Below are 108,658 nucleotides of genomic sequence, written 5' to 3'. Positions count from 1 at the left end.
GCCGCGCACAGCGCCGCAGCCGCTCCCGCCGCCGGCCGCGGTGCCCGGAGCGCAATCCGGCCAGCGACCGCAAGCAGCTCCCCCGGCGCCGGCCCGRCCCGGCGCGCCGCCTTCGGCCGTGCCGCGCGGCGGCCCTGCTGTGCCCCCCTCTGCTGCGCCGCCTCAGGCTCGTCCTCCAGCGCCTGCTCCGCAGCCAGGTGCGGTTCCCTCGGCTCCCGGAGGGCAGCCGCGTCCGCCCGGAGCTCCACCTTCCGCTGCTCCCGGCACACCCGCTCAGCCCGGCGCCGGCGCGCCGCCCTCCGCGGTTCCGCGCGGTGGGCCGGCTGTTCCGCCGTCTGCGGCTCCGTCCCAGCGCCCGCTGGGCGCAGCGCCGCAGCCCGGCGCCGCTCCCGGCGCTCCGGCGCAGCCGGGCGTTACAGCTCCGTCTCCGCCGGCCGGCGCAGTTCCGGCACAGCCGCTGCGCCCGGCAATACCTCCGGCCACGGCTCCGATCGCTCCGGCTCCGACCCAACCCGGCGCCGCGTCTCCGACGCCGCCCCCGGGCACGCCGCCCGCGGGGCTGGCGCCCGCTCAGCCCGCACGCCCCGCTCCGGGCGTGCCTCCGGCAGCCGCTCCTGGGGTGCCGGCTCCGGCGCAGCCCGGTGTCGCACCGACGCAGCCCGGCACGGCTCCCGCGCAGCCGCCGTCTGGCGGGGTCTTCCCCAGCCAGCCGCCGCAGCGCGAAGGCCGTCGCGGCGGCATCTCGCCGGGTGTGGCCGGTGCGATCGGCCTCGGTGTCGGCGCGATCGGCGGCATCATGGCCGTTCAGGGAGCGCAGCGCTTCGACGACATCCGGGCGCGGCGCGAGGAACGGCGCGAGGGTGACGTTACCGTCATCCGCGAGCCCGGCCGCACCATCATCCGCGACGATGACGGCCGGGCCATCATCCGCCGCGATGAGGACCAGCGCTTCCGCGATCTCGGCTGGCAAGGCCGTTCCGAGCGCCGCGACGGCGAGATGCGGACCGTGTTCGAGCGGCCCGACGGCACGCGCATCGTCACCGTCACCGACGAGGAGGGCCGGCTGATCCGCCGCACCCGCATCGATCGCGACGACCGCGAGGTGGTGATCATCGACAATACCCTGCGCGATCGCCCGGGGCGCTTCGCCGACGATATCGTCGTGCTGCCGCCGCCGCCGCTGCCGATCCCGCGCGAGCGCTATATCGTCGATGCCGACCAGGCCGACGAGGCGTTGATCTACGAGACGATCATGGCGCCGCCGATCGCCGCGATCCCGCGCCGTTACACGCTGGACGAGGTCCGCTATTCGCCGGATCTGCGCGCCCGCATGCGCAGCGTCGATATCGACACGATCAACTTCGAGACCGGCTCCTGGCAGGTCACGCCCGACCAGGCGCAGCGCCTCGCAGTGATCGCGGATTCGATCCGGCGCGTGCTGCAAGGCTCGCCGAACGAGGTCTTCCTCGTCGAGGGCCACACCGACGCGGTTGGTGCCGATGTCGACAATCTCTCGCTCTCGGATCGCAGGGCCCAGTCGGTCGGGGAGATCCTGACGCGCGACTTCCAGATCCCGCCGGAAAACCTGACCACCCAGGGCTATGGCGAGCAGTATCTGAAGGTGCAGACGCAAGGGGCATCCCGCGAAAACCGGCGTGTGACGCTGCGGCGCATCACGCCGCTGCTGACCGGCCAGAACCGCTGACCTCTCGAACGGGGCTGCCCGTTGAGCAGCCCCGTTCGCTGTGGGGGTGTGGGGAACCCCGCACCCCCACAGCGGTTTCTCTTCCGGAGGAGGCGCTGATGGGAGATGCAGCCATGAAGATGTCCGCTCTGGCGATGGCAGGTCTGGTGCTTGCCGGTTCGTTCGCGCCGTTTCCGACATGGGCTCAGAATGCTCCCCCTGCCGAGAAACAGCCTGCTCCAGGCGTGCCGGTGGCGCCGCGTGCGGATGAGGCCGTGCGGCCGCCGGCAGGGGAACGCGGTATGCGGCCTCGCGCCGACAGGCGTGAGCAGCGCTATGACAGGGCGCAGGCTGGTCCGCCGCAGCCGAGTCGCGACCCGCCGATGCGCGCTCGGTGCCGTCGATCATCAGGCCCTGAAGGTCGTTCAGGATTTGGCAAGGCGGGCGCATTAGCGTCGCCGGCATGAGCGACGCAGCCTCCGTTTCCCGCAGCATCGTCACGATGCAGGCCGCCTCGACGCAGCAGGCGCTGTCGGTCGAGATGCTCAAGCAGAACGCGCAGGCTGACCAAAGCCTCGTCACCATGCTCCAGCAGAGCGTCGAGCAGACGCAGGCGACGCTCCCGGCCGGTCAGGGCGGCCTCGTCGACCGCACCGCCTGATCTCCTTTCCCCAGCTTCGATCGTTTGTCGCTGAGGCCGTTGCCAAGCGACTTCTCTGCGCCTAACCTCGCCTCTGTTCCGAGGGGTGCCCGCAAGGGCTGAGATGGCTTCCGAAGCCGAACCCGTCGAACCTGATCCGGGTCATACCGGCGGAGGGACTGGAACGCGTGCACAGGGCCGAGCCTTGTCCGCAGACAGCGACTGTACCGCTTTCAAACCCGGATCTCCTGACCTGTCGCAAGGAGGAGATCCTCATGAATGCCCACGCAAAACCCCAGAAGAACAGCGTCAAGACCGCGCCGCAAAGCGTGACGACCGGCCCGATCATCGGCTCGCGCAAAATCTATGTCGCCGCGCCCGAGCATCCCGAGATGCGCGTGCCCTTCCGCGAGGTCGTGCTGACGACCGATGCCGAGCCGCCGGTGCGCATCTACGACCCGTCCGGCCCCTATACCGAGACCGACGCCAGGATCGACCTGAATGCCGGCCTGACGCAGCCGCGCCGCGCTTGGCTCGATGCCCGCGGCTTCCAGACCGTGCCCGGCCGCGCCGTCACCGCCGCCGATAACGGCCATATCAGCGAAGCGCAGCTCGTGCCGGCCTGCCCGGCCGAGCGCCCGATCCTCGAGGCGAAGCCCGGCCAGATGGCGACGCAATACGAGTTCGCCAAGGCCGGCATCGTCACGCCCGAGATGATCTATGTCGCCCATCGCGAGAATCTCGGCCGCGCCGCCATGATGGAAGGCGCCAGGGAGCGCCATGCCGACGGCGAGAGCTTCGGCGCTGTCGTTCCGGAATTCGTCACGCCCGAATTCGTCCGCGAGGAGATCGCGCGCGGCCGGGCCATCATCCCGGCCAACATCAACCACCCCGAGCTGGAGCCGATGGCGATCGGCCGCAACTTCCTGGTCAAGATCAACGCCAATATCGGCAATTCGGCCGTGACTTCGGGTGCCGCCGAGGAGGTCGAGAAGCTGGTCTGGGCGATCCGCTGGGGTGCCGACACGGTGATGGACCTCTCCACCGGCCGCAACATCCACAACATCCGCTCCTGGATACTCAGAAATTCGCCGGTGCCGATCGGCACGGTGCCGATCTATCAGGCGCTGGAGAAGGTCGGCGGCGATCCGATCAAGCTCGACTGGGAGGTGTTCAAGGACACCCTCATCGAGCAGGCGGAGCAGGGCGTCGACTACTTCACCATCCATGCCGGCGTTCGCCTTCCCTATGTCCCGCTGACGGCCAGCCGTGTGACCGGCATCGTCTCGCGCGGCGGCTCGATCATGGCGCGCTGGTGCCTGGCGCATCACAAGGAAAGCTTCCTCTACGAGCGCTTCGACGAGATCTGCGACATCATGCGCAAATACGACGTCTCGTTCTCGCTCGGTGACGGCCTGCGTCCGGGCTCGATCGCCGACGCCAATGACCGCGCCCAGTTCGCCGAGCTGGAGACGCTGGGCGAGCTGACTCAGGTCGCCTGGAAGAAGGGCTGCCAGGTCATGATCGAGGGCCCCGGCCATGTGCCGATGCACAAGATCAAGGAGAATATGGACAAGCAGCTGCGCGAATGCGGCGAGGCGCCCTTCTACACGCTCGGACCGCTGACCACCGACATCGCGCCGGGTTATGACCACATCACCTCTGGCATCGGCGCGGCGATGATCGGCTGGTATGGCTGCGCTATGCTCTGCTACGTCACGCCCAAGGAGCATCTCGGCTTGCCGAACCGTGACGACGTCAAGACCGGCGTCATCACCTATCGCATCGCCGCCCATGCCGCCGATCTCGCCAAGGGCCACCCGGCGGCGAAGATCAGGGACGACGCGGTCTCCCGCGCCCGCTTCGACTTCCGCTGGGAGGACCAGTTCAACCTGGCGCTCGACCCCGACACGGCGCGCGAGTTCCACGACGAGACGCTGCCGAAGGATGCCCACAAGGTCGCGCATTTCTGCTCGATGTGCGGGCCGAAATTCTGCTCGATGAAGATCACGCAGGACCTGCGCGCTGAGGTTCTCGCGATGAGCGACAATGAGAGGGCAAGTCTCGAGGCCATGGCTGCTGAAGGCATGGCGGCGAAGTCGAAGGAATTCCTCGACAAGGGTGGCAGCATCTATCTACCTGCGGCCGAATGAGCGGCATGAACGACAGCCTCGACGCGGCCAAGGTCGCGTCGATCCTCGCGCGGGTGTCCGAGCGCCGCCCGCGCATCCATTGCCTGACCAATACCGTAGCGCAGAACGTCACCGCCAACATGCTGCTCGCCTTCGGGGCCGTGCCCTCGATGGCTGGTCATCCCGAGGAGGTTGCGGCGGTCGCGGCCGGGGCAAGCGCGATCCTGATCAATCTGGGCACGATCAGCCCTGAGGGCGAGCGCGCGATCCCGAAGCTCGTCGCTGTGGCGCGCGAACGCGGCATTCCGCTGGTGCTCGACCCGGTCTTCGTCGAGCTGTCGCCCCTGCGGCTGCGGCTGGCCGAGGACGTTTTGCGGCTGCCGGGCGTCGTCGTGCGTGGCAACGCCGCCGAGATGGCGGCCTTGGCCTGGCTGCTGGAGCGCTCCCCCGGCGTCACGCGCGCGACGACAGGGGCTGTCGACGCGATCGACGGTCCTTCCGGCAAGCTCTCCGTGGCCTTCGGGCATCCGCTGATGAGCCGGGTAACCGGACTGGGCTGCGCTTCAAGCGCGCTGGTGGCTGCCTGCCTCGCGGTCGAGCCCGATCCCGTGATTGCAGCGGCTGCGGCGCTGACGGCCTACGGCATCGCGGGCGAAATCGCAGCCGAGCGTTGCCATGGCCCCGGCAGCTTTGCCGTCGAACTGATCGATGCGGTCGCTGGCCTCGAGGCCGGAATGCTGCAAGCACGTATGGCGCGAATGTCACACATGAAAGACATGATGTAGCCGGGATTCACCGCCGCCCGCAGGCATCCTAGGGTCGCATGGCTGATTCGCCCGGCTGGCGACGGCCGCGCCGGGGGGCAACAGACAACATGATGCGTAACGAAGCCTGCGGGCAATCGCACAGGCCCTTTCGGCTTGTCGCCCTGATGGCCCTTGGTCTGGCCGCCGGCTGCGTCGGGCTGCCGGAGGATGTCCGGGCGGCCGAGAACGGCACGGGCTTCTATCTGCTCGGCGGCCGTGGCGCGATGGCTGGCTATCTGCCGCCTCCCGGGGTCTATTTCGAGAGCGACACCTACAGCTACGACGCCAAGCTCGACGCCCGGAAGTCATTGCCTTCCGGCGGTCGCTTCGTTGCCGGTGTGCGGAGTCAGGCACGGGCCGATTTCCTGAGCGGAACGTGGGTGACGCCCTGGGAACTCGCCGGGGGCAATCTCGCCTTCGGGGCCACTCTGCCTGTCGGCCGCGTCCGGGTCGCGGCCGGTGTCGAATACGATTCGCCGCAAACGAACCGCCTTGTCGGCTCCAATTTGCGCGACAAGGCCACGATGGTCGGCGATCCCGTATTCTCGACGATTCTCGGCTGGCATGCCGGCAAGTTCCATTGGAATGCAACCGTCATGGTGAACGCGCCTGCGGGCGAGTACCGCAACGGGGAACTGGCCAATCTTGCCTTTCACCGCTGGGCCACGGATCTGTCCGGCGCCCTCACCTGGTTCGATCCGGAAACCGGCATCGATCTCTCAGGCATCGCCGGGGTGACGTTCAACGGCACTAATCCGGCCACGGACTACCGGACGGGCACCGAGTTTCACTTGGAATGGGCCGCCTCGAAAGCGTTGACCAGCGCGCTTTCCGCCGGAGTGATCGGCTATCACTATCAGCAGGTCACCGGTGACAGCGGAGCGGGCGCGCAGCTCGGTGCCTATAAGGGCCGCGTGACCGCGCTCGGCGGCACGCTGGCCTATAATTTCACGATTGGAAAGACGCCGATCTCTACCCGCATCAAGGTTCTGCGCGAGTTCGCCGTCGAGAACCGCGCGCGCGGAACCGTCGGCCTGCTCACGGTCTCGTTGCCGCTGACGACCTCTCCCTGACGCAAAAAGAAGCCCGCGTGATGCGGGCTTGGTTCTCTCGGTCCTTGGGTGGCCCGGAGAAGAAAATGCCCGCTCTCGAAGGGGAGAGCGGGCAGCTTCGGCATTACGGCTTCGCGAACTGAAGAGCCGGAGGCACCGGGTTCGGCTTGAACGGCGCGACCTGAAGTGCCTTGGCGTCGAGGTCGAAGCTGGTCAGGTCGACCATGCGCAGGACCTGATCCTGATAGCTTTTGATATAGTACTTCTTGGCCCTGAGATCCGCGACCGAAGTCCACTGGGTATATTCGAGCTCCCCGCCCTTCGCCGCCGAGTTGATGAAGCCGACCGGGATGTCGAAATTGTTCATGATGTGCTCGACGAGACGAACGGTCTGGGGGCCGTCGGGAGCCTGCTTCGCCGAGGCGACGTAGCCGAGCGCGCGGATGAAGCGCGAGGGCGGCGTCGGGTCGCCGGGAATCCCGAGCAGGCCGGAGCCTTGCCCGAAGGGCTCGAAGGTCTTGCCGCCGATCTTCAGCGGATCGGCCGCGACGGGCGAAATCTTGACGTAGTTGCGGATGTTGTTGAGGTGCCAGTCGAAGGTCGGGGAGTTCGTCAGAACGCCCATCGGGTTGTCATAGACCTTCAGTTTGCCGTCCACCGGCTCGATCACGATCGAGGCGCCCGTCGCATCGTGGATCGGGAAGTGGAATGGCAGCGTGAAATTCACGATCGGCGCCGGAAGGTCGACGATCACGGCCTTGTTGAGCGCTTCCTTGACCTCAGCGACGGTAGCGAAGTTCGACAGGACCCAGCTCAGGAATTCCCAGGGCGCGAGCGCGGTGTTCGGGTCGGCTTGCGCCACGGGCGTGTAGCCCACGAAATCCGGGAAATACAGGGCGCCGCCAGCGAGTCCCTTCTCGTTCATGCCGTCGGAGACGAAAGGCTGGCCGAAGCTCATCACGCCGACGAATGCATAGCGCGTGTTCCACTTGGGAGCCGGCATGTTGGCGGGGCGGGTGCCGACGAAGGCGTAGTTCCGCGGGACGACGACGACGTCGGACGGTGTCTGGAGCGCGTATTCGAGCGTGCGGCCGTAAACCGGCGTGCCGTCGGCCGCAATCATCAGAATATTCGTGCAGGCCTGAGCCGGCGCGGCGCTGGCGAGCAGGCCGGCGAGCAGGGCCGACAGGCCTTTTCTCGCGAAACCCCAATTCATAAGACGCATTCTATCCCCCAAAGCGGTGTGCCCGGGCTTGGTACGCGGTCACTCACGCAGCAATCGTAAAGAAGCGCGCTGCCTTCTGGGGGCCGGAAGGAGAGCCGGAAAAATTGGTGAATGGAGCCCTAACAGGCGACGAACCCGGCGCCGCCGGCAAGGGCCAGGCCGACTTTCTACTGCGTCGGGGCGAGCGACAGCGGTGCCGGCTTCGGCGTTGCCGGACGCGGCTTCGGCTTGGGGGCGGGCTTGGACTCGGTGCCAAGGCCGAGCCGCACGCGCAGCGCGGCGGCGCGGGCTTCCGTGATCCGGGCCGCACAGAAGCCCATCTGACCCTCGCGCTGGAAATCGCGGCAGATGGTTTCGCGCTCGGAGGAGAAACCCGCCTGCTCGCGGGCGATCGAGCGCTGCTCGACGGCGTCAGACTTGGCCGTCAGGGTCCGGTACCCCTCGCGGACGGCGCGCTCGGCGGTGCCGCGCGCCCGCTCGATCTCCCTTGCCTGCGCGGCGATCGTTCGGGCGTCCGGGCCCCACAGGCCACGCGGATCGATCCGGCACTGGGCCGCCTCGACGACGCAAGGTTCGGTGGGCTCCACGACGAGGACGGCGCCGTCGAGGACGTCGAAGACGATCGGGCAGATCGGCGCCTCCAGCCGGTAGCGGGGCACGCCGGCCGGCCGTCCCAGCGCCGTGACCGGGACGGGCGCGTCGCCGAAGGAAACAGAGCAGGGCTCGACCAGATTGACTGGCTGGAAGCCGTCGAGGCCGAGCTTCATCCCGAAGCCGTTGGCGGTTTTCGTGAAGGTCGCTTCGCCGTGATGGCCGTTGCGGTGAAGGATCTTTCCGAGGATTGCCTCCTCGGTCGGGATCTTGATCGCGGGCATGCTCGGTGGTCGCGGTGCTGCCGGCGCGCCGGGCGCAGAGGGAGCACCCTGCTGCGTGCCGGGAGCATTGAATGGCTGTGCGCCCGGCAATTGCAGGGGCTGCGCCTGCGCGAGCGCCGTCATCGCGGCCGAGATAGCCACCAGCATAGGGGCGATGCGCGTCGATCGGCTCATGGTGTCCATGCGCAAACGGAACGGCCTTCCTGCATGAAGGCGGGCGCAATTCCGCGCAAGGGCCGCAAGGACACAGTCGCTGCGGAAAGCGCCGGCGCAGCCCAAAACCCCACGATCCCCGCTTCTTAATCGGCTCGCCTGTCTTGCAAGGGCGGGAACACCCTCACTATATACGCGCCCAAGGGGCGGTTTAACCACCGTCAAACGTGGAATGCCGGAGCGTTCGCCGCTGAAGCGGGGGCGACCCGGTCCATGGGCCGGCAGGCGGCGTGAATGCGTCGCAGGCCGGCGATCTGCTCAATCGAAAGGGATCCCATCCATGGGTAAAGTCATTGGTATCGACCTCGGCACGACCAACAGCTGCGTTGCAGTGATGGAAGGCACCACGCCGAAGGTCATCGAGAATTCCGAGGGCGCGCGCACCACGCCCTCCATCGTCGCCATCACGGATGATGGCGAGCGCCTTGTCGGCCAGCCTGCCAAGCGCCAGGCCGTCACCAATCCGGAGCGTACCTTCTTCGCGATCAAGCGCCTCATCGGCCGTACCTACGACGATCCGATGACGCAGAAGGACCTGAAGCTCGTTCCCTACAAGATCACCAAGGCCTCGAACGGGGACGCTTGGGTGTCCGCCGACGGCAAGGAATATTCGCCGTCGCAGATCTCGGCCTTCACGCTCACCAAGATGAAGGAGACGGCGGAGGCCTATCTCGGCCAGCCCGTCACCCAGGCCGTCATCACGGTTCCCGCTTATTTCAACGACGCCCAGCGCCAGGCCACCAAAGATGCCGGCAAGATTGCCGGCCTTGAGGTGCTCCGAATCATCAACGAGCCGACGGCGGCTGCGCTCGCCTACGGGCTTGAGAAGAAGTCCGCCGGCACCATCGCGGTCTATGACCTCGGCGGCGGCACCTTCGACGTCTCGATCCTCGAGATCGGCGACGGCGTCTTCGAGGTGAAGTCGACCAACGGCGACACCTTCCTCGGCGGCGAGGACTTCGACATGCGCCTCGTCGAATATCTCGCGGACGAGTTCAAGCGCGAGCAGGGCATCGACCTGAAGAAGGACAAGCTCGCTCTCCAGCGCCTGAAGGAAGCGGCCGAGAAGGCCAAGATCGAGCTCTCGACCACCGCCCAGACCGAGATCAACCTGCCCTACATCACGGCGGATGCTTCCGGTCCGAAGCACCTCGCCATCAAGCTGTCGCGCGCCAAGTTCGAGAGCCTGGTCGACGATCTCATCCAGCGCACCATCGAGCCCTGCAAGAAGGCGCTCAAGGATGCCGGCCTCTCGGCGGGCCAGATCGACGAGGTCGTTCTCGTCGGCGGCATGACCCGCATGCCGAAGGTGCAGGAGGTCGTGAAGCAGTTCTTCGGCAAGGAGCCGCATAAGGGCGTCAATCCCGACGAGGTCGTCGCCATCGGCGCCGCGATCCAGGCCGGCGTCCTCCAGGGCGACGTCAAGGACGTGCTGCTGCTCGACGTGACCCCGCTGTCGCTCGGCATCGAGACGCTGGGCGGYGTCTTCACGCGTCTTATCGACCGCAACACCACGATCCCGACCAAGAAGAGCCAGGTCTTCTCCACCGCCGAGGACAACCAGAACGCGGTGACGATCCGGGTCTTCCAGGGCGAGCGCGAAATGGCGGCCGACAACAAGCTGCTCGGCCAGTTCGACCTGATGGGCATTCCGCCGGCCCCGCGCGGCATGCCGCAGATCGAGGTGACCTTCGACATCGACGCCAACGGCATCGTCTCGGTGACGGCGAAGGACAAGGCCACCAACAAGGAGCAGCAGATCAAGATCCAGGCTTCGGGCGGCCTCAGCGAGGCCGACATCCAGAAGATGGTGAAGGATGCCGAGGCCAACGCCGCCGAGGACAAGAAGCGCCGCGAGCTGGTCGAGGCCAAGAACCAGGGCGAGAGCCTCGTTCACTCGACCGAGAAGTCGCTGAAGGACTATGGCGACAAGGTCACCGAGGCCGACAAGTCGGCGATCGAGACCGCGGCCGAGGCGCTGAAGACCGCGCTCACCGGCGAGGACGTCGAAGTCATCCAGGCTCGCACCAACGAGCTGATGCAGGCTTCGATGAAGCTCGGCGAGGCGATGTATGCCGCCAGCCAGGCCGAGGGCGCTGCCGCCGGTGCTGAAGGCGAAGCTGCTGCGGAAGCCAAGAAGGACGACGTCATCGACGCCGACTTCAAGGACGTCTCGGACGACAAGAAGAAGAGCGCGTAATCCGCGTTCGTCGCGGAACGCGATGGGGTGGCCGGGCTCGAACCCGGCCATCTCGTTCCGGGGCGGCGTGAAGGCAGGATGGACAACGCCTGTCGCGCATGGCCGGGCCGCCGCGCCCGGCCATGGCGCGTCAAAGGCAAGGGGCAGACGTTTCGATGTCGAAGCGAGACTACTACGAGATCCTCGGCGTCAGCCGGACCGTGACGGAGGTCGAGCTCAAGAGCTCCTTCCGCAAGCTCGCGATGCAGCATCACCCGGACAAGAATCCCGGCGACAAGGAAGCCGAGATCAAGTTCAAAGAAATCAACGAGGCCTATCAGGTCCTCTCCGACGGGCAGAAGCGCGCGGCCTATGACCGCTTCGGCCACCAAGCCTTCGAGAATGGCGGCGGCCCCGGCGGCAACGCCGATTTCTCCGACTTCATGTCGGACATCTTCGATTCCTTCTTTGGCGATGCCCGCCGCGGCGGCCCGCGCAGCGCCAATGGCCGCGAGCGCGGCGCCGATCTGCGCTACAATCTCGAAATCGGGCTGGAAGAGGCCTTCACCGGCAAGAACGCCTCGATCCGCGTGCCGACCTCGGTCTCCTGCGAGTCCTGTTCCGGCACCGGCGCCAAGCCCGGCTCGAAGTCGCGGCAGTGCCCGACCTGCGGCGGCCATGGCCGCGTCCGCGCCAATCAGGGCTTCTTCTCGGTCGAGCGGACCTGCCCGACCTGCTCCGGTCGCGGCGAGATCATCGACGACCCCTGCAAGAATTGCCAGGGCGCCGGCCGCGTCACCCGCGAGCGCACCCTCTCGGTCAACATTCCTGCCGGCGTCGAGGACGGCACGCGCATCCGCCTTGCCGGCGAGGGCGAGGCCGGCCTGCGCGGCGGGCCTGCGGGCGATCTCTACATTTTCCTCTCGATCAAGCCGCACGCGATCTTCCAGCGCGACGGTGCCGATTTGTTCTGCCGCGTGCCGATCGGGCTGGTCTCGGCCGCGCTCGGCGGAGAGATCGAGGTTCCCACGCTCTCGGGCGAGCAGGCGCGGGTGAAGATCCCGGAAGGCACCCAGACCGGCAAGCAGTTCCGCCTGAAGGCCAAGGGCATGAGCGTGCTGCGCTCGCGCGATGTCGGAGACCTCTATATCCAGGTCGTGGTCGAGACGCCGCAGAAGCTGACGGCCCGCCAGCGCGAGTTGCTGGAGGAGTTCGAGCGCGAGAGCTCGCACAACAATCATCCGGAGACGGCCGGCTTCTTCGGCCGGGTCAAGGATTTCCTCGGCGGGCTCGGCGGCACGGCTTGAGCCTCGGTGTCGAGCAGTAAAAAAGGGCCGCCTTTCGGCGGCCCTTTGTGTTTCGGGGCGGTGCTTCAGGCCTTGTCGACGGCCTTCTTGACCGCGTCCTTGCCCTTGCCAAGTGCCTGCTGGGCCTCGCCCTTCAGTTCCTGAGCCTTGCCCTTGGCCTCCCATTCCGGCTTGTCGAGCGCCTTGCCAGCGGCCTGCTTGACGTTGCCGGCGGCCTCGTTGGCCATGCCTTTGATCTTGTCGGTCGTGCTACCCATTGCGTGGCTCCTCCTGGTTCCGGTGCGACCTCGGTCGCGTCCCTCCAAGAAACTGCACTGCGCCGGATCGGTTCCGGGCGACTACACCGTCCCGCTTCCGCTCGCGGCGAGCGCGCGTAGCACCTCAGCCGTGGCCGTATCCGCCGGGAAGAACGTCTCCAGCGCCAGTTCGGACAGGGTGATGTCCACCGGCGTGCCGAAGACCGTCGTCGTCGAGATCAAAGACAGCACGGTTTCGCCGAGCCGCAACAGCATCGGCACGACGATGCCGGCTTCGGCGTCCGGGTCGTGCCGCTCCTGTCCGGCCTTGCCGGGATGCGGATAGGTGGAGAGTTCTTCCAGCAGGGCGCCAAGCGTGCCGTCCGCCGTAGCCCGAACCTGCTGGCGCAGCCGGGCGAGCAGATGGCCGCGCCATTCGTCGAGATTGACGATGAACGGCGCAAGCCCATCCGGGTGCAGCGACAGGCGCAGAACATTGACGGGTGGCTGCAATAGCGCCGCATCGGCGACGAGGCCGAGCAGCCGGGTCACCGCGCCATTGGCGGCGAGCAGCGTCCAGTGCCGGTCGACGGCGAGCGCCGGGTAGGGTTCGTGCCCCTTGAGGATCAAGTCGATCGCGCCCCTGGCGGCGTTCAGCGACGGATCTTCCAGGGAACGCTCGGGATAGACCGGCGCATAGCCGGCCGCCAGCAGCAGGGCGTTGCGCTCGCGCAGCGGCACCGTGAGATGCTCGGCGAGCAGCAGCACCATCTCGCGGCTCGGGCGCGAGCGTCCGCTTTCGACGAAGCTCAGATGCTTCTGCGAGATCTCGGCTTCGAGCGCGAGGTCGAGCTGGCTGAAGCGGCGCAGCTGGCGCCAGTCGCGCAGCAGCGTGCCGAAGGAGGGGGCGTGATGCTTGTTCATGGCAGGCAAGCTAGCGATCCCTGCGGGCCGTTCCAATTACCTCCCGCTTAATCGACGGGCTCTCCCGAAATCGGCAGCATTCCCCGCATCGAAACGGGCTGCCTGCCCATGAAACGGAAGGAGAATGCCATGTCGCTCATCCAACCCTCACCACTGCTTCGCAACGCCCTCGCGCTCGATGCCGCGGCCTGCGCCGGCATGGGCCTGCTGCTCGCTACGGCCGCCGGCCCGCTCGCCGTGCCCCTCGGCCTGCCGGAGGGGTTGCTGCGCGGAGCGGGCATCGTGCTGCTGCCTTGCGCGGCGCTGCTGGGCTTCCTCGCCAGCCGCACGATTCTGCCGCGCCTCGCCGTCTATGCGGTCATCGGCATCAACCTGCTCTGGATCGTCGACAGCATCGCGATCCTGCTGACGGGCTGGCTGGCGCCGACCGGGCTCGGCATCGCCTTCGTGCTCGCCCAGGCTGCGGCCGTCGCCATCGTCACCGAGCTGGAGGTGATCGGCTTCCGGCGCTCGCCGGCCCACGATAATGCCGCATTGGGCGCAAGTCTTGGCTGACGCTGTCACGCGGCTGTCGCATGGGCTCTCTAGCCGCGGATATCCTTTTCCGTCAGCGGGTCCGTTCCATGCGCCAGCCTTTCGTCCTCGCGGCTCTCGCCTCCCTCCTCCTCGCGGGCACCGCCGGCGCGGAGCCGATGTTCAATCGCATCGCCACCTTCTCCGTGCCGCAGAACCTGCCGGCCGACCGCGATCCCGCCAAGAAGACCGTCTCCGAGATCATCGCAGCCAGCGAGGACGGCATGCTGCTGGCCTATACCGATGGCGAGCAGAAGGCGCTCGGCATCATCGACATCGCCGACCCGGCCAATCCGAAGCCGGCCGGCTTCGTGCCGCTCGACGGTGAATCCACCTCGGTCACCATCCTCGGCGACAAGGCCTTCGTTGCCGTCGTCACCTCTGGCGACAATTTCAAGGAGCCGGCCGGCCACCTCGCCACGGTCGACCTAAAGACCAGGCAGGTCGTGGCGAAATGCGATCTCGGCGGCCAGCCGGACTCGGTGACGCTCACCAAGGACAAGGGCAAGGTCGCGATCGCGATCGAGAACGAGCGCGACGAGAAGCTCAACAAGGGCGCCTTGCCGCAGCTCCCCGCCGGCAACCTCACCCTGATCGGCATCAAGGATGGCGCCATCGACTGCGCCACCCGCCAGGTCGTCGACCTGACCGGCCTCGCAACCGTCGAGCCGACCGATCCGGAGCCGGAATTCGTCGACGTCAATCAGGACGGGCTCGTCGTGGTGACGCTGCAGGAGAACAACCACCTCATCGTCGTCGATTCGAAGACGGGCAAGGTGGTGACCCATTTCTCGGCGGGCAGCGTCGATCTCAAGAACATCGACAAGACCCGCGACGGCAAGATCAGCCCGACCGAGGAGCTGAAGGGCGTTGCGCGCGAGCCGGACGCCGTGCGCTGGATCGACAACGACCGCTTCGTCACCGCCAATGAGGGCGATTGGAAGGGCGGCTCGCGCGGCTTCACGATCTTCCGCAAGGACGGCACCGTCGAGTTCGATTCCGCTTCGGAGGTCGACCACATCGCCATGCGCCTCGGCCATTACCCCGAGAAGCGCTCGGCCGCCAAGGGCAGCGAGCCCGAGGGCATCGAGGTCGCGACCTATGGCAACGACCGGCTGATCTTCGTCGGGCTGGAGCGGGCGTCGCTGGTGCTGGTCTACAAGGACGAAGGACCCGGCAAGGCGCCGCGCTACCTGCAGGCCCTGCCGACCGGCATCGGTCCGGAGGGGCTTCTCGCCATCCCGCAGCGCGACCTTTTCGTTTCGGCTTCGGAAACCGATGCCGGCGAGAAGGGCGGCGCGCGTTCGGCGGTGATGATCTATCGCCGCGCCGAGCAGGCCGCGGCTTACCCGACCATCCAGTCGCAGAACGAGAACGGCCTGCCGATCGGCTGGGGTGCGCTCTCCGGCCTTGCAGCGGACCGCACCGCGCCGGGCAAGCTCTTCTTGATCACCGACAGCGCCTACACGCCCTCGCGCATCCTCGAGATCGACGGGACGCAGAAGCCCGCCCGCATCATCGGCGCGATTACCGTGACCAGGGACGGCAAGCCCGCTTCCTATGATCTCGAAGGCATTGCGACCCGCGAGGGCGGTGGCTTCTGGCTGGCCTCCGAGGGCAATCCCGAGAAGAAGGATGCGCCGCTCGCCGACATCCTGCTGCGCGTCTCGGCCAAGGGCGAGGTCGAGGAAGAGATCGTCCTGCCTGAGGCTTTGGCGAAGCATGCGGTCCGCTTTGGCTTCGAGGGCGTGGCGGTGACCGGTACGGGCCCTGAGGAGACCGTCTGGCTCGCGGTGCAGCGCGAGTGGAAGGACGATCCGAAGGGCAAGACCAAGATCCTCTCCTACAAGCCGGCGACCAAGGAATGGGGCGTGCTGCACTACCCGCTCTCCCAGCCGGCTGCCGGCTTCTGGATGGGCCTCTCCGAGCTGGTTGCCCTTGGCGACGACCGTTTCGCCGTGATCGAGCGGGACAACGGCTTCGGCGCCAAGGCGGCGAAGACGCTCCAGACCTTCTCGGTGAAGGGCCTGAAGCCCGCCGCCATCGGCGCGGCGGACATCCCGACCGTCACGAAGACCTTGCTGCGCGACCTGACGCCCGATCTGATGAAGGCCGGCGGCTACGGTCTCGACAAGGTCGAGGGCATGGCCGTCGACAAGGCCGGGCACCTCTTTGTCATCACCGACAATGACGGCGTCGACGATTCCTCCGGCGAGACCCAGTTCTTCGCCTTCGGCAAGATCGGCAACTGACGAGCCGCCCGCTCATTCCCGGGCGAAGCGAAGCGCAGACCCGAGAAACCTCATGACCGGAGGACGCTGGTTTCCAAGATGGTCGGGTCAGGCCCGACCATGACGCATGATAAAAAAAGCCCCGGATGCGATGCATCCGGGGCAAGGCGCCTGGCCCATGAAGAAGCCAGGTGGGAGGAGACGGTCACCAGCCGGCGAGCACGGCGCCCTTGTAGCGCTCGGCGATGAAGCTCTTGATCTCCGGGCTCTGATAGACTTCGACCAGCGTCTTGACCCAGGGCTTGTCCTTGTCGGCGGCGCGGACTGCGATCAGGTTGACATAGGGGCCTTTGGCATCCTCGCGCAGGATGGCCGAGGCGGGGTCGATCTTGGCGTCGACGGCGTAGTTGGTGTTGATCGCGGCGGCGGCGACGTCGGCCAGCGAACGCGGCGTCTGGGCGGCCTCGAGCTCGATGATCTTGAACTTCTTCGGGTTGCCGGTGATGTCGGCCACGGTCGGCTTGAATCCGACCCCGTCCTTCAACTTGATCACGCCCTTGTCCTGCAGCAGCAGCAGCACGCGCCCGCCATTGGTCGGGTCGTTCGGGATGGCGATGGTGGCGCCGTCGGGGAGCTCGGCCCAGCTCTTGTACTTCGACGAGTAGATGCCGATCGGGAAGTTCACGGTGAGGCCGACCTTGACGATTTTGTAGCCGCGATCCTTCACCTGATTGTCGAGATAGGGTTCGTGCTGGAAGGAGTTGGCGTCCAGCTCACCGGCGTCGAGCGCCTGGTTCGGCACGACATAATCGGAGAACTCGGTGATCTTGAGGTCGAGGCCCTTTTGCGCCGCCAGCGGCTTCACCTTCTCGAGGATCTCGGCATGGGGGCCGGGCGTGACGCCGATCCGAAGCACCTGGTTTTGCTGGGCGAAGGCGGGGCCGGCTGCGAGCGCCAGGGCGAGACCGGCTGCGAGCGCGGCGCGGCGGCTGAAAGAGGTCGTCATGATCGTGGTTTCCTTCGGTATGAAGCGGGTGAAAATGATCAGGCGTGGCGCAGGCGCTTGTTCAGGCGGCGCGCCAGGCGGTCGCCGAAGCTCTGCACGAGCTGGACGAGAACGATGAGTACGGCGACGACGGTCGCCATCACGTCGGGCATGAAGCGCTGGTAGCCGTAGCGGATGCCGAGATCGCCGAGTCCGCCGCCGCCGACCGCGCCGACCATCGCCGAGAAGCCGATAAGGCTGACCACGGCGAGGGTGAGGCCGAGCACGATGGCCGGCAGCGCCTCGGGCACCAGCACCTTGCGGACGATCTGGATGGGTGTTGCCCCCATGGCGCGCGCGGCCTCGACCAGACCCTGATCGACCTCGCGCACGGCGCCTTCGATCAGCCGGGCGATGAAGGGCGTCGAGGCAACGGTCAGCGGCACGATCGCCGCGGCGGTGCCGATCGACGTCCCGGCGAGCAGCCGCGTGAACGGGATGATCGCGACGACGAGGATGATGAAGGGCGTCGAGCGSGTGGCGTTGACSAGCACGCCGAGCAAGGCATTGGCGGCGGGTGCGGCGAACAGCTCGCCGCGCTTGCTGGTGGCGAGGAAGACCCCGAGCGGCAGGCCGAGCAGCGTGCCGATGCCGGCCGAGACGGCGACCATGGCGAGCGTGTCGAGCGTCGACTGCCAGATCAGGCGGATGAGTTCAGGAGACATGGCCGATAACCTCCGCCTTGAGCCCGAGGCTCTTCAGGGCGCCGAGCACCGCGTCGCTTTCCGGCGCGCGCGAGGGCACCGAGACGAGCAGGCTGCCGAAGGGCTGGCCGGCGATGGCGTCGATCCGCCCGGCCAGGATGTTGACGTCGACGCCGACGACCGCGCTGAGCCGGCTGATCACCGGTGCCGTCGCGTTCTCGCCGATGAAGGTGATGCGCAGCACGAGATTGTCGCCCGGGCGCGCCTGCGTGCGGATGCGGCCGGCGAGATGCTCGGGCACCTCGACGCCGGTGACGGCCTCGACGAAGCGCGCCGTGGTCGGGTGCTGCGGGTTGGTGAAGACGGAGAAGGTTTCGCCCTGCTCGACGATGCGTCCGCCCTCGATCACCGCGACGCGGTCGCAGATCTCCTTGATGACGGGGATTTCGTGGGTGATCAGCAGGATCGTGATCCCGAGCTCTCGATTGACTTGGCGCAGCAGCGCCAGGATCGAGCGGGTCGTCTCCGGGTCGAGCGCCGAGGTCGCCTCGTCGCAGAGCAGCACCTTCGGATCGGTGGCGAGCGCGCGGGCGATGCCGACGCGCTGCTTCTGCCCGCCCGAGAGTTCCGCCGGATAGCGCGCGCTCTTGTCGGCAAGACCGACGAGCTCGAGCAGCCGCTCGACCTTGGCGGTGATCTCGGCGCGCGGCGTGCCGGCAATCTCCAACGGCAGCGCGACATTGTCGAAGACGGTGCGCGAAGACAAGAGGTTGAAGTGCTGGAAGATCATACCGATGCGGCGGCGCTGCGCCCGCCAGCCGGCCTCGGTCAGGTTGGTGACATCCTGCCCTTCGATCAAGATGCGGCCGGCGGTGGCGCGCTCCAACCCGTTGACGAGGCGGATCAGGGTCGACTTGCCGGCACCGGAGCGGCCGATCACGCCGAGGATGCTGCCGGCGGGCACGTCGAGATCGATGCCGGCGAGCGCGCTCACGGGCTGCTGGCCGCTGCGTGCCGCATAGGTCTTGCCGACCTGCTCGAAACGGATCGCGGGCTCGGCCATGGCGACTGGCAGGGCGCCGGCGCTCAACGCGCCAGGGCTGACGGGGGCGTTCATCATGTCCTCAGAAATGGGTGTGGCAGGACCAGTGTGCGATACCGAGCTGCTCGATGGTAACGTCATGGATCGAGCGGCGCCGATCGTCCGAGCGCGCGGCGTCGAGCGGGTCGAAGGTTGCCGGCACCGCCCGGTTGAACCAGGCGGCGACGGCGTTCCAGAGCGATGACAGGACTTGCATCACCGCCTCACGAGGCCAGCCGGAGCGGGCTGTGGCGGGGCCGCCGGGCGAGGCGGCGCGCCGCGCTCTCTGCCGCGCCGGGCGTGGCGAAGCGCTGCCCCTCCAGGGCTCGGAAGGCCGAGGAGGCGGCGATGAAGGTGAAGTCGCGCTCATCGGCGCGCCGGCTGACGAGGCCGATCTGGTCCTCGCCAAGCTCGATGACATAGGCTTGCAGCGCCGGGCTAGGCCGGCTGGAAACGGAATGAAACTGGGACATGGCTCTGCCTTTTGCCGCATCTGGCGGCGTGTTCGTCGAAGCGATCGGGTGAAAGCGGCCTATCGGCCTTGCGATCTCAGCGTCGACAACAGCAGGGGGCGGGGTGGAAGCGCGTTTGGCTTCGGCTCATTCTCGCAACGGTCATGTCAGTCTCCTCAATCTGGAGCCCACGACCCAGTCGTGGCGCTTTAGCGTTTGGTGACGCGGCGCAAGCTGCTGCTCAAATCTCCGCGGTATCCGGATCGCTCCGGAGACAATGTGCAATCTGGCGGCGATCGTCCTCTTTGTCAATCGCTTCGTTCTTTTAAAGAAACCGCAGGCCAGAGAAGAATATTCTCCGGCGCTCGTTACCCGTCGGCGATGATGCGGCAATGAGCTGCTTGACGGAGCCCTGGAAGGGGCGCCATCTGCGGCCCATGCCGGCTCGTGCCACCTTTCTCGATCGCCTGCGCCGCTCCGGCCTCGGAGTCTGGCTTGCGGTCGCCTATGGCTGGGGCGCGCTTGTTCTGGCAATCGCGCCGGCTTCGGCGCTGGCGCCCTTTTCGGCAAGAGACGGCGCCGTCCTCTGTTCCGGCGCTCCGGTGCCCGCGGAAGGTGCGCCGGCCCCGGCCGGCGATCTCGCCCATTGCAAGGGCTGTCCGCTCAATCCCGTGCTGGCCGGTCCGCCATGGGGCGATCTGTTCTTCGCCGCGCGTTCCATCGCCAGGCTGGCCTCGCTGCACCCGGTCGCCGAAGGTGTGGCGCATGGTTTCGCTGTCGGCCTTGCGGATTCGCGCGCTCCGCCCGCAGCCTGACGCTTCCCACCGCCTGCCGATATCCCGCCGGCCATCGACGCCGGCGCATTTGCCATTCGGGCTGCTCAGCAGTCCTTTCCGCTCAGGACACAAGCCATGAAGCTTTCCCTTTTGCTCGCGACGGCCGTGCTCGCGCTTTCGGCCACCATGGCCTCCGCCCACGACTTCAAGGCGGGCGCGCTGAAGATCGGCCATCCCTGGTCGCGGGCGACCCCGGCCGGCGCCAAGGTCGGCGGCGGCTATCTCAGCATCGAAAACACCGGAACCACGCCCGATCGGCTGGTCTCGATCTCCGTTCCCTTCGCCGCTCGCGCGGAAATCCATGAGATGGCGACCAAGGACGGCATCATGACCATGCGCCCGCTCGAGCAGGGCGTTGAGGTTCCGCCCGGCGCCAAGGTCGAGTTCAAGCCCGGCGGCTACCACATCATGTTCATGGAGCTGAAGCAGCCGCTGAAGCAGGGCGAGATGATGAAGGGCACGCTGACCTTCGAGAAGGCAGGCTCGGTCGATGTCGAGTTCAAGGTGGATTCGATAGCCGCCAAGGGCGGCGAAGGCGAGCACAAGGGCCACTGAGCGCTGTTTCCCGCGCATCATGCTCGGGCGTGACCCGGGCATCTCTTGCGGGCGATTCCCGGGTCGCCGCCCTGCGGCGCCCGGGAATGACGGTCTGGCCGCTCAGAGCTTCGCGCGCGGATCGTGCTTCGCGATCCGGGACAGCAAATAATCGACCTCGGCCTTGGCAACTGCGCTCAAGGCGGCGCCCGGCTTGCGCTGGGCGTCATGGCTGAGGATGCCGCGCTTCATCATCGTGTATTTGCGCACGGCGAGCCCGACGCCCTGCTGCTGCTCGTAGCGCATCAGCGGCAGATGAGCGTCGAAGATGTCATGGGCCTCGTCGCGCTTGCCGGCCTTCTGCAGCTTGACCACGTCGATCAGGAGTTCCGGGAAGGCATAGCCGGTATTGGCGCCGTCGGCGCCACGTTCCATCTCGAAATCGAGGAAGAGCCCGCCATTGCCGGTCACGATCGAGATTGGGCGCAGCGAGCCCTCTTTCTGGAACTTGCGCAGCGCCGAAATCTTCTCCAGCCCCGGCCAGTCCTCGTGCTTCAGCATCACGCAGGAGGGGTTGTCCATGACGATCTTGCGGATCACCGCCGGCGTCATCACCACCGAGAGCGTCAGCGGATAATCCTGGATGACGAAGGGGATGTCGGTGCCGATCGCCTCGACAGCCTGGGCGTAGTAGCCGGTGATCTGGTCGTCGGTGCGCAGCGCGGGCGGCGGGGCGATCATCACGCCGCCGGCGCTGAGGTCCATCACCTGCCGCGCGAGCGAGCGCATCGCCGCGAAACCGGGCGCGGAGACCCCGACGATGATCGGCTTGCCGCCCATCTTGGCGACGGCGCGCTTGACCAGCTCGACCGACTCCTCGGGCTCGAGCTTGGGCGCCTCGCCCATGATGCCGAGCACGGTGACGCCGTCGGAGCCGATGCCCTGGTAGAATTCGAAGAGCCGGTCGGCCGAGGTCCAGTCGATGCTGCCGTCCGGGTTGAACGGCGTCGGCGCGATCGGGAAGACGCCGCTGGCGTCGGAGGTCAGGCGCATGGTTTCTGCTCTCGGTCTTGTCGGGGAGGAAGGCTGGAACCTCGTCATGGTCGGGCTTGACCCGACCATCTCGGAAACCAGCGGGGCTGGTCATGAGATTCTCGGGGCGAGCCCGAGAATGACGCCTCAGACGATGCGGGTTCGGACCGTGCCGACGCCGGCGATCTCGCCTTCGAGCACGTCGCCCTTGCCGACGGCGGCAACGCCTTCCGGCGTACCGGTGAAGATCAGGTCCCCGGGCTTGAGCTCGACCAGGCCCGAGAGATAGGAGATCGTCTCCTCGACGTTCCAGATCTGCTTGGCGAGGTCGGAGCTCTGGCGCACGACGCCGTTGACGGTGAGTTCGATCTTGCCGGCGCTCGGATGGCCGGCCTGGCTCGCGGGAACGATCTCGCCGATTGGCCCGGAGAGGTCGAAGCCCTTCGACATGTCCCAGGGGCGCCCGGCCTTCTTGGCGGCGGCCTGCAGGTCGCGGCGGGTCATGTCGAGCCCGGCCGCGTAGCCATAGACATGGGCGAGCGCCTCGGCTTCGGGGATGTCCTTGCCGCCTGTGCCGATGGCGACGACCAGTTCCATCTCATGATGGAGATCCTTCGTCTTCGTCGGATAGGGCATGTCGGCGCCGTTGACGAGCAGCGCGTCGGCCGGCTTGGTGAAGAAGAAGGGCTCTTCGCGGTCGGGATCGCCGCCCATCTCGCGGGTGTGCTCGGCGTAGTTGCGGCCGACGCAGAAGACGCGCCGCACCGGGAAGGAGCCGCCCCCAGCGACCGGAACGGCCGTGATGGCCTGCGGATCGATCACATAGTTGCTCATCGGACGGTTCCCTCGGTCGTTAAAGTTCAGAACATTGCTGCGGCAAAAAACCGGCATCCACCTTTGCGCGCAATGCCCTGGCACCTGCTTGCGCTGTTCATGCGGGAGGCGCGCGCCGTCCGCAAGCAGCTTGCACCGTCACCGGGCCTGCGTGAGCGGCATTGCAGGCGCTCTTCGCATGCGCGGAATGGTTTGTGCGGCGCGCCATTGCAACCACCGCGATTTGCCTCCTACACTGCCGTGCCGGGCTGGTCCGGCAAGTCTCAAGGAAGGAGCGGCATGTGAGTACGGGAACCGTGAAATGGTTCAACGAGACCAAGGGCTACGGCTTCATTACGCCCGACGAGGGCGGCGGCGACATCTTCGTGCATGTCAGCGCAGTGACGCGCGCGGGGCTGCGTGGCCTGAACGAAGGCCAGAAGGTCAGCTACGACCTCGAGCCTGATCGCAAGACCGGCAAGAGCGCTGCGGTGAATCTGAAGGTCGCTTAGGGCAGGCAGCGACAGCGGGAAGGCGATGGCGGCGCCGTTCCCGAGCCACGGCGAATCTCTTTCGCTCGCGAGCGGACTGAAGGCGATTCCAGGCATGCCCGTCGCCGTTGGCGACGGATTCGAAAGAGAGCCGCTCAGGCGCGGCCCGGCGCCGGATGGAACAGCCGGCCCTTTTCCACGATCAGCACGATGACGAGCGCGGCGATGCCGCAGAGTGCGAAGCCCAGCGTCAGCGGGATGACCGTGCCGTTGAAGTGCTGGCCGATATAGAAGCCCAGAAGCGCGCCGATCACTGTGGTGACGAAGCCCTGCACCGAGGATGCCGTCCCCGCGACATGGCCGAGTGGCTCCATCGCCATGGCTCCGAAATTCGGGCCGAGCAGGCCGAAGCAGAACATGGCGCCGCCCTGCAGGATCGCGAAGCTCCACAGCGACTCATGGCCCGCCAGGGCGAGGAGCGCATGCAGGCTTGTCAGCGCGATGTAGCCCAGCAGCGCGGTATGCGAGACCCGGCGCATGCCCAGCCGCCCGACGATGCGCGAGTTCAGCAGCGAGGATGCCGCCATGAACATCGCGATCAGCGCGAAGACGGTGGTGAACAGTTCGGGTGTATGGAAGACGTCGACGAAGACCTGCTGCGCCGAATTGATGAAGCCGAACAGCCCGCCGAGCACGAAGGCCATCGCCAGCATGTAGCCGACGCCGATGCGGCTCGTCAGCGTGGTGCGAAAGGCGGCGGCGACGCTCCGGGGGGCGATCGGCTTGCGGTCTTCCGGATGCTGGGTTTCGGGCAGCTTCACCGCGACCCAGACGAGCACGGTGGCGCCGAAGGCGGTCAGCACGCCGAAGATCCAGCGCCAGGGCGCCACCCACAGGATCGCCTGGCCGATCGACGGGGCGAGGATCGGCACGGCCAGGAAAACGATCATGGCGAGCGACATCACCCGCGCCATGTCGCGCCCGGAATAACAATCGCGCACGATCGAGACGACGAGCACGCGCGTCGCCGCGGCGCCGACCCCTTGCACCACGCGCGCCGCCATCATCGCCTCGAACGAGCCGGCGAATGCCGCGGCGATGCTGGCGAAGACGTAGACGATCAGGCCGGCGAGCAGCACCGGCCTGCGGCCGTAGCGGTCGGAAATCGTGCCGTAGAAGATCTGCGAGACGCCGAAGCCGAGCAGATAGGCCGTGATGATCCACTGCCGCTGGTTGGCCTCGGCGATGCCCAGCGCCTCGGCCATTTGCGGCAAAGCCGGCAGCATGGAGTCGATCGCCAGCGCGTTGGTGGCCATCAGCGCGGCGGTGAGGCCTACGAAGGGATAGAAGCCCATGCCGTGGCGCGGCCGGGCGATGGCGGACATGTCGTTCATGGCGATCGCGAAAGCTGGCCCGGCGGCTGCGAGCGGAGGGCAGCGGCAGGCAATGATCAGGCGGCAGCATTAGACCTCCCGACAGGGGGGCGGCAACCCGCCCTGCCAGCCATGCGCCATGCGCCGGGCGCGCTTCCCGCTTCAGCCGGCCTTTTGCATCTCGGCCATCAGCGCGTTGTCGATGTCGTCGGCCCGCTTGGCGGCTGGCCTGCCAGCCAGTCTTGCGCCATAGGCCTCAAAAGCCGGCCGCTTCTCGATCGTGCCGAACTGCAGCCCCCACTGGACCTGCGAGCCGACATAGACGTCGGCGGCGCTGAAGCGCTCGCCGAGCAGGTATGGCCCCTGGCTGACGGCCTGTTCGAGCGTGTCCATCACATCCGCATAGGTGCCGTAGCCGATCGCACGGGCCCGATCGGGCGGCACTTCGAGGCCGAAGGCCTTGTTGCTGACGGCGGCCTCGACCGGGCCGGCCGTAAAGAACAGCCAGCGATAGTAAGGGCCGCGCAGCCGGCTGGTCGGCTCCGGCGCCAGCCCCGCCTGCGGGAAGGCATCGGCGAGGTAGGCGCAGATCGCCGCGCATTCGGTGACCACGGTGTCGCCATGGACGAGCGTCGGCACCTTCCCCATCGGGTTGAGCGCCTTGTATTGCGCGCTCTTCATCGGCGCGCCGAAGCCGAGGATCTCGGTCCGGTAGGGTTGGCCGACCTCTTCCACCATCCAGCGCGCGATCCGGCCGCGCGACATGGGATTCGTGTACAGCACGAGTTCGTCTGTCATGGATATTGCCTCCTTGCGGTGCGGTGTCGCTCTAGCGCTGTCGCGATGCTGTCAGGATACATCGCCTGACGGCGCCGGTTTGAACTGCTATCCTTGCTGCGAAACAGGACGGGAGCATGAACGAATCATCGCCATTGCGCAGCGTCTCCGTGAGTGAAGGGCGGATGGCGATCGAGGGCTCGTTGGCCCGCTACGTCCAGGGCTCGGCCCGGCGCTTTCGGCTGCAGGCCGCGGCGCTTCGCATCGTCGGCGGCTTCGAGAGTCGCGAGGGGCGCCTCGAGGACGCGCGGCGCATCCTTGCCGAGGCCCATGTGGCGGATGGCGTGCTGCGGCGCGCCGGCTTCGACGGCGAGGCCGAGGCGATTGCCCTCACCTTGCGCCCGCTTGCCGCGTCGAGCGAACAGCCGCGCCTCCTGCTGATGCTCGGCTATCGCGAAGAAGGCGGGGCCGAGATGCCCTTTGCCGATGTGTTTCTGGCTCCCTTGGTGTTCGAGGCGCTCAAGGCCGACATGCTCGAAGGGCTTGCGCAGGAGCTCTCGCTCAGCGCCACGACGAGCCTCTGGGTACGGGAGGAGGATCGCGAGCTGCCCGCAGGGAGCCCGGTCGGCTGGTATCTCGCGCCTGGGAGCGATGGAAAGGCCGCTGTCCCGGCCCGTGGCTTCATCGATAGCATCGAATGGATGCCGAAGGCCCGTCCCGAGCCGTTGGCGGAGGCTGTGCCGGTGCACCGGGTTGCAGCCGAGCACGGTCACGAACCCGATGAGGATTGGCAGGAGAGCAGTGCCGAGCAGCTGCGCAAGATTAACTGGAGCTTCAGGCAGCTCCTGCTTCTCCTTGCCTTCCTGATGATCATCATCGCCCTGAAATAGCCGTGCGCCTCACGGCTCGTGGCGGCGGATCCGGCGGATGATCTCGTTCAGCGCCAGCATGGCCAGCGCCAGGATGAAGGGCAGGACGTAGTAGATCACCCGGAACATCAGCAGCGCTCCGAGCACCTGCTCGTAGGGAAGCCGGTTGAGCGCGACCAGCATCGTCGCCTCGAAGACCCCGAGGCCGCCGGGCGCGTGACTGGCGATGCCGATCAGGCAGGCGAAGATGTAGGCGGCCAGGAAGGTCGGGTAGTCGAGATTGTAGCCGCCCGGCAGCAGCACGAAGAGCACGGCTGCGGCGGCGCTGACTTCGCAGGCGCCGAGCGCCATCTGGCCGAGCGTGGTGCCCAGCCCCGGCAGATGAAGGTTCCATCCCCGCACGCGCAAGCTGCGCTCGTCCGTTGCGATCCAGATCAGGTAGCCGATGATACCGAGCCCGACGAGGCCGCCGACGATCTGGACGACGAGTGGTGAGGTCCGCGCGAGCATGGCGACCGAATCGGCCGAATAGACCAGGCTGGCGCAGAGGATGGCGCCGAGCCCGAGCCAGAAGGTGATGCCCGCGATCACTGTCAGGCTCGCGACCTCCGAAGCCCGCACGCCTTTCGGCGAATAGATCCAGTAGCGCACCGTGCCGCCGGTCACGATCGGGAAGCCGAGCGTGAAGGACACCGAATAGCTGGTGAAGGAGGCGAGCGCTGTGGTGCGGTAGGGGATCGAGAGTCCGAGCCGGCGCAGCGCCAGCGCATCGTATCCCGTGAGCAGCAGATAGCTCAGGGCCGTGAAACCGCAGGCAAGTCCGAGCTGGCGCAGGCTGGCATTGGCGAAGGCGCCGGCGAGCTGGCCCGGCTCCATCTGGCTGATGATGTGCCAGAGCACGACGAGCGAAGCGCCGAAGATGACCATGCTCGCCAGCGGGCCGAGCCACCACCAGCGGCTGCGCTTGCGCAGGTGCATTCCTGGCTCATGCGGGCCGAAAGACATGCGCTCTCTGGGTTGCGCGCCACAGCCGGATCGCGGCAGCACGGGGGGATGGGAGGGCGCGGCCGCGCCCCGGCCCGAGAGATAGCGCGTTGGCAGCGATGCACAAGCCGCTGCGGCGAATGAGCCCCATGAGGAGGCTGGTCGCGACAGCCGCCTCGGGCCGAGCCCCCGTGCCCGAGCGTCAGCGATGCGGGCCGGCAAGGTTGGAATGGGGGGAACAGCCGCTGCTCGCCGGCGTTCAACGCTCGACTCCAGCAAGGGAGGCTCATCATGCCGCGTGGCGACAAATCGGCCTATACGGACAAGCAGAAGCGCAAGGCGGAGCATATCGAGGAAGGCTACCAGGAGCGCGGCGTCTCGCACGAGGAAGCCGAGCGCCGGGCCTGGGCTACCGTGAACAAGGAAAGCGGCGGTGGCAACAAGTCGGGCTCCGGCCGGGGCAAGCCCGACACCAATGTCTCCGCCAAGCGTGGCGGTCGGATCGGCGGCGAGGCCGCGGCCGCGCGCCCGAAGTCCGAGCGCTCGGCCTCGGCGAAGAAGGCGGCCGAGACGCGGAAGAAAAAGGCGTCCTGAACCGGGGCGGCTTGCCGCCCCGGAGTTGCCTGCCTCAGCCGCCGATGTTGAAGGAGGCCAGCGCCGCCATGTTGACGATGTCGGAATCCTTCGCGCCGAGCGGCACGATCTGCACGGGCTTGTCGAGGCCGACGATCAGCGGGCCGATCACGGTTGCGCCGCCGAGTTCCTGCAGCAGCTTTGTCGAGATCGAGGCCGAGTGGAAGGCCGGCATCACCAGCACGTTCGCCGGTCCTGACAGGCGGCAGAACGGATACTGGGTCATGATCTCGCGGTTGAGCGCGACATCTGCCGCCATCTCGCCGTCATACTCGAAATCGACGCGCTGGCCGTCGAGGATCGCCACCGCCTCGCGCACCTTTTCGGAGCGCTCGCCGGCTGGATGTCCGAAGGTCGAGAAGGCGAGCATCGCCACCTTCGGCTCGTAGCCGAGCCTGCGGCCGACGCCGGCTGCCTCGATCGCGATCTCGGAAAGCGCCAGAGCTGTCGGCATCTCGGTGATTGCGGTGTCGGCGACGAGGACGGTGCGGTCGCGCGAGATCACGATCGAGACGCCGATCACGCGATGGCCGGGCTTCTCGTCGATGACGCGGCGAACCTCCTCCAGCGCGATCGAATAGTTGCGGGTCACGCCCGTCACCATCGCGTCGGCATCGCCGAGCGCCACCATCGCCGCGGCGAAATGGTTGCGGTCCTGGTTGATCAGGCGCTGGCAGTCGCGGAAGAGATAGCCCTGCCGCTGCAGCCGCTCGTAGAGATACTGCGCATAGGCGCTGTTGCGGTGGGAGAGCCGGGCGTTCTGGATCGAGATGCCCTTGGCTTCGAGATCGACGCCGAGGAAGGTCGCGGTCTCGTAAATGCGCTCCTCGCGGCCGACGAGAATGGCCTGGCCCAGCTCCTGATTGACGAAGGACGCTGCGGCGCGGATGACCTGCTCCTCCTCGCCTTCGGCAAAGACGACGCGCTTCGGATAGCGCTTTACCCGCTCGAAGATGCGGTTGAGCGTGCCGGCGACCGGGTCGCGGCGGGCGGAGAGCTGCGCCTTATAGGCGGTCATGTCGACGATCGGCTTGCCGGCGACGCCGGATTCCATTGCCGCCTTCGCCACCGCCGCCGGCACGACCTGGATCAGGCGCGGATCGAACGGCACGGGGATGATGTAGTCCTTGCCGTAGCGCGGCCGCGCGCCTTGATAGGCTGCGGCAACCTCGTCGGGCACGTCCTCGCGGGCGAGCATCGCCAGCGACTCCGCTGCAGCGATCTTCATCTCCATGTTGATCGTGGTCGCCCGCACGTCGAGCGCGCCGCGGAAGATGAAGGGGAAGCCGAGGACGTTGTTGACCTGATTGGGATAGTCCGAGCGGCCGGTCGCCATGATGGCGTCGTCGCGGATCGCATGGACCTCCTCCGGCGTGATTTCCGGATCGGGATTGGCCATGGCGAAGATGATCGGGTTCGGCGCCATCGCGGCGACCATCTCCGGCGTCACCGCGCCCTTTTGCGACAGGCCGAAGAAGGCGTCGGCCCCCTCCAGCGCCTGCGCCAGCGTCCGCCTGTCGGTGATGGCGGCATGGGCCGACTTCCACTGGTTCATGCCCTCGGTGCGGCCCTGGTAGATCACGCCCTTGGTGTCGCAGAGGATGACGTTGTCGGGCTTGAAGCCCATCGCCTTCAGGAGCTCGATGCAGGCGATGGCGGCGGCGCCGGCGCCGTTGATGACGAGCTTGGTCGATGTGATGTCGCGTCCGGTCAGATCGAGTGCGTTGACCAGGCCGGCGGCGGCGATGATCGCGGTGCCGTGCTGGTCGTCGTGGAAGACCGGGATGTCCATCAATTCGCGCAGGCGCTGCTCGATGATGAAGCACTCGGGCGCCTTGATGTCCTCGAGGTTGATGCCGCCGAAGGACGGGCCGAGATACCGCACCGCGTCGATGAACTTGTCCGGGTCCTCCGTGTCGACCTCGAGGTCGATCGAGTCGACGTCGGCGAAGCGCTTGAACAGGACGGATTTGCCCTCCATCACCGGCTTGGAGGCGAGTGCGCCGAGATTGCCGAGGCCGAGGATGGCGGTGCCGTTCGAGATCACCGCGACGAGGTTCGAACGGGTCGTGTAGTCATAGGCGCGCGACGGGTCCTCAGCGATCGCCAGCACCGGCACGGCCACGCCCGGCGAATAGGCCAGCGAGAGGTCCCGCTGCGTCGCCATCGGCTTCGTCGGGACGATCTCCAGCTTGCCGGGACGGCCCTGCGAGTGGAACAGCAGGGCTTCCTGGTCCGTGAAGGTCGGGCGCGTTCTCTTGGTCGTCGGGCGGTCGTTCATCGAAGAGTCTTTTCTTGAGCGTTTCCTCGGGGGAAGCGACCATACGGCCGCGCCCCACGGGACCACAAGCCGTTATAGGCCCACAGAACTCTTGCCGGGCAACGGTGGAATTGCGGCGGCGTCGGAAGGCTACAGCCGGTTGCGCACGCTGCGGACGAAATCACCGACATAGCGGTCGAGCGCTTCCGCCTGCTCGTCGACCCTGCGGGCGGCATCCGCCACGCCGACGGCGGCATCCCCGGTGACGCGCACCTCGGTGCCGACCGTGCTGACATTTGCGGTGACGGCGTCGGCGCTGAGAGCGACGGCCTGCGCATCGGCGGCAATGGTCGAGACGATGTCGGCCTGCCGGCTGACGACGGAGGCGATCGCGCCGGACGTCTGCTCGATCATGGTCATCGTGCCTTCGATATGGGCCACGGCCTGGACGGCGGCCGCGGCAGCACCGCGGATGCCGGAGAGAGTTTCGGCGATGTCGCGCGTCGCCTTCTGCGTCTGTTCTGCGAGCGTCTTGACCTCGCCCGCCACGACGGCGAAGCCACGCCCTGCGACACCCGCCCGCGCGGCCTCGATCGTGGCGTTCAGCGCCAGCAAATTGGTGCGGGCCGCGATCTCCTCGATGAAATCGAGCACCGCGCGTACCTTGTCGGCCGCCTCCGTCAACCCGGTGACGTCGCTTCGCGTGCTGCGGACATAGCTGGCGGCCGCGCGCACCGTCTCGTCGGCATGGCTGGTCTGGCGGGTGAGTTCCCGGATCGAGGCTTCGATCTCTTCCGCCGCGGTTGCGACGCTGCCGACCCGCTGCGATGCGCTTTCCGCCTCCCGGGTCACGCCTTCGGCACGCAGGGTCGTCGCGCTCGCGCTCTGCACCATCTGGCCGGCGGCGGCGCGCATGTCGCGCATCGAAACCCCGACATCGGCGAGCGCCTTGCCGACGGTGCGTTCCAGATTGCCGGCCAGTTCGTCGAGCGCGGTCTTGCGGAGCGTCTCGATTTCGGCACGGCGCGCCTCCAGCGTCTTCTCGGCGGTGATGTCGAGCAGGATGCCGTCCCAGATGAATGTTCCATCTGCAAGCCGGCGCCGCGTCGACTCGCTGCGAAGCCAGACCGTGCCGCCATCTGGAGCATGATAGCGCCCCTCGAAACGCCAGACATGGTCGTCGCCCGGCGTCTCGCGGCGCCGATCCTCGAAGCGCGCGCGATCCTCGGCGAACATCTTGCCGAGCCAGACTTCCGGATCCTTTTCGGCATCCTTCCGCGCGATGCCCAGCGCCTTGTCGATGGAGAATGACGCGAACTGGTAGGACAGTTTGCCGTCCGGCCTCAAAAGACATTGATAGAGCGTGCCGGGCGCCCGCTGGATCAGGGTCCGCAAGCGATAAGCCGTTTCGCGGCGGTCGTTGTCGTGGATGACGACGATGCCGGTGAGGATGATGCCGATCGTGCCCACCAGTATCATGGCTGGCACTGCCTCGCGCAGGAAGAGCTCTCCCGCATCGCCCGGAATGAAAGGGGCCGAGGCCAGCAGGCAGAGGGCATCGAGAGAACTCAGCAGGATAAGGTCGCGTGGCATCAGCGGGCGTCGGCGCCGCGCCAGCCAGGCCGAGAAGGCGATTCCGATCAGCATGCGCAGCACGATGCCGCCGATTCCGGTCGCCATGCCGACGCCGCCTGCCAGGAAGCGCGCGACGACCAGCGGAGTGGCCGTCAGGAGGGCCGCCCAGGGCCCACCGATAGGCCCGGCCAGGATGGCGAAGGTATTGCGTGAATCGATCAGCAGGCCGGGCTGGATCTCGACGGGGTTCGCCATGCTGACAAGCGCGCCGCCTGCGAACAACAGGCTCACGGCGCAGGGCCGTAGCCAGCCCCGTCCGCTGAACCTGGGGGCGATCACCGTCAGCACGAGCCCGGCGAAGAGCAGGAAGAACAGGCTCTGGACGAGATTGATCAGCAGCAATGTCGAGACCTTCGGCCGATTCGGCCGATGGACCTTGCTTTCAATTGTTGAAAGCCGTCCTAACGGATGGTCTTGGCGCCGCTTTTTGCTAGCGTGCCGGCCGATGCGTCACAGTTCCCCCAGCGAAGCCACCCTTTCCGCCGCGCCGGCCGCTGCCGCCGAACGCGTCACGCCGATGATGGCGCAGTACGTCGAGATCAAGGCTGCCAATCCGGACTGCCTGCTCTTCTATCGCATGGGCGATTTCTACGAGCTCTTCTTCAAGGACGCCGAGATCGCCTCGCGCACCCTCGGCATCGTGCTGACCAAGCGCGGCAAGCATCAGGGCGACGACATCCCGATGTGCGGCGTCCCCGTGGAGCGCGCCGACGACTATCTCCAGCGCCTGATCGCCGCCGGCCATCGTGTCGCCGTCTGCGAGCAGACCGAGGACCCGGCCGAGGCCAAGAAGCGCGGCGCCAAATCGGTTGTGAAGCGCGATGTGGTGCGCCTCGTCACCCCCGGCACCATCACCGAGGAGCGGCTGCTCGAGCCCGGCCGCGCGAGCCTGCTTGTCGCGGTCGCGCGCCGCAAGACGGGCGAGGCGGCCTCGCTCTACGGTCTCGCGGCGATCGACATCTCGACCGGTCGCTTCACGGTGATGGAGACGCCGCAGGAACGGCTCGCCATCGAGTTCTCGCGGCTGGAGCCGCGCGAGATCGTCTGCCCCGACGCGATCCATGATGATCCCGAACTCAAGGAGTTCTGGCGCGAGATCGCGGTGCCGGTGACGCCGCTCGCCCGCGACGGACTCGATGCGGCCTCGGCCGAGCGGCGCCTGAAGGAGTTCTTCGGCGTCGCCACGCTCGACGCCTTCGGCGCCTTCAGCCGCGCCGAGATCGCGGCGGCCGGTGCAGCGCTCGCCTATGTCGAGCGCACCCAGCTCGGAGCGCGCCCACCCCTTTCCGCCCCGGTGCGCGATTCCGGTTCGGCGACAATGCTGATCGACGCCGCCACCCGCGCCAACCTCGAATTGACGCGCACCCTCGGCGGCGAGCGGCAGGGCAGCCTGCTCGCTACGATCGACCGCACGGTGACGCCGGGCGGCGCGCGCCTGCTGGCCGAGCGCCTCGCCGGCCCGTTGACCGATGCGGCGGCGATCGCGGCGCGTCACGACGCGGTTGAATTCCTGGTGGCGGACGGCGCCCTGCGCGAGGATCTGCAGCAGGCGCTGGAGAAGGTGCCGGACGTCGCGCGTGCGCTGGCGCGGCTCTCGCTCGATCGCGGCGGCCCGCGCGACCTCGCTGCGCTCGGCGCCGGGCTCGACACCGCCCGCGCGATCGCCGCCTTGCTCGTCCGGCGCGGCGAGCTACCGGCGGAGCTCTCCGGCGCGATGCAGGCGCTGGGCGAGAGCAATCCCGATCTGGCGGTTCGCCTAAACGCGACACTGGCCGACGAGTTGCCGCTCAACCGCCGCGACGGCCGCTTCGTGCGCGAGGGGCATGATCCGGCGCTCGACGAGCTGCGCCTCCTCCAGATCGATTCGCGCAAGGTCATCGCGCAACTGCAGGCCCGCTACGCGAGCGAAACCGGCTGCCGCACGCTGCGCATCAAGCACAACGCCATGCTCGGCTACTTCGTCGAAGTGCCGCAGGCGATGGGCGAAGAGTTCCTCAGGGAGCCCTGGCGCGCGACCTTTGTGCATCGCCAGACCATGTCCGATGCGATGCGCTTCTCTTCGGTCGAGCTCGGCGAGCTCGAGGCCAAGATCGCCTCCGCGGCCGACCGGGCGCTCAAGCTCGAACTCGCCATCTTCGCCGGGCTCGGCGAAGCCGTGCTGGCTCAGGCCGAGCCGATCAAGGCCGCCGCGCTGGCATTGGCCGAACTCGACGTCGCCGCTGCCCTTGCCGATCTCGCCGCTCGCGAGGGCTGGAGCCGCCCGCTGATCGATGATGGCGTCGCCTTCACCATCGAGCGCGGCCGCCATCCGGTCGTCGAAGCCGCGCTCAAGCGGGACGGAAAGCCCTTCGTCGCCAACGATACCGAATTGTCGCCGCCCGGCACCGAGGCCAAGGGCGGGCGCATCTGCCTGATCACCGGCCCGAACATGGCCGGTAAATCGACTTTCCTGCGCCAGAACGCGCTGGTCGCGGTTCTCGCTCAGATGGGCTCCTTCGTGCCGGCGGCACGCGCCCATGTCGGCATCGTCGACCGGCTATTCTCGCGCGTCGGCGCGGCCGACGATCTCGCCCGCGGCCGCTCGACCTTCATGGTCGAGATGGTCGAGACCGCCGCGATCCTGAATCAAGCCGGCCCGCGCGCGCTCGTCATCCTCGACGAGATCGGGCGGGGCACCGCGACCTTCGACGGCCTCTCCATCGCCTGGGCGGCGATCGAGCATCTGCACGAGATCAACCGCTGCCGCAGCCTGTTCGCCACGCACTACCATGAATTGACCGCGCTCGGAGACCGGCTCGACCGGGTCGCCAACGCGACCGTCCGCGTCACCGAATGGAAGGGCGAGGTCGTCTTCCTGCACGAGGTCGTGCCGGGGGCGGCCGACCGCTCCTACGGCATCCAGGTCGCCAAACTCGCCGGCCTGCCGCCGGCCGTGGTCGAGCGAGCCCGCGCCATCCTCGGCGAATTGGAGAAGACCGAGCGCGAGAAGCCGGTTGCCTCGCTGGTCGATGATCTCCCGCTCTTCGCCGCGCCGCAGCGTCGTCCCGCACCAGTCGTCGCTGAGGACGAGCCCGACGGATTGCGTGATGCCCTGGCCGGGATCGATCCGGACGAGATGACACCGCGCGAGGCGCTGGAAGCGCTCTACCGGCTGAAAGGTTTGGCCTGAGTTTCTGTTCTAGCCCAGCCGCTTGATGCTTGTGATCGCGCCGAAGCTCTTCGTCAGGATGCGGTCGCGCGCTTCCCGCAGCGGCTCGCGATGGACCGTCATCGTGTAGCCGTTGGCATGCAGCAGCGTATCCGGGTCAGTCAGGATGCCGACATGGCCCTTCCAGAAGACCAGGTCGCCGCGTCTAAGCCCGGATAGGCTCTCATCGAAGGGAACGGGGCTGCCGAGTGCGGCTTCCAGCATGTCTGAATCGCGCGGCGAGGCGATGCCGGCAGCAGTGAGCGCAAGCTGTGTCAGCCCCGAGCAGTCGAGGCCCAGGCTCGTCTTGCCACCCCAGAGATAGGGTACGCCGAGGAAACGTTCGGCGACCGCGACGAAGTCGGCTTCGAAGCGGTCGGCCGGGACGAGGTGCTTCAGGAAGACGTGCCCGCCATCGGCGAGGATGGCGAAGTCGCCCTTGGTCTCCAGCACGGCGACGCCTGCATTCAGCGAAAGCGATGCAAGCGGCGGCAGTTTGATCGAGGGGCCGGGATAGACGAAGGTCCTGAGCGCCGCGACACGATGCGTCGGCGCCGGCTGGTCGGGGCGCAGCGCGTCGTCGGGCAGGTAGCCGACATAGCCGTCCGTGGCGAGCTGGACCCAGGCCCATCCCTCTTCGCGCTCGTAGACATCAACCAGCTCGCCCGCGAGCGCCTCGGTATCGAGCGCGGCGTCAGGGCGCGGCTCACGTCGCAGCGGCGCCGAGGGAACAACGACGCGCATTGACTGCGCATCGGCGAAGCGAGCGGTCTCGACCTTCCCCGCGAGCTGGCGGGCGGCGAGATCGGGGCGGAAGGCATGGATGCGGCGGTCGAGAATCGTCATGGGTGCAATCTAGAGCATCGTGCCGAAAAGTGGATCCGGTTTTCGGCGGAAAACGATGCGGCAACAAAGGGCTGCGGTATCGGACCGGATTCCTGAAGCAGGTCTGATGCTGTAGCGGCGGCGAGGCCAGTGCTGGGAGAGCCGTCAGCTTCCGCCGATCTCCTTGGCATGTTCGGTGACGAGGTCGGCCAGTCTTTCGACCGCGAGCGCACCGGCGACAGTGCGTTGGATTACGACGTTGCGGCGGTCAGCCTCGTCGCGCTTGCGCGTCAGCAGCCCGAGCTTGCCGAGCGTATCGAGCGCGCGGGTGATGACCGGCTTGGTCACGCCGAGTTGTTTCGCCAGCCCCCGCACCGTATGCGGCGGCAGCTCGAGATAGACCGTCAGCAGGATCGCCGTCTGGCGCGCCGAGAGGTCGGCTTCGCTGTCCCGTACCAGATCGAGATGGACCTGCCGCCACAGTTTGAGCGCCTGCGAAGGCTTGATCTCGAGGGGCATGAAGGCACGGTTCCCGATCGTTACGGAGCCGTATCATTATCCCACGGTCGTGATGGCGCAATCGCCTTTGGCGATCAGCCTTAACCGGTTGGATAGAGCTGCTGCACCAGCGCATGGATCAGCCGCGCACCCTGGCATTCACCGCCCTCGGGCCGTCCCGGCTTGGGCGAGGGGTTCCAGCCGTAGATGTCGAAATGCGCGTAGGATTCCGTCTTCTCGACGAAGCGGTTGAGGAAGAGCGCTGCCGTCACCGAGCCGGCCATGCCGCCGCTGGAAACGTGATTGACGTCAGCGATCTTGGAATCGAGCAGGCCGTCATAGGGCCGCCAGAGCGGCATGCGCCAGACCGGGTCGTTTACGGCCATACCGATCCGCGCGATTTCCGCGGCGAGCCCTTCATCATGGGTGTAGAAGGGTGGCAGCTCGGGGCCGAGCGCAGTGCGCGCCGCGCCGGTCAGCGTGGCGAAATCGATCAGCAGCTCCGGCATCTCCTCGTCGGCGAGCGTCAGCGCATCGGCCAGGATCAGCCGGCCTTCGGCGTCGGTATTGCCGATCTCGACCGAGAGGCCCTTGCGGCTCGCCAGCACATCGCCGGGCCGGAAGGCATTGCCTGAAACGGCGTTCTCGACCGCGGGAACCAGCAGCCGCAGCCGCACCGGCAGTTTCGCCAGCATGATCATCCGCGCCGCTGCGATCGCGGCTGCCGCCCCGCCCATGTCCTTCTTCATCAGCAGCATCGAGGCGTCGGGCTTGAGGTTGAGCCCACCCGTGTCGAAGGCGACGCCCTTGCCGACCAGCGTGACCTTGGGATGGGCCGGATCACCCCAGACCAGATCAACGAGCCGCGGTGCCCGCGTCGAGGCACGGCCGACCGCATGGATCATCGGGAAGTTCCGGGTGATCAGGTCGTCCCCGACGATACTGGTGATCGTTGCGCCGCATTCGGCGGCGAGCCCGCGGATCGCCGCCTCGATTTCGCCCGGCCCCAGCGCATTGGCCGGCGTGTTGATGAGATCGCGCGCCAGTGCGGCCGATTCAGCGATCAGGCTGATCTCCTGGCCGTGGACGCCGTCCGGCAGAGACAGGCGCGCCCGCGGCGGCTTCGGCTTGCGGTAGCGGTCGAAGCGATAGCCCTGCAGCAGCCAGCCGAGCGTGGCGAGCCCGGGATCGTCGATCTCGCCTTCCAGCGCATAGTCGCCCGCCGGCAGCAGGGCTGCCAGCCGCGCCGGCCCGAAAGGATCGCGCTGCCGCCGCGCGGTTTCGACACCAAGGAGGACGGCCGCGAGTGTCCCTTGCGAATCCGGAAGGAGGCAATGCTGGCCGGCACCGGCCGCGAAGCCCTGGGCGAGCGCGAAATTGCGGTGGGTGGGGGAAAGCCGCGTCTGTAAGGCCGGCCAGCTCTCGGCAGAAACCACGTGAATCGGAACGGCGGTGTCGGAGGTGGGGATCAGAAGACTGTTCACGGGGCGGTCGATCGGTTCTGGGACAGCGGCGGCTGCCGGAATTAAGGATGCATTAGGGTTAACGTTTTATCACCGAACCACCAGAGGAACCCAGTCAGACGACGTTGTCGCGAGGCGATCCGGCCCATGATTCGAACGAAGCTCGCCTCCGACCTGCCGGCCTTCCGTGCTCGCCGACTTGGATTGACGATCGCGGTCTGCCTCGGGGCGCTGGCCCTGGCGGGTTGCCAGAGCCGTGGCGGCCTCGGGGATGTCACGGGGTCCATCTCCCGCAGCCCGGCGGCGCAGCCACGCACCGCGGCCGAATGGCAGGCCGAGCGCGAGAACTGGGCGAAACGCTATGAAGCCAATCCGAAGGATCGCAACGCCGCCTTCGCCTATGCCCGGGCGCTCCGGGCGCTCGATCAGAATGCGCAGGCGCTGGCTGTGCTCCAGAGCGCCGTCCTGACTTTCCAGGACGATCGCGAGCTGCTGGGCGCCTATGGCCGCTCGCTCGCCGATAACGGGCGGTTTCGGGAGGCGGACGACGTGCTCTCGCGTGCCCATTCGCCGGAGCGGCCGGATTGGCGCATTCTCTCGGCGCAGGGCACGGTCGCCGACCAGCTGGGGGATCATGAGAGGGCCCAGCAGATCTATCAGGCGGCTCTGAAGCTCGCCCCGGGCGAGCCGACGGTCATGTCCAATTACGGCCTGTCGCTCGCCTTGTCCCGACATCTGCCGGAAGCGGAGCGCGTTCTCGCCGAGGCGGCGGCCTCGCAGGGCGCCGATGCGCGCGTGCGTCAGAACCTCGTGCTCGTGCTCGGGCTTCAGGGCCGCTTTGCCGAGGCCGAAGCCATGGCCCGGCGCGACCAGAGTCCGGCGGAAGCCGCCGCGACGATCGCCTATCTCAAGCGCAGCGTCAGCCAGCAGAACAGCTGGGACCTGCTCAAGGGCGCGAAGGGCAAGCAGCAACCCGCCGCCAAGCCTCCGCTGGCCCGGGCGCCCGATGGCTCGGCCGATACGGATCGCCGTAGCTGAGGCCGAGCTGAAGAAGCTTCCCCCGGTTCCCCTCGGCCGTATCGGCAAGCGTCGTGCATTGTCCCGGCTGGCCGGAAGCGGGCATTGGCGTCCCGGCAAAGCAGGCATTCAGGCCAACTGCCGAGGCGATACGCGCAGATGCGCCAGGCGACGCCGACGAACAGCGTTCGCAGGGGCGGGGGCGGCTTGTGGACCCGATGCCCATGTGGGAAGCTGGCTGAACGACGCCCCCACCGAACGCCCATGAACATCACGCTGAAGCAGATCAGGGCGTTCCTCGAGATTGCCAGGCTAAACAGCTTCACGCGCGCCAGCGATCGGCTGAATACGACGCAATCGTCGCTTTCCGTGCTGATCCGCGAATTGGAGGCCGAACTCGGGACGCGTCTCCTGGATCGCACCACCCGCAAGGTCGAGATTACTGAGGCCGGCCGCGAATTCGCTCCCTTCGCGGAACGGATGCTGATGGAGCTTGAGAATGGCTTCACTGCGACCCGCGAACTTGCTGCTCGCAAGAAGGGGCGGTTGAGCCTCGCTGCCTCTCCGCTGGCGGCGGCTGCGCTGCTTCCGAAGATCATCGCGAGCTTCCGTAGCCTCTATCCGGGGATCAGCGTCGCCATCGAGGAGATTTCGCCCGAATTGCTGTCGTCCCGGGTGGCCGGCGGCCTGTTCGACTGCGGCATCGGCGTTTTCGACACGATGGATGACGGTTTGACCGCCATCTCCGCCTTCAGCGAGCGCCTGATGCTGATGTGCCCCCGCAATCACCCTCTGGCGGCGGAGCAGGAGGTCGAATGGCGGCAATTGGCCGATCACGACTTCATCTCGGTCAACCCGGACAACGCGGCGCGCCGGCGCATCGATCGCTATCTCGCGCTCGCCGGAGTCGAAATTCGCCCGGCCTTCGAGGTCAGGAACATGACCACGACGCTCGGCCTCGTGGCGGCCCAGATGGGCGTGGCGACCTGGCCGTCCTGGGCGGCGACGCTGGCAAGCGCCTATGATCTGGTGCTTCGCCCGCTGGTGCGGCCCGAGGCCTTTCATACGGTCTCGATCGTGATGTCGAAGGAACGGGCGCCCTCGCCGGCGGTCGAGGCCTTCATCGATGTCGTCAGGGAGCAAGGCAAAGCCCTGATCGACCCGTCCTGAGGCGCCGCCGGCGTGCCGCAGGCCGTCAAGGCGCGTTCGCACCCGGGAACCCGACATGGAACGCCACTCCGGGAACGGGATGGGTTGAGCCGCGGGGGGCGGGATGGCGTCACGTCCGCGCGGGATGAGGCGCCCCGAGCCGGCTCCAGGCCGGCGCACGACAGGCGTGGGTCGGTAACGCAGAGCCGTATGCCCGCGATCGCCAGAGCTCCATCCCATCCGGCGATTGATCGTGGAAGCCGATGCATTGAGCTGAAATCAGTATTTCCCCTGGCGGCCGGCCGCTGAGCATAATGCCCCCAAGAATAAAGATTTTGAGCGGCCGATACCGGGCATAGACCCGTCTCAATTCGCTGTTCTGGAATGATGTCGGCTCTTCTACTGGGTCCTAAAAACAACGCCGAGGGTGAAGAAGATGAAATTTCGGGATCACGTCAGGCCTGCATCCGTAGTCCTGGCATTTGCGGCCGCCATCTCTGCTTGCTGCGGCGTCTATGCACGGGAGTATTTGCCGCTCCCCAAGGAATTTGCCGGAAGAAGCTATTCCCCCGGCGTCGTCACGCATGGCGGCAAGCAGGTCTGGCTGGCGGGCGTGACCACGCTGCAGGACGAGCAGGGCAAGTCCCTGGCCGGTGATGTCGAGGGCCAGACCCGCTTCATCTTCCGCGAGATCGAGCGCCAGCTCGCAAAAGCGGGTGGCAAGCTCGAGGATGTCGTCACGATGACGGTCTACCTCACCGATGCGCGCAACGGCGCCCAGTTCCAAGCGGTTCGCAAGGAAGTGTTCCCGAAGAATCCTCCGGCTAGCGCGCAGATCACCGTGTCGGCCCTGGCTGTTCCCGGCTTCCTGATCGAGGTCCAGTGCGTCGCGGTGGTCGGCGACGAGAAGTAGCCGCCTCACGCCGGTGGGCGAGGGCTCAGCTTGTCGTCGCCCACCGGCCTCCTCTTGGCGGCAGGCGCGTTGCCGGCCTCTGCCGGCCTGCATTCACGCCGCCCGGCAAGCCGTCGTTCCGGCCGCGACGACGGTCCTCTGATCCATCACGCATCGGCCGTTCGATAGGCGGCCGGCAGGAGACCCAAAATGGGGCATGACGCCGTCCACGAACTGATGTGCAAGGCCGAGATCAACCGGCTGATCCACACCTATCCGCGCGGGCTCGACCGGCTCGACCGGGAGCTCCTGCTCTCGATGGCGCATGAAACCGCGACCGTGGATTTCCCGCCGCTCTTCTCCGGAAGCTGGGCCGACTATGTCGCCTTCCTGATGAAGGCGCATACGAGCATGCTCTACAACCGGCACAGCATGAGCAACATCCTCGTCGCGCTGAAGGGCGAGGGGGCGGTCAGCGAGACCTCGGCGACCGCGCATCTGATCGTCAAGCGTGACGACGGCGACATCGAGGAACGCACCGTTCACACTCGCTATCTCGACCGCTGGCGCTGCGATGGCGGGCGCTGGTCGCTGGCGCACCGCCGCACCATCCGCGACTACCGCCAGGTCAGGGTCCTCACCGCCGCGGAACTCGCCGCCACGACCGAGTACGCCAATGCCGGCGCGATCGGACGGCAGGATCCGTCCTACGCCCATTTCGGCGAATAGCCGGGCGCTGCACTGCGATCTCGAGGATTTACGGAGCGCCATCATGGGCAGGAAGCTGATCAGGAACGGGCAGGTCGTCACGATGGATCGGGCCATCGGCGATTTCGCCATCGCCGACGTTCTGCTGGAGGACGATCGCATCGCCGCGGTGGCGCCGGGAATCGAGGCCGATGCCGACGAGGTGATTGATGCCAGCGGCATGATCGTGATGCCCGGCCTCGTCAACGCCCATCTCCACACCTGGCAGACGGGTCTGCGCTCGATCGGAGCGGACTGGACCGGCCCGGACTACCACCGGATCATGCATGGCAACATGGCCACCCGCTTCCGGCCCGAGGACAACTATATCGGCACACTGGCCGGCGCCCTCGAGCAGCTCAATGCCGGCGTCACCACGCTCTTCGACTGGTGCCACAACATCACCTCGTTCGAGCATGCCGAGCGTTCGGTCGACGCGCTGGAAGAAAGCGGGCTCAGGGCCGTCTTCGGCCACGGCACTGCCAAACCGCTCAAGACCGTGTCCGACATCCCATTCACCCATGAGCCCCATCCGCGCGAGCGGCTGGTAAGGCTGCGGCGTGAGCGCTTCTCCTCCGACGACCGCCGCGTCACCCTCGCGGCGGCGATCCTCGGCCCGCAATTCTCGGTCCCCGAGGTGGTCGAGCAGGATTTCAGGCTGGTGCGCGAGCTTGGCCTGTTGTCGAGCTCCCATGCCGCGCGCCGGCCGGCCGATCAGGTCTCGCCGGAAGGGTATCGGATCCCGGCCCGGCTGGGCTTGCTCGACGAGAACCACAACGTCGTCCACGGCAATTACATCGACGACGAGCAGCTCAAGTTGATCGTCGATTCCGGCGCATCCTTCACGGTGACGTCGATGATCGAATTGCATGTCCACCCTGCCGATCCGGTGACCGGACGCATCCGTGCCCTCGGCGCGCTGCCCTCACTCGGGGTCGACAGCATTCCGGCGGCGAATAGCGACATGTTCAACGAGATGCGCTTCGCTATGCTCTACCAGCGGGCGCTCGAGCATCGCGCCAACTATGCGCAGGGGCTGCCGCCTTTGACGCAATTGCCGGTGCTCTCACGCGTTGCGCTCGAATGGGCGACGATCGGCGGCGCCAGGGCGATACGGCTAGAGCATCTGATCGGGAGCCTAACGCCCGGCAAGAAGGCGGATGTGATCCTGCTCAAGGCCACGGATTTCAACCTGTTTCCGGTGCACGACCCGGTCGGGACGGTCGTGCAGCAGGGCTGCGCGCATAATGTCGATACCGTCATCGTCGACGGGCAGGTCCTCAAGCGTGGCGGCGTGCTCGGGTATGATGCGGCTCTTCTGCGCCGCAAGGCCGGGGAGCTGGAAGCCTCCGCCGCCCGGATCATCCGGGAATCCGGCTATGTGCCGATGGCCGCATAACAAGAGCAAAAGCTCGATTTCATCACGGGAGAGATTGAGATGTCGGTGCGTACGCAATCGCAACGGTCGTCGGTTCGCGTCGTCGTCGCAGCCGCGCTGGGAAACGCCCTGGAGTGGTTCGATTTCATCATCTACGGCTATCTGGCCGTGATCCTGTCGCGGCTGTTCTTTCCCGCCGATGATCCGAATGTCGCCCTGATGCTGACGCTCGCGACCTTCGCCGTCGGCTTCGTGATGCGGCCGGTCGGCGCTCTTGTGATGGGCTACTACGCCGATCGGAAAGGCCGCCGCAGCGCCCTGACGATCACCATCTGGATCATGGCGCTGGCCACCGCCATGATCGGCTTCGCGCCGACCTATGCCACCGTCGGTCTGCTCGCCCCGGTGATCGTGCTGACGGCCCGCCTCATGCAGGGCTTCGCCGCCTCCGGCGAATATGGCAGCGCGGTCTCGCTCCTGGCGGAATCGGCGCCGCCGAACCGCAAGGCCACTTTCGTCGCCTGGCAGATGGCGAGCACGCTGCTCGCCGTCGTCTTCGCCGGCCTTGTCGGCTTCCTGCTGTTCAACACGCTGACGCCTCAGCAGATGGGCGATTGGGGCTGGCGGCTGCCCTTCATCTTCGGGCTGCTGATCGCCCCGGTCGGCTATTACATCCGGCGCCATGTCGATGAGACGCTCGACGTTGCGAGTGTTGCCAGGACGTCCTGGTCGGACGACATCCGCCAGATCTGGACGAAGCAGCGCCGCGCCTTCCTGGCGTCCTTCGCCCTGCTCGCCTTCGGCGGCGGCAATTTCTACATCATGTTCATCTACATGCCGACCTTCGCGGTCCGCGAGCTCAATCTCGGCCTGAATGCGCCCTTCATCAGCACGCTGGTGGCGGGTCTCCTCTCGGCCGCGGGCGCGATCTTCTGGGCCGGCCGCGTCGATCGCGGCGCCTCGCCGCGGCTGCTCTACGGTATCGCCACGGTCGCGATCCTGCTGATCGTCTACCCGCTTTATGCCTGGATCATCCAGGCGCCGACGCTCTGGGGACTTGTGGCCCTGCAGGTGGCGCTGGCGATTCCCGGCAGCGTGATCGTCGGGCTGGGAATCGTCATGAACGCCGCGCTGTTCGAACCGCGCATCCGCGCCTCGATCCTGGGCTTCAACTTCAACGTCTCGAACAGCATCTTCGGCGGCGCCGCGCCGCTGATGGTGAGCTACGCCGTCGCCACCACCGGCGACAAGGCGGCAGCGGCCTATTACGTCATCCTCGTCGGGCTGATCGGGCTCATCGGCGTCTGCTGCCTGCCCGGCAAGGCCCACACCCCGCGGCAGCATGAGGGGCTGGGCGAGCCCAACGGCGCTCCTGCCTGACCATGAGCAGGCGCCGGTTTCGACCGGCAACGACAACAATACCAAAAGGGGAATTTCGAAATGACCACCTCTGACGAAACCATGTCCCGCCGTGCCATGCTGCTGGGAACCGTCGCAGCATTCGCGGCGACGGCGACAGCGGGCGCCGGACTCGCGCAGGCGCAGCCGGAAGGCCGCTTCCGGATCGATACCCATCACCACATCTTCCCGCCGAAATACCTCGATGAGGTGCGCGAGCGGATCATCGCCCAGGCTCAGGGATTGCCGACCGAGACCATGATCGGCTGGACGCCTCAGCGCTCGCTCGACGAGATGGAGCGCAGCCGGGTCGACCAGGCGATCGTCTCCGTGGCGGCGCCGGGCATCTTCTTCGGGGATGTCGAGCAGGGCCGGCGGCTCGCCAGGGTCTGCGTCGACTACGGGGCGGAGATGATGCAGAAATATCCGGGCCGCTTCGGCATGTTCGCGCCGATCCCGCTGCCGGATATCGAAGGCAGCCTGAAAGCCATCGCATATGCGCTCGACGTGCTGAAGCTCGACGGCATCGGCATCCTGACGAGCTATGGCACGCGCTGGCCGGGAGACCCTGCCTTCGCGCCGGTCTTCGACGAGTTGAACCGGCGCAAGGCGACGGTATTCGTCCATCCGCTGGCGCCGGATTGCTGCAGCAATCTGCAGGAAGGCGTATCCTCGGCGCTGATCGAGTTCCCCACGGACACGACGCGCTGCATCACCAGCCTCCTGTTCAGCGGGACGCTGACCCGGTGCCCGGACATCAACTTCATCTTCGCCCAAGGCGGGGGAACGCTGCCCTTCCTGGCCGGGCGCCTGAACGCGGCGATGTTCTTCACGCCGGGACTGCCGGAGAAATTGCCGAAGGGCATGCTCTATGAACTGAAGCGGCTCAACTACGACGTCGTGTCGATGGCGAACCCGATTTCGGTCGCAGCGCTTCTCCAGCTGGTGCCTAGCCAGCAGCTCTTCTTCGGCAGCGACTTTCCCTATCTCTCCGGCAAGGTCGTCGCCGATGGCCTCCAGAAGATCAGCTTGCTGTCCCCTGCCGATCTCACGCAGATCGAGCGCGAGAATGCGCTTCGGCTACTCAAAAGGGCATGATGATCGCGATCCGGCACCGGCAGTCCCTCTGGCGGGAATATATCCACGCGGAGCGGTCATCCGCCCCATCAGTCGGTGCCGGAGCCGTTTCATAAGGTCAGGCCCTCGCAAGACGTCGACAGGCCGCGAAGTCGGTGTGGCGTGGCGTGGCAATTCGCGATACTGTGCCGGATACTTGCCATGAGGAGATTTGGGCTTTTTCTCAGGCAAAGCGGAGAAGTTATGGTTCGATAACGCCGTCAATGCAGGCGTCCTTTACATGCGCCACGCGATCGAGACCGCACCGAAAGACGGGCATTGCGTCGTCATCGAGGACGATGCAAGTGCTGATTGCGACGTCGGCGGCAGGTCGCCGGAAGCGGGCGATTGGGCCGACGGGAAGGACGATGGCCCTATCAGGCTCACGCGGACGCATAGGCATCCGGTCGCCCGCGGAGTTCATTTCCAGCCACACGGCGCAGGATCGGTTGACGCTGATCCTGCCGTAAAGCGGATGTGGCGAGGCTTCTTTACGCCCGTCGTCACTGTCATCGCTGCGGCGACGCTGCTGCTGTGCTGTGTAAAGCAAGTCGCTGCCGAGCCGCCTGCGGGCGATGGCGTGGTCGCTCAGGATGCGGGCTTGCCGAGCAGGGACTCGAAGACCGCCGTCCCTGAAGTCCTCCGAACCGTCGACAGGCAGCCCGGCCCGCCCGCGTCGGAGACGCCGACTATGCGGGAGCAACGAGCTGCGGCGGCGCCCGGGCCGGATGAGCCGCAACCAACGGGCCGGAACCCGCCGGAAGGTCTGGCGCGAGAGGCGGCCCTGGCGCAGGAGCTGGATCGAGCTCGGCGTACCATCGAGCGCTTGGAAGCGCAGTTGCAAGCGGGGCCGGCGGCCGAGCAGGTGCTGAAGCAGGAGCGCGAGCGGGCCGCGATCCTGGCGGACCACGCGGCGGCTGCGCGGCAGGAGTTGCTCGCAAGCACCGCGCAGCACCTCCGGGCCCTCGACGAGGAGCGCGCCCACAGCGCCGCATTGGCGAGCGAGCTGGCGATGGCGCGGCGTGAGATCGAGGCGCAGACGGCGCAATCGCACCAAGCCGACCCCGATACGGCGCCGCTCAAGCAAGCGGACACCGCCAACGCCGCGCAATCACTCGAACAGCAACGCCAGCAAATGGCTGCTGCCCTCGCGGATGCGGCGGCTGCGCGGCAGGAACTGACGGCTAACACGGCGCAGCTCCGTCAGGCGCTCGACGAAGAGCGAGCCCGGAATGGCGCCATGGCGAGCGAGTTGGCAACGGCGCAGCAGGTGAACCAAAAGCTGGCCGTGCAGTTCCGGCTGATCGGCGAACAGACGGAACTCCGCAGGCGAGCCTATGAGAAAGACGTGGCGGCGCTTCAACAGGCACTCAGCCAGGAGCGCGACAAGGCGGCAGCCGGGGCCGCCGATCTCGATGCCGCGCGAAGCGCGGCTGCCGCGCGCATTCAGCCGGAAGCGACGACAGGCAGTCCCGTTGCCCGGCAGGTCGCATCTGCCACCGGCACGGCCATCGCGTCGCCCGCTGCCCCGGACGTGCCGGGCGGCAGCGAGGCGGTGAGGATGATTGCGCGCGCTGCCGCGCTGCTCGGCCAAGGCGACATCGGTGCAGCGCGGATCGTGCTTGAGCGTGCCGCGGAGATGGGCAGTCCGCGCGCGGTCTTCATGCTGGCCGAGACATACGACCCCAACGTTCTCTCGACCTGGAAAACGTTTGGAACGCAGGGCGAGGTGGCGAGGGCGCGCGAGCTCTACGCGAAGGCGCATGCGGGCGGCATTCGGGAGGCGAAGGAGAGGTTCGAGACTTTGAGCCGATGATGCGCCTGCCAGGCCGTGCGGCTTCGGTTCATCGTCCGATTAGTGCGCTCGCGAGGGAGTTCGAGGATGACGAGGTTTGCCAGACGAAGCCTGCTCCTGCTGACTGCCTTGATAGCGCTTATGCCGGGGCTTCAGCCGGCTGATTTGTTCGCGCAGACAGCCAAGGTCGAGGCCCAGGCCACTCCCTCGTCGCGTCGCATCCCGGCGCAGGCGACGGAACAGGAGAAGATGAACGCCTGGACCGTCGGTCTTGCCGGCGGTTTGATTGAAGGAGCGCCCCTTCGTCTCGCGGCGGAGATGGCGCGCGTCGTCGATGACGGGCCGAATTTGCTTGTCCTGCCGATCGTTACGCGGGGCGCCACCGAGAACCTGAACTCGTTGCTCTACCTGCGCGGCGTCGATACGGCCATCATCAATTCCGACGCTCTGGACGAATACAAGGCGCAGCTGCCCCAGATCCGGCGTCGGATTACCTATGTCCTCAACCTCTTCCCGTCGGAGCTGCATATCTTCGTTCGGCCAGAGATCCAGAGCCTGGAGGATCTCGCCGGCAAGAAGGTGAACTTCAACACGCAGGGCACCGCTGCCGCCTATTCGGGGCCGCTGATCTTCAGCCGGCTCGGCATCAACGTCGACAAGACGTTCATCCCTCATCAGGTGGCGCTCGAGCAGATGCGCAAAGGTGAGATGGCCGGGGTCGTTTTCATCACCTCGAAGCCGGTCGACGCATTCGTGCGCGGGCGCTTCGAGCCCGGCTTCAAGTTCCTTCCGGTCAAATACGACAGCAAGTTCGAGGATTACTATCTTCCGGCCGTGCTGGAGGCGGGCGAGTATCCGGGGCTGATCAAGCCGGGAGAGCGCGTGCAGACGATTGCGGTGCCGACCGCGCTCGTCGCGTTCAACTGGGCGGCGCAAACGAACCGCTATCAGCGCGTAGCCCGTTTTGTGGATGTGCTGTTCTCCCGCATCGACAGGCTTCAGGGTCCCGGCTTCGACGCGAAATGGAAGTCAATCAACCTGGCCGCGACCGTCCCGGGCCTCGACCGCTTTCCGGCCGCCCAGGAGTGGTTGGACCGCCAAACGCGAGCACCGCGGGCTCTGCGATGAAGGCGGCCATGCTGTCCATCGTCTTCGAGATCGCTTGCGGAGCCGCGCTGGCGCAGGATGTGGTCGATCCGGTGATGCATCTTCGCGCTTGCGCCGTGCTGGAGCCCGCTGCGCGGCTGGAGTGCCTCGACAAGCTGTCGCGTAGCATCGCGCCGACCGATCGCCCGGCGCCTGGCGAAGACAACTGGATCGTCAGCGAGACCACCTCGCCGATCGACTATGCTCCCATCGTCACCGCGACGACGCTTGCGAGCGGCGGATCAGAAGGCGCGTTGACGCGGCTGTCCATCTATTGCCGTGGCGGCCGAACCGAATTGGCGGTTTCAGGGCCGGCCGTGGCCGGTGGCAGCGCCGACGGTATCATCATCTACCGCATCAACGGCGCTCAGCCACTGCAGGTCGCAGCCGGGGCGTCGTCATTCGGTTCCGGCACCGCATTCAGGGCCGATGTCGTGCATCTGTTGTATTCCTTGCCCGACGAAGGCGGCCTCAATATCCGCCTCGTGGCCCGAGCCGGCACCTATGAGGGGCAGTTTGCGCTGGCCGGGCTGAAGGTCGTGCGAGCCAAGGTCGCCGCAGCGTGCAAGTGGCCGAACGTCGTTGCCAGGCCAAACAGTCGATAATCCTCGAACCGACAAGGGAGAAGCAGTGATGACTGGCTATGTGAAAATCGCGCGGGCTGCACTGGCCGGCGTCGCTGCGCTCCTGATCGCCATGCCGCCGTCAGTGGCGCAGGAAAGGAAGCAGGCCACTGCGCAGGCATCAAAGCGAAACGCGTCGGAAACAAAAACGCACCGCCTTATCCTGCAGGTCAACTCCAACGAGCCTGCAACGATGAATCTGGCGCTCAACAACGCGACGAACGTTGCGCAATACTACAAGGATCTTGGAGAGCCGGTGGAAATAGAGATTGTCACTTTCGGCCCAGGCTTGCACATGCTTCGCGATGACACCTCCCCGGTCAAGGCACGGATCAAGGCGATCGCGGCGAGCACCCCGGCAATTTCCTTCAAGGCCTGCGGCAATACGCAGGAGAATATGGCCAAGGCTGAGAACAAGGAAATTGCTCTCGTGCCCGAGGCGTCGCTGGTGAAATCTGGCGTGGTGCGCGTGATGGAGTTGCAGGAGCGAGGCTGGACCTATGTCAGGCCGTGACATCCGTCATTGAAATCGATCGTAGATTTGCGTTGTTTCGTGTCGCGATGCGGTCGATCCGATGGATGAGATCTGCGAATTTCCAAGCGAGTCGGTGGCGAAGCCGATATCGAGGATGATCCGGCCAGCGTTTCCGAATGGAGGGAAGCGGAAGATTCGACAGCCATGCTCTGGAGCGAACGCCGAACGCTCGGTCGAAAGGTTGGCGAAAGGTTGGCGGGCTACTGGCCGATAACCCGGCGACAAGCCTCCTCATAAAGTGGGGCGAACCGGGTAGGAAACCAGACAAGGAGCCTCGCCATGCGCATGCGCGCTGCCATTCGTTCTATCGCCATCGTTTCGCTCTTCGCCGCCACCTCGGCTTTCGCCGCCGACAAGGTCACCATCATGGTCGGCGGCTACGAGAAGCAGATCTACCTGCCCGCGAAGCTTGCCGAGAGCCTGGGCTACTTCAAGGATGAAGGTCTCGATGTCGAGCTTCTCAATGAAGCCGCCGGTGTCGATGCCGAGAATGAGATGCTCGCCGGCGTGGTCCAGGGGGTCGTCGGCTTCTACGATCATTGCGTCGACCTGCAGGCCAAGGGCAAATTCGTTCAGTCGGTGGTCCAGTTCAGCCAGGCCCCGGGCGAGGTCGAGCTGGTTTCATCGAAATACCCCGACGTCAAGTCGATGGCCGATCTCAAGGGCAAGACCCTCGGCGTCACCGGCCTCGGCTCCTCGACCAATTTCCTGACCCAATATCTGATGGTTAAGTCCGGCGTGCAGCTCAGCGACTTCACCTCGTTGCCGGTCGGCGCGGGCGCCACCTTCATCGCCGCCATGCAGCAGGACAAGATCCAGGCCGGCATGACCACCGAGCCCACGATCTCGCGCCTGCTGAAGACCGGCGAGGCGCGCATTCTCGTGGACATGCGCACGATCGAGCAAACCAAGGCCGCGCTCGGCGGCACCTATCCTGCCGCTTCGCTCTACATGCCGACCGCCTGGGTGGAGAAAAACAAGCCGATCGTCCAGAAGCTGGCGAACGCCTTCGTCAAGACGCTGAAATACATCAACACCCACAGCGCCGCGGATATCGCCGACAAGATGCCGAAGGACTATTATGTCGGTGACAAGGACGGCTATGTGAAGGCGCTCGCCGACGGCAAGGCGATGTTCACCGCCGACGGCGTGATGCCGCAGGGCGGCCCCGAGACCGTTCTCGCCGTGCTTTCCGGCTTCTCGAAGAACATCAAGGGCAAGCAGATCGACCTGTCGAAGACCTATACGACCGAGTTCGTGAAGGCTGCGAAGTAAGCTTCGGCGCGGAGAGCGGCCGGAACAGGCCGGCCGCATCTCACCGCCCCCTCTGATCAAGCGCAATCGAGCGACGCCGCCTCGCGGCGAAGGAGGCCTCATGCCTGCAACCGACACGGCCAATAGCCCGGTCATCGAGCTCATCAACGTCTCGCGCCGCTTCATCACGCCGGATGGCAAGTCGATGACCGCGATCCGGGACTTCAACATGAGCGTGGCGCGCGGCGAATTCGTCGCCGTCGTCGGCCCGACGGGCTGCGGCAAATCCACGACGCTCAACCTGGTCACCGGCCTCGCGCGGCCATCGAGCGGCGAAGTTCGGCTGTTCGGCCAGCCGGTCACCGATATCGACCCGCGTATCGGCTTCGCCTTCCAGACGGACGCGCTGTTTCCCTGGCGCAGCGTCATCGACAATGTCGTCGCCGGCCCGCTTTTCCGCGGCAAGCCGCGCGACGAAGCCTACGCCAAGGCGCGTGAGTGGCTCGCCCGCGTGCATCTGAGCGGCCATGAGACCAAGTATCCGCACCAGCTCTCCGGCGGCATGAGGAAGCGCGTCTCGTTGGCGCAGACCTTCATCAACGAACCGCAAGTGCTGCTGATGGACGAGCCGTTTTCGGCGCTCGACGTGCAGACGCGCGTGGTCATGCACGAGGTGTTGCTCAACCTCTGGTCGGAGGCCAAGGCCTCGGTGATCTTCGTCACTCACGACCTTGAGGAGGCCATCGCGCTCGCCGACAAGGTCTATGTGCTGACATCCGGCCCCGGCACGGTGAAGGCGATCTACCCCGTCGAGCTGCCGCGGCCGCGCATTGTGAGCGAGATCCGCTACCAGGACGATTTCATCGCGCTGTCCCGCCGGATCTGGGACGATCTTCGCGCCGAAGTCGAGCGCGGCGCTGCCCGCGACGAAGCCCGCGCAGCCTGAGGAGGGCGCCATGACCGACGCAGTTCTCACCACTTCTACCGGCTTCCGCCCCGGAACGTCCGACGCCGAAATCGAAGCCGCCGCGGCCAAGGCTGCCCGCCTTCGCCGTCACAAGGTGCTGTTCTGGCGCTGGGCCATCCTGCTCGCCATCCTCGGCGGCTGGGAACTCGGGGCCCGTACCGGTATCATCGACGAGTTCTTCTTTTCGAGCCCCAGCGCGATCTGGAGCAGGCTCGTCGAATGGACGATCGAGGGCACTTCGGAAGGCTCCCTCTGGCTGCACCTCTACGTCACGATGGAAGAGGCGACGTTGGGCTTCGTCTTCGGCTCCGTCGCCGGCATCGTCGTCGGCATCGCGCTTGGCCGCAACCAGATGCTGGCGGACATCTTCTCGATCTATATCAAGGTGTTCAATTCGATCCCGCGCGTGGTGCTGGCGCCGATCTTCATCATGATCTTCGGGCTGGGCATGGGCTCGAAAGTGGCGCTCGCCTTCGTAATGGTCTTTTTCGTCGTCTTCGCCAACGCCTTCCAGGGCGTGCGCGAGGCCGACCGCAACCTGATGGCCAACGCCCAGATCCTCGGCGCGCGCGGCTGGCAGCTCACCCGCTCGGTGGTGATCCCCTCGGCGATGAGCTGGATCTTCGCCTCGCTGCATGTGAGCTTCGGCTTCGCCATCATCGGCGCGATCGTCGGCGAATTCGTCGGCTCGCGCCACGGCATCGGCCTGCTCATCAACATCGCCAAGGGCACCTTCGACTCCGCCGGCATGTATGCGGCGATCGTGGTGATCATGATCGTGGCGCTCGTAGCCGAGTATCTGATGACCTGGGTCGAGGGCCGGCTCGCGACCTGGCGCCCGAAGCCGCTGCAGGATCAGCAGTGAGGCTCAAACCGAAGGTGACGGCTGGTCCTCGGCCATCGGTAGCCTGACTTCGACACGCAGCCCCGGCGGGGGCTGCGTTTCCGTGAGCGCGATCGTCCCGTCATGGGCCGCAACGATCTCCTTCACGATCGCGAGCCCAAGCCCGGTGCCCTCGACCGTCGAGGGGGCAAGGCGGTGAAACCGCTCGAAAACCCGCTCGCGATCGGCCTCTGGAATACCCGGGCCGTTGTCCTCGACGACGAGCAGAATCGCGGCGTTTGACGATGCCAGCCTCACGGCGACGCTGCCCCCTTCAGGGATGTGACGCAGGGCGTTGTCGACGAGGTTGGTCACCAGCTCGCGCAGCAAGGTGACGTGGCCGTTGATGGGCAGGGCGGCATCGGGAGCCTCGAAGGAAAGGTCGATGTCCTTATCGAAGGCAATGGCTCCAAGGCCTACGAGCACGTCGCGCGCGATTGCGCCGAAATCGAGCCGTTCCTTCCGCAGCGCCGCGCCGCCCGGTTCCGCCCGCGCCAGGGTCAGGAGCTGGTTCACGACCCGGCCCATGTTGTCGACGCCGCGCTCGATGGCTGAGAGCGCCTCGTGCCGCAACTGCGGATCGTCGTCGCGGCGCGCCATCGCAACCTGCGTTTTCAGGACGGCCAGCGGCGTGCGCAATTGGTGTGAAGCATCGGCCACGAAGCGCCTTTGGAGAAGGATGTAGACGCGCACGCGTTCGAGCGCATGGTTGAGCGCATCGATGACCGGCCTGAGCTCGCCTTGCACGCGATTGCGGTCCAGCGCTGTCAACGATTCCGGGTCGCGATTGCGCAGTTCGTCGCGCAGCCGGAGCAAGGGCGCCAGGCCGCGCCGCAACCCCAGCAGGGCCAGCAGGGCGGCGATGCCGACCAGCACGAGCTGGTCTCGCAGCGAGCTCTGCCAGATCTCGTTCACCAGCCGGTCACGGCCATGCAGGGTCGTCGCGACGATGACGAGCGCGTTGCCGCCTTCCACCTTCGAGATCACGGGTTGAGCCAGGGCGACCGCGCGCACGGGCTCTGTGCGGAATTGGCCCTCGTAATAGGCGGGCTCCAACCCTTGGGGCGGCGCTGGCGGCTCCACCACATCAGGAAAACCCGCAATGAGTTCCCCGGACGGCGATAGCACCCGGTAGATCACCTTTTCGCGGTCGGGCGAGGCGAACATTTCCAGCGCCGAGGGCGGGATCAGCGACTCGACCCGCCCATCGCTCTCCTTGACCTGCTCCGCGATGACGCGCGCCGAAGCGAGCAGGGTTCGATCGGTGATCAGATCTGCCGTCCGCGTCGCGTCCCGGCGCAGGGTCCAGCCGTTGAAGGCGACGACGGCGGCCAATGGCAGCAGCAGCCAAGCCAGAAGCTCGGCGCGCAGGCTCCTACTCACCTTTCAGCCTCAGGGCGTAGCCCAGGCCGCGCAAGGTGCCGATCGAGACCCCTCCGCCGCCGAGCTTCTTGCGAACGCGGTGAACATAGATTTCGAGCGCATTGTCGGTCGCATCATCGTCGAGGCCGAAAACGGTATCGATCAGGCTCGCCTTGGGGACGATGCGACCACCCGCTAGAACCAGCGCTTCAAGCACGCTGTACTCGCGCGCCGTCAGGTCAAGGGGAGCACCACCGAGCATGAAGCGGCGCGCATCCGTTTCCAGGACCAGGGGCCCGAAGCTGACATGTGCGGTGCGGCTATTCTGACGCCTGCGGAGCTGAGCCCGAATCCGTGCCTCCAGCTCATCCGGCTCGAAGGGCTTGACGAGATAATCGTCGGCGCCAGCATCGAGCCCTGCGACCCGGCTCGATACGGCATCGTTGGCTGTCAGGATGATCACCGGGGCCAATCCGCGCCGCTGACGGAAGCGGCGCAGCAGCTCAAGCCCGGTCATATTCGGCAGGCCGATATCGAGGATAATGAGATCGTAGCTGTGCGTCGCGAGAGCCGCATCGGCGTCGAGCCCGTCATGGACGCAATCAACCACGTAGCGGCTCTTCCGGAGCAGGCGCGAGAGCCAGTCCGCAAGCTCACGATTGTCCTCGACCAACAGGATGCGCACGTGCTCGGCAAACTCTTTCGCTGCGCGTCGGATTGACGCCTACCGTTGCCGGTCGGATGCCTCAAGGAACGCGATTGTCGCCGCGATGGCAAGGGACCGAACGGCAGCAGTCCTTCCGCCGCCAAGGGAGGCGATTTGAAGACAGCATCTGAAGCGGGCCTCGTCTCAGACCGAGCGAGTGCGGTATCGATCATGGCCCTCCCGCCGCGTAGCAGTTCAATCGCGCGGAACAGGCGCAGCCGACGCCCCCATGAACGGTGCAGCACAGCAATCTCTATTTCAAAATTTTGGCGGCCCGATCTCCAGCAGGTCGGCGGGAGGCGCAATCTCGCGCAGGCGGCGTGTGGCGTCGGCTTCGGAAGGAGCCGCAACGGCCTGCTCAGGCGTCCTCCCCAAATGCGCCAGGTTCGGCCAGCAAACGACCGCCGCCGTCACGCATAGCTGCACCAGGATGAAGGGAGCGAGCGACGCCATAGCGGCCCGCAACGGCGCACGCCGGGTCGAGGCCGCCCGGGTCATCGTCAGCGCATAGCCGAGAGGCGGAAGCAAGAAGCTCGTCTGGAGGATGAGCAGGGTCAGGACCGCGACCCATTGCGCATCCTCGACCCGCATCAAGATCGGCGGCAGCAGGATCGGAATCAGCACGAAGATGATCTCGAAGGCATCGAGAACGAAGGCCGCCAGGAAGATCAGGCCGAGACCCGCCCCCAGAATTCCCAGAGGGCCGCCTGGCACCGCCTCCATCCAGCCAGCGACGAGCCGGTCGCTTCCGAGCACGCGAAAGACGAGTGTGAAAGTCGTCGCCGCAACCAGCAGCGCCATCAATGCACCGGTCATCGCCAGCGTGTCGTCGAGGACCGCCTTGAGCCGCACAAGATCCAGCTGACGGCTCAACACTCCCGCGACCAGCAGGCCGACCGCGCCCATCGCCGCGGCTTCGACCGCGTAGAAATAGCCGAGCGCGACGCCGACGAGCAGGCCGCCGATGAAGCCGACGGTGAGGAGCGCGAGAGCGGTCTCCCCCAGCGTCGGCACCGGCAGGCGCCGGCCGGGTTCCCGGCGCAGAAACGTCAGGGCGAGACAGGCCGCGAGAAACAACCCGGCCGGCAACATGGCGCCGCGGAAAACGTCCTGCGTGTTGACGATGCGATCTACCCGCCCGGTCGCATTGAGCGCGATCGTATGAGCTGTCATCATCGCATCGCCGAGCAAGATCAGGACGAGCGAAGGCGGAACCAGCACGCCGAGCGTGCTGGCAACCGTCAACAATGCAACGCTCTCGGCGGGCGGGACCTCATGCTCGGCCAGTGCCGGATCGATCGCTCGTGTCAGGGCAATCGCATTGGCGCTGACGGAACCGTTCATCGGTCCCAGAATGGCGCCGAGCGCCAGCGTCGCTCCGCGTGCGCCACCGAAGGGACGCAGCGCCGCGTGGAACAGAATGCGAGCGAGCGGCAAGCGGTTCAGCAGCGCTCCCATGAAGACGAACAGCGGCAACGCCTGCAGCAGATCGGATTCCAGCAGGCCGACGAGACGGCTCGGCAGCGCCGCAAAGAGCGCGATGCTGGAAGCATCGAGCACGGCCGACACGGCGGCACCTACCGCCGCGAGGCAAATCAGAACGCCCCAGACGGGCAGCCCGGTCGCGATCGCGCCCAGCGCGACGCCGCCGAGCATGGCAAGGCCGACCCACTGGCTCACGCGCGCCTCCGCAGCAAACCGAGCAAGCCGGACGCGAAGACGAGCGCAGCCAGAATGAAGCCCGAGGCGCGAATGAGGAAATAACCGGGATTGCCGGTATCCGGGAACGATTCGAGGACCCGAAGGCTGGCCAGCAACGCCGGCCACCCGACGATCAGCAGGAACAGGGACCAGGGCAGAAGCCCAAGCACGATGAGCCCGATCTCCAGCGCCCGCCGCAGCCTCTCCCCGTGCCGATGCGCCAGGGCATCGCTCGCCAGGTGGGCACCGGAGCGTGTGGTTGCCGTCAGTGATACCGCGACATAGAGGGCGAACACGCATTGTCCGAGATCGTTGGCTTCACGCGACCAACCTTTGAACAGATCGCGCAATGGCCATTGCAGGAACAGCAGAAGGATCAGCGGCAAGGCGAGCCATCGGGCCGCCAGACAGATCGCACCCAGGCCCCGATCGAGCCCGTCAACGATGACTTGCATGGAATCGCTCCGGAAGGGGCATCTTTCAAATATTTTCCGTCATGTCGGTAGGCCTGCGGCGCAGGGCTGTCGGCAACTGGCGCGTCGAGCGGCCTTTTCGCAGGCCGGGACGAGCCAGCTGACGGCCTGGCGCTCAGGGAGCGGGCTTCCAGTCGAGTTCGACCGCACTGCGGCCTTGCCTGGCATTGTAGCGAATGGCGGATTTGACGGAGGCCTCGACCTCGGAAGGATCGGCTCCGCGCGGACATCCGGTCGTATCGTATCGCAGCGCCTGCCGACCCAACCAGACGACCCATTTCCGCTCAAGGGTTTCCAAAGGTTCGGTCGTCGGAAAGGGCTGCGAAACGTAGAAATGACGGTCTTGCTCCGAGCCTGCATAGCAGAAGCGCCAGCCAGCCGCCGGGCCAGCTAGCGCAGGCAGGGCCGGCGCATACATCAGAAGAAGCGCAAACATCGCGAATCGGTGCTCGCCTCTCCCAAGCAAGTGCTTCATCCGGACGCTCCTGCTGATTGCGTTTTGCCTCGCACGGCAGGATCTAGACGAACAGTCCGGTCGCGACGGCCCACAGCAGGAAGATGCCCATCCCAGCCCGATAGATCACGAAGACCCAGCTCGACATCCGCTCCAGATACCGCATCAAGCCCCAGATCGCGGCGAAGGAAGCCAGCGAGCCCGCGATCAGGCCGACCGCCAGCAATGCTACGGCATGGGCGTCTATGCCGACCTTGGCGATCTCCCAGGCTTCCTTGAGCCCGGCCAGGGCAATGGCCGGCAGGCCGAGCAGGAAGGACAGCCGCGCGGCCTCGTCGCGCTTGAAGCCGAGCGCCAGCGCCGCCGTCAGGGTCGAGCCGGATCGAGAGACGCCCGGGATCAGGGCTCCGACCTGGGCCAAACCGACCAGCAGGAAATCCGGCCAGCGCGCCTGCTCCACCGAGCGGCGGTGGCTAGCGAACCATTCCGTCGCCGCCAGTAGCAATGCCATCACCAGCGATGTCGCGCCGATCACTTCCAGCGAACGCAAAGGCGAGCCGCAGCGGTTGAGCATGGGCGCGAGCGCGACACCAGCCAGGACGATCGGGACCGTCGCGACCACGATGCCGAGCGCCAGCCGGCCCGGGCCCGTGTCGAACTTGCGGGTCCTGAGCGCCGCGAGCCCCCCGACGGCGATGCTGCCGACATCGCGCCTGAAATAGCTGATCACGGCCGCCAGTGCGGCCAGCTGCATGAGCGCCGAGAAGGCGGAGCCGGGATCGGGCCAGCCGAGCAGGGCCGGCACGACCCGCATATGGGCCGTCGAGGAGATCGGCAACAACTCACTGACACCCTGGACCAGCCCGAGCACGGCGACCTGCCCGAAGTCGAGGGCGGCGAATCCGGTGTCGAGTCCGGCGGAACAAGCGGCGGCGGCCATCGTGATGGGTCTCGTGCGAAAAACGCCATGCGCTAAGCACGATCCGTTCCACGAACGGACGACTGGCTCGAGATGCCGAATGTGCCCGCGATCGGCCCCTTAATGCTTCTGACGGTACGCTTGCCCAATCCTGAGAGACCGGACGTCGATCTTGGCGAGTCTTGTTCTAGCTCCAAATTTTGCAGATTCACCTAATCTATGGGGCAAGCCGCGTCTCGGGCGCTATCCTCAGAGATCGACAAGAACCCACAGCACCACGGCGTTGGCGACCCCTTTTGAAGTCCAGGTGTGTTCCGTCGTGGCGTCGTAATACACGGAATCGCCCTTGTTCAGCTCAAGCGGCTCGTAGAGTCGGCTGTGCACGACGAGCGTGCCTTCCAGCACCATCACGAAGATCTCCGCTTCGGACTTCGCCCAGGCAGGATATTCATCCGGAGAACGCGCCGTCACTGTCGTCAGTATCGGCGTGGCGCGCTTGTTCTTGAGATCGGCGCAGAGCAGGACGTTGTTGCACGTGCCGGTCGTATGCTTGCTGCCGCTGCCGGCCCGGCTGATGGCGCGGCGTCCGGCGAAGCTCACCGTGCCGTTGTCCTGACCGCTCGACAGCAGTGTCACCAGCTCGACATCGAGCCCGTGAGCGATGCGTTGCATCGTCGAGATCGTCGGCGATAGCTCGTTGCGTTCGATCTTGGAGAAGGCCGAGGCGGAAACTCCCGTCATCGCGCTGACGTCCTGAAGCGTCAGCCCCCGGCTTTTGCGCAGCTTGAGCAGCCGGACACCGATATCGACGCCACCGCGCGACTCGTCGCCGGCCTGCCAAGCCTCAGGTGGTTCGATATCCCCGCGTTCCGCCGCCGAGATTTCCGGCATCCCGATTCTCCTCGCCCCCCTGATGGGGATCGTCCTGTCATAATCTCTGGTTGCGAGGAGGGAAAGAGAATCACGTCCCGCATGATCCAATAATTGTCGTATCCGACATTTATGTATTTTTGTGTTGACACTTTCCCGCCCCTGAAAGAGGCTCCATTCCCAACGATGCGCCGGCAAGAAACTGAGCGCGGTTGGCGAGGGGCCGACACGCGGGGAACCGGCAGCATCACTGCGGGGATGCTTAGATGACGCTTACGCACGACTCCCTCGGCGGTCTGTACACCGCGATCGTCACGCCGCTCGCCGCCGATGGGGCGGTCGATATCAAGGGGCTCCAGGCGCTGGTGCGCTTCCAGCTCGACGCCGGCGCCGCCGGCATCGTGCCGATCGGCGGCACGGGCGAATATCCAGTCTTCTCGCGTGCCGAACGCCGGGACATCGTCGCTGCCTGCGTCGACGCCGCGGACGGCAAGCCGGTGATCCCCGGCGTGCTCGCGACCGGCTATGAGGATGCGCTGGAGGCGGGCCGCGACTTCGCCAAGGTCGGCGCCTCGGCGGTGATGACGGTGACACCCTATTACGCGCCCGGCACCCAGGAGGGCATGCGCGCCTGGTTCGCCCGCTATCGCGATGCGCTGGATCTGCCGGTGATGCTCTACCAGATCCCGCGCCGCACCACGGTCGCCGCCTTCGCCGAGACCGTGCAGGCCATGGCCGAGGATGGTTCGATCATCGGCATGAAGTATTCGTCCTACGACATGCCGGACTTCATCCGCACGATGAAGCTCGCGGGCGATAAGATCGCGATCCTCTCGGGGGAGGAGCCGCTTTTCGCCACCCATGTCGCGCTCGGCGCGCGCGGCGGCGTGCTCGCTTCGGCGACGATCTATCCGCGAATCTGGATCGAGATCTTCGAACTTGCCCGTCAGGGCAAGCTGAAGGAGGCACTCAAGCTTCAGGACAAGATCGATCCGGTGGTCGACGCCATCTATGTCGAAACGAACCCGGGGCCCCTGAAGGAATATATGGCGCTAGCCGGCCGGCCGGTCGGCGGAGTCCGCCTGCCGCTGCTGGGGCCGAGCCCGGACACGCTGGCGAAGCTCAAGCTGGCCGCCGAGCGGGCCAAAGCCGTCAGCCTCGCCTGAGCGGAGACGGTGTCGTGATCGAGACGCTTCGTGGCATCGTTGGCGACAAGGGGCTGATCACCGATCCGGCGGAGATGGAGCCCTGGCTCACCGACTGGCGCCAGCGCCGTCGCGGCCGCGCGCTCGCCGTCGTCCAGCCGGCTTCGACCAAGGAAGTCTCCGCCGTGGTCGCGCTCTGCGCGGCCGAGGGGCAACCGGTCTTCCCGGTCGGCGGCAATACCGGGCTGTGCTTCGGGGCCGTGCCGGAAAGCGACCGCAGCGACAAGCCGGGTATCGTGCTCTCGCTGCGCCGCCTGAACCGCATCCGCGCCATCGACCGGGCGACCGGCATCGCCACGGTCGATGCCGGTGTCGTCCTCGGCGACCTGCACAACGCCGCCGCCGAGGCGGGGCGACAGTTCCCGCTGCATCTCGGCAGCGAGGGCAGCGCCCAGATCGGCGGGCTGATCTCGACCAATGCCGGCGGCACCGGCGTCGTCCGCTACGGCCCGATGCGCGATCTCGTCGCGGGGCTGGAAGTGGTGCTGCCGGACGGGCGGGTGCTCGCGGACCTCGCGGCGCTGCGCAAGGACAATACCGGCTACATGCTGCGCCATCTCTTCATCGGCGCGGAAGGCTCGCTAGGTATCATCACCGGTGCGGCACTCCGGCTGCATCCGCAGACCCCGAACACCGCCCATGCCTGGGTCGCTGCTCCAGATCCCGCTGCTGCAGTCGCCTTGCTCGCCTCCCTGCAGGATCGCGCCGGCTCGTACATCCAGGCCTTCGAGCTGGTCTCGGCCTCGCAATTCGAGCTGGTGCGTAAGCATGCGGAGCGAGCGCGGTTCCCCTTCGCGGAGATTCCGGCTTGGTCGGTGCTCATCGAGCTCGGCAGCGAGGACGCGACGGCGGCACTGTCGACGATCCTCGAAGAGGTCCTCGGTGCGGCGCTGGAGAAGGGCGATGTGCTCGATGCGGTGGTTGCGACCTCCGCGCAGCAGGCCGCCGATTTCTGGCACATCCGCCACTCCGTCTCCGAAGCGAACAAGAAGGAGGGCATGAGCATCACGCATGACGTCGCCGTGCGCTCCTCGGATGTCGCGCCCTTCATCGCGGCGGCCGACGAGGTCGCGGCGAAGCTGTTTCCGGAAGCTTACAGCGAGGTGGTCTGCCATCTCGGCGACGGCAACGTGCACTACATCCTGATGTTCACGCACGCATTCTGGGCGGCGCTGCCTGATGCGGAGGCCTTCGCGCTGGAGGTCGAGCGGGCGATCCATGACGTCGCGGCGCGCTTCGGCGGCACCTTCAGCGCCGAACACGGTGTCGGCCGCAAGCTGACGGAGGAGCTGGAACGCCTCGCCGATCCGCTGCGCTACGAGTTGATGAACAAGGTCAAGACGCTGTTCGACCCGCAGAACCTGATCAATCCGGGTGTTCTGCTCGCGCCGAAAGCGGTTTGAAAACGACGGAAAAATCCGCTGCCGCCTCCGGTGAGGGGCGGAAGATCACGGAAAGCCCGCGGGGGAAGCGGGAGCCTGCCTCACCAGACAGAACGGGGTTCGCCTCACAACGCCGGGAGAGAGAAAAATGACGACACGCAGGGATCTGGCCGGCCTTATCGGCGCTGGCGCGGTTGCTGCCGGCGCGCTGACGCTGGCTTCCAACGGAGCACGCGCACAGGCTGCCGGGCAGAACACATTCGACCGCATCATCGCCAACAAGAAGATGCGGCTGGGCGCTGTGACCTCGAGCGCCCCCTGGTTCACCAAGGACCCCGCCTCGGGCAAATGGAGCGGCCACTTCTATGCGATCGGCTCGGCGCTGGCCAAGGACATGGACGTCGAGCTCGAGCTGGTCGAGACGACCTGGGGCAACGCGGTGCTCGATCTGCAGGCCGACAAGATCGACATCATGTTCGGCCTCAATCCGACGCCGAAGCGCGCCATGGTCGTCGATTTCTCGAATGGCGTCTATGACAGCGCGCTGGTCGTCATCGCCAAGCCGGGCTTCGAGCCGAAGAGCTGGGCCGATCTGAACAAGCCGGAGGTCAAGATTTCGGTCGACGTCGGCTCGGCGCATGACCAGATCGCTACGCTCCTGTGCCCCAAGGCCCAGATCACGCGCTTCAAGACCATCAACGAGGCGATGCTGGCGCTGCGCAGCGGCCGCGTCGATGCGCAGTGCATCTTCTGGATGGGCGGCGTGCGTGCCGTGAAGGCGGACCCCAGCCTCGGCAAGGTGGTCGTGCCCCAGCCGTTCTTCGGATCGACATCGAATGCGGCGGTGCGCCGCGAGGCGGACAAGACCTGGCTCTTCTTCGTCAACACTTGGGTCGGCTATGCGCGCGGCCTCGGCCTCGTCCGCAGTGCCGTCGTCGAGAGCCTGGACCAGGTCGGCGTCAAGCCCGAGGACATCCCCGCGGGGATCACCCTCTAACGCTTCCTCGGCTTCCCGCGCTCGCCCGCGGGAAGCCCATCCATTCTTGTGAACGGCTTCGGTCCGCGAGGCCGCGCTGGGCGCGGGCAGGGTTGGCATGTCCTATACTTGGAACTTCGACATCGTCTGGAGTTACCGCTGGATCTTCCTCACCGGAACCGGCGTCACGATCGGGATCACGATCGCGGTCGTGATCCTCGGCCTGATCGTGGGTTTGGTCGCCGGCATCGCGCAGCTCTCGCGTTCCCCGGCGCTACGATGGTTGTCCTGGGCCTATATCGAAATGTTCCGGCTGACGCCGCTGCTCGTGCTGTTGCTGTGGTTCTACTACGCGCTGCCGATCCTGACCGGGATCAAGCTGGACGCGATCACCGCCGCGATCGTGACGCTGACGCTGTATGGCGGCTCCTTCTACGCGGAGGTCATTCGCGGCGGGATCGTCTCGATCGATCCCGGTCAAAGCGAGGCGGGGCTGGCTTTGGGCATGACGCCGGCGCGCGTGATGCGCCGCATCGTGCTGCCGCAGGCGATCAAGCGGATGATCCCGCCGCTCATGAACCAGTCGATCATCCAGTTCAAGAACACCTCGCTCGTCTCGGTCCTCGCTGTCCCGGACCTGCTCTATCAGGGCCAGGTGGCGGCGATGGACACCTACCGCGCGCTCGAAGTCTACACGGTGGTCGCTGCGATCTATGTGATCGTGCTGCTGCCGCTGACCGCGATCGTCAAGCAAGCCGAGAAGCGGCTTGCCCAGAGCAATTGAGGGCGCAGCGATGAGCTACAAGATCGAGGTCTCCGGCCTGCGCAAGAGCTTCGGCTCGCTCACAGTGCTGCGCGACATCAACCTCAGGGTAGAGGAAGCGCAGGTCGTCGCGTTGATCGGCCCCTCCGGCTCCGGCAAGTCGACGCTGCTGCGCTGCCTCAACCTGCTGGTCATGCCCGAGGGCGGCCGCATCCGCATCGGCGAGGACAGCTTCGCCTTCGGCGACGGCTCGAAGCTGCCCGGCACCCGCGAGCAGGCCCGCTTCCGCTCGAATACGGGCATGGTCTTCCAGCACTTCAACCTGTTTCCGCACATGACGGTGGTCCAGAACGTCATGGAAGGTCCGGTCTCCGTGAAGGCGATGCGGAAGCCGCAGGCCGAGGAACTGGCCCGCAAGCTCCTGGCCAAGGTCGGCCTGAGCGACAAGGTCGACGTCTTCCCCAACAAGCTCTCCGGCGGCCAGAAGCAGCGCGTTGCCATCGCACGCGCCCTCGCCATGGAGCCTGAGGTCATGCTCTTCGACGAGGCGACCTCGGCGCTCGACCCCGAGCTCGTGGGTGAGGTCCTCGGCGTGATGCGCGATCTCGCCGCCGAGGGCATGACGATGATCATCGTGACCCATGAAATGGGTTTTGCTCGCGAGGTCGCCGACAAGGTCGTCTTCATGCGCGATGGCGTGATCGTCGAGGAAGGCCCGGCACGCGATGTCATCGAGCAGCCTCAGCACGAAGCAACGCGGATCTTCCTCAGCCATTTCCACAATCGCGGCTGAGGCGGGCAGATGGAGAAGGATGCGCCCCTGACCGTCGCCGTGATCGGCGCCGGAATCGTGGGCTTGTGCGCGGCGCTGGAAATCCAGCGCGCCGGTCATCATGTGATCCTCATCGAACCAGGCGATCCCGGTGGCCGGCAGGCAGCCTCCTACGGCAATGCGACCTGGATCAACCCCGGCGCGATCGCGCCGATTTCCCTGCCCGGACTGTGGCGCAAGGTACCCGGCTTCCTGCTTGACCGGACCGGACCGTTCACCGTGCGATGGCGGGACTTGCCGCGGCATGCGGGCTGGCTCGCCCGCTTCATCGCGGCTGGCCGGGACTGGGATCGCATCGCGACGATCGCGCGCCGGCGCTACCCGCTTTGCAAGGATACGGTGACCGATCATCAGTCCTATGCGGCCGAGGCCGGCGTCGGCCACCTGATCCGGCAGCAAGGCCTGGTCTATGTCTATCCGGATCGGTCAGCCTTCGCTGCCGAGAGCCGGATCTGGACGATGCGGCAGGAATTGGGCGTGCGCTTCAGCGAGGTCGAGGAAGCCGAACTGCGCCGCCTCCAGCCGGAGCTGTCGCCGCGTTACCGTTTCGGCGCGCGGCTCGACGATGCCGGCCAGATCGCCGATCCCGGCGCTTATTGCGCCGCCCTTGCTCGGCTCCTGGAGGCGCGCGGAGCGCAGCGCGTCGGCGCGCGCGCGGCCAGCTTTGTTCTCGACGACGGCAAGCTGCGCGCCGTCATGACCGACCAAGGGCCGGTCGCCTGCCAGCGCGCCGTCCTTGCAGCGGGCATCGGCTCTGCCGGCCTGGCCCGGCTCGCCGGAGACCGCGTGCCGCTGATCTCCGAACGTGGCTATCACATCGTCATCCCCGAGCCGGGCGTCGAGCTGGGCGCCGGGCTGATGCCGTCGGATGGCCAGATGGGCGTCGTCTCGACGCCACAGGGGCTGCGGCTCGCCGGGCAGGTCGAACTCGCCGATCCTGCCGCCGAACCGGACTGGCGCCGCGCCGAGATCCTGCTCGGCTTTGCCCGCAAGATGTTTCCCGGACAGGCCGATCGATTCGGGACCCCCGCAATCGATCGCTGGATGGGCAACCGCCCCTCCACGCCCGATGGCCTGCCCTGTATTGGCTTTGCGTCCCGCTCGCCCGATATCCTGCACGCATTCGGCCATGCCCATACCGGGCTCACCCAGGCGCCGGCGACCGGCAAGCTCGTCGCTGCGCTGATCGACGGCCGCGAGCCGCCCTTCGATCCTGCTCCCTATTCCGCCCGGAGATTCGGCCGATGAGCGAGCGCCTGCTCTATCTTTCGCGTAACGATGTGAAGAGCCTCGCCGTCGCCCCCGGCGAAGCGCGCGAGGCCGTGCTCCGCGCCTTTCGCGACCATGCAGCCGGCCTCAACCGCAGCCTGCCCAAGAGCGCGCTGGGGCTCGGTCCCGGCCATGGCTTCCAGGCGATGACGGCCGCCTCGCAGGCGGACGGGATCGCCACGCTGAAATGGGTCGCGATGGCGCCGGTCGGCGCGGGCAGCGCGGTGCCCGGCATCAACGCCCTGATCTGCGTCAGCGACTACGCCAGCGGCGCGCCGCTGGCCGTGCTCGACGGCGACGAGATCACGCTGATCCGCACCGCAGCGCTCTCGGCCGCCGCCGCCGCGCGCATGGCGCCAGCCGCGCCCAAGACCATCGGCTTCGTCGGCTGCGGTCTACAGGCCCATGCCCATCTCGCCGCCTTCCTCGACCTTTATCCCGGCCTGACCACGGTGCTGGCCTTGAGCCGCAGCCGCTCCTCGGCGGAACGCCTGGCAGAGGCTGCCTCGGAACGAGGGCTCGCCACCGAAATCGTCGCGGAGGCCGACACGCTGCTCGCCCGCAGCGACATCGTTATCTCGATGGTGCCGGGCGCGCCGGGTTTGAAGCCCTTCCTCGATGTCCGGCTGATGAAGCCGAGCGCCTTTGCCGCCGCCGTCGATATCGGCCGCAGCTGGATGCCCGAGAACCTGCCGGCCTTCGACGTGCTGGTCACGGACAGCCTGGCGCAGTCGAAGGCGCCCTACGACATCGATGGCAACCCGGTGACGACGGTCCGCTTCGGCCACGATCTGGTCGAGCTTGCGAACGCAGCCCATCCCACGGCGCCGGGCAGCCGTTCCTTCTTCTGCTTCCGCGGCTTTGCCCTTGCCGATCTGGCGCTTGCGCATCTCGTCGTCGGCCAAGCGCGCGAACGCGGCATCGGGACGATGCTGCCGCGATGAATGCCAGGCCCGCCTTCGCCCATATCCTCAACGTTGCCGATGCGCGCCGCGCCGCTTCGCGGCGGCTGCCCCGCGGTCTGTTCGAATATGTCGATCGCGGCAGCGAAGACGAGGTCTCGATCGCGACCAATCGCAGCCAGCTCGATGCGATCAGGCTTTCTCCCGCCGTGTTGGTCAATGTCTCGCAACGTTCGACCGAGGCCGAGATCCTCGGCCGCCGCCAGCCGCTTCCCCTGGTCATCGCGCCAACCGCCGTCGCCGGCCTCGTCTGGCACGATGGCGAGATCGCGATCGCCAAAGCGGCGGCGGCCGCGGGCGTTCCGTTCTGCGTCTCGACCCAGTCGATCACCGCGATCGAACGCATCGCGGCGGAGTCAGGCGCCCGGCTCTGGTTCCAGCTCTATGTCTGGAAGAACCGGCAGCGCATGCTCGCTTTGCTCGACCGGGCCTGGGCTGCCGGCGCCGAGACGCTTGTCCTGACCGTCGACACCGCCGTCGGCCCGAACCGCGAATACAACCTCCGCAACGGCTTCGGCATCCCTCTCAAGGCCTCGTGGCGGGCCGGCCTCGACCTCGCGCTGCACCCGCGCTGGACCGCCTCTGTCATGCTGCGCGCGCTGGCGACGGGCGGCGTGCCGACTTATGCGCATTATCCCGATGAGTTCCGCACGAAGCTCGGGCGCGCCTCGCTTTCCGACGAACTCAGCCTGGCGACCGACGTGACCTGGAAGGACATCGAGCTGTTGCGCCGGCACTGGCGCGGCAAGCTCGTGCTCAAGGGCATCCTGCGGGTGGACGATGCGCAGGCGGCGGCGGCTCACGGCGTCGACGCCATCGTCGTATCGAACCATGGCGCGCGCAATCTCGACTGCGCCCCCGGCCCGACGCAGGTGCTGCCGGCGATCGCCGATGCGGTCGCCGGCCGGCTGGAGATCCTGGCCGATAGCGGCGTGCGCCGCGGCGCCGACATCGCCCGCTTCCTCGCGCTGGGCGCAAGCGGCGTCCTCATTGGGCGCGCGCCGCTCTATGGCGTGGCGATCGGGGGAGCGGAGGGAGCGGGCCGCATCCTCGACATCCTCGCCAACGAACTCGGGATCACCATGGGAATGCTGGGGGCGCCTGCCCTCGCCGATTTGCGTCGAGCGGCCGATCAGGCCTGAGAACCGGAGAGTGCGCAATGAACGTTGCCCAGGCCATGACCGCCATCCTCAAGAAGGAAGGGGTGGAACTGCTGTTCTGCTACCCGACGAACAAGCTGATCGACGAGGCCGCCCTCGTCGGCATCCGGCCGATCGTCGTGCGCCAGGAACGCACCGGCATGCATATGGCCGATGCCTATTCGCGGCTGTCTTCAGGCCGGAAGTTCGGCGTCTTCGCCATGCAGCACGGGCCGGGCATCGAGAACTCCTACGGCTCCGTCGCGCAGGCCTATGCCGATTCGGTGCCTGTTCTCGTGATCCCGCAGGGCTATCCGCAGCGGGTCTCCGGCATCAAGCCCAACTTCAACGCCGTCCAGAGCATGCGCGACATCACCAAGTCGGCGGAGCAGCTCAATCTCCCCGGCGAGGTCGTCAATGTGATGCGCCGTGCCCTGAGCCAGCTTCGCAACGGCCGCGGTGGGCCCGTGCTCGTCGAGGTGCCGAACGATCTCTGGACCGCCGAGCTGGCGCAGCCGGAGGACTACGTCCCGGTCCGCGGCCACCGCACGGCGCCCGATCCCGACGACATCATCCGCGCTGCCGAGTTGATCGGCGCGGCCCGCAACCTCGTGATCCACGCCGGCCAGGGCGTGCACTACGCCGAAGCCTGGGACGAGCTGCGCGCATTGGCCGAGCGCCTCGCCTGCCCGGTCGTCACCACGCTGCCCGGCAAGAGCGCGTTCCCCGAGGATCACCCCCTCTCGCTCGGCTCCGGCGGCCTGACCTATCCCATGCCGGTGAAGGCCTTCCTCGACGAGGCCGACGTCATCCTCGGCATTGGCTGCAGCTTCACCGAGACGCTGTTCGCCGTGCCGGTGCCGAAGGGCAAGCGCATCATCCACATGACGCTCGATTCGGGGCATCTCAACAAGGATGTGCCCGCCGACATCGGCCTCGTCGGCGATGCGAAACTGGCGTTGCAGGGGCTGCTCGCCGAGCTGGAGCGGCGCGGCGTACACTCCGACAAGGGCGAGGCCGTTGCCGCCCGCATCCGCGGGGCCCGCGAAGCCTGGCTCGCCGAATGGATGCCGAAGCTGACCTCGGCCGAGACGCCGATCAATCCCTACCGCGTCGTCTGGGAGCTGATGGCGGCGACGCGCAACGAGCCAACGATCATCACCAACGACGCCGGGCGCCCGCGCGACCAGCTCACGCCCTTCTGGGTCGCGCGCGACCCGCTGAGCTTCGTCGGTTGGGGCAAGACCACCCAGCTCGGCTATGGCCTCGGCATCGCCATGGGCGCAAAGCTCGCACGGCCGGACAAGCTCTGCATCAATGTCTGGGGCGACGCGGCGATCGGCTTTACCGGCATGGATATCGAGACGGCGGCGCGCGAGCGCATCCCGATCCTCTCGATCCTGTTCAACAACGGCGGCATGGCCACTGAGCTGAACAGCATCCCCAATGCGATACGCCTCTACGCCGCCAATCGCATCACCGGCAATTACTGCGAGATGGCGCGCGCCTTTGGCGCCTATGCGGAGCGCATCACCGACCCGTCCGAGATCCGCGGCGCGATCGAGCGCGGTATCGCCAGGACGAAGGAAGGCCAGCCGGTCCTGCTCGAGTTCATCACGGCGCAGGAAACCGCGATGTCGAAAGCCTGAGGCGATGGCGCTCGCGCGCTGCTTCGATGTCGAGGATGTGCGCCGCCTCGCAAAGCGGCGGCTGCCGAAGGGCCTGTTCAACTTCATCGACCGGGCAACCGAAGACGATCTGGCGCGGGACCGCAATCGCGCCGCGTTCCGCGCGCTGACGTTTCTGCCGCGCACGCTCGTCGACGTCGCGGGACGCTCGACCGAATGCGTGCTGTTCGGCCGGCGCCATGCCATGCCGCTCGCGGTCGCGCCAGCCGGGCCGGCCGGCCTGTTGTGGTATCGCGGCGAGCTTGCGCTGGCCAAGGCCGCGCAACGCGCCAATCTGCCTTTCACCCTCTCGACCTACTCCACCGTCGCCATGGCCGATGTCGCGGCGACGGGGGCGACCGTCTGGCAACAACTCTATTTCTGGAGCGACCGCTCGCTCACCGACGCCATCGTCGACCGGGCGCGCGATCTGGACTTTCGCGTCCTTGTCGTGACGGTCGACACGCCCGTGCTCGGCCGGCGCGAATATCTCCGGCGCGACCGGTTGCTACCGCCCTATGGCCCCTCGCTGGCATCCTGCGTGGAGATGCTGCGCCATCCCCGCTGGCTCGCCGGCGTTGCCCTGCGCTATCTCGCAACCGGCGGCTTGCCGCGCGTTGTCAATCGTCCACCGCCGGCTTCCGGCCTCGGAGCCGAGGAGATTGCCCGACGCACCTCGCTCTGCCCATCCGTGACCTGGGACGACATCGCCAGGCTTCGCCAGCGCTGGCCGCACAAGCTGCTGCTGAAGGGCATCATGCGCGAGGAGGAGGCGGGGCGCGCTTTCGCCCTCGGCTGCGACGGCGTCGTCGTCTCCAACCACGGCGGACGCAATCTCGACGGTGCCGCCAGCACGCTCGACGCTCTGCCCCGCATCGTCGCCGCGGCCGGCGGCAGCGGCTCCGTCCTGGTCGATGGCGGCATCCGCCGCGGCAGCGACATCGCGAAGGCGCTCGCGCTGGGCGCCCGAGCGGTGCTCGCCGGCAGCGCCCCGCTCTACGGCGTCGCGGCCGCGGGCGAGGCGGGCGCGAGTCACGTGCTCGGCCTGCTGCAAGCCGAACTGGACCGCACGATGGCGCTGACCGGAAGTCGCACCATAGGCGAGCTCACGCGGGATCTGCTCGGACCCGGCCAAACGGAGGACTGCCATGGCGCCTGAGAAGGGCAAGGACGCCGATGTCATCGTCGTCGGCGCAGGCGTGGCCGGCGCCAGCGCCTTCTTCGAAGCGGCGATGGCCGGTGCCGTCGTCATCGGCATCGACGCGGCTCCCGGTTTCGGCGGCACCGCCCGGCTCGCTGGCGGCGGCATGTGCGTGCCGGGGACATCGCTTCAGGCCGCGCGCGGCATCGTCGACTCGGCCGATCTCGCCCTCGCGGACCTCGAAGCCGGTGGTCATGAGTTCGACCGCGATTGGGCTCGCTGCTATTTCGAGCGTGGTTCCGCGGAACTGATCGATTGGCTCACCGGGCTCGGCGTGAGCTTTCCGGACATCAGGCATTTCGAAGGCGACAGCGTTCCGCGCTTCCACCGTCCGCTGGACGGGGGTGCCGGGCTCATGGACGTGCTCTGGCAGCGCATCAGGGAATGCGGCTCGCCATCGGCCTGGCGCTTCGGCTGGCGGCTGACCGAACTCATTATCGCCGATGGCAGGGTTGGCGGCGTGATCTGCCATGACGGAGAGGGGCGCGAGCAGCGGCTGCGCGCCCCGGCGGTCGTGATCGCCATCGGCGGCTTCGCTGGCAGCCTGGCGATGATCCGCCGCCATGCCCGCCGGCTCGCGGGCGTGCCGCAGGTTCTGGCGGGCGGCGGCCCCGGCGCCCAGGGCGAGGCGATCAGCATCCTGCAACGCCATGGCGTTCGCTTCGACCATCTCGACGAACTCTACTGCTACGCGACGGGCGTTCCGGATTATCGCGACCCGGCCGGCGAGCGCGGCGTCGTCTTCAGGGGCAATACCGGTTGGCTCTGGCTCAATCGGGTCGGCGCGCGCTTCCACGACGAAAGCCAGTCGACCAGCGGCAACCTCGCCGTGCCGCGCCTGCTGGCCCAGCCCGGTGCGACGGCATGGGCGATCTTCGACGAAGCCATGCTGCCTGCGATCACCGTCGACGACCATCATGTCCCGCCTGGCTCGGAAACCGGCAACGAGGCTGCGAGGCGCCATCTCGCACATTCCCCTTGGGCGTGGCAGGCCGATACGCTCGACGAACTCTTCCGCCGCGCCGGCATCGATGCGGATGGCGCCAGACATACCGTCGCGCAATGGAACGCCGCGCTTGCCGCAGGGCTGGCACGCGACCCCGCGACGCATCGGCCGCTCGCCGGCCTTTCGCCGCTGGCCGAACCGCCCTTCCACGCGGTCCGCTTCGTGCCGATCGGCCGCAAGGTGATGGGCGGGGTGCAGACCGACCGGCAATGCCGCGCCCTGCTGGAGCTCGGCGGAACTCTGCCCGGCCTCTATGCTGCGGGCGAGGTGGCGGGGATGGCCGGCGGCCATATCGGCGGCATCAAGCCGCTCGAAGGGATGATGGTCGGCCCCAGCTGCTTCAGCGGCCGCATCGCCGGACGGGAAGCGGCGGCTTTCGCCCGCTTCGCCTGAGTGCCCCCCGCCAACGACGAGGCGGACACTGGCGTAAGAATCGGAGTATGGCCTTGATGGCCGGTGGACGAGTGACAGCCTGATGCATGCGAGCGTTTCGAGCCACGAGAATGAGGCGCCCGTCGTGGATTCGGCCTCGGCGGACCCGCGCTCCCTGCGCCGCTTCGAGGATGAGCGCTTCCTGACGGGGCGAGGCCATTACGTCGACGACGAGCTCGTCCCCGATGTGCTGCATGCGATGGTGCTGCGCTCGCCGCACGCCCATGCCGCGATCCTCTCCGTCGATGCCTCGGCCGCCCGCGAGCTTCCGGGTGTCCATGCGATCTACACCGCGGCGGATATCGCCGGCCTCGGCGCGCTGCCCTGCTCGCTGGCGATTGCCGGTGACGCGCCGTTGATCGTGCCAACCAGGGAGGCTCTCGCGCGTGATTGCGCCCGGCATGTCGGCGATCCCGTCGCCCTCGTCGTGGCCGAGACGCTCGATCACGCTCGCGAAGCCTGCGAGCTCATCGCAGTCGACTACGATATCCTGCCGGCCGTCACCGACCTCGCTGCCGCCGCCGAGCCCGGCGCACCGGCAATCTGGCCGCAGGCGCCCGGCAATCTGGCGCTGCGCTATCGCCTCGGGGACGAAGCCGTCGTGGCTGCCGCCTTCGAGCGGGCTGCTCACATCGTGAGCTGCCGGGTCGTGAACAACAGGATCGTGGCGGCCGCTCTCGAGCCGCGCGCTGCGCTGGGACGTTTCGATCCGGCCAGCGGCCGCTACCGGCTGTCGCTCAGCGGCGCTTCGGTCCACGACATCCGCCGCGAGCTTGCGGCAGTGCTGTGCATCGCGCCCGAACGACTCGATGTCGCCTGCCCCGATGTCGGTGGCGGATTCGGCATGAAGAATGTCACCTATCCGGAATATGCGCTGGTGCTCGTCGCGGCCGAACGCCTCGGCAGGCCGGTGCGCTGGTTGGCCGAGCGCATCGAGGATTTTTCGGGCGGTGTCCACGCCCGGGACAATCTGACGACGGGGCGGCTTGCCCTGGACCAAAAGGGGCGCTTCCTGGCGCTTCAAGTCGAAACCATCGCTAATCTCGGCGCCTATGTCTCCTCGCTTGGCCCGGGCAGCGCTACGACGGCGCCCACTCCGGCCATGGGAGGACTCTACGACATCCCGGCGATGACGATGGATGTCCGCTGCATCTTCACCAATACCGTTCCGATCGACGCCTATAGAGGCGCCGGCAAGCCGGAGGCCAACTATCTGATCGAAAGGCTGGTGGACGAAGCGGCCCATCGCTTGGGCATCGACCCCGCCACCTTGCGCAAGCGCAATTTCATTCGTCGCTTCCCCTATCGGAAGCCCTTCGGCGCCGTGCTCGACTGCGGCAGCTTCGGCGGCAATCTCGACCGCGTGCTGGCCGCGGCCGACCGCCCCGGCTTTCGCAGCCGCAAGGCGCAATCGCGTCGGCGCGGCAAGCTGCGCGGCTTTGGCATCGGCTGCTTCCTGGAAACCTCGCGCGGCGCCCCGAACGAAGACGCCTGGTTGTCGTTGCGCGTCGATGGCGGTGTCGACATGGCGGTCGGTACCCAGTCGAACGGCCAGGGTCACGAGACAAGCTTCGCTCAACTGCTCTCGCGCGAGTTGGGCCTGCCGCTGGAGCACTTTCATCTCGTCCAGGGCGATACGGCGCGCGTGCCCAGCGGAGGCGGCCATGGCGGCGCGCGTTCCCTGCATATGGGCGGCGGCGCGCTGGTCCTCGCGGCGAGGGCGCTGGTCGAGGCCGGCAAGCTCGCTGCGGGCCAACTCCTCCAGAGCGATCCCGGCGCGGTCACCTTCGAGGGGGGCCGCTTTCGTGCTCCAGGAGCCGGCGAAGTCGGTCTCGCCGGTGTTGCGCGCCACGTCGCGGAGACGACAGGCCGGCCGCTCGCCAGCCATGGCGCGCGGCGCGACGCTCCATTGACCTTTCCGAACGGCGCGCAGGCGGCCGAGGTCGAGGTTGATCCCGATACCGGAGAAGTCGCCCTGCGGCGCTATGTCGCCGTCGACGACTACGGCTCCTTGATCAATCCCCTGCTGACCGAAGCGCAGGTGCATGGCGGGCTGGCGCAAGGCATCGGGCAGGCACTGATGGAGGAAGCCCGCTACGATCCAGATGGCGGCCAGCTCCTGAGCGCAACCTTCATGGATTATGCGATGCCGCGCGCGGTGGACCTGCCTTCATTCGAGCTATCCATGGTGGAATTGGCGACCGAGGCCAATCCGATCGGCGCGAAGGGAGCGGGGCAGGCCGGCTGTATCGGCGCTCCCCAAACCGTCATCCACGCCATCCTCGACGCGCTTCGGCCTCTCGGCGTCACGCATCTGGACATGCCCGCTACACCGGCCCGGATCTGGCGCGCGATCCAGGATGCGCGCGAGGCGAGCGCAAACGGCTAGCCGCCCGGCCGCAGAGAATTGCCGGCTAACTCGTCGCCGGTGGCCCGGCCGCGATCGTCTGTGCGCGCTTGTTGCGAAGCACGTCCGCGATGAAAAGGCGGGAAAGCGCGTGATACAGCGATTCACGCGAAATCAGGCGCGCGGTCCCATAGCCCAGCATCGAAGCTGCCATCAGTGCCAACACATTGTCGTGGTTCCCCGTCATCTCCAGAATGATGACGAAGGCGGTCATCGGAGCCTGGACGACGCCCGAGAAATATCCCGCCATGCCGAGCACTGCGGCAAGGCCGACCGGAGAGCCGAGGACAGTGCCCAAAGTGCTGCCGAGGCCGGCGCCGACGGATAGCGACGGCGCGAACAGCCCGCCTGGAATGCCTGAGACGGACGAGGCCAGGCTCGCGAAGAACTTCGCTAGAAAAAACGAAAACGGCAGCGGTGTTCCCTCGATCGCGCTTCGTGCCTGTGCATAGCCGGTGCCGAAGGTCATCCCGTCGGAGGCGATGCCGATGACGGCCACCAGCAATCCGGTCCAGGCCGCAACAATGAGCGTGCGGACCAGGGGCGTGAAACCTCGCCAGCGCCGAATGCGTCGCGTCAGCGCGATCAAGCCCATACTGAAGCAGGCTCCGAAGCCGCCCCCGACGACACCGCAGGCGACGACCAGCAACCAGTCCCGCCGGAGATCCGCGGTTGCATCCGTGATGCCGAAATAGGTGTAATTGCCGACGATGGCGAGGGAGGCGAGGCCGGCGATGATGACCGCCGAGAGGACGATGCCGTTCGTTCGGGCCTGGTATGTCTTGCTCATCTCCTCGATGGCGAAGACGATGCCCGCGAGCGGCGTGTTGAAGGCGGCGGCGATGCCGGCGGCGGAGCCTGCGAGGATCAGGCCCCGCGCCCGGGCCATCCCGCCCCACCGGGCCACTTGCAGCATGATCGACGCTCCGACCTGCACGGTCGGCCCCTCGCGGCCGATGGACGCGCCGCAGAGCAAGCCCATGACCGTCAAGACGATCTTGCCCGCGGCGATCCGCAAGGACAGAAAGCCGGAGCGGTCGCTATCCTCACGCAGGTGACGCGCGGCGATGGCCTGGGGGATGCCGCTCCCCTGCGAACCCTGCACGAAGCGAGCCGCCACGAAGGCGCAGGACAAGAACCCAAGCGGCGTGACCAACAGAGGCAGGAAGCGCAGGCCGCCCTCCCGGCCGGAGACCAGTTCGAACAGGAGCTGCGCCTTGTCGGCCAGCATGGCAAACGCTGCGCTGACGACGCCGATGGCCAGCGCGCCGAGCCAGAAGACCAGCCGTTGGCGCCAGTAGCGCGGCGTCACCGCCAAGGCGCGGGAGCGCCGGATAATTCGTATTCTGCCAGGGGAATACGGCAAGCGATCCGCCCTCTCGATAGACGTCTCTGGGCTTACTAGGTCCCCCGGTCAGGATGTCCAGCAAAATGCCCATGCCGGCGTGCCGGCCGGCTATCGCATGAAGGACCCGTGATCAAATAAGCGGTTCGGTATAACCATCTGAAATAATTAGCGTTCGACTCGCGCGATTGTTAGCAGCTAGGCGCGGGGCCTCGAAACGTCCAATAGACCGGCTTCGCTGAGAATGGCGAAGGACAAGGTTCCGGGCGGCTCTTCGGCAGCATCTGGGCTGCGACGGCGCGGGCACGGTTAGAATCCGCCGTCCCGGCTCTCGGCTTTCAGGCTACATCTGCGGACGGTCCGTCAGTGCAGCCCGCGCCGCCTGCAGGTCTCAGCCGCGTTTGTTTCGATCGTGCATGGCGTGTCGCAGGTCGGAACTTCGCTGCCGGGCAAGGGTTGTTAGTTTACGGCTTCCACAAAGCTCGACAGATCATCCACGCCGTATCCTCGCTGGAGGATGACGATGCTTATCGTGACAGAAAATCGCCCATTCATTGCCCCTAATCCGATCGAAACGCCCGAACAATTTCGAGACGCACTGGAGCGGCTGCGGTGTCTTGAATTCGAGGCCGGCGATGCTCCCAGAGGACGAGAGCGGGCCGAACTGGAACTCAGCATCTGCCGCTATCTCGCCAACTGCGGGCAGCGCATTCGTTGATTTTCTCAAGCTGCACATGACGGCGGACTGCGCCGTGTTAGCGCGAGACATCGGACCCCAGAACGCATCGCCGTGACAGTCGGTCGGTGCCGGGCCGGGACCCTCGTCCTCTTAGCCGCCCAGACAATCTGTCCTTGGACGAGATCCGACACCTATCCGCCCGGGCCCGGTCACTTCCAGCCGAAAACCTGTACCAGCGCCGGAAACATGATGATGACGAAGAGCACCGGCAGGAAGAACAGGATCATCGGCACGGTCAGTTTCGGCGGCAGGGACGCGGCTTTCTTCTCGGCGGCGTTCATGCGCTGATCGCGGCTCTCCTGCGCCAGGGTGCGCAGCGCCGTGCCGAGCGGAGTTCCGTAGCGTTCCGCCTGGATCAGGGCCGTCGAGACCGACTTGACGCCTTCGAGCCCGGTCCGCATCGCAAGGTTCTCATAGGCGATCCTGCGGTCGGTCAGATAGGAAAGCTCCGCCGTGCAGAGAGCGAACTCCTCGGCCAACGGCACGGACTGGCCGCCGATCTCGTTCGCGACCTTGCGGAAGGCCTGCTCGATCGACATGCCTGATTCCACGCAGATCAGCAGCAGGTCGAGCGCGTCCGGAAAAGCCAGGCGCATCGAGAGCTGCCGCTTGCTGATCTGGTTGGACAGGAAGACCTCCGGCGCCTTGATGCCGAGATAGGCGCCGCCGATCGCGATCGCGATTTTCATCGGCAGCGATTGACCGAAACCGTTGATGAGGAAGAGATAGAACAGCGCGAACAGGAAAAAGCCGACGGGGACGGCCAGCCGGAAGAACAGGAAGGTGATTTCCGACTGCGGCCCACGATAGCCTGCCATGGTGAGCTGCCTCCTGGCGCTCTCGGTTCCGAGCCAGTCGCCGAGCTTGAACTGCTCGACGATGCGCCTCATATAGGCCTTCGGCTCCTGGCGCAGGCTCACTCTCTCGTTCTGGCGATTGAGCCGCTCGCGCTCGCGGGCTCGGATCTTTTCGCGCTCCGTCGCGACGTTCTTCATGCGCTTCTGGAGGGTGTTGCCCTCCGTCAGTGGGATGGCGACGGTCAGCACCGTGGCGGCCGCGGCGACGGCGGCCAGCAGCGCGAGCATGAATTGCGGATCGGTGAGCCTGTCGACGATCTGGGAAATCACGCTTCCACCTCAGATCTCGAAATTGATCATCTTGCGCATGATCAAGACGCCTATCAGCATCCAAATCCCGCAGCCGACGAGCGCGAGCTTGCCCATCTGGGTAAGCCATAGGAGCTCGATATATCGCGGGGTGGTGATATAGACGAGCAGAGCCACGGTCGGCGGCAGGGCGCCGATGATCCCGGCGGACGCCTTGGCCTCCATCGAGACCGCCTGGATCTTGTCGCGCATCTTGCGCCGCTCGCGCAGGACGCGCGAGAGATTAGCCAGGGTCTCGGACAGGTTGCCGCCGGTTCTCTGCTGGATGGCGATCACGATGCCGAAGAAATTGGCTTCCGCGCAGGGCATCCGCTCGTAGAGCTTTCCCGCAGCCTCGGCGAGCGGCAAGCCGAGCGTCTGGGCCTCGATGATCTGCCGGAATTCCCCCCTGACGGGCTCAGTGGCTTCCGATGCAATGATGCGCAGACAATCATTGACGGGAAGACCGGCTTTGATGCCACGGACGATAACGTCGAGCGCGTTGGGGAACTCGATGGCGAACCGCTTCAGACGTTTCGTTTTGCAGTGCTTCAGGAACCAGGCCGGCAGGCCCAGCCCCCCGATGAAAAGACCGACGGCCGCCATGATCATATTGCCGCTCAAGATCAGCAGGACGAGGCCTGTGACGATGGCGGTCACCGCGCAAGTCATGTAGTATTTCCGGCGGGTCCAGCCCAGACCCGCTTGGCCGATACGTTGTTCAAGCGTCAGTTTGTTGCGCGCATTTTCGCGGTTTTCGATCTCTTTGAGGCTTTGCGCGACCTGCCCGCGTTTCGCCCTGGCCTGCGCTTCCCGGTCGATGCTGCGCATCGTGCTCGGGCCGGCGAATTCCTTCCGCCGCTTCTCGGCTCGCTTCTCGCCGCTCAGCGTGGGGTACAGCAGCGCATAGACGACTCCGCCGACGGCGAACATGGCGAGGACGGCAATGGCGAGCGTGCTCGAATTCATGGGCTGACTCCCGACAAGGGCCTCCGCTCAGGCTGCAAAGCCTTCATTGACCTGCTCGAGCTGGTCGATGGCGGTGGCAAGCCGATGCTCCTCGCCGAAATAACGAGCCCGTTCCCAGAAGCGTGGACGGCCGATGCCGGTCGAACGGTGGCGGCCGATGAGCTTGCCCGCGGCGTCCTCGCCGAGCACGTCGTAGAGCATCAGGTCCTGCGTCGTGATGACCTCGCCTTCCATCCCCATCACCTCCGTGATGTGGGTGATGCGGCGCGAGCCGTCGCGCAGGCGCTGCGCCTGGATGATGACATCGACCGAGGAGCAGATCATCTCGCGCAGGGTCTTCGACGGCAGCGAGAAGCCTCCCATGGTGATCATCGACTCGATACGACTGAGACATTCGCGCGGCGAGTTGGCGTGGAGTGTGCCCATCGAGCCGTCATGGCCGGTGTTCATCGCCTGGAGAAGGTCGAAGGCCTCCGGTCCGCGCACCTCGCCGACGATGATCCGCTCGGGACGCATGCGCAGGCAGTTCTTGACGAGATCGCGCATCGTCACCGCGCCGGTGCCCTCGAGATTGGGCGGGCGCGTCTCGAGGCGCACCACATGCGGCTGCTGGAGCTGGAGCTCGGCGGCGTCCTCGCAGGTGATGACGCGTTCGTCATGGTCGATGAAGTTGGTCAGGCAGTTCAGCAGCGTCGTTTTGCCGGAACCGGTGCCGCCGGAGATGACGATGTTGCAGCGGACGCGGCCGATGATCTTCAGGATCTCGGCGGCCGGCGGCGAGACCGCGCCGAACTTGACGAGCTGGTCGAGCGTCAGCTTGTCCTTCCTGAATTTGCGGATCGTGAGCGCGGGTCCGTCGATCGCGAGCGGCGGCGCGATGACGTTGACGCGCGAGCCGTCGGCCAGGCGCGCGTCGCAGATCGGCGAGCTTTCGTCGACCCGCCGGCCGACCTGGCTGACGATGCGCTGGCAGATGTTCATCAGCTGCGCATTGTCGCGGAAGCGGATGTTGGTGAGCTGGATCTTGCCGCCCGTCTCGATGAAGGTGCGGTTCGAGCCGTTGACCATGATGTCGGCGATGTCGTCGCGCGCCAGCAGCGGCTCGAGCGGGCCGTAGCCGAGGACGTCGTTGCAGATGTCGTCGAGCAGTTCTTCCTGCTCGGCGATGGAAAGCACGACATTCTTCAGCGAGATGATCTCGTTGATGATGTCGCGGATTTCCTCGCGCGCCGATTCGGAGTCGAGCTTCGCGAGCTGCGACAGATCGATCGCCTCGATCAGCGCCCCGAAGATCATGCTCTTCATCTGATAATATTCTTCGGAGCGCGTCGCCGCCTCGACCGGCGCCAGCTTGCGCTCCTCGGCCGAGGGCTGGACCTGCTCCGGCATGCGCGCCGGCTGAAGGGCCGCGAGGCTCCTTGGGCTCAGGTTCGGCGCGACGGTCGCGCCCGCGGATCGCTTCCCGAACATCTCAACACACTCCCGCGCGTGCCGCGTGCGCACGCACATTCCTGCTTGCCCGGCCCGATCCTCCGACAGACTGTCCGTCCGGCCCGTTTCGCGTCATCAGGAAGCCTTGCGACGCTTCAGCTTTGCGACCAGGGGCTCGAACAGGCTGCGTCGGCCGCGCTTGGCCTCGCCGCGGCCGGTCAGCGCGCTGGCGACCTGGGTGAACGCCTCGCTCGCCTTGCTGCCGGCCTGGACCTCGGCGATCATCTGCCCGTTGTTGGCAGCCGTGCCGAAGAGCTGCGCGTCGAAGGGGATCGTGCAGAGGACGTCGATGCCAAGCGCCTTGGAGAACTCGCCGGCACTGATCTCCGGCCGTTTGGGCACGCCGACCTTGTTCAGTACGAGACGGGCGACCGCGTCGTTGGGCCGGGTCGCGCGCGACAGATCGACGATGTTCTTGGCATTGCGAAGGGAAGCCAGCTCCGGCTCGGCGACCACCACGATCTCGTCCGCACCGACGAGCGTCCGCTTGACCCAGCTGCTCCACTGATGCGGCACGTCGAGGACGATGCAGGGCACACTGGCGCGCAGCAACTCCAGCAACTGCTCCAGCGCGTCCTCGTCGAGATCGATGGTCCGGTCGAGAACTGCTGGCGCCGCGAGCAGGGCCAGATTGTCGCTGCAACGCGAAAGAAGCCTGTCCAGCATGTTCGAGTCGAGGCGCTCCGGGGCGAAGACCGCTTCCGCGATGCCCTGGGGCGGATCCTGGTTGAAGTTGAGGCCTGCGGTGCCCCAGGCGATGTCGAGATCGACGATCACGGTGGAGGCGTCGAGATTCCGCGCGATCGCCCAGGACATGTTGTGTGCGATGGTGGAGGCGCCGACACCGCCCTTCGCGCCCACGACTGCGATGACGCGGCCGAGATGGCGGGCTTCCGGAGCGACGTAGAGTTCCGACAGGGTGCGCAGCAGGTCGAGCGTCTCAAGCGGCGCGATCAGATATTCGCTGACCCCGCGGCGCAGCAGCTCCCGATAGAGCTGCACGTCGTTGACATGGCCGATCACCACCACCTTCGTGCCGGGGTCGCAGCTTTCCGACAGCGCGTCGAGATGCCCGACCAGGGTCGCTGCGTCGGACATGGTCTCGAGCACGATGACGTTCGGCGTAGGCGCCGTCCGGAATGCTTCCACGGCAGCGGCCGCTCCGCCCATCTGGATGCGGGCATGGGTCTTGTCCATGCGCCGGTCGGCAACCGCCGCCTGCATCGTCGCGGCGACGGCAGGAGTCTCGCAGAAGGCCTGCAGCGTGATGCGCGGCAGCGGCGCGATGATCGCGTCGCCGGCCGCCTCGACCGAGGGTGTTTCGCTTGTCGCGGGCTGCATCAGTTGCTGCCTCCGACCGTCGAATTGATCTGCGGCGTCTGCTGGCGATACTGGGTCGACGGGTCCTTTCCGTCGCGGATCTTCGCGATGGCGCCCATCCGCTTGACGATGTCGGGGCGGCCTTCGTCGCGCGCTCTCACCAGATCGATCGGATCGGCAACCTGCGCGGCCAGCGTGGCCTGGGAGGCGCAGCCGAAATTCCAGTATGGCTCGTTCGATGCCGAGAACTTCAAATCGGAAACGCCGAGATCGGTGGGCCACTGGCCGCACTGATGTGGCACGACGGCTTGCAGCGAAGCGAAGCTCAGCCGGATCGGCGAGGCAAGGCCGGGATCCTGGATCGGGTAGCTGCGGATGCTGAGGGCGCCCGCCGGCACGCCGTTGCGGGCGAGCGCCGCGCGGATTCCATTGAGGGTGTCGTGGGTGGCCCGCTCGCGCCGGGAACCGGTCGGCACCTCCGCGACGAGGCCGCCTTTGCCGGATTTGCGATAGGCCTCGGCGAAATCGGCGACATCTTCCGCCTGGCGGCTGTCGAGCGCGGCGCCGGCCCGGCCTACGAAGACGTCGAGCGAACGCGGCGCGTCGCGCAGAACGATCGGATGCCGCTCCCGGACATCAACGGGGGCTAGGGCGGCTGGATCTGCGTTCGGACCCTTGCCGGCGCAGCCGCCGACAAGGGCGCCGAGAGCCAGAGCGAGGGTCAGCAGGCGCGGTGCTATGGCCTTCTCCCGGAGGGGGACCGTCGTGGTCGGGACATCCATCATGATGCTATCCATCCGGTTCGGTCAGTCTGCGATGAAGCCGACGCGGCCTTTGTAGGCCTGTGGGATCGGGCCGCCGCCACTGCCGTAGAGCTTGTTGAGGCGGCCGAGCAGGTAGGCCTGGGCGTCGTGGGACTCGACGAAGCCATCATCGGGCCGCTGGACCTCGTTGGGCTGCATCGGCTTGGCGATATAGGGGGTGACCGCGATCATCAGCTCGGTCTCCTCGCGTTGATAGTCGCGCGAGCGGAACAGCACGCCGATGATCGGCAGGTTCATCAGCCCGGGCAGGCCGTTGATCGATGTCTTGGAAACACGTTGGATCAAACCGGCGGTGGCCAGCGTGCCGCCGGAAGGCAATTCGACCGTCGTATCGGATTTGCGCACGCGGAAGGCGGGGACGGTGACGGTGGGTTGGTTTCGGTCGCCCTGGAGCACGATCTGGTTCTCGAAGTCGAGTTCGGTGACCTCGGTCGCGATGCGAAGGCTGATCTTGTTGGCCGAAAGCACGATCGGCGTGAAGTTGAGAGCGACGCCGATCGGCTTGTACTGGATACCGAGCGAGCAGACGGCCTTTGCCGGGTCGCAGGTGTAGCCGGTGGGGATGGGAACTTCGCCTCCTGCCGTGAACTTGGCGCTCTCTCCCGAGATCGCGGTGACGTTCGGCTCGGCCAGAACGCGGGCGAGGCCTGCGCGCTCGAGGGCGCGCAGGCTGAAATTCTGCGAATTGCCGATGCCGGCCTTGATCGCCGTGGCGGACAGGGCCTGGGGGGACAGAGAGAAGGGGTTGTCGATCGTGGGCGTCACCGAGAAGTTACCGAGCTTCCACTCGCCGGTGGAATTGATGCCGAGCTGCTTGATTGCCTTGCGCGAGACTTCCGACACCGTCACCTTGACCATTACCTGATCGCGGTCGCGGATCGTCAGCGAGTTGATCACTGCGCCCTTGGCATTGCTCTTGTCGGACACGCCGACGAAGGCGTTGGCGATGTCGACGGCCTGCGTCGCCTCCGAGGCGTTGGGAACGGTCCCGACCAGGAGGATCGAATCGCCGGCCGGCTTGATCTCGATCTGCGAATTCGGCAGCGCAGTGCGCAGGGTCTGCCGCAGGACATTGAGGTCTCGCCCGACATTGATTTCGAGCGCGGTGATCTGGCGTCCCTCGCCGTCCATCACGAACATCGAAGTCGCGCCGTCGGCGATGCCGATGACGAAGAGTTTGCGCGCCGTCCGTACAACCGCATTGGCGACCTTCGGATTCGCGACGAACACCTCCTTGGCGTCACGTGGCAGTTCGACGATGAGCGAGCGCCCGATCGAGAGGTCGAGCTTGCGCGAGATCGCGTGCTCGCTCGTTCCGACATTGAGCACCGGAGCGGCGTCCCGGGCGGGCGACTGCGCACGGACGCCGCCGGCGATCAGGACGAGCGCGGCAGCCGTTGCGAGGCGAAACGAGCATCTGGTCATGGCTTCACGCTCTTCGAGATGACACCGTAGCGCACCAGGGTCACCGAATTGTCGGCAGAGGGCGGGGGAGCCGGCTGGTTGACGTCCTTCAGGCTGCGCAGCGCCAGCGAGAGTGTCCCGCTCTTCTGCGCCTGGATCAGGACTTCGACCTGGCCGGGATCGACCTCGAGCGTCGCGGTTTCGCCGACCACGACCTTCTCGCCGTTGCGCTCTTGCACGTTCTGGCCGATCGCCAGAACGCGGATATTGCGGAGGATGGTTTCGCTGACCTGTGCTTCGCCGCGGCCGGAGGTCGACTCCCCGCGCCAGGTGCAGATCACGTCGACACGATCATTGGGCAGGATGAAGCCACCGGCGGTATTGGCGCCGCGGCTGTCGGTGCTGATCGCCACGGCGCGCATGCCGGAGGGCAGCACGGCTGAGAGGAAGCCGGTTCCGTCGGTCCTGATCAGCTTCTCGCGCCGGATCGGCTCGGCGCCGAGAATGGCGTAGCGGGCGACCTGGCCGATGATCTCCTTCTCGGCTTCAGGAGCCTCGTCCTTGCGGATGACGCCGCCCGGCACGCCGGCGATCGGCCAGTTCAGCCAGCGCAGGTCGTTGGCCGTTACGGTGTTGCCGATCGGGATGTCGCTGGCCGCGACGAGCACGGGTACGGTCGGCGCCTGCTCCACCTTGGCGACCGGAGCCGGTGCCTGCGATGGCCGCTGCACGAGCACTGCGGCGGCTAAGCCTGCCGCCAGGGCGACCACGAGAATGATGATGCGTGCGGGACTCATCGACGAACGATCCTCAGCCAGGCGGAGCTGGCCCTCATCCCGGATCGTCGCCGCGAAACGTCAACTTATGGTTAATCGGACGTATATTGTTTGACGTGAGGTGACGTTAGGTCGCCGTGCTCTCTCAGAGACCGATCGCAGCGCGCCAGATGGCGGTGTCAGGCAGGACGAGCAGGGCGGCGAATGCCAGGGCGATGCCGTAGGGAACGCCCTCCTTGGCCGCGTGCAGGCGCCGCGCCCAGCCCCAATCGGCGGCAGGCAAGGGGAGGGGATATGCGCGCAGGCGCAGGATCAACAGCGTCAGCAACCCTCCCAAGATGCCGGCGATCATCAAATAGGGGATGAGCTGGTCGAAGCCGAACCACAAGGCAGTGGCCGCCGCCAGCTTGGCGTCGCCGCCGCCGATCCAGCCGGCGGCAAATAGCCCGAAGGATACGGCCAGGACGATCAAGCCGGCCGCAACATGCCACGCTACGTCGCTGAGGCTGAGCCCCAGCAAGGCGGCGCAGAGGACGAAGGCGGCGATGAGGGAAAGGCAGAGGCGGTTCGAGATCGTCATCGAGATGAGGTCGCTCGCCGCGGCATAGGCCATGGCGAAGGGGAACACACCGAGCATGATGATCAGCGGGAGCGACATAGGCACTGGTTCCGGTCCACTATCCCTCGCATTGTCCCAGGCAGGTCTCACCAAAGCCTTACGGCAACGGCGGAAATCGTCGGAACGTGCCCTAAACGGCAGAACGCCCCGGCAGAGCCGGAGCGTTCCCTGATACGCTTGGCGGTTTGTAGACCGCTGTGGCGAAACCTCAGGACTTCTTATCCAGGCCGGTGGCGACTTCTTGGAAGCGCGCGATCAGGTTGGTGCCGACGGTCGTCCAGACGCTGATGCAGACGACGGCGATCAGGGCGGCGATCAGGCCGTACTCGATGGCGGTGGCGCCCGACTCGTCCTTAACGAAGCGCTTGAAAACGTTGGTCATGATGGAACTCCTTTGCACCACGGTTTGACGGCTGCCTTCGCTCTGAAGCGGCTTCGGTCAGCGACAGGAACCAATTTAGCTCGCTCGTCTTGCTGATCAGTTAAGGCGATCAAAGAATTGAACGTTCCATTGCGATGTTTTCGTCGTGGTTAACGTGTCATTTAACGAATATATAGAACAAATATTGTATGGTATCTAAGATTTAATCTATGAAAGTATCGGTAAATTATTTATTGAACTAACGTCATACGTTCGTTGCATTTGGATTGATGGAGCGAATGTGCTGCGTTCGCGGCGCGGGTTCCGCTTCTTCGACTGCGATGACGGCAGTGAATTTCCTTGCCGCCAACGGTTTTAAGGTTCGGTTTATCATTTTGCGCTTGTCTGACGGTATCGCAGAGCTTGAGGCATTGCCATGTCGACCCATCACACGCCGGAAAGGTGCCGTCTGCCCGCGCCTTGGGCGGTCGCCATGATCCTGGCCCTTGCCGGCTCAGCCACCGATTCAGCGGTCGCCGCGCCTCAGGAAACGCAGGCTGAGAGCGTGCTCGTCCTGGTCGATCACGCCAAGGTCGTGCGCCTGCCGGAGAAGGCTCAGACCGTCATCGTCGGCAACCCGGCCATCGCCGATGTGTCCGTTCAGCGCAACGGCGTCATGGTGGTTACCGGCAAGAGCTTCGGTGTGACCAATCTGATTGCGCTCGACGGGACCGGCGCGTTGCTTGCGGAATCGCTGGTCCGTGTAGGTGCGGCGTCGGATAACGTTCTGACAGTGCAGCGTGGTATGGAGCGCGAGAGCTATTCCTGCACCCCCACATGCCAGCCTTCGGCCCAGCTAGGTGACGGCCAGAAATATTTCGGCGAGGTTGAGGCGCAGGCGACGAGCCGCAATGCCCAGGCGACCGGTTCGTCCAAGTAGAGACCCGGCAAACAGCCTGCGGCGCGCGCGAGCTGCCGGAATCTCCGGCTCGGCGGCGGCAGCCGACGTCGTCCACTGCGGATTTGCATGCTTGAGCGCGCCGGCCGTTCGACGCGCAAGGTAAATAAGATCTTTGCCGTTCCGCCTGTGCCAGCGAATTGGCCCTAACCGATCGGAAATCGTTTTGCCGTACATATCGGCCGGTCGGAGTGACGGGCTCGGCGAGGTCAGCGAATGCTTCACCCTATTGCGCGAGCGGAGAAAGCGAACGGAACAGCCGGACGGAAGCCGCGAGGCATGCGTTCGGTCATCGGGCGCTTCCGGCGCTCCGAGAATGGAGCGACAGCGGTCGAGTTCGGCTTCATTGCGTTGCCCTTCTTCATGTTGATCTGGGCGATCATCGAGACCGGGCTGATGTTCTGGACTACTCAGGTTCTCGAGGAATCGCTGTCGCAGGCGTCGCGCCTCCTGCTGACCGGTGAATCGCGTAGCCGCTACACATCCACAACCGCATCCGTCAATGCTGCCGCATTCCGCGACGATGTCTGCGCGCGCGCAGCGATGAAGCTGATCGACTGCAGCAAGCTAGCTATTGACGTCCGCACCTATGGCGACTTTTCAGCGGCCAGTTCCGGGACGTCCAGCAGCAACCCTCTGGCTGGTGGCAATCTCGATACCAGCAGCTTTTCCTACCGCCAGCCGGATACCAACCAGATCGTCGTTGTCAGGGCCGTGCTCGACTATAAGCTGTTTCTCACGAACTGGGCGTCGAGCAATCTTGCCAACATAGGCTCTGGCCGACGCGGGATCGTCGCGAGCGTGGCCTTTCGCGCGGAGCCGTTCGTCCCATGATGCGCTTCGGAGCAAAGACGAGCTCGGCTGAATCTTTAAGCCTATGGCGCCGCTTCTGTGGCAACCATGGTGGCGTGGCTGCCGTCGAGTTCGCGATGGTGCTGCCCGTTATTCTGGTGGCCTATGTTGGGATGGTCAACATCGCCCAGATGGTCATGGTCAATCGCAAGATGACGCAGCTGACATCGACCTTGAGCGATTTGACGGCACGTCTTCCGACGGTGTCGACATCAGAGATCAGCAATATCTTCAATGCAGCGATGACGGTCCTGCTCCCCTACGATGGGCAAAAGGCCAAGATGGTCATAGCCAGCATCGTCATTGACGCCAACAGCGTCGCCAAGGTCTGCTGGGCCAGCAGCTATCCGCTCGGCACATCGATGCCGGCGCGCGGAGACACGGTGACTGTTCCCGCCAGCGCCCGCGTCGCCAACACCTCCGTGATCATGGCCCAGGCCAGCTACGCATTCGCGCTTCCTGTGAGCGACAAGGTTTTCGAGTTCTTTGGCGGCAAAGCGACAAACGGCGCTGTCACGCTCGGCGGCAACCCGATCTACACGCGTCCCCGCAACGGCAGGCCCGCCGGCGACAACAGCATCGAGCAGATCGTGCGCGGCGACGTGACCGGGTGTCCCAAGTTCAACTGAAGCGGACAGGTCGGTCGAAACGGATCGCAAACGCAGCGGGGTTGTCCGGGGCGACCTGTTTCAGCCGCGCAGCACCATTCGCCCCGTCTGCACCTCGTAGCCCTGCAGCTTGCTCAGAAATGAATTGCCGAGCAGGCTCATCGAAAGGGCGCCCGCGGGCAGCACGACGGCGTCGACATTGCGCACGACGATGGCGCCGAGGCGGACTTCACGCAGCACAGTACGATAGCCGGTGACCGTGCCATTGGCCGTGCTGAGCATCATCTTGCGCGCATTGGCATCTGACCTGATGCCGAGCGCCTGGGCGTCGGCCGCGGTCAGCGCGACGATGCTGGCGCCGGTGTCGACCATCATCTTGATCCGATAGTTGTCGACGCTCGGATGGACGATGTAGTGCCCGCGATAATCGGCTGCGACGGCGAGCGTGACGGGCTGGCGCGGCCCCGGAGGGGCCGGCTCGGTGGAGGCGAGCGCCAGCGAAGGCGCCTGGTTCCCGGGGCGAGGGGCGAGCCACTGCGCGTAGCCGAGAGAGCCGACGACGGCGAAGCCGGCCACGCCCAAGGCCCAAGCTATCGAGTGCGATGTCACGGTCTTCCCCAACCTTATCCAGGCGACACCGTTGCACGCCGTGCCTGAGGAAGGGTGAAGAGGTTAGACGGGATTCTCCGCAATGGCCGGTGCCGGGGCGCGGATTATCCGTAGACTTAATCGGCGCTTACCGGCCGAGCTTTCGGCAGTTGGCATAGCTGCGCCGGGACGTCGGCGACGCCTATCCGGCGATATCGCCCGCGAGCCGCCGGATGCCCGCGACAAAGGCGGCCTCGGGCGTGACCACGGTCACTGCGAGCCCCGCAGCATCCAGCGCACCGCCATAGCTGTCGGCCAGAGCGCCGTCAGCGACGAGGTGTACGTGGTTCTGCCGTCCGAACATGGCTTGGGCACCGGCGATCTCCTGTGCGACCAGAAGCGAGGACAGATACGGGCCGACCTCGCCGCCGCGCATCCGGCCGGCGAGAACCTCGGTGCGCGCGGCGAAGGCCGTATTGAGCAGGCCGCCGGGGCGTTGTGCGCCGGCCTGTCCGCGCGCGGCGCCGCTGGCGGCGTCGCCTTCGGCAGGCTCTTCCGCCAGCCGGCCCAGGATCGAGCCGTTGCGCAGCAGCCCGTAGATCTCGCCCGTCATGAAGCTGGTGAAGCGCGTGATCCGTCCGCCCTTGATCTCGGCCCATTTCGAGTGAGTGCCGGGCAGGCAGGCGATGCCATCCTCGAGGCCGAGCCCGACGATCAGCGTCTCCTCGCCGCGCATCACGTCGAAGGCGCCATCGTCGCAGCTCAGGCCGGGGACAATGGTTGCCGTGGTCCCCCTGTCGAGCTCGACCCGGATCGCAGAGGCGGAGATCGCGGCCGGCGAGGCCGGGCAGGCAACATAGGGGGCTTCGATCCAGCCATTGCGGCTGCCCACCATGCCGGCGAGCACGATGGCGGCGTCCGGAGCGGCGCGCCGGAAATCGCCGGCAAGAGCCTCGAAGGCGGCGGGGTAGCCGCCGGCCGGTACGGACTGGATGCCTTGATCGGCGATGCGCCGCTGCACAACCTCGCCTGTCTCCGCGATCAGGAAGGCGCGCGCGCGGGTGGTGCCCCAGTCGAGCGCGATCAGAGGTTTGGGCATGGCAGGCTCCGGTTAAGCCGTGCGACTGTCACTGCGGTGCCGGGCCGGGTCAAGGCGGGTCGGCTTGTGCCCGCCCTGCAATCGCGGCAACGCTGCGCCCTCGGATAACGGACGAATCGGACAAATTCGATGCTGGAGCTGCAAGCTGGCGGTCTGGAGGCCGTGGTCATTCCCGAGATCGGCGGCATCGTCTCGCGCCTGATCTGGACCGGGCCCGACGGACGCCGGCACGACATTCTGCGCCCGCCGGCGAGCGAGCCCTCGATCGCCTCCCCCAATTTCTTCGGCAGCTGGGCCATGCTCCCCTTTGCCAACCGGGCCTTCGGCAGCGTCATCGATGACGGCGAGCGCCGCTTCGAGGTTCCGGCCAATGATCCGGCCGGCACCATCCATGGCTTCGGCTGGCAGTCGGTCTGGGAGGTGCTGCGGTATGACCGCGGTCATACCCTCCTCGAGCATCGACGCGCGGAGGGGCCTGACCCCTATCGTTACCGCGCCCGCCAGGAGATTGTCCTGGACGAAGCCGGGATGACCATCCGCCTCTCGATCGAGAACGCGGCTGAAACGGCACTACCCTTCGGGATCGGTCACCATCCCTGGTTCCCCTGCGCGGCCGATACGCGACTGGCGATGCGGGCCTCCGGCGCGCTGATCTTCGGCGAAGCCTTTCGCGCCACGGGGCAGGAGGCTTTTATGCAGGGCGGTCCCTTTGTCGATCCGCACCCGTTCCGTTCCGGGTCCGTAACGGCTTGGAGCTTCCTCGGCTGGGACGGCCTTGCCCGGATCGAGACGCCCTCTACCGGGCTCGCCGTGACGCTGACGGCGAGCGAAAGCCTGAACTGCCCTGTCGTCTGGGCGCCGGCCGGAGCGGATTTCCTCTGTGTCGAGCCGCAGAGCCATGCCATCGGCGCGCCGAGCGAGCCGGCGGCACGGGCGGCTGCGCCGTTAAAGCGCCTTGCGCCCGGCGAGGCCTTGGAGGGTTGGCTCAGGATCGTGCCGGAAGCGCTCTAGCTTTCGGCGCCGGCTCAGCGCCAGCCATAGCCGCTGGGATAGTAGGGCTGATAGCCATAGGCATTGGCGGGCAGGGCGGGCCGCAGCAGGATCTGGCCGCGCGCCGCCTCCCAGCCATTGCCCTGGCGCTGCTGCGCGATCGTGCTGTCCTGGCCGCGATGCTTCGCCTTGGCAAACGTCTGCCTGGAGGGCGCGGCCTTGGCGAACTTGGCCTTCGAGGTTGCGGACGCCTTGGCGAAGCGCGAGAGGTTGTCGGTCGCAGCGCCGTTCAGAGCGATCCGGGTCTGGCCGGCACCGTACTTCTTGACCAGCGCGAACAGCTTGGCGGCATTGGCGGGATGCAGCCGGATGCAGCCATGCGAAGCCGGGCGGCCAAGCGCGCCGACCGCTGTCGTGCCGTGGATGGCGTAGCCGCCGCGGAAGAACACCGCGTAGGGCATCGCTCCGCCATATTTGCGCGAATACCAGCTCCTCTCGAGGCGGGTCGGCCGATACACGCCGTTGGGCGAGCGGAAACCGCTGCGACCGGAGGAGATCTTCCAGTCATAGACCTCGCCTGCGCCGGTGGTGACCTTCATGCGCTGGCCGGCGATGTCGACCCTGACGTCGACACCGGCCTGCGCCTGTGCGGCGCCGAGCATGGACAGGAACAAGACGGCCAAGATGCCGAGAACGCGACGCATCGCCCGAACTCCGAAGACGCTACTGCTGAACGGGCGTTCGTGAGGCTCTGGCGGCCATCGCCCTTGACCCTAGGAAAGCGCGGGCGACGGAGCCTGTAAAGTGGGAAGGCGGAACGTGGTTTCCGGCACCGATCAAATCATTGGCAGGGAATGCGGTTTGCGGCCGCGCGGAAAGGCGGCGTCGATGCGGGCGATGTCGGCCTCCGCGAGGGCAAGATGCAGCGCTCCGGCATTGTCTTCGACATGGCTGACCCTGCCCGCCTTCGGGATAGCGAAGATGCTCGATCGCTGCGTGAGGAAGGCGAGCGCGACCTGCCGTGGCGTCGCGCCATGAGCCGTGGCGATCTCGGCGAGGACCTTGCCCTGTGCGCTGCCGGAGACCGGGAAATCGTCATGGCCGAAGGGGCTGTAGGCGGTGACGGCGACGCCGTGCCGCTCGCACCATGGGATCACCGCGTGCTCGATGGCGCGCTCGCGCAGATGGTAGAGCACCTGGTTGCAGGCGATCCTGCCATTGCCGGCAGCGGCGAGTGCCTCGTCGAGATCGTCCTCGTCGAAATTGCTGACGCCCCAGGACAGGATCTTGCCTTCCTGCTTCAGCGCCTCGAAGGCGGCGAAGGTATCGGCCAATGGATGCGGACCGCGCCAGTGCAGCAGGTAGCAGTCGAGCCTGTCGGTCCTGAGATGTTTGAGCGAGCGCTCGCAGGCGGCGCGCACCCCCAGCCGCGAGGCGTTGTGGGGCAGCACCTTCGAGACCAGGAAGACCTCGTCGCGCCGGCCTTCGATGGCTTCGCCGATCAGCGCTTCGGAGCGCCCGTCGCCATACATTTCGGCGGTGTCGATATGATCGAGCCCGAGATAGAGCCCGCGCCGGAAGGCGGTGATCGCCTCGCGCCGGTCGCCCTGTTCGCTGTACCAGCTGCCCTGGCCGATGACGGAAACGGTCGGCCCCGCGGCTCCGAAGCTGCGCTTCATGACGCTCTCCCCTGATGCTGGAGCGGAATTTGAGCCTGAGTAGACCTCGACCCCAACTGCGCATGGCGGATCGAGCCGTCACTATCGCGCGCGCCGAAGCTGTCGGGCCCGCGACAGCCGGGCTTGCCGTCGCCGCACTGCTCAGGTCGGCGGGGTTCCATTGGCCGAGAGAACCTCGCCGGCGAGATAGAGCGAGCCGCAGATCAGGATGCGGGGCGGTGCCGGCCAGTCGCGCGCCGCGATCGTCCTGAGCGCCTGCTCGACGGAGCCGGAGACTTCGGCCGCGAGGCCGGCGCCACGGGCGGCATCGGCAACCTCCTCGGCCGGGCGTGCGGCCAGCGAGTTCTGGATCGGCACGGCATAGAGCGCCTGAGCCAGCCCCTTGAAATGGCCGAGCGTGGCGGTTGCGTCCTTGGTCGAGAGCAGGCCGGCGATCATCACCAGCGGCGCCGGGTTGCGGTCGGCGAGATCGGCCATGGCCTGGGCCAGCACGCGCCCGCCATCGGGGTTGTGGCCGCCGTCGAGCCAGAGTTCGGCGCGTTCCGGCACGATCTCGGCGAGGCGCCCGCGCGCCAGTCGCTGCAGCCGCGCCGGCCAGTCGGCATTGCGCATGCCTTCCTCGAAAACATGGGCAGGCAGGGCGCCATAGCCAGCCGCACGCAGCGCCGCGATCGCGGTTCCGGCATTGATGTGCTGATGCCGCCCGGCCAATCGCGGCAGCGGCAGGTCGAGCAATCCGTCCTGATCCTCATAGACCAGCCGCCCGCCGGCTTCATGGACATTGAAGTCCTGCGCGCCGATCATGATCTTGGAAGCGCCGGCCCGTTCGGCTGCGGCTTCGAGAACCGCGGTCGGCTCCGGTTCCTGCGGCGCGATCACCGCCGGCGCGCCGCGCTTGAAGATGCCGGCCTTCTCGCCTGCGATCTTGGTGACGGTGTCGCCGAGATATTCGGAATGGTCGAGCGAGACCGGCGTCACCACCGTGCAGGCCGGGTGCGCGATGACATTGGTCGCGTCGAAGCGCCCGCCGAGCCCGACCTCCAGCAGCAGCACATCGGCGGGGTTCTCGGCGAACAGCAGAAGGCCCGCCGCMGTCGTCATCTCGAAGAAGGTGATGGGGTCGCCGGCATTGATGGCCTCGCAGCGCTGCAGCGCCTCGACGAGCGTGTCCTCGTCGACGAAGCGCCCGCCACCCGGCGCGCCGAGCCGGATGCGCTCATGGAAGCGCACCAGATGCGGCGAGATGTAGACATGGACGGAGAGGCCCGCAGCCTCGAGGATCGCCCGCATGAAGGCGATGGTCGAGCCCTTGCCGTTGGTGCCGGCGACATGGATCACCGGCGGCAGGCGCTTGTGCGGATCGCCCAGCCGCTCCAGCAAGGTGAGGATGCGGCCGAGCGAGAGGTCGATCAGCTTGGGGTGCAGCGCCATGAAGCGCGCCAGCAGCGTGTCGGAAGACCCCATGATGAGACCGCTCCCGGCCTAGAGCATTTTCAAGCGAAGTGCGTACCGGTTCGCTTGAAGAGAATGCAGAAAATAAAAGGCTAAAGCAGATTCGCGGTTCGGAGAAACGCGGTTCTGCTCTGGAACCGTCAGACCGCTTCGGCCACCGGGCGTGCGGGCGCGGCCAGGGCCGGCTCGCTCTTTACGGCCGGCTGCTTCGTCAGCAGGCGGCCGAGACGGGCGAGTGTCTCCGGGATGTCGCGGCGATGCACGACCATGTCGACCATGCCGTGATCCTTGAGATATTCCGAGCGCTGGAAGCCTTCCGGCAGCTTCTCGCGGATGGTCTGCTCGATCACGCGCGGCCCGGCAAAGCCGATCAGCGCGCCGGGCTCGGCGATGTGGATGTCGCCCAGCATGGCGTAGGAGGCGGTGACGCCGCCGGTGGTCGGGTTGGTCAGCACCACGAAATAGGGCAGGCCGGCTGCGCGCAGGCGGCGCACCGCGACGGTCGTCCGCGGCAGCTGCATCAGCGAGAGGATGCCTTCCTGCATGCGCGCGCCGCCGGAGGCCGCGAAGACGACATAGGGGGTTTTCTTTTCCAGCGCGGTCTCGGCCCCTTTCACGAAGGCCTCGCCGGCGGCCATGCCGAGCGAGCCGCCCATGAAGTGGAAGTCCTGCACGGCGACCGTCATCGGCAGACCCTTGACCCGGCCATAGCCGATCTTGAAGGCGTCCTGCGCGCCGGTCTTGGCGCGCGCGTCTTTCAGCCGGTCGACATAGCGCTTCTCGTCGCGGAACTTCAGCGGATCGACGGCAACCTCGGGCAGCGCGACGTCGAGCCATTTGCCGTCGTCGAAGGTCAGCCGCAGCCGTTCAGGCGCGGTGACGCGCATATGGTGCTCGGAGCCGGGGATGACGTAGCCATTGGCCTCGACATCCTTGTGGAACACCATCTGCCCGGAATCGGGGCATTTGACCCAGAGGTTCTCCGGGGTCTCGCGCTTGAACAGCGTCTTGATGCGCGGCCGGACGACTTCGGAAATCCAGTTCATCGGATGAATCCCTGATGGGCTTTCGGCGGAGGCTTTCTGGGCCTTGGCGCCGTCACGCCGAAAAATGGGGTCGCGCCTGCCGGCGGGCAAGCGACGCGACTGTTGAACGAAACCGGCCTCAGGCCGCCTTGGCCGCCGAGCGGACGCCCTGGGCGAGTTCGCTGACCAGCGAGGTGACAGCCGAAACCGTCTTTTCCGTGGCCTTGCCCTCGCTGTCGAGCGACAGCCGGACGCGCTCCACAAGCGCCGAGCCGACGACGACGCCGTCCGCGCTCTTGGCGATGGTGGCGGCGTCAGTCGCGGTCTTCACGCCGAAGCCGACCGCGACGGGCAGGTCGGTATGGCGCTTGATGCGGGCAACGGCATCGCCGACCGCGCCGTAATCGGCAATGGCGCCGCCGGTCACGCCGGTCATTGAGACGTAGTAGACGAAGCCCGAGGTGTTCTGCAGCACCTTGGGCAGGCGCTTGTCGTCGGTCGTCGGCGTGGCCAGGCGGATGAACAAGACGCCGGCCTTGAGCGCCGGCAGGCAGAGCTCCTCGTCCTCTTCAGGCGGCAGGTCGACGACGATGAGGCCGTCGACGCCGACGCGGCGCGCCTCGGTCAGGAAGGCTTCGACGCCATAGACGTAGATCGGATTGTAGTAGCCCATCAGCACGATCGGCGTGTCGTGCCCGGCCTTGCGGAAGCTCTCGACCATTGCGAGCGTCTTCCTGAGGGTCTGACCGGCCTTGAGCGCGCGCTGCCCGGCGAGCTGGACCGGCACGCCGTCCGCCATCGGATCGGTGAAGGGCACGCCGAGCTCGATCACGTCGGCGCCGGCTCCGGGAAGCGCCCCGAGAATGGCGCTCGCCGTCGCGAAATCGGGGTCGCCGGCCGTGACGAAGGTCACGAGCGCTGCTCGCCCCTCGCGGGCGCAGGCCTGGAAGCGGTTCTGGATGCGGGTCTGGCCGGTCTCTGTCATGCGCCTGCGGTTAGCATGGGAAGGGCTGGCTGGCGAGTGGCTTGCGCGCGGCGCGAGCCTGCGCCACATCGGCCGGGCATGCGCGCCTTCGACACCGCCCTCCCGATCGATGCCGTTCTCGGCGACCTCGCAGCCGCCCTGCGGGCGCGGCCGAACGCCGTGCTCGTCGCCCCGCCCGGCGCGGGCAAGACCACGCGCGTGCCGCTCGCGCTGCTCGACGAGCCCTGGACCAGGGGCGGCAAGCTGATCGTGCTCGAGCCGCGGCGGCTGGCGGCGCGCGGTGCCGCAAACCGGATGGCGCAGACTCTGGGCGAACGGGTCGGCGATACCGTCGGCCTGCGCGTGCGTCTCGGCTCCAAGATCGGTCCGAGGACCCGCATCGAGGTCGTCACCGAGGGCGTCTTCGCCCGGATGATCCTCGACGATCCCGCGTTGGAGGGCGTCGCCGCCGTGCTCTTCGACGAGTTCCATGAGCGCTCGCTCGATGCCGACTTCGGGCTGGCGCTGGCGCTCGATGCGCAGGGCGGCCTGCGCGAAGACCTGCGTATCCTCGTCATGTCGGCGACGCTCGACGGTGCGCGTGTCGCGAGGCTGCTTGGCGATGCCCCGGTGATCGAGAGCGAAGGTCGCGCTTATCCGATCGAGACGCGCTATCGCAGCCGAGACCCGCTGAAGCGCATCGAGGATCAGGTCACCGAGACGATCCTACTCGCCCTCAACGAGCAGCCGGGCTCACAGCTCGTCTTCCTGCCCGGGCAGGGCGAGATCCGCCGCGTCGAGGAGCGCCTGCGCGAGAAATTGCGCGACCCCGCCGTCGAAATAGCGCCGCTTTATGGCGCGCTCGACCAGCGCGATCAGGACCGCGCCGTTCTGCCGCCGCCGGCCGGCATGCGCAAGATCGTGCTGGCGACGGCCATCGCGGAGACCTCATTGACTATCGAGGGCGTGCGCGTCGTCATCGATTCCGGCCTCGCTCGCGTGCCGGTCTACGAGCCCGATATCGGCGTGACCCGGCTGGAGACCCGCCGCGTCGGCCGCGCCGCCGCCGACCAGCGCCGCGGCCGCGCCGGCCGCACAGAGCCGGGTGTCTGCTACCGGCTCTGGGAGGAGGCCGCGACCGGCGCACTGGAAGCTTTCGCCCGGCCCGAAATTCTGTCTGCCGATCTGAGCCCATTGCTGCTCGACTGCGCGGCCTGGGGCGTGGCTGATCCGACGACGCTGGCTTTCCTGGATCCACCGCCCGCCACCGCCCTCAAGGAAGCGCGTTCCCTCCTGAGCAATATCGGCGCGCTCGATACCGACAGCCGCATCACGCCGGACGGGCGCGCCTTGCAGGCATTGCCATTGCCGCCACGGCTCGCCCGCATGGTCGTGGCGGCCGCCCGCTTCGGTCAGGCGGACGCCGCGGCCGATCTCGCCGCCGTGCTGGTCGAGCGCGGGCTCGGCGGCGATGCCGTCGATCTCGGTGAAAGACTGGAGCGGTTCAGTCGCGAGCGCGGCGGCCGGGCCGGGGACATGCGCCGCCTCGCCGAAGGCTGGGCACGAACCGCAGAGCGAAGCGCTGAGGACAGGGTCGAAGCAGGCGAACTGCTTTCTGCCGGTCTCCTGCTCGCCTTCGCCTATCCGGACCGCGTCGCCAAAACCCGCTCGCCGGGGTCCGGGCAATATCTCCTCGCCAATGGCCGGGGCGGCGCGCTGGAACCGTCGCAACGTCTGGCGCGCGAACTCTATATCGTCGTCGCGGAAATGACCGGTGCGGCCCAGCAGGCCCGCATCATGGCCGCCGCCGCGATCACCGAGGCCGAGATCGCGACGCTCGTTGGTCACGGGCTCGCGCCTTTCACCATCGCCGAGCGCGAGGAGGCGAATTTCGACCGGACGGCCCGGGCGCTGCGGGTTCGGGCGGTGCGGCGTTATGGCGGGCTCGCCTTGTCCGAGCGGCCGCTCTCCGTCGCGGATACGCTGGGGAATGCCGAGGCGCTGGCCAAGGGCATCGCTTCGCTCGACATCGGTCTCCTGCCCTGGACGAAAGCTCAGAACCAGCTGCGCGAGCGCGCGGCCTTCCTGCGCAAAGCGGAACCGGAGGAAGACTGGCCCGACCTGTCGGATGAGGGGCTTGCGCGAGAGCCTGAACTCTGGCTGGCGCCGCATCTCGTCGGCCGCGCCTCACTCGCTTCGATCCAGCCGTCCGATCTCGATTCGGCCCTGGCGAGCCTGCTGCCCTGGGAGTTGAAGCGCCGGCTCGATGCCGAAGCGCCGACTCATTTCACTGCGCCGACGGGTTCGTCGCTCGCGGTTGACTACGCCGCCGAGGCCGGGCCGACTATTTCAGTTCGGGTGCAGGAGCTCTACGGTCTTGCGACGCATCCTGCATTGGCCGGTGGACGGGTGCCGCTGGTGCTGGAGCTGCTCTCCCCAGCCCATCGCCCGATCCAGGTGACGCGCGACCTGCCCGGTTTCTGGCGCGGTTCCTGGGCAGCGGTGAAATCGGAGATGAAAGGCCGCTACCCCCGCCATCTCTGGCCGGACGATCCCGCCGCCGCGCTGCCGACGACGCGGGCCAAGCCCAGAGGCACCTGAGCGCCAGCGTCATTCTCGGGCGGAGCGAAGCGCGGACCCGAGAAGCTCCGGGCGGGAGGGCGCTGGTTTTCCAGATGCCCGGGTCAAGCCCGAGCATGACGGCGGGCTGCCACGGCGTCGCCTCCCCTCAATTGCCCATGCGGTCGCGCCATTGCCGCTCGCCGGCAAGGCAGGAGGCCGTGTCGCCCGCCTGAGCCCTGTGAACGGTCGCATCGGCCGGCGCCTCGGCGATCTCGCGCAGCAGCTTGGTCTTGGTCGCCTCGACGAACTGGTGCTTCTCGCGGATCGGGATGACGAAGGCGCCGATGCCGGTGACGACGCAGTCCTTGTAGTAGACGTCGAGATTGTCGATGTCGAAATAGCCGGCCTGCTTCAGCATTACCGGCAGGCCGTTGATCGCGATGCCCTTGGCGCCTGCCTCGTCGCGCGCCGCCGTCACTGGCCGCCCGTCATTGTTGGCACCATCGCCGGAGATGTCGATGACGCGCCGTATCGCCGTGACGTTGGCCTGTTCGAGCAATTGCACGCCGAGATCGATCGCGCCGGAGATCGAGGTGCGTCGTCCGCGCCGCGTCGGCGCCTCGCCCAGCTCTTCGGCAAAGGCGACGGCCGCGGCCGGGCCATCGATCACCTTCCATGGCCGCACGACGTATTGGAAGCTGGTGCCCGCCCATTCGAAATAGGTCACGGCGATCTTGCCGATCGCGCCCTTGGCGATCGCGTCATGGAGCTGCTTTGAGCGGAAGGCCTCGATATAGCCGTTGCGCTGCAGGGCAAGCTCGTCGAGGTCCATCGAATAGGAGACGTCGACCGCGAGCACGAGCGCGACATCGACCTCTTCGGGCGGAGCGCCGGCCGTCTGGGCCCGCGGCAGGGCAGGCTGCCAGAGCGCCGCCACTGCCAGACATGAGAGACCGCACAGCCAGCGCCGCATCGCCACCTCCTTCGTCCTGTCGCGGAAAGGAGTGTGCCTCCGGCTGCGATGATCGCCAAGCTGGAAAATCCGGCTGACTGCGCCCGGTTCGATGGCAAATGCGCGAGGAGGAGGGTCTCAGCCGGCGCGGCGCCCTTCGACGATGTCGATGGCGGCCGCGACGGCCTCCTCGACTGTCAGGGCCGAGGTATCGAGCGTGACGGCATCTTCCGCCGCCTTGAGCGGGGCGTCGCTGCGCCCGGAATCGCGGGCGTCGCGCCGGCGGATATCGGCGAGGATGCCGTCGAAGGTCACGGCCTCGCCGCGTCCGGCGAGTTCCTTGTGCCGGCGCGCGGCACGTACTTCGGGCGTCGCGGTGACGAAGAGCTTCGCCGGCGCCTCCGGGCAGATCACCGTGCCGATGTCGCGTCCGTCGAGCACGGCGCCGCCGGTTTGCGCCGCGAAACGCCGCTGCCTTGTGAGCAAGCCGGCGCGCACGGCCGGTACGGCCGCGACAACCGATGCCGCCTCGCCGATCTCGCGGCCACGCAGCCGGTCCTCCGGAAAGGCGGTCTCGTCGAAGCTGCCGACGACCTGCTCTGCCGCCGCGGCGTCGCGGATGTCGTGGCCGGCGTCGAGCATAGCTCGCGCCACCATCCGGTAGAGCAGGCCGGTGTCGAGATAGGGCAGGCGGTAATGGGCCGCGAGCCGGCGCGCCAGCGTGCCCTTGCCGGAGGCGGCAGGGCCGTCGACGGCGATGACGAGGTTGCGCTTGCCGGAGCTCATCCGATCCGGCCTCCGAGGCCGTTCATCAGGGAGACGAAGCTCGGGAAGCTCGTCGCGATCATCAGCCCGTCATCGACCACGACCGGCTCCTGGGTCGCGAGGCCCATGACGAGGAAGCTCATCGCGATGCGGTGGTCGAGATGGGTCGCGATCGGGCCGCCGCCACGCACGGGCGCGCCGCCCGAGCCTTCTACGATCAGATCGTCACCCTCGATGGCGCAGGTGACGCCTGCCGCCTTCAGCCCGACCTCCACCGCCGCGAGGCGATCCGATTCCTTGACGCGCAGCTCCTGCAATCCGCGCATCCGCGTGGTGCCGTGAGCGAAGGACGCGGCCACCGCCAGCACCGGGTACTCGTCGATCATCGATGGAGCGCGCTCGGGCGGCACGGTCACGCCCTTCAGGCTCGAGGCTCGCACGCGCAGGTCGGCGACCGTCTCGCCGCCCTCATTGGCCTCGCGCTCGATGGTGATTTCGGCGCCCATCTCAAGCAGCGTCGTCAGCAGGCCCGAGCGCAGCGGATTGGTCATCACGCTTTCGATCAGGATGTCGGAGCCCGGCACGATCAAGCCCGCGACCAGCGGGAAGGCGGCGGAGGAGGGATCAGCCGGCACCATGATCGGCGCCGCCTGCAGCTCGGGCTGGCCCTTCAGCACGATGCGCCGGCCATGTTCGCCCTCCGGCGTCACGATGATTTCGGCACCGAAATGAGTGAGCATCTTCTCGGTATGGTCGCGCGTCGCTTCCGCCTCGATCACGGTCGTCTCGCCCGGCGCGGCCAGGCCGGCGAGCAGCACGGCCGACTTGATCTGCGCCGAGGCGACCGGCGGGCGATAGACGATCGGGATCGTCTCCTTCGGCCCGCGCAGGGTCAGGGGCACGCGCCCGCCCTCCTGCTGCGAGACGACGACCGTGCCCATCTGCTCGAGCGGGTCGAGGATACGCCGCATCGGCCGCTTGCGCAGCGAGGCGTCGCCATCGAAGGTCGTGGTGATCGGATGCGAGCCGCAGACGCCCATCATCAGCCGCGAGCCGGTGCCGGCATTGCCGAAATCGAGCACATCAGCCGGTTCGCGCAGGCCCCCGACGCCGACACCCTGCACACGCCACGTCCCCGGGCCATCGTGATGGACGATCGCGCCGAGCGCCCGCGCTGCAGCGGCAGTGCGCATCACGTCCTCGCCTTCGAGCAGGCCGATGACCTTGGTTTCGCCGATCGCCAGCAGGCCGAAGATCATCGCCCGGTGCGAGATCGACTTGTCGCCGGGCACCCGGACCCGGCCCTTGAGCGGGCCTTCTGCGCGGGCGGTGACGGGGACGGGTTCGTGGTCGTGGGACACGGGGTCGGGGTCTCTGCGCTCCGGAAGCAACGTATGCGTGCCCGCCTCGAGCACGCGCCGATCGGATTGCCATGCAACCTGATCGGATCACGCGTTCTCTATCGGTATGTGAGAGACGGATTCACCGATCAGGTTGCTTCAACCTGACCGGATTCGGCTCTAGCACGCTGGCGCAAGCCGCGCCAATGCGCGGTCGCGCCGTCGCCTGACGGGCGGTTGAAACGGTTCCGCTCTTGCGCGCAGTTGCCGCATAGATCAAATCAGCATTTGACAGCGCGGCGCGCCCCGACTAACGGACGCGCCTGCTTTTCAGAACATGATGATTGAAGGGTCCGACGCAGTGGCGAAACCGGAACTCGGAACGAAGCGCGTTTGCCCGGTCACGGGGCGCAAGTTCTATGATTTGAACAAGGATCCCATCGTCTCGCCCTATACGGGGCAGGCGTATCCGCGGACGATGTTCGAGCCGCAGGCCAAGGCGCCTAGCAAGCCGGCGGCCGAAGAGGAGGAGGAGACCGAGGTTGCCGATGGCGCGGTCGAGATCGTCTCGCTCGACGAAGCCGATGCGGAAGCGTCGGAGAAGGACGCCGTCGTCACGACCGAGGACGACATCGAGGTCGAAGACGACATCGGCGCTGAGGACGACGACACCTTCCTCGAGGAAGATGAGGAAGGCGACGACGACGTTTCCGACCTGATCGACGGGGATATCGAGGGCGACGAGGACAACTGATCCACAGCCTCGAAAAAAGATGACGACAAGGCGACATTAAGCGCTTGTGTCTTCAGCCCGGGCCGCCTATAGACCGCTGCGTCGCTGGACGGCGGCCCGGACGGAACCACCGAGGTGGTTCGAAAGATCCGGTTTTGACGGCCGAATCCCAACTCGGTCGTCGCGTGTGGGGCCATAGCTCAGTTGGGAGAGCGCTTGAATGGCATTCAAGAGGTCGGCGGTTCGATTCCGCCTGGCTCCACCAAATTCCTTCCGTAAGCAGATGAAAAATCTAGCGTTTCGGATCAGCGTTTAGACGCTACCCCAATTTTTACCCCAACAGCACCTGCAACTCGGTCCGGACCGGATCGGGCTGGAATGACAATCCGTCGCGTATCCAAGTGATTCGCATGCGAGGGCGGTCGCCCCGCGAGGCGTGAGAGCTTTCCGATTGGTGCTGGCCGGTGAAACAGGAGACCGCGATGGCCAAACGCCTTAAATCCAAAGCGCTCGATACCGAATTCACGATGTTCGATGTCGTCTATGAAGACGGATCGCGGACATCGAATCGGCGCGTGCCGACGGCGCTGCTCGGTGGGCTCGACGGAGATGAACCGGCGCGCGGCGCCATCGCGGAACAGGATCGGATCATCTCCGAGAAGTCTGGCAAGCCGCCGCTCGCGATCGACACGCTCAACCGGGCCACAAAATCGGCTACCGAGCCGGCCAAGGACGATCGAAAGAAGCGGAACTCGAAGTAGAGCTCCGGTCGGCCGGTCGTCAGAGCAGTAGGATGCGCAAAACCATCTCGGCAGTGTTCAGCGCATCGATCACGCTTTGCCTGTCCGCGTCCCCCCGCTGGTGCGCGCTGCTGCTGAGCTTCTGATACTGCGCCTCCAGCAGATCGCTTGCCTTCTGTGCCACGTCCAAATCGCTCTCTGACCATCCGCGAGCGCGCTTCTGGATGGCGTTGCGATAACGGGCTCTCCGGGGCACCAGCTCCGGTTTAGTGGGGTCGACGTGGAACCAACTTTGTGCCCGCACTTCTGCGTTGGGGCTCACCAAGTGCAGTACCTGGGTAATGAGCTCGCGACCGGAGTGCGCAGCTTGCCGAACCGTATCCTCAGAGGCTGACTGAGCCGCGCGCCAAGCTCCGCGCCTCATGGTGACGAAGTCGGGTGACAGCCCCTCAAGAGCCCGATCCAAATCGTCCAGCGCGCCCCGCGCAAGAGCGTCCTTTCCGGCGGTAGTGATTCGCCTCCATTCTTCGGGTGCGGCCAGATCCGCGTAAGTTGGAACGATCAGACCCAAGTCTTGAAGCTCTCGTGCGCAGCGCATCGCCTGCGCACGCTCTTCAAGCGTGAATTCCCCCGCGTTCAAATCATGCTCTAGGGTCGAAGGGCGACCCGGCGCTCCAAGCACGTTGCCGATATGCAGATGACGTGGCGAACTGGCATAGATGCCGAGCAGAGCCATCATCAGGTCGTAGTCTGCAAAGCGGGTGCTCACTCGTCGATCCATTGAACGCTGAACCCGCGATGCTCGCTATGAAATTTGAGTTCGTCCCTAATGCGTTGTCCCTCGACCGTCGGAGCGATTGCTTGATCGATTGCTGTCGCCAGCTCCATCGCGAGAGGAGGCGAGGGTAAAGTCAGCCGATATGCGCTGGGATAACGAAGGTCGTAGTGACGATTCATTTCGTGGAAGTTGAGGATGCCGGCGCGATACTCGCTCCTCAGTTGCAGCCCCAGGTCAAGACAAGCAGGTAGGATCTTTTCTAGGTCGTGGGAAAACCGCTTGCGGAGCTCCGACTTGGACATCCCATGAGCCGCAAGAAAGGCCTTCAAGAATAGCTCTATCGAATGGGCCATCAGGAAATAGCGCGGGAAGGCCAGATCTTCTGGACTATCCGAGGAAAGGCGTTCGAAAGCGGTTAGGAATTCTTGGGCGCGCCTACGCAGATCTCCTGCGTATAGGCCAAGCGGCTGAGGTATCGTCTTCCGAGGCTTCTCATTCATCATATTTTCTCAGTCTGACGCCCGGCCCGCTGTCTCGCTGTTGCCGAAAAGGTAATGCCGCCGATTTCGAGCGACCCGACTGCCTTGTTGGGAAAGAGCGGCAGCTCGCCTACCCTCCCTGATGAAGGTGATCATGCCGGAGATCGAAATCGGCTGGCCTCTCCTGGGCTGCCGCTATCAATCGATGGTTCAAGCTGAACAGGACGGCGCGGATCAGGTCTATCGCCCGATAGGCGGCGTCGCCGATGAACTCCAGGCCTTCATCGAAAACCATCTCCACGAAGGTGAAGGACTTCCCGTCACCCAGATCGATGTCATGCGGCTTCGTCACCATCCGCATCATGTCGCCATCGGAATGAGCGACCGCTCTGTTTCGCAGCTCGATCATCCGCTCATGGAGAGCCATCTGCTCGGCCGTCAATTTAGCACCCGCCATCTTCAGCGACAGCGAGGGGACGTCACCCTTTGTCTGGGAGAACGGCCGAGCGTACGCAACGACCATCATCGTCTCGTAGCTTCTGAACCGCCGCAGTTCGATCTTCGATATCTTGCGGTCGGGATCGCACTCCGTGAGGAAGTCCGCAGCCGACAACGCTAGCTGGAGATCCCGCACCGAGTAGAGCATCCGGATATCCCGGAGCCGCTCGTTTTTTTGCCTGGCCATGCCGCCCAGATCCCTGCCGCGAGAACTACTCGTCATTCAGCATCCCACAGACGATGCAACGAGCGCCATTCCACCCGGTCGGACCGCAACGAGGGCAATCGAAGCTTGAATCGACATGCTCGCCTCTCGGCCGGCCACCTATGAGTCCGGTTGGCCCCTGCAGCATGTATCCTTGGCTTCCCTCGCTTAGGATTGTGAGCCACGGGCCGAGCAGGAACGGCTTGCCACGATCCTCAGGCGCTCGGTTGCTATCATGGAAGGCTGCAGCTTCCTTCATCCGCACAGCCTGCTCTGGAGACAGCTTTCGGTCCCGAGCCGCGCTAAAAAGCAATTCGAGCGCAAGGTCGATCTTCCGATCAGTGATGTACTTGTCTCGTAGCTCGACGGCTTCGCTCGCCTTGGCTGCCGCGTGCTCCAGATGCTTTTGGATCAACGGCGAGGGCCTGAAAACGTGCCCTCCCTTATCCCGATTGCAGCGGGGGTGGGCGGGCTTCCAGTTCTCAAAGCCATTGATGCTAAAGCTCGCGGGAAGCCCTAGTTCCTCTTTGGCTGCATCAAGCTCAGGCTTCCCTTCTAGGTGCTCAGGCACGATGTGATCGACCTGCATCGCTCCAAGCGCGACAGGTTCTCCACATAGCCAGCACACCTCGCGGTGAACGGTGAAGACGGCATAGCGCTCAGCCGGGCTGAATCTGTAGGCGGCCATCTTTCGCTAGCAGCGCAGAGCGGCTCTCGACGCAAGCAAATTCTCGCTCCTCACAGCTTCTCATCCTGCCTCCTTTGATCAGGTTGAGTCCGACCATCACGGCGGCAGATCTCGAGGACCGGGTCTAAGCAGGTCCAGGCACCGCTCAACGTAGCTCCGGGGATCGTGCTTGAGTTTTTTACGGATATCCGTTAATTACGGGGAGCCGCGCAAAAGCGGCGCTGCTGCCAATCCCGCCAGCGGCTACAGAGTGAAGGATGGACCCAATGCGCTTTGAAACCCGAGGCACTCCTCTCTAACCAGATCTTGCCTCCGCTGGAGGCCAAGAACCCCAAACGCAATCTGGATACGAGGATAAAGATTGTGAGCCTTTTTCAGCTGTTTAACAGCGACAAGGCAACGACTATCGCCCTGAACGGACGTGACATCGCGATTCTTGAAGCTGTGCGACTCAACCCGACCGGCATCTGCGCCGCGGATGTCGTCACGCTCATCGAACGAGAAACAGGAAAGGAGCCCCGCCTAGCAACAGTTTACAACGCAATCTTGGATATGGAGCGAAAGGGCCTCATCAAAGCCGGTGGTACTGCTACGGGCGGAAATGGTGGACGGCCTCGCCGCCTGTATCTTCTCACCCCGACTGGCGAACTCGCGCTTCAGCTAGGCGAGCAGCTAGTTGGGCATCAGCTGGAGCTAACTCCGGCGTAGGCACCCGCCGGGGCGACAGGTCTAACTCGGTGCCAGAGAAGGAGGGAGGTTACATGAGTGACCCCCCTGACAAGAGTACGGGTGAGACTTCGGAGCTTCCGAAGCTCACCCGCATTGCGATCAAGGTCGCCTATCCGAAGGGACCCGAGGCGCTTGAGTACGAAGGCTGTCTTGAAAAGACTTATCAGGAGCGCGTGAGCCGCCATGGCTCGAAAAAGGCGCGGAAGTGGCTGGCGTTCGAAACGCTATGCCTATTCGGTCCTGGTGCTTATCGAGCTGCTAAGGTGGCTTTTCTCGCCTACCTTTTCGGACGAAGCTAAGTCCTGATTTGCCGTCAGACTTAGCGGGTATTCTCAAACGAAACTTGGGGTCGCTTCGGCGACCCCTTTTTATGAAAAATACCTTGACTCCTGATTTTGCGGATCGTCAAGGCATTTTCGACTCAGAGATTCGTTTTTGAAACTCAAACGCTAATTTTCTGTTCCAACACGCAATTTCATTTCACGAGGATCGTACGACCAACTGGCGTTCAATTCGCAGTCATCAAATGCCGCGCTAGCCTTGCTCCCTCGCGCTTTGCCCGCACGGCGCCATCCGCATAACTTGACCCGGCAGGGAGATCGAGGGCGCCGCACGTCGCTGCTGGCATCTCGGCCGGATCATCCTTGAGGGCGACGCATAGACGGTTGAGCATGACGACCAGCATTCCAGGTGAAGCGGCTTCTACGACCTCTTGTCCCGCGACAAGTGCGCCAAATGCTCGGCGCATCGTGGCCAGGTCCTCGCCGACGAGTGCGTCAATGACATCCCGCAGCTTCATGCGTCAGCCGCCTCCACCGGCTCGTCGTCGTTGCCGTCCTCGTCATCGTCCTGGAACACAAGCGGGGTCCAATGAAACCCGCGACCGTGCGTCTCGGTGGCAGTACAGGTTTCGGCGTCAGTGTCGGGCTCGGCCTCGTCAGGCGCGACAGGCGAGGGCTGCCCGGTGAAGTAGGGCTCCAGGTCGCAGTCGCCATCGATCATATCCATGGTCGCGATGAGGTCGGAGACTATCGCTTCAAGGCGACGCCGGGCGGACGCCATCGTTTCGGCCTGCTGGCAAAGCCGCGTCGCGACGAGGTCCAGGATCTCGCACACGTCGCTCCGCTCCGCGGGCGAGAGTGGATCCAGGAACAAACCCTCCAGCTCACATTGCAGAGACGGGTGGGGCTGCTGAGCCGAAGGGAAAGGGAGCAGCGCCTGTTGCTCGACGATAAAGGGGCGGAGTTCAACCAGGCTCATCGACGCGGCTCCATCGGAATGGCGCGACGCCCGATGACCAGTTCGCCAGCGACGTAGTCATAGAACGAGAACGTCGGCAGCGTTACCGGCTTGACGATATAGCTGACGCGGGCCGGCCACCTCTTGGTGCGGCGGGCTGAGATGCGGGTCCGGCTCATGAGCGCACCACGCGGTTGAGTAACCGCTCGGCCGAACGAAACAGGCGCCAGAGACCTCGGTGCAGATCGTCGCAACAATCCTCGTAGCGCTCGATATCTAGGTGCACGCTGTCTTCCTCGCGCATCACGACCATGATTGCCATCAGCCCGGCAGGAGTGGTGGGCTCGGTCTCATAGATGGCTGTCAGGGCGTCATAGGCGGGGCGCCAATGCCGATTGATCTCGTCCTCGTCGTTGCCATCGAGAGCCTCCTTTAGCCGCGACTGAAGCGGGCGCCAGCGGTCGATAGCAGCAAGGACAGGGTCGGGATTCTCGACATCGGGGATGTACGGTGCCGCCTTGCAGATGGACGCAGCGGCAGGCGCGACGGCCATGCAACCTGGTAGAGTTGCAGCAGCAGCCACGGCGGCAGTGTTCAGGAAAGCGCGACGGGATGAGGACATGGGGCACTCCTCTAGGAAGGGAGGGGTCAGAGGTGTAGCGCTGACCTTCAGGCCGCTGCTTTCGCATGGCGGAGGATCGATGCGGCGATTTGGCCGTGCCAGTCCGCCGATCCCGGCCGGGTGGCGCGGTGGAACCACTCGACTCCGCTCCACGCCTCGAGCGCCTCGGCCTTGATAATCAGGCCCTCCATCGTGCGGTCGGGCTCGGCCATGATGAGTGCGACGTGATCGGCCAGCGCGTTCGATGCCGCGTGATGGGCCTTCCATGAAGCCTCATAACCAGAAGTCTCGCTGATGCGCTTGATTTCGGCCTCGTAAGCCTGGGCGAGCGCCAGACAGCGCTTGTCCTCGGCAAGCTCTGCCTCCCACTCGGCGCGGGTCCGGCCCTCGGCCGAGCCGGTCGTCAGAAGCCGCTTACTCTTCAAAGCTCGTTCGGCGCGGCGCACGCTGTAGCCAAAGCTCGACGAGGGGATGAGCTGGCGTGGATGGTCTTCGTTCGACCGCTTGCGCGCCGCACCCTGAAAGGTCTTTTCCCATCCGCCCCAGCCGCCTTTGGTGCCCGGCTGCGTGATTTCGTCGGGAGCGGTGGGCCATTGCGGGGCCCATTTCGCCTCGGTGTCGCGCTGATGCTTCCATGCGGCGTGATACTGATCCGCCAGAGCAGGCAATTCCTTTGCAAGCCTGATCAGCTCGGGATTCTCGGATGCGGAGGGCTCCAAGGCAGCGGTTGCGGTCGCGGCGGCGGTGGATGCGGCGGCGAGGCCGAGAAGCATGCGGCGACGGTCGAAGAGGACAGAGGACAAGCCGGTAGCGGCTGCCCGAACGATGGCGCTCGGCATCTGGTATCTCCTGAGATTTTGAGAACGATGAGTGGTTAGGCGGCGGAGAGACGTTCGGCCGCGACTGCGCGGCGCATTTCGTCGTCGGACAGGCGGATGCGGCGGATGTGGGCGGGTACCGGGCCCATGCAGCGGATCAGCCCGAG

At 66.3% G+C, this 108,658-nt stretch carries 107 protein-coding genes, 1 tRNA gene and 1 riboswitch (1 of these 109 cut by a window edge); of the genes, 52 read left to right on the top strand and 56 right to left on the bottom strand.

Going from position 1 to position 108,658, the window contains the following annotated elements; all coding sequences use genetic code 11:
- Positions 1-619: 619 nt before the first annotated feature.
- The 5 genes from AC1DEZ_RS23360 (at position 620) to AC1DEZ_RS23340 (ending at position 6,335) form a co-directional block, all read left to right on the top strand.
- Positions 620-1,705, top strand: a complete 1,086-nt coding sequence (locus AC1DEZ_RS23360; RefSeq protein ID WP_476780875.1) for an OmpA family protein — start codon at positions 620-622, stop codon at positions 1,703-1,705.
- A 442-nt stretch (positions 1,706-2,147) separates the two neighbouring features.
- Positions 2,148-2,345 (top strand): hypothetical protein, encoded by a 198-nt coding sequence (locus AC1DEZ_RS23355; protein ID WP_476780874.1) that lies wholly within the window; start codon positions 2,148-2,150, stop codon positions 2,343-2,345.
- Between the two features lie 71 nt (positions 2,346-2,416).
- Positions 2,417-2,521, top strand: a riboswitch (TPP riboswitch).
- Positions 2,522-2,599: 78 nt separating this feature from the next.
- On the top strand, positions 2,600-4,477 hold the full coding sequence (thiC, locus tag AC1DEZ_RS23350) for a phosphomethylpyrimidine synthase ThiC (protein ID WP_476780873.1): 1,878 nt from the start codon (positions 2,600-2,602) through the stop codon (positions 4,475-4,477).
- 5 nt (positions 4,478-4,482) lie between these two features.
- The gene (locus AC1DEZ_RS23345) at positions 4,483-5,241 is read left to right on the top strand and encodes a hydroxyethylthiazole kinase (protein WP_476780872.1); all 759 of its coding nucleotides are present in this window, start codon (positions 4,483-4,485) and stop codon (positions 5,239-5,241) included.
- Between the two features lie 146 nt (positions 5,242-5,387).
- The gene (locus AC1DEZ_RS23340) at positions 5,388-6,335 is read left to right on the top strand and encodes a SphA family protein (protein WP_441509836.1); all 948 of its coding nucleotides are present in this window, start codon (positions 5,388-5,390) and stop codon (positions 6,333-6,335) included.
- A gap of 103 nt (positions 6,336-6,438) precedes the next feature.
- Here the strand turns inward: AC1DEZ_RS23340 and AC1DEZ_RS23335 are convergent, their stop codons facing one another.
- Together AC1DEZ_RS23335 and AC1DEZ_RS23330 are read right to left on the bottom strand one after the other, a co-directional pair.
- Positions 6,439-7,530, bottom strand: coding sequence for a linear amide C-N hydrolase (locus AC1DEZ_RS23335; protein WP_441509835.1), 1,092 nt, complete (start codon positions 7,528-7,530; stop codon positions 6,439-6,441).
- 176 nt (positions 7,531-7,706) lie between these two features.
- Positions 7,707-8,537 carry a hypothetical protein gene (locus tag AC1DEZ_RS23330; RefSeq protein WP_476780871.1) on the bottom strand — a complete coding sequence of 277 codons (831 nt, stop codon included), beginning with the start codon at positions 8,535-8,537 and terminating at the stop codon, positions 7,707-7,709.
- Positions 8,538-8,907: 370 nt separating this feature from the next.
- Between AC1DEZ_RS23330 and dnaK the strand changes: the two genes are divergently transcribed.
- Positions 8,908-10,827 (top strand): molecular chaperone DnaK, encoded by a 1,920-nt coding sequence (gene dnaK / locus AC1DEZ_RS23325; RefSeq protein WP_476780870.1) that lies wholly within the window; start codon positions 8,908-8,910, stop codon positions 10,825-10,827.
- A 155-nt stretch (positions 10,828-10,982) separates the two neighbouring features.
- Positions 10,983-12,113 (top strand): molecular chaperone DnaJ, encoded by a 1,131-nt coding sequence (gene dnaJ, locus AC1DEZ_RS23320; protein ID WP_476780869.1) that lies wholly within the window; start codon positions 10,983-10,985, stop codon positions 12,111-12,113.
- Between the two features lie 65 nt (positions 12,114-12,178).
- On the opposite strand, the gene AC1DEZ_RS23315 is transcribed toward dnaJ, so the two are convergent.
- The gene (locus AC1DEZ_RS23315; protein ID WP_441509831.1) at positions 12,179-12,370 is read right to left on the bottom strand and encodes a CsbD family protein; all 192 of its coding nucleotides are present in this window, start codon (positions 12,368-12,370) and stop codon (positions 12,179-12,181) included.
- Positions 12,371-12,451: 81 nt separating this feature from the next.
- On the bottom strand, positions 12,452-13,273 hold the full coding sequence (locus AC1DEZ_RS23310; RefSeq protein ID WP_476780868.1) for a helix-turn-helix domain-containing protein: 822 nt from the start codon (positions 13,271-13,273) through the stop codon (positions 12,452-12,454).
- Positions 13,274-13,402: 129 nt separating this feature from the next.
- Here AC1DEZ_RS23310 and AC1DEZ_RS23305 point away from each other — a divergent pair, with 129 nt between their 5' ends.
- Positions 13,403-13,828 carry a hypothetical protein gene (locus AC1DEZ_RS23305; RefSeq protein ID WP_476780867.1) on the top strand — a complete coding sequence of 142 codons (426 nt, stop codon included), beginning with the start codon at positions 13,403-13,405 and terminating at the stop codon, positions 13,826-13,828.
- 68 nt (positions 13,829-13,896) lie between these two features.
- A complete protein-coding gene (locus AC1DEZ_RS23300) occupies positions 13,897-16,098 on the top strand; it encodes an esterase-like activity of phytase family protein (RefSeq protein WP_476780866.1) in 2,202 nt (733 codons plus the stop codon).
- Positions 16,099-16,282: 184 nt separating this feature from the next.
- Here the strand turns inward: AC1DEZ_RS23300 and AC1DEZ_RS23295 are convergent, their stop codons facing one another.
- From AC1DEZ_RS23295 to AC1DEZ_RS23275, 5 genes are read right to left on the bottom strand one after another with little or no spacing between them, the layout of a single operon-like run.
- Positions 16,283-17,083 (bottom strand): MetQ/NlpA family ABC transporter substrate-binding protein, encoded by an 801-nt coding sequence (locus AC1DEZ_RS23295; RefSeq protein WP_476780865.1) that lies wholly within the window; start codon positions 17,081-17,083, stop codon positions 16,283-16,285.
- 38 nt (positions 17,084-17,121) lie between these two features.
- Positions 17,122-17,787, bottom strand: a complete 666-nt coding sequence (locus AC1DEZ_RS23290; protein WP_441509826.1) for a methionine ABC transporter permease — start codon at positions 17,785-17,787, stop codon at positions 17,122-17,124.
- The gene (locus tag AC1DEZ_RS23285; protein ID WP_476780864.1) at positions 17,777-18,883 is read right to left on the bottom strand and encodes a methionine ABC transporter ATP-binding protein; all 1,107 of its coding nucleotides are present in this window, start codon (positions 18,881-18,883) and stop codon (positions 17,777-17,779) included. The genes AC1DEZ_RS23290 and AC1DEZ_RS23285 overlap by 11 nt, the downstream gene beginning before the upstream one ends.
- A gap of 7 nt (positions 18,884-18,890) precedes the next feature.
- Positions 18,891-19,064, bottom strand: coding sequence for a hypothetical protein (locus AC1DEZ_RS23280; RefSeq protein ID WP_476780863.1), 174 nt, complete (start codon positions 19,062-19,064; stop codon positions 18,891-18,893).
- A 7-nt stretch (positions 19,065-19,071) separates the two neighbouring features.
- Positions 19,072-19,320, bottom strand: a complete 249-nt coding sequence (locus tag AC1DEZ_RS23275) for a hypothetical protein (RefSeq protein WP_476780862.1) — start codon at positions 19,318-19,320, stop codon at positions 19,072-19,074.
- 371 nt (positions 19,321-19,691) lie between these two features.
- On the opposite strand from AC1DEZ_RS23275, the gene AC1DEZ_RS23270 reads away from it, so the two are divergent.
- Together AC1DEZ_RS23270 and AC1DEZ_RS23265 are read left to right on the top strand one after the other, a co-directional pair.
- On the top strand, positions 19,692-20,114 hold the full coding sequence (locus AC1DEZ_RS23270; protein WP_476780861.1) for a hypothetical protein: 423 nt from the start codon (positions 19,692-19,694) through the stop codon (positions 20,112-20,114).
- 96 nt (positions 20,115-20,210) lie between these two features.
- A complete protein-coding gene (locus AC1DEZ_RS23265) occupies positions 20,211-20,690 on the top strand; it encodes a copper chaperone PCu(A)C (RefSeq protein ID WP_476780860.1) in 480 nt (159 codons plus the stop codon).
- A gap of 102 nt (positions 20,691-20,792) precedes the next feature.
- On the opposite strand, the gene AC1DEZ_RS23260 is transcribed toward AC1DEZ_RS23265, so the two are convergent.
- Both AC1DEZ_RS23260 and AC1DEZ_RS23255 read right to left on the bottom strand, forming a co-directional pair.
- Complete coding sequence (locus tag AC1DEZ_RS23260) at positions 20,793-21,722, bottom strand: dihydrodipicolinate synthase family protein (RefSeq protein ID WP_476780859.1); 930 nt, start codon at positions 21,720-21,722, stop codon at positions 20,793-20,795.
- A gap of 126 nt (positions 21,723-21,848) precedes the next feature.
- A complete protein-coding gene (locus AC1DEZ_RS23255; protein ID WP_441509820.1) occupies positions 21,849-22,535 on the bottom strand; it encodes a fumarylacetoacetate hydrolase family protein in 687 nt (228 codons plus the stop codon).
- 281 nt (positions 22,536-22,816) lie between these two features.
- Between AC1DEZ_RS23255 and AC1DEZ_RS23250 the strand changes: the two genes are divergently transcribed.
- Positions 22,817-23,026 (top strand): cold-shock protein, encoded by a 210-nt coding sequence (locus AC1DEZ_RS23250; RefSeq protein ID WP_149131593.1) that lies wholly within the window; start codon positions 22,817-22,819, stop codon positions 23,024-23,026.
- A gap of 134 nt (positions 23,027-23,160) precedes the next feature.
- On the opposite strand, the gene AC1DEZ_RS23245 is transcribed toward AC1DEZ_RS23250, so the two are convergent.
- Together AC1DEZ_RS23245 and AC1DEZ_RS23240 are read right to left on the bottom strand one after the other, a co-directional pair.
- Positions 23,161-24,399, bottom strand: coding sequence for a multidrug effflux MFS transporter (locus tag AC1DEZ_RS23245; protein ID WP_441509819.1), 1,239 nt, complete (start codon positions 24,397-24,399; stop codon positions 23,161-23,163).
- Positions 24,400-24,540: 141 nt separating this feature from the next.
- Positions 24,541-25,176, bottom strand: coding sequence for a glutathione S-transferase family protein (locus AC1DEZ_RS23240; RefSeq protein ID WP_476780858.1), 636 nt, complete (start codon positions 25,174-25,176; stop codon positions 24,541-24,543).
- A gap of 116 nt (positions 25,177-25,292) precedes the next feature.
- Between AC1DEZ_RS23240 and AC1DEZ_RS23235 the strand changes: the two genes are divergently transcribed.
- Positions 25,293-26,045 carry a hypothetical protein gene (locus tag AC1DEZ_RS23235; RefSeq protein ID WP_476780857.1) on the top strand — a complete coding sequence of 251 codons (753 nt, stop codon included), beginning with the start codon at positions 25,293-25,295 and terminating at the stop codon, positions 26,043-26,045.
- A 9-nt stretch (positions 26,046-26,054) separates the two neighbouring features.
- Here the strand turns inward: AC1DEZ_RS23235 and AC1DEZ_RS23230 are convergent, their stop codons facing one another.
- Positions 26,055-27,002 carry a lysylphosphatidylglycerol synthase domain-containing protein gene (locus tag AC1DEZ_RS23230; protein WP_441509816.1) on the bottom strand — a complete coding sequence of 316 codons (948 nt, stop codon included), beginning with the start codon at positions 27,000-27,002 and terminating at the stop codon, positions 26,055-26,057.
- Positions 27,003-27,299: 297 nt separating this feature from the next.
- Between AC1DEZ_RS23230 and AC1DEZ_RS23225 the strand changes: the two genes are divergently transcribed.
- Positions 27,300-27,602: a plasmid stabilization protein gene (locus AC1DEZ_RS23225; RefSeq protein WP_441509815.1), complete on the top strand. Its 303-nt coding sequence runs from the start codon at positions 27,300-27,302 to the stop codon at positions 27,600-27,602.
- A 34-nt stretch (positions 27,603-27,636) separates the two neighbouring features.
- Here the strand turns inward: AC1DEZ_RS23225 and AC1DEZ_RS23220 are convergent, their stop codons facing one another.
- Positions 27,637-29,922 (bottom strand): NADP-dependent malic enzyme, encoded by a 2,286-nt coding sequence (locus AC1DEZ_RS23220; RefSeq protein WP_476780856.1) that lies wholly within the window; start codon positions 29,920-29,922, stop codon positions 27,637-27,639.
- A gap of 129 nt (positions 29,923-30,051) precedes the next feature.
- On the bottom strand, positions 30,052-31,878 hold the full coding sequence (locus AC1DEZ_RS23215) for a methyl-accepting chemotaxis protein (RefSeq protein WP_476780855.1): 1,827 nt from the start codon (positions 31,876-31,878) through the stop codon (positions 30,052-30,054).
- A 103-nt stretch (positions 31,879-31,981) separates the two neighbouring features.
- Between AC1DEZ_RS23215 and mutS the strand changes: the two genes are divergently transcribed.
- Positions 31,982-34,705, top strand: a complete 2,724-nt coding sequence (mutS, locus tag AC1DEZ_RS23210; RefSeq protein WP_476780854.1) for a DNA mismatch repair protein MutS — start codon at positions 31,982-31,984, stop codon at positions 34,703-34,705.
- Between the two features lie 9 nt (positions 34,706-34,714).
- On the opposite strand, the gene AC1DEZ_RS23205 is transcribed toward mutS, so the two are convergent.
- From AC1DEZ_RS23205 to AC1DEZ_RS23195, 3 genes are all read right to left on the bottom strand, one after another.
- Positions 34,715-35,569, bottom strand: a complete 855-nt coding sequence (locus tag AC1DEZ_RS23205; protein ID WP_476780853.1) for a C40 family peptidase — start codon at positions 35,567-35,569, stop codon at positions 34,715-34,717.
- A 144-nt stretch (positions 35,570-35,713) separates the two neighbouring features.
- A complete protein-coding gene (locus tag AC1DEZ_RS23200) occupies positions 35,714-36,067 on the bottom strand; it encodes a MarR family winged helix-turn-helix transcriptional regulator (protein WP_265051248.1) in 354 nt (117 codons plus the stop codon).
- An 80-nt stretch (positions 36,068-36,147) separates the two neighbouring features.
- Entirely contained in the window at positions 36,148-37,530 is a 1,383-nt protein-coding gene (locus AC1DEZ_RS23195; protein WP_476780852.1) for a leucyl aminopeptidase family protein, read from the bottom strand.
- A 126-nt stretch (positions 37,531-37,656) separates the two neighbouring features.
- Here AC1DEZ_RS23195 and AC1DEZ_RS23190 point away from each other — a divergent pair, with 126 nt between their 5' ends.
- The 14 genes from AC1DEZ_RS23190 to AC1DEZ_RS23125 all read left to right on the top strand — a co-directional run bounded on the left by AC1DEZ_RS23190 (position 37,657) and on the right by AC1DEZ_RS23125 (position 52,391).
- Complete coding sequence (locus AC1DEZ_RS23190) at positions 37,657-38,547, top strand: tetratricopeptide repeat protein (RefSeq protein ID WP_476780851.1); 891 nt, start codon at positions 37,657-37,659, stop codon at positions 38,545-38,547.
- A 243-nt stretch (positions 38,548-38,790) separates the two neighbouring features.
- Positions 38,791-39,696, top strand: a complete 906-nt coding sequence (locus tag AC1DEZ_RS23185; protein ID WP_476780850.1) for a LysR family transcriptional regulator — start codon at positions 38,791-38,793, stop codon at positions 39,694-39,696.
- 508 nt (positions 39,697-40,204) lie between these two features.
- A complete protein-coding gene (locus tag AC1DEZ_RS23180; protein WP_441509806.1) occupies positions 40,205-40,588 on the top strand; it encodes a RidA family protein in 384 nt (127 codons plus the stop codon).
- 189 nt (positions 40,589-40,777) lie between these two features.
- Positions 40,778-41,296, top strand: a complete 519-nt coding sequence (locus AC1DEZ_RS23175; protein ID WP_476780849.1) for a nuclear transport factor 2 family protein — start codon at positions 40,778-40,780, stop codon at positions 41,294-41,296.
- 43 nt (positions 41,297-41,339) lie between these two features.
- Entirely contained in the window at positions 41,340-42,713 is a 1,374-nt protein-coding gene (locus tag AC1DEZ_RS23170; RefSeq protein WP_476780848.1) for an amidohydrolase family protein, read from the top strand.
- Between the two features lie 39 nt (positions 42,714-42,752).
- Entirely contained in the window at positions 42,753-44,072 is a 1,320-nt protein-coding gene (locus AC1DEZ_RS23165) for an MFS transporter (protein WP_441509803.1), read from the top strand.
- A gap of 60 nt (positions 44,073-44,132) precedes the next feature.
- The gene (locus AC1DEZ_RS23160; protein WP_476780847.1) at positions 44,133-45,188 is read left to right on the top strand and encodes an amidohydrolase family protein; all 1,056 of its coding nucleotides are present in this window, start codon (positions 44,133-44,135) and stop codon (positions 45,186-45,188) included.
- 190 nt (positions 45,189-45,378) lie between these two features.
- Positions 45,379-47,022 (top strand): hypothetical protein, encoded by a 1,644-nt coding sequence (locus tag AC1DEZ_RS23155; protein WP_476780846.1) that lies wholly within the window; start codon positions 45,379-45,381, stop codon positions 47,020-47,022.
- 66 nt (positions 47,023-47,088) lie between these two features.
- On the top strand, positions 47,089-48,129 hold the full coding sequence (locus AC1DEZ_RS23150) for a TAXI family TRAP transporter solute-binding subunit (RefSeq protein ID WP_476780845.1): 1,041 nt from the start codon (positions 47,089-47,091) through the stop codon (positions 48,127-48,129).
- Positions 48,130-48,137: 8 nt separating this feature from the next.
- Positions 48,138-48,752, top strand: a complete 615-nt coding sequence (locus tag AC1DEZ_RS23145) for a hypothetical protein (RefSeq protein WP_476780844.1) — start codon at positions 48,138-48,140, stop codon at positions 48,750-48,752.
- Between the two features lie 28 nt (positions 48,753-48,780).
- Entirely contained in the window at positions 48,781-49,284 is a 504-nt protein-coding gene (locus tag AC1DEZ_RS23140) for a DsrE family protein (protein ID WP_476780843.1), read from the top strand.
- A 300-nt stretch (positions 49,285-49,584) separates the two neighbouring features.
- Positions 49,585-50,580, top strand: coding sequence for an ABC transporter substrate-binding protein (locus tag AC1DEZ_RS23135; protein WP_441509797.1), 996 nt, complete (start codon positions 49,585-49,587; stop codon positions 50,578-50,580).
- Positions 50,581-50,680: 100 nt separating this feature from the next.
- Positions 50,681-51,505, top strand: a complete 825-nt coding sequence (locus AC1DEZ_RS23130) for an ABC transporter ATP-binding protein (RefSeq protein ID WP_476780842.1) — start codon at positions 50,681-50,683, stop codon at positions 51,503-51,505.
- 10 nt (positions 51,506-51,515) lie between these two features.
- The gene (locus AC1DEZ_RS23125) at positions 51,516-52,391 is read left to right on the top strand and encodes an ABC transporter permease (RefSeq protein WP_476780841.1); all 876 of its coding nucleotides are present in this window, start codon (positions 51,516-51,518) and stop codon (positions 52,389-52,391) included.
- Between the two features lie 3 nt (positions 52,392-52,394).
- Here the strand turns inward: AC1DEZ_RS23125 and AC1DEZ_RS23120 are convergent, their stop codons facing one another.
- The 7 genes from AC1DEZ_RS23120 to AC1DEZ_RS23090 all read right to left on the bottom strand — a co-directional run bounded on the left by AC1DEZ_RS23120 (position 52,395) and on the right by AC1DEZ_RS23090 (position 59,005).
- Positions 52,395-53,792 carry a sensor histidine kinase gene (locus AC1DEZ_RS23120; protein WP_476780840.1) on the bottom strand — a complete coding sequence of 466 codons (1,398 nt, stop codon included), beginning with the start codon at positions 53,790-53,792 and terminating at the stop codon, positions 52,395-52,397.
- On the bottom strand, positions 53,785-54,456 hold the full coding sequence (locus AC1DEZ_RS23115; RefSeq protein WP_476780839.1) for a response regulator: 672 nt from the start codon (positions 54,454-54,456) through the stop codon (positions 53,785-53,787). The genes AC1DEZ_RS23120 and AC1DEZ_RS23115 overlap by 8 nt, the downstream gene beginning before the upstream one ends.
- Before the next feature lie 279 nt (positions 54,457-54,735).
- Positions 54,736-56,157, bottom strand: a complete 1,422-nt coding sequence (locus AC1DEZ_RS23110) for a TRAP transporter large permease subunit (RefSeq protein ID WP_476780838.1) — start codon at positions 56,155-56,157, stop codon at positions 54,736-54,738.
- The gene (locus AC1DEZ_RS23105) at positions 56,154-56,633 is read right to left on the bottom strand and encodes a TRAP transporter small permease subunit (RefSeq protein WP_476780837.1); all 480 of its coding nucleotides are present in this window, start codon (positions 56,631-56,633) and stop codon (positions 56,154-56,156) included. Before AC1DEZ_RS23105 ends, AC1DEZ_RS23110 begins: the two co-directional genes overlap by 4 nt.
- Before the next feature lie 133 nt (positions 56,634-56,766).
- Complete coding sequence (locus tag AC1DEZ_RS23100; protein ID WP_476780836.1) at positions 56,767-57,087, bottom strand: hypothetical protein; 321 nt, start codon at positions 57,085-57,087, stop codon at positions 56,767-56,769.
- Between the two features lie 82 nt (positions 57,088-57,169).
- On the bottom strand, positions 57,170-58,045 hold the full coding sequence (locus AC1DEZ_RS23095) for an undecaprenyl-diphosphate phosphatase (protein WP_476780835.1): 876 nt from the start codon (positions 58,043-58,045) through the stop codon (positions 57,170-57,172).
- Between the two features lie 228 nt (positions 58,046-58,273).
- Positions 58,274-59,005: a helix-turn-helix domain-containing protein gene (locus AC1DEZ_RS23090; RefSeq protein WP_476780834.1), complete on the bottom strand. Its 732-nt coding sequence runs from the start codon at positions 59,003-59,005 to the stop codon at positions 58,274-58,276.
- 155 nt (positions 59,006-59,160) lie between these two features.
- Between AC1DEZ_RS23090 and dapA the strand changes: the two genes are divergently transcribed.
- The 12 genes from dapA (at position 59,161) to AC1DEZ_RS23030 (ending at position 74,117) form a co-directional block, all read left to right on the top strand.
- Positions 59,161-60,060 carry a 4-hydroxy-tetrahydrodipicolinate synthase gene (dapA, locus tag AC1DEZ_RS23085; RefSeq protein ID WP_441509788.1) on the top strand — a complete coding sequence of 300 codons (900 nt, stop codon included), beginning with the start codon at positions 59,161-59,163 and terminating at the stop codon, positions 60,058-60,060.
- Between the two features lie 14 nt (positions 60,061-60,074).
- Positions 60,075-61,502, top strand: coding sequence for an FAD-binding oxidoreductase (locus AC1DEZ_RS23080; RefSeq protein WP_476780833.1), 1,428 nt, complete (start codon positions 60,075-60,077; stop codon positions 61,500-61,502).
- A 127-nt stretch (positions 61,503-61,629) separates the two neighbouring features.
- Complete coding sequence (locus AC1DEZ_RS23075; RefSeq protein ID WP_441509786.1) at positions 61,630-62,478, top strand: transporter substrate-binding domain-containing protein; 849 nt, start codon at positions 61,630-61,632, stop codon at positions 62,476-62,478.
- A gap of 97 nt (positions 62,479-62,575) precedes the next feature.
- Positions 62,576-63,241: an amino acid ABC transporter permease gene (locus AC1DEZ_RS23070; RefSeq protein WP_441509785.1), complete on the top strand. Its 666-nt coding sequence runs from the start codon at positions 62,576-62,578 to the stop codon at positions 63,239-63,241.
- A gap of 10 nt (positions 63,242-63,251) precedes the next feature.
- Positions 63,252-64,013: an amino acid ABC transporter ATP-binding protein gene (locus tag AC1DEZ_RS23065; RefSeq protein WP_476780832.1), complete on the top strand. Its 762-nt coding sequence runs from the start codon at positions 63,252-63,254 to the stop codon at positions 64,011-64,013.
- Positions 64,014-64,022: 9 nt separating this feature from the next.
- Positions 64,023-65,300, top strand: a complete 1,278-nt coding sequence (locus AC1DEZ_RS23060; protein WP_476780831.1) for an NAD(P)/FAD-dependent oxidoreductase — start codon at positions 64,023-64,025, stop codon at positions 65,298-65,300.
- Entirely contained in the window at positions 65,297-66,265 is a 969-nt protein-coding gene (locus AC1DEZ_RS23055) for a hypothetical protein (protein WP_476780830.1), read from the top strand. The genes AC1DEZ_RS23060 and AC1DEZ_RS23055 overlap by 4 nt, the downstream gene beginning before the upstream one ends.
- Positions 66,262-67,425 (top strand): alpha-hydroxy acid oxidase, encoded by a 1,164-nt coding sequence (locus AC1DEZ_RS23050; RefSeq protein WP_476780829.1) that lies wholly within the window; start codon positions 66,262-66,264, stop codon positions 67,423-67,425. Before AC1DEZ_RS23055 ends, AC1DEZ_RS23050 begins: the two co-directional genes overlap by 4 nt.
- A 17-nt stretch (positions 67,426-67,442) precedes the next feature.
- The gene (locus AC1DEZ_RS23045; protein WP_476780828.1) at positions 67,443-69,071 is read left to right on the top strand and encodes a thiamine pyrophosphate-requiring protein; all 1,629 of its coding nucleotides are present in this window, start codon (positions 67,443-67,445) and stop codon (positions 69,069-69,071) included.
- Between the two features lie 4 nt (positions 69,072-69,075).
- Positions 69,076-70,248: an alpha-hydroxy acid oxidase gene (locus tag AC1DEZ_RS23040; RefSeq protein WP_476780827.1), complete on the top strand. Its 1,173-nt coding sequence runs from the start codon at positions 69,076-69,078 to the stop codon at positions 70,246-70,248.
- Positions 70,238-71,689: an FAD-dependent oxidoreductase gene (locus AC1DEZ_RS23035; protein WP_476780826.1), complete on the top strand. Its 1,452-nt coding sequence runs from the start codon at positions 70,238-70,240 to the stop codon at positions 71,687-71,689. The genes AC1DEZ_RS23040 and AC1DEZ_RS23035 overlap by 11 nt, the downstream gene beginning before the upstream one ends.
- A gap of 82 nt (positions 71,690-71,771) precedes the next feature.
- A complete protein-coding gene (locus tag AC1DEZ_RS23030) occupies positions 71,772-74,117 on the top strand; it encodes a xanthine dehydrogenase family protein molybdopterin-binding subunit (RefSeq protein WP_476780825.1) in 2,346 nt (781 codons plus the stop codon).
- 25 nt (positions 74,118-74,142) lie between these two features.
- Here AC1DEZ_RS23030 and AC1DEZ_RS23025 read toward each other — a convergent pair whose 3' ends face one another.
- Entirely contained in the window at positions 74,143-75,501 is a 1,359-nt protein-coding gene (locus tag AC1DEZ_RS23025; protein WP_476780824.1) for a chloride channel protein, read from the bottom strand.
- 502 nt (positions 75,502-76,003) lie between these two features.
- Here AC1DEZ_RS23025 and AC1DEZ_RS23020 point away from each other — a divergent pair.
- Positions 76,004-76,198, top strand: a complete 195-nt coding sequence (locus AC1DEZ_RS23020; RefSeq protein ID WP_441509775.1) for a hypothetical protein — start codon at positions 76,004-76,006, stop codon at positions 76,196-76,198.
- Between the two features lie 170 nt (positions 76,199-76,368).
- Here AC1DEZ_RS23020 and AC1DEZ_RS23015 read toward each other — a convergent pair whose 3' ends face one another.
- The 9 genes from AC1DEZ_RS23015 to AC1DEZ_RS22975 form a co-directional block, all read right to left on the bottom strand.
- Positions 76,369-77,346, bottom strand: coding sequence for a type II secretion system F family protein (locus AC1DEZ_RS23015; RefSeq protein ID WP_441509774.1), 978 nt, complete (start codon positions 77,344-77,346; stop codon positions 76,369-76,371).
- A gap of 9 nt (positions 77,347-77,355) precedes the next feature.
- A complete protein-coding gene (locus AC1DEZ_RS23010; protein WP_441509773.1) occupies positions 77,356-78,333 on the bottom strand; it encodes a type II secretion system F family protein in 978 nt (325 codons plus the stop codon).
- Positions 78,334-78,360: 27 nt separating this feature from the next.
- Positions 78,361-79,803, bottom strand: a complete 1,443-nt coding sequence (locus AC1DEZ_RS23005) for a CpaF family protein (RefSeq protein ID WP_476780823.1) — start codon at positions 79,801-79,803, stop codon at positions 78,361-78,363.
- A gap of 96 nt (positions 79,804-79,899) precedes the next feature.
- Positions 79,900-81,165: a CpaE/TadZ family protein gene (locus AC1DEZ_RS23000; RefSeq protein ID WP_476780822.1), complete on the bottom strand. Its 1,266-nt coding sequence runs from the start codon at positions 81,163-81,165 to the stop codon at positions 79,900-79,902.
- Positions 81,165-81,929, bottom strand: coding sequence for a CpaD family pilus assembly protein (locus tag AC1DEZ_RS22995; RefSeq protein WP_476780821.1), 765 nt, complete (start codon positions 81,927-81,929; stop codon positions 81,165-81,167). The genes AC1DEZ_RS23000 and AC1DEZ_RS22995 overlap by 1 nt, the downstream gene beginning before the upstream one ends.
- A gap of 21 nt (positions 81,930-81,950) precedes the next feature.
- Positions 81,951-83,393: a type II and III secretion system protein family protein gene (locus AC1DEZ_RS22990; protein WP_476780820.1), complete on the bottom strand. Its 1,443-nt coding sequence runs from the start codon at positions 83,391-83,393 to the stop codon at positions 81,951-81,953.
- The gene (gene cpaB / locus AC1DEZ_RS22985; RefSeq protein WP_476780819.1) at positions 83,390-84,169 is read right to left on the bottom strand and encodes a Flp pilus assembly protein CpaB; all 780 of its coding nucleotides are present in this window, start codon (positions 84,167-84,169) and stop codon (positions 83,390-83,392) included. The genes AC1DEZ_RS22990 and cpaB overlap by 4 nt, the downstream gene beginning before the upstream one ends.
- A gap of 124 nt (positions 84,170-84,293) precedes the next feature.
- On the bottom strand, positions 84,294-84,806 hold the full coding sequence (locus AC1DEZ_RS22980) for an A24 family peptidase (protein WP_441509767.1): 513 nt from the start codon (positions 84,804-84,806) through the stop codon (positions 84,294-84,296).
- Positions 84,807-84,975: 169 nt separating this feature from the next.
- Positions 84,976-85,149: a Flp family type IVb pilin gene (locus tag AC1DEZ_RS22975; protein ID WP_441509766.1), complete on the bottom strand. Its 174-nt coding sequence runs from the start codon at positions 85,147-85,149 to the stop codon at positions 84,976-84,978.
- Between the two features lie 472 nt (positions 85,150-85,621).
- On the opposite strand from AC1DEZ_RS22975, the gene AC1DEZ_RS22970 reads away from it, so the two are divergent.
- From AC1DEZ_RS22970 to AC1DEZ_RS22960, 3 genes are all read left to right on the top strand, one after another.
- Positions 85,622-86,068 carry a pilus assembly protein N-terminal domain-containing protein gene (locus AC1DEZ_RS22970; protein WP_476780818.1) on the top strand — a complete coding sequence of 149 codons (447 nt, stop codon included), beginning with the start codon at positions 85,622-85,624 and terminating at the stop codon, positions 86,066-86,068.
- A 297-nt stretch (positions 86,069-86,365) separates the two neighbouring features.
- Positions 86,366-86,920: a TadE/TadG family type IV pilus assembly protein gene (locus AC1DEZ_RS22965; protein WP_476780817.1), complete on the top strand. Its 555-nt coding sequence runs from the start codon at positions 86,366-86,368 to the stop codon at positions 86,918-86,920.
- Positions 86,917-87,567 carry a TadE/TadG family type IV pilus assembly protein gene (locus tag AC1DEZ_RS22960; protein ID WP_476780816.1) on the top strand — a complete coding sequence of 217 codons (651 nt, stop codon included), beginning with the start codon at positions 86,917-86,919 and terminating at the stop codon, positions 87,565-87,567. The genes AC1DEZ_RS22965 and AC1DEZ_RS22960 overlap by 4 nt, the downstream gene beginning before the upstream one ends.
- A 60-nt stretch (positions 87,568-87,627) precedes the next feature.
- On the opposite strand, the gene AC1DEZ_RS22955 is transcribed toward AC1DEZ_RS22960, so the two are convergent.
- Both AC1DEZ_RS22955 and AC1DEZ_RS22950 read right to left on the bottom strand, forming a co-directional pair.
- Complete coding sequence (locus AC1DEZ_RS22955; RefSeq protein WP_476780815.1) at positions 87,628-88,155, bottom strand: retropepsin-like aspartic protease family protein; 528 nt, start codon at positions 88,153-88,155, stop codon at positions 87,628-87,630.
- Positions 88,156-88,336: 181 nt separating this feature from the next.
- Positions 88,337-89,233, bottom strand: coding sequence for a 2-dehydro-3-deoxygalactonokinase (locus AC1DEZ_RS22950; protein ID WP_476780814.1), 897 nt, complete (start codon positions 89,231-89,233; stop codon positions 88,337-88,339).
- Positions 89,234-89,362: 129 nt separating this feature from the next.
- Here AC1DEZ_RS22950 and AC1DEZ_RS22945 point away from each other — a divergent pair, with 129 nt between their 5' ends.
- Positions 89,363-90,244: an aldose epimerase family protein gene (locus AC1DEZ_RS22945; protein WP_476780813.1), complete on the top strand. Its 882-nt coding sequence runs from the start codon at positions 89,363-89,365 to the stop codon at positions 90,242-90,244.
- A gap of 14 nt (positions 90,245-90,258) precedes the next feature.
- Here AC1DEZ_RS22945 and AC1DEZ_RS22940 read toward each other — a convergent pair whose 3' ends face one another.
- The 5 genes from AC1DEZ_RS22940 to trpA form a co-directional block, all read right to left on the bottom strand.
- Positions 90,259-90,927, bottom strand: a complete 669-nt coding sequence (locus AC1DEZ_RS22940) for a L,D-transpeptidase (protein WP_476780812.1) — start codon at positions 90,925-90,927, stop codon at positions 90,259-90,261.
- A gap of 132 nt (positions 90,928-91,059) precedes the next feature.
- On the bottom strand, positions 91,060-91,902 hold the full coding sequence (locus tag AC1DEZ_RS22935) for an aldo/keto reductase (RefSeq protein WP_476780811.1): 843 nt from the start codon (positions 91,900-91,902) through the stop codon (positions 91,060-91,062).
- A gap of 141 nt (positions 91,903-92,043) precedes the next feature.
- Complete coding sequence (locus tag AC1DEZ_RS22930) at positions 92,044-93,366, bottom strand: bifunctional folylpolyglutamate synthase/dihydrofolate synthase (protein ID WP_476780810.1); 1,323 nt, start codon at positions 93,364-93,366, stop codon at positions 92,044-92,046.
- A 128-nt stretch (positions 93,367-93,494) separates the two neighbouring features.
- On the bottom strand, positions 93,495-94,400 hold the full coding sequence (gene accD / locus AC1DEZ_RS22925; protein WP_476780809.1) for an acetyl-CoA carboxylase, carboxyltransferase subunit beta: 906 nt from the start codon (positions 94,398-94,400) through the stop codon (positions 93,495-93,497).
- A 118-nt stretch (positions 94,401-94,518) separates the two neighbouring features.
- Positions 94,519-95,364 (bottom strand): tryptophan synthase subunit alpha, encoded by an 846-nt coding sequence (gene trpA, locus AC1DEZ_RS22920; protein ID WP_476780808.1) that lies wholly within the window; start codon positions 95,362-95,364, stop codon positions 94,519-94,521.
- Between the two features lie 78 nt (positions 95,365-95,442).
- Between trpA and hrpB the strand changes: the two genes are divergently transcribed.
- Positions 95,443-97,944, top strand: coding sequence for an ATP-dependent helicase HrpB (hrpB, locus tag AC1DEZ_RS22915; protein WP_476780807.1), 2,502 nt, complete (start codon positions 95,443-95,445; stop codon positions 97,942-97,944).
- A gap of 127 nt (positions 97,945-98,071) precedes the next feature.
- Here the strand turns inward: hrpB and AC1DEZ_RS22910 are convergent, their stop codons facing one another.
- From AC1DEZ_RS22910 to aroA, 3 genes are all read right to left on the bottom strand, one after another.
- Positions 98,072-98,878, bottom strand: coding sequence for a DUF1194 domain-containing protein (locus tag AC1DEZ_RS22910; protein ID WP_476780806.1), 807 nt, complete (start codon positions 98,876-98,878; stop codon positions 98,072-98,074).
- 117 nt (positions 98,879-98,995) lie between these two features.
- A complete protein-coding gene (gene cmk / locus AC1DEZ_RS22905) occupies positions 98,996-99,643 on the bottom strand; it encodes a (d)CMP kinase (protein WP_476780805.1) in 648 nt (215 codons plus the stop codon).
- Positions 99,640-100,983: a 3-phosphoshikimate 1-carboxyvinyltransferase gene (gene aroA / locus AC1DEZ_RS22900; RefSeq protein WP_476780804.1), complete on the bottom strand. Its 1,344-nt coding sequence runs from the start codon at positions 100,981-100,983 to the stop codon at positions 99,640-99,642. Before aroA ends, cmk begins: the two co-directional genes overlap by 4 nt.
- 340 nt (positions 100,984-101,323) lie before the next feature.
- Here aroA and AC1DEZ_RS22895 point away from each other — a divergent pair, with 340 nt between their 5' ends.
- The 3 genes from AC1DEZ_RS22895 to AC1DEZ_RS22885 all read left to right on the top strand — a co-directional run bounded on the left by AC1DEZ_RS22895 (position 101,324) and on the right by AC1DEZ_RS22885 (position 102,456).
- Positions 101,324-101,716 carry a TIGR02300 family protein gene (locus tag AC1DEZ_RS22895; protein ID WP_441509750.1) on the top strand — a complete coding sequence of 131 codons (393 nt, stop codon included), beginning with the start codon at positions 101,324-101,326 and terminating at the stop codon, positions 101,714-101,716.
- A gap of 168 nt (positions 101,717-101,884) precedes the next feature.
- A tRNA-Ala gene (locus AC1DEZ_RS22890) sits at positions 101,885-101,960 on the top strand.
- 217 nt (positions 101,961-102,177) lie between these two features.
- Positions 102,178-102,456 carry a hypothetical protein gene (locus AC1DEZ_RS22885; protein WP_476780803.1) on the top strand — a complete coding sequence of 93 codons (279 nt, stop codon included), beginning with the start codon at positions 102,178-102,180 and terminating at the stop codon, positions 102,454-102,456.
- A gap of 19 nt (positions 102,457-102,475) precedes the next feature.
- Here AC1DEZ_RS22885 and AC1DEZ_RS22880 read toward each other — a convergent pair whose 3' ends face one another.
- The 4 genes from AC1DEZ_RS22880 to AC1DEZ_RS22865 all read right to left on the bottom strand — a co-directional run bounded on the left by AC1DEZ_RS22880 (position 102,476) and on the right by AC1DEZ_RS22865 (position 105,083).
- Positions 102,476-103,204 (bottom strand): pPIWI-associating nuclease domain-containing protein, encoded by a 729-nt coding sequence (locus AC1DEZ_RS22880; RefSeq protein WP_476780802.1) that lies wholly within the window; start codon positions 103,202-103,204, stop codon positions 102,476-102,478.
- Positions 103,201-103,716 carry a HEPN domain-containing protein gene (locus AC1DEZ_RS22875; RefSeq protein ID WP_476780801.1) on the bottom strand — a complete coding sequence of 172 codons (516 nt, stop codon included), beginning with the start codon at positions 103,714-103,716 and terminating at the stop codon, positions 103,201-103,203. The genes AC1DEZ_RS22880 and AC1DEZ_RS22875 overlap by 4 nt, the downstream gene beginning before the upstream one ends.
- 106 nt (positions 103,717-103,822) lie before the next feature.
- Complete coding sequence (locus AC1DEZ_RS22870; RefSeq protein WP_476780800.1) at positions 103,823-104,413, bottom strand: hypothetical protein; 591 nt, start codon at positions 104,411-104,413, stop codon at positions 103,823-103,825.
- A complete protein-coding gene (locus tag AC1DEZ_RS22865) occupies positions 104,403-105,083 on the bottom strand; it encodes an HNH endonuclease (protein WP_476780799.1) in 681 nt (226 codons plus the stop codon). The genes AC1DEZ_RS22870 and AC1DEZ_RS22865 overlap by 11 nt, the downstream gene beginning before the upstream one ends.
- A gap of 273 nt (positions 105,084-105,356) precedes the next feature.
- On the opposite strand from AC1DEZ_RS22865, the gene AC1DEZ_RS22860 reads away from it, so the two are divergent.
- Both AC1DEZ_RS22860 and AC1DEZ_RS22855 read left to right on the top strand, forming a co-directional pair.
- Positions 105,357-105,791 (top strand): helix-turn-helix transcriptional regulator, encoded by a 435-nt coding sequence (locus tag AC1DEZ_RS22860; protein WP_476780798.1) that lies wholly within the window; start codon positions 105,357-105,359, stop codon positions 105,789-105,791.
- Positions 105,792-105,844: 53 nt separating this feature from the next.
- Complete coding sequence (locus tag AC1DEZ_RS22855) at positions 105,845-106,111, top strand: hypothetical protein (protein ID WP_476780797.1); 267 nt, start codon at positions 105,845-105,847, stop codon at positions 106,109-106,111.
- Positions 106,112-106,320: 209 nt separating this feature from the next.
- On the opposite strand, the gene AC1DEZ_RS22850 is transcribed toward AC1DEZ_RS22855, so the two are convergent.
- The 6 genes in view from AC1DEZ_RS22850 to AC1DEZ_RS22825 are tightly spaced (at most 47 nt apart) and all read right to left on the bottom strand, a layout consistent with a single transcriptional unit that may run on beyond the window.
- Positions 106,321-106,611 carry a hypothetical protein gene (locus AC1DEZ_RS22850; protein ID WP_476780796.1) on the bottom strand — a complete coding sequence of 97 codons (291 nt, stop codon included), beginning with the start codon at positions 106,609-106,611 and terminating at the stop codon, positions 106,321-106,323.
- Positions 106,608-107,072: a hypothetical protein gene (locus AC1DEZ_RS22845; protein WP_476780795.1), complete on the bottom strand. Its 465-nt coding sequence runs from the start codon at positions 107,070-107,072 to the stop codon at positions 106,608-106,610. Before AC1DEZ_RS22845 ends, AC1DEZ_RS22850 begins: the two co-directional genes overlap by 4 nt.
- Positions 107,069-107,230: a hypothetical protein gene (locus AC1DEZ_RS22840; RefSeq protein WP_476780794.1), complete on the bottom strand. Its 162-nt coding sequence runs from the start codon at positions 107,228-107,230 to the stop codon at positions 107,069-107,071. Before AC1DEZ_RS22840 ends, AC1DEZ_RS22845 begins: the two co-directional genes overlap by 4 nt.
- Positions 107,227-107,673 (bottom strand): hypothetical protein, encoded by a 447-nt coding sequence (locus AC1DEZ_RS22835; protein WP_476780793.1) that lies wholly within the window; start codon positions 107,671-107,673, stop codon positions 107,227-107,229. Before AC1DEZ_RS22835 ends, AC1DEZ_RS22840 begins: the two co-directional genes overlap by 4 nt.
- Positions 107,674-107,720: 47 nt before the next feature.
- Positions 107,721-108,512, bottom strand: coding sequence for a hypothetical protein (locus tag AC1DEZ_RS22830; protein ID WP_476780792.1), 792 nt, complete (start codon positions 108,510-108,512; stop codon positions 107,721-107,723).
- Positions 108,513-108,547: 35 nt separating this feature from the next.
- Positions 108,548-108,658, bottom strand: the 3' portion of a protein-coding gene (locus tag AC1DEZ_RS22825; protein WP_476780791.1) for a hypothetical protein. Its footprint extends 45 nt past the window's final position; 111 of the gene's 156 nt are visible here — the last part of the coding sequence; its start codon lies off the right edge, out of view; its stop codon occupies positions 108,548-108,550.

It is taken from the genome of Allobosea sp. 10L422, from assembly GCF_056395345.1.
Note: the sequence above shows the minus strand (reverse complement) of the source record. Positions and strands in the feature narration are given on the sequence as shown.

Excerpts from the sequence above, each read along its gene's own strand:
- AC1DEZ_RS23355 (WP_476780874.1), top strand. The coding sequence starts at position 2,148 with ATGAGCGACGCAGCCTCCGTTTCCCGCAGCATCGTCACGATGCAGGCC.
- thiC (WP_476780873.1), top strand. The coding sequence starts at position 2,600 with ATGAATGCCCACGCAAAACCCCAGAAGAACAGCGTCAAGACCGCGCCG.
- AC1DEZ_RS23345 (WP_476780872.1), top strand. The coding sequence starts at position 4,483 with ATGAACGACAGCCTCGACGCGGCCAAGGTCGCGTCGATCCTCGCGCGG.
- AC1DEZ_RS23340 (WP_441509836.1), top strand. The coding sequence starts at position 5,388 with ATGGCCCTTGGTCTGGCCGCCGGCTGCGTCGGGCTGCCGGAGGATGTC.
- AC1DEZ_RS23335 (WP_441509835.1), bottom strand. The coding sequence starts at position 7,530 with ATGAATTGGGGTTTCGCGAGAAAAGGCCTGTCGGCCCTGCTCGCCGGC.
- AC1DEZ_RS23330 (WP_476780871.1), bottom strand. The coding sequence starts at position 8,537 with ATGACGGCGCTCGCGCAGGCGCAGCCCCTGCAATTGCCGGGCGCACAG.
- dnaJ (WP_476780869.1), top strand. The coding sequence starts at position 10,983 with ATGTCGAAGCGAGACTACTACGAGATCCTCGGCGTCAGCCGGACCGTG.
- AC1DEZ_RS23315 (WP_441509831.1), bottom strand. The coding sequence starts at position 12,370 with ATGGGTAGCACGACCGACAAGATCAAAGGCATGGCCAACGAGGCCGCC.
- AC1DEZ_RS23310 (WP_476780868.1), bottom strand. The coding sequence starts at position 13,273 with ATGAACAAGCATCACGCCCCCTCCTTCGGCACGCTGCTGCGCGACTGG.
- AC1DEZ_RS23305 (WP_476780867.1), top strand. The coding sequence starts at position 13,403 with ATGTCGCTCATCCAACCCTCACCACTGCTTCGCAACGCCCTCGCGCTC.
- AC1DEZ_RS23300 (WP_476780866.1), top strand. The coding sequence starts at position 13,897 with ATGCGCCAGCCTTTCGTCCTCGCGGCTCTCGCCTCCCTCCTCCTCGCG.
- AC1DEZ_RS23295 (WP_476780865.1), bottom strand. The coding sequence starts at position 17,083 with ATGACGACCTCTTTCAGCCGCCGCGCCGCGCTCGCAGCCGGTCTCGCC.
- AC1DEZ_RS23285 (WP_476780864.1), bottom strand. The coding sequence starts at position 18,883 with ATGAACGCCCCCGTCAGCCCTGGCGCGTTGAGCGCCGGCGCCCTGCCA.
- AC1DEZ_RS23280 (WP_476780863.1), bottom strand. The coding sequence starts at position 19,064 with ATGCAAGTCCTGTCATCGCTCTGGAACGCCGTCGCCGCCTGGTTCAAC.
- AC1DEZ_RS23275 (WP_476780862.1), bottom strand. The coding sequence starts at position 19,320 with ATGTCCCAGTTTCATTCCGTTTCCAGCCGGCCTAGCCCGGCGCTGCAA.
- AC1DEZ_RS23270 (WP_476780861.1), top strand. The coding sequence starts at position 19,692 with ATGAGCTGCTTGACGGAGCCCTGGAAGGGGCGCCATCTGCGGCCCATG.
- AC1DEZ_RS23265 (WP_476780860.1), top strand. The coding sequence starts at position 20,211 with ATGAAGCTTTCCCTTTTGCTCGCGACGGCCGTGCTCGCGCTTTCGGCC.
- AC1DEZ_RS23260 (WP_476780859.1), bottom strand. The coding sequence starts at position 21,722 with ATGCGCCTGACCTCCGACGCCAGCGGCGTCTTCCCGATCGCGCCGACG.
- AC1DEZ_RS23255 (WP_441509820.1), bottom strand. The coding sequence starts at position 22,535 with ATGAGCAACTATGTGATCGATCCGCAGGCCATCACGGCCGTTCCGGTC.
- AC1DEZ_RS23245 (WP_441509819.1), bottom strand. The coding sequence starts at position 24,399 with ATGAACGACATGTCCGCCATCGCCCGGCCGCGCCACGGCATGGGCTTC.
- AC1DEZ_RS23240 (WP_476780858.1), bottom strand. The coding sequence starts at position 25,176 with ATGACAGACGAACTCGTGCTGTACACGAATCCCATGTCGCGCGGCCGG.
- AC1DEZ_RS23235 (WP_476780857.1), top strand. The coding sequence starts at position 25,293 with ATGAACGAATCATCGCCATTGCGCAGCGTCTCCGTGAGTGAAGGGCGG.
- AC1DEZ_RS23230 (WP_441509816.1), bottom strand. The coding sequence starts at position 27,002 with ATGCACCTGCGCAAGCGCAGCCGCTGGTGGTGGCTCGGCCCGCTGGCG.
- AC1DEZ_RS23225 (WP_441509815.1), top strand. The coding sequence starts at position 27,300 with ATGCCGCGTGGCGACAAATCGGCCTATACGGACAAGCAGAAGCGCAAG.
- AC1DEZ_RS23220 (WP_476780856.1), bottom strand. The coding sequence starts at position 29,922 with ATGAACGACCGCCCGACGACCAAGAGAACGCGCCCGACCTTCACGGAC.
- mutS (WP_476780854.1), top strand. The coding sequence starts at position 31,982 with ATGCGTCACAGTTCCCCCAGCGAAGCCACCCTTTCCGCCGCGCCGGCC.
- AC1DEZ_RS23205 (WP_476780853.1), bottom strand. The coding sequence starts at position 35,569 with ATGACGATTCTCGACCGCCGCATCCATGCCTTCCGCCCCGATCTCGCC.
- AC1DEZ_RS23200 (WP_265051248.1), bottom strand. The coding sequence starts at position 36,067 with ATGCCCCTCGAGATCAAGCCTTCGCAGGCGCTCAAACTGTGGCGGCAG.
- AC1DEZ_RS23190 (WP_476780851.1), top strand. The coding sequence starts at position 37,657 with ATGATTCGAACGAAGCTCGCCTCCGACCTGCCGGCCTTCCGTGCTCGC.
- AC1DEZ_RS23185 (WP_476780850.1), top strand. The coding sequence starts at position 38,791 with ATGAACATCACGCTGAAGCAGATCAGGGCGTTCCTCGAGATTGCCAGG.
- AC1DEZ_RS23175 (WP_476780849.1), top strand. The coding sequence starts at position 40,778 with ATGGGGCATGACGCCGTCCACGAACTGATGTGCAAGGCCGAGATCAAC.
- AC1DEZ_RS23170 (WP_476780848.1), top strand. The coding sequence starts at position 41,340 with ATGGGCAGGAAGCTGATCAGGAACGGGCAGGTCGTCACGATGGATCGG.
- AC1DEZ_RS23165 (WP_441509803.1), top strand. The coding sequence starts at position 42,753 with ATGTCGGTGCGTACGCAATCGCAACGGTCGTCGGTTCGCGTCGTCGTC.
- AC1DEZ_RS23160 (WP_476780847.1), top strand. The coding sequence starts at position 44,133 with ATGACCACCTCTGACGAAACCATGTCCCGCCGTGCCATGCTGCTGGGA.
- AC1DEZ_RS23150 (WP_476780845.1), top strand. The coding sequence starts at position 47,089 with ATGACGAGGTTTGCCAGACGAAGCCTGCTCCTGCTGACTGCCTTGATA.
- AC1DEZ_RS23145 (WP_476780844.1), top strand. The coding sequence starts at position 48,138 with ATGCTGTCCATCGTCTTCGAGATCGCTTGCGGAGCCGCGCTGGCGCAG.
- AC1DEZ_RS23140 (WP_476780843.1), top strand. The coding sequence starts at position 48,781 with ATGACTGGCTATGTGAAAATCGCGCGGGCTGCACTGGCCGGCGTCGCT.
- AC1DEZ_RS23135 (WP_441509797.1), top strand. The coding sequence starts at position 49,585 with ATGCGCATGCGCGCTGCCATTCGTTCTATCGCCATCGTTTCGCTCTTC.
- AC1DEZ_RS23130 (WP_476780842.1), top strand. The coding sequence starts at position 50,681 with ATGCCTGCAACCGACACGGCCAATAGCCCGGTCATCGAGCTCATCAAC.
- AC1DEZ_RS23125 (WP_476780841.1), top strand. The coding sequence starts at position 51,516 with ATGACCGACGCAGTTCTCACCACTTCTACCGGCTTCCGCCCCGGAACG.
- AC1DEZ_RS23105 (WP_476780837.1), bottom strand. The coding sequence starts at position 56,633 with ATGCAAGTCATCGTTGACGGGCTCGATCGGGGCCTGGGTGCGATCTGT.
- AC1DEZ_RS23100 (WP_476780836.1), bottom strand. The coding sequence starts at position 57,087 with ATGTTTGCGCTTCTTCTGATGTATGCGCCGGCCCTGCCTGCGCTAGCT.
- AC1DEZ_RS23095 (WP_476780835.1), bottom strand. The coding sequence starts at position 58,045 with ATGGCCGCCGCCGCTTGTTCCGCCGGACTCGACACCGGATTCGCCGCC.
- dapA (WP_441509788.1), top strand. The coding sequence starts at position 59,161 with ATGACGCTTACGCACGACTCCCTCGGCGGTCTGTACACCGCGATCGTC.
- AC1DEZ_RS23075 (WP_441509786.1), top strand. The coding sequence starts at position 61,630 with ATGACGACACGCAGGGATCTGGCCGGCCTTATCGGCGCTGGCGCGGTT.
- AC1DEZ_RS23070 (WP_441509785.1), top strand. The coding sequence starts at position 62,576 with ATGTCCTATACTTGGAACTTCGACATCGTCTGGAGTTACCGCTGGATC.
- AC1DEZ_RS23065 (WP_476780832.1), top strand. The coding sequence starts at position 63,252 with ATGAGCTACAAGATCGAGGTCTCCGGCCTGCGCAAGAGCTTCGGCTCG.
- AC1DEZ_RS23060 (WP_476780831.1), top strand. The coding sequence starts at position 64,023 with ATGGAGAAGGATGCGCCCCTGACCGTCGCCGTGATCGGCGCCGGAATC.
- AC1DEZ_RS23055 (WP_476780830.1), top strand. The coding sequence starts at position 65,297 with ATGAGCGAGCGCCTGCTCTATCTTTCGCGTAACGATGTGAAGAGCCTC.
- AC1DEZ_RS23050 (WP_476780829.1), top strand. The coding sequence starts at position 66,262 with ATGAATGCCAGGCCCGCCTTCGCCCATATCCTCAACGTTGCCGATGCG.
- AC1DEZ_RS23045 (WP_476780828.1), top strand. The coding sequence starts at position 67,443 with ATGAACGTTGCCCAGGCCATGACCGCCATCCTCAAGAAGGAAGGGGTG.
- AC1DEZ_RS23040 (WP_476780827.1), top strand. The coding sequence starts at position 69,076 with ATGGCGCTCGCGCGCTGCTTCGATGTCGAGGATGTGCGCCGCCTCGCA.
- AC1DEZ_RS23035 (WP_476780826.1), top strand. The coding sequence starts at position 70,238 with ATGGCGCCTGAGAAGGGCAAGGACGCCGATGTCATCGTCGTCGGCGCA.
- AC1DEZ_RS23030 (WP_476780825.1), top strand. The coding sequence starts at position 71,772 with ATGCATGCGAGCGTTTCGAGCCACGAGAATGAGGCGCCCGTCGTGGAT.
- AC1DEZ_RS23020 (WP_441509775.1), top strand. The coding sequence starts at position 76,004 with ATGCTTATCGTGACAGAAAATCGCCCATTCATTGCCCCTAATCCGATC.
- AC1DEZ_RS23010 (WP_441509773.1), bottom strand. The coding sequence starts at position 78,333 with ATGAATTCGAGCACGCTCGCCATTGCCGTCCTCGCCATGTTCGCCGTC.
- AC1DEZ_RS23005 (WP_476780823.1), bottom strand. The coding sequence starts at position 79,803 with ATGTTCGGGAAGCGATCCGCGGGCGCGACCGTCGCGCCGAACCTGAGC.
- AC1DEZ_RS23000 (WP_476780822.1), bottom strand. The coding sequence starts at position 81,165 with ATGCAGCCCGCGACAAGCGAAACACCCTCGGTCGAGGCGGCCGGCGAC.
- AC1DEZ_RS22995 (WP_476780821.1), bottom strand. The coding sequence starts at position 81,929 with ATGATGGATGTCCCGACCACGACGGTCCCCCTCCGGGAGAAGGCCATA.
- AC1DEZ_RS22990 (WP_476780820.1), bottom strand. The coding sequence starts at position 83,393 with ATGACCAGATGCTCGTTTCGCCTCGCAACGGCTGCCGCGCTCGTCCTG.
- cpaB (WP_476780819.1), bottom strand. The coding sequence starts at position 84,169 with ATGAGTCCCGCACGCATCATCATTCTCGTGGTCGCCCTGGCGGCAGGC.
- AC1DEZ_RS22980 (WP_441509767.1), bottom strand. The coding sequence starts at position 84,806 with ATGTCGCTCCCGCTGATCATCATGCTCGGTGTGTTCCCCTTCGCCATG.
- AC1DEZ_RS22975 (WP_441509766.1), bottom strand. The coding sequence starts at position 85,149 with ATGACCAACGTTTTCAAGCGCTTCGTTAAGGACGAGTCGGGCGCCACC.
- AC1DEZ_RS22970 (WP_476780818.1), top strand. The coding sequence starts at position 85,622 with ATGATCCTGGCCCTTGCCGGCTCAGCCACCGATTCAGCGGTCGCCGCG.
- AC1DEZ_RS22965 (WP_476780817.1), top strand. The coding sequence starts at position 86,366 with ATGCGTTCGGTCATCGGGCGCTTCCGGCGCTCCGAGAATGGAGCGACA.
- AC1DEZ_RS22960 (WP_476780816.1), top strand. The coding sequence starts at position 86,917 with ATGATGCGCTTCGGAGCAAAGACGAGCTCGGCTGAATCTTTAAGCCTA.
- AC1DEZ_RS22950 (WP_476780814.1), bottom strand. The coding sequence starts at position 89,233 with ATGCCCAAACCTCTGATCGCGCTCGACTGGGGCACCACCCGCGCGCGC.
- AC1DEZ_RS22945 (WP_476780813.1), top strand. The coding sequence starts at position 89,363 with ATGCTGGAGCTGCAAGCTGGCGGTCTGGAGGCCGTGGTCATTCCCGAG.
- AC1DEZ_RS22940 (WP_476780812.1), bottom strand. The coding sequence starts at position 90,927 with ATGCGTCGCGTTCTCGGCATCTTGGCCGTCTTGTTCCTGTCCATGCTC.
- AC1DEZ_RS22935 (WP_476780811.1), bottom strand. The coding sequence starts at position 91,902 with ATGAAGCGCAGCTTCGGAGCCGCGGGGCCGACCGTTTCCGTCATCGGC.
- accD (WP_476780809.1), bottom strand. The coding sequence starts at position 94,400 with ATGAACTGGATTTCCGAAGTCGTCCGGCCGCGCATCAAGACGCTGTTC.
- trpA (WP_476780808.1), bottom strand. The coding sequence starts at position 95,364 with ATGACAGAGACCGGCCAGACCCGCATCCAGAACCGCTTCCAGGCCTGC.
- hrpB (WP_476780807.1), top strand. The coding sequence starts at position 95,443 with ATGCGCGCCTTCGACACCGCCCTCCCGATCGATGCCGTTCTCGGCGAC.
- AC1DEZ_RS22910 (WP_476780806.1), bottom strand. The coding sequence starts at position 98,878 with ATGCGGCGCTGGCTGTGCGGTCTCTCATGTCTGGCAGTGGCGGCGCTC.
- cmk (WP_476780805.1), bottom strand. The coding sequence starts at position 99,643 with ATGAGCTCCGGCAAGCGCAACCTCGTCATCGCCGTCGACGGCCCTGCC.
- AC1DEZ_RS22885 (WP_476780803.1), top strand. The coding sequence starts at position 102,178 with ATGGCCAAACGCCTTAAATCCAAAGCGCTCGATACCGAATTCACGATG.
- AC1DEZ_RS22875 (WP_476780801.1), bottom strand. The coding sequence starts at position 103,716 with ATGATGAATGAGAAGCCTCGGAAGACGATACCTCAGCCGCTTGGCCTA.
- AC1DEZ_RS22870 (WP_476780800.1), bottom strand. The coding sequence starts at position 104,413 with ATGACGAGTAGTTCTCGCGGCAGGGATCTGGGCGGCATGGCCAGGCAA.
- AC1DEZ_RS22865 (WP_476780799.1), bottom strand. The coding sequence starts at position 105,083 with ATGGCCGCCTACAGATTCAGCCCGGCTGAGCGCTATGCCGTCTTCACC.
- AC1DEZ_RS22855 (WP_476780797.1), top strand. The coding sequence starts at position 105,845 with ATGAGTGACCCCCCTGACAAGAGTACGGGTGAGACTTCGGAGCTTCCG.
- AC1DEZ_RS22850 (WP_476780796.1), bottom strand. The coding sequence starts at position 106,611 with ATGAAGCTGCGGGATGTCATTGACGCACTCGTCGGCGAGGACCTGGCC.
- AC1DEZ_RS22845 (WP_476780795.1), bottom strand. The coding sequence starts at position 107,072 with ATGAGCCTGGTTGAACTCCGCCCCTTTATCGTCGAGCAACAGGCGCTG.
- AC1DEZ_RS22840 (WP_476780794.1), bottom strand. The coding sequence starts at position 107,230 with ATGAGCCGGACCCGCATCTCAGCCCGCCGCACCAAGAGGTGGCCGGCC.
- AC1DEZ_RS22835 (WP_476780793.1), bottom strand. The coding sequence starts at position 107,673 with ATGTCCTCATCCCGTCGCGCTTTCCTGAACACTGCCGCCGTGGCTGCT.
- AC1DEZ_RS22830 (WP_476780792.1), bottom strand. The coding sequence starts at position 108,512 with ATGCCGAGCGCCATCGTTCGGGCAGCCGCTACCGGCTTGTCCTCTGTC.